Here is a 113,583-nt window from a genome sequence, read left to right on the forward strand (position 1 = left end):
CTATGGCATTGCTGGTCAACCGCCTGTCGGCTTCGGCTTCGGAGATCTTCGCCGGTGCCATGCAGGACTACCACCGCGCGCTGATTATCGGCGGCCAGACGTTCGGCAAGGGCACGGTGCAAACCATCCAGCCGCTGAATCACGGTGAGCTGAAACTGACCCTGGCCAAGTTCTACCGGGTTTCCGGCCAGAGCACCCAGCATCAGGGCGTTCTGCCCGACGTCGCCTTCCCGTCGATTATCGACACCAAGGAAATCGGCGAAAGCGCACTGCCTGAAGCCATGCCGTGGGACACTATCCGTCCTGCGATCAAGCCCGCCGTCGACCCGTTCAAGCCTTATATCGACAAGCTCAAGGCCGAGCACGAAGCCCGGGTGGCCAAGGATGCCGAGTTCATCTTTATCCGTGACAAACTGGCCCTGGCCGAGAAGCTGATGGCCGAAAAGACCGTCAGCCTCAACGAAGCCGAGCGTCGCGCCCAGCACGCCGATATCGATGCCAAGCAGTTGGTGATGGAAAACGCCCGCCGCCAGGCCAAGGGCGAAGCGCCGCTCAAGGAAATGAAGAAAGAAGACGAAGATGCACTGCCGGTCGAGCCTGAAAAGACCAAGCCGGAAGATGACGCCTATCTGAGTGAAACCGGGCGGATTCTGCTGGACTACCTCAAGCTCACCTCACAGGTGGCCAAGAAGTAAGTCAGATCGGTAAAAAAAGGGCGGCCCGCATGATGCGGGCCGCCCTTTTTATTGGCTAACGGTAAAGCCTGGCCATCTGCGGGTCAGCCATCAACCCCGGGCCACCCTGTTGATACAGCACCGCCAGCTTGTGCCCTGCCAGCGGGTGCCCGGCTTTTGCCGCCATCGTCCACCAGCGTGCAGCCTCGGCAGCGTCAGGCGTCTTGCTCAGCGTCCCTGCCAGGCTGAAAACGCCTACCTGGTAGGCTGCCTTGGCGTCACCACTGAGTGCCGCCAGACGCAACAAACGCACCCCCTCCTCCCTGGCGCCCATCCCTTGACCGCGAAAGGCCAGGATATGCCCGTAGAAACTTTGGGCACTGGTGCTGCCGAGGTTGGCCATGCGTGCGAACTGGCCCTCCATCCAGCGCCAGATACGCGGCTGACGGACACACCATGGCCAGTGAAACAACTTGCGCGCCAGCCAGTAACTCAGGCGCGCCTTGAGCCGCCAGAGCACTCAAGCCTCCTCGTGCTCGTAAACATACTCGAACACCCGCACCACCTCAGAGGCATGCCAGGACGCAGCGGCAATCCCGTCCGGCGGGCCGGGGAAACGCCCGAGGCGCTCCACGCATTCGAAAAAACCGGTACGTGGCAGACGGCTTGCACCCTGGCTGATCACCAGCGAACTGCGCAATGGCTGATCGGCCTTGGCATCCATCGCCGCCAGATGTTCAAGTGCGGCGGTGAGGGTCAACATGGCGGGGCTCGGCAATTGCAACCGTTCCAGTAATGCACGGTAAGTCAGCAAGTGGCGCTGTCGACGCGCCTGATCGAGTTCAGCCAACAACCCATCCCAGTGTTGACGACTGATGCGCACGTTCATGATGCTTCCCTCCAGCCTGCGATACCAAGCTCCCAGGCCAAGCTGCGACGGATAGCGAGGTCTGGCAGACGCTCGCCGGTTTCGATCATTCCCAGATATGACGGACTAATGCCTACCGTGCGTGCCAGCACCTCAAGGGCCAGGCCCTTGTTCTCGCGCAAGTGACGCAACTGATCGAGTCCGGGGTGCACCTGCTCGGGTGCCGGTGGCTGCAGATCCTTGTCAGGCTCGGCAACTGGCTCCTGGACTCCAGCAGCCTTGAGCAGTGCCTGATAACTCTCCCATGAAAGAACGGCGTATTCAGGCTCACCATTACGCTTGATGATTTGAAGATCCATTACTAAACCCCGTCAGACTTTTTTCGTAAATCGAGTCAGAACTTTCCCTTTGAGCTTAATCCTATCAGCCGCGAAGGTCTCTGGGGTTTTCACTCAAAAGTGAATAATTTGTGAAAACAACCGAAAAAGCCGTCATTTGCTGAAAATGTTATCCACACAAATTGTGGATAACCTTGTGAACAGAGCTGTTTTTCAACCCTGAAAGGCCCGTCCCATAAGGGCTGTACTCAGATCGGGCATTTTTTACACACATAAAAAAACCCATAAATTCATTGACTTGGCAGTCAGCAACTACTAGCCAAGAGAACTTATGGGTATTGAAAATACTGCAGGACAAAGCCTACAGAAACAAAAGGTGGACTACATAAACGACAACGCCCCGTCGAGACGGGGCGTTGCCTGTACCAGAAGCTGCTTACTGGGCAGCGTCTTGTGCCGGTTTTGCAGGGTCTTTGATGCCCAGCAGCTCCAGGTCGAATACCAGCACCGAATTGGCCGGGATAGCCGGGCTCGGGCTTTGCGCGCCGTAAGCCAGTTCGCTAGGGATATACAGCTTGTACTTCTCGCCAACGTGCATCAGTTGCAGGCCTTCAACCCAACCCGGGATCACGCCGCTAACCGGCAGATCAATCGGGCTGCCGCGCTCAACCGAGCTGTCGAACACCTTGCCGTCGATCAGTTTGCCTTCGTAGTGAACAGTGACTACGTCGGTAGCTTTTGGCTGAGGGCCATCGGCTTTCTTGATAACTTCGTACTGCAAGCCGGAAGCGGTAGTGACAACACCGGCCTTCTTGCCATTTTCTTCGAGGAATTTTTTGCCTGCCGCAGAGGCTTCTTCACTCATTTTGGTCAGACGTTCTTCGGCACGTTTTTGCAGGGCTGCGAACGCTTCGATCAGTTCGTCATCCTTGAGCTTTTGCTCTTTTTTGCCGACGGCATCTTCGATGCCCTGGGCTACGGCCTTGGAATCCAGATCATCCATGCCTTCTTGAGCCAGGCTCTTGCCCATGTTCAGGCCAATGCCGTACGAGGCTTTTTGCGCCGGAGTTTTCAGCTCTACGCTGGTCTGCGAATCACAACCCGCCAGTACCAGGCTTACCAGGGCCACAGCTGCCGCCAACCGATGCTGTTTCATGCTATTTCCTTGTTCATGCGCCAAATGGGCAATCGAATAAAGCCGCGAGCTTATCAGGCGGCCGCGACCAATGGCTACCGGCATAAGAGAGGCAATTGATGGATAAGTTCATGCATTAATAACAATTCATTTTAGCCGCAACTTTTGTTAACACATCGGTAAACCCGGCAATGCCCCCCCTGCTCTCTTGATGCCTGACCGCAGCTGAGGCATAAGGCTGTAATTATTTTTACAAGGAGCGTTACTGTGCGTCTGTTTTACCGTGTTCTGCTGGGGCTGCTGGTGGCTGTAGCCATGGGCCTTGGCCTGGTGATCTATTTTGTCGCCAATCCAAAACTGCCGGCCTACCAGCCTGTGCAGCAACTGCACTACCTGGATCAGTGGAGTCCTGCTGAGCGCCAGACCTACTATTACACCCCCCAGGGCACTCAGGTTAAAGGCCTGCATTACGACTGGTTCAGCGCCCTGGAGCTGCCGTTTTCCAAACAACCCTTCGCGGCCCCCGAGTACCTGGCGCGCTTCGGCTTTCTGGTGGACCCCAAGCAGCAGGCCAGTGCTGCCAACCCGGGTAACCTGCCAGTAGGCTTTACCCGCCACCAGAACCCCGGCAGCAACGTGGAGTATCTGGATATCACCTGCGCGGCCTGCCACACCGGCGAATTGCGTTTCAAAGGCCAGGCGGTGCGCATTGACGGGGCTCCGGCACAGCATGTGCTGCCATCGAGCGTGCCAACCCTGCGCGGCGGCAGCTTCGGCCAGGCGCTGGTCGCCAGCCTCGCAGCGACCTACTACAACCCGTGGAAATTCGAACGATTCGCCCGCACCGTACTGGGCGATCAATATGATGCGCAGCACCAGCAACTGCGCAAGGACTTCAAGGCATCGCTGGACACCTTCCTTGGCGTGGCCTGGAACGATACCCATCGCGGCCTTTATCCGACACTCGAAGGCCCGGGCCGTACCGATGCCTTCGGCCGGATCGCCAACGCCAGTTTCGGCGACGCTATTTCCCCCGACAACTATCGCGTGGCCAATGCCCCGGTAGACTATCCGCATCTGTGGGACATGTGGACCTTCGACTGGGTGCAGTGGAACGGGTCAGCCAAGCAGCCGATGGCACGCAACATCGGTGAGGCGCTTGGCGTGGGCGCGACCCTGAACTTTTTCGACAAACATGGCCAACCCCTGCAGGGCGATGCCCGTTATCCGTCCAGTGTTCGCGTTAACGATCTGCACCTGATCGAAGAAACCCTGCAAAAGCTCAAACCACCGGTCTGGCCTGAAGCGCTGTTCGGTAAAATTGACCGCCCACTGGCGGCCAAGGGTCGAACCCTGTTCAGCGAAAACTGCGCCGGTTGCCATGTACCGCCTGAAGTCGAAGAAAACGGGCGGATGGTCAAGCAACTCAAGTTGCTGCCTGTGGAAGTGATCGGTACCGACCCCAATACCGCCAATAATATCGCCGACAACCGCTACGACCTCAGTGCGCTGCAATGGGACGCAGAGGAGCTGGCCAGGATGAACGTCGACCTGTACCCCAGGACCGACGCACCTCTGGACATGAGCAAGCTGTCTGTGGCCAAGGGCCTGGCCTATGTCACCGCCTTTGTTGAAAAGCGTGCCTATCACGATGCCAATATCGGCCCCGAAGAACAGGATCGCCTCAACGGCTTTGGCTTGCCGATCGGCGTATTGGAGGTGCGTGCCTACAAGGCGCGGCCGCTGGACGGGATCTGGGCCACAGCACCCTTCCTGCACAATGGTTCGGTGCCTACGGTGTACCAATTGCTCTCGCCTCAGGCCGAGCGTGATCAGACCTTCTATCGCGGCAGTTTTGAATATGACCCGCGCCACCTGGGCTATCGCACCGAGGCCTTTGACGGCGGTTTTGTACTCGATACCCGCATCAGCGGCAACCACAACAGCGGTCACGAGTTCCGCGCCGGCCCTCGCGGCAACGGGGTCATCGGGCGGCTGCTGCAACCCGAAGAACGCTGGGCATTGCTGGAGTACCTGAAAGTGCTCGGCGGTCCTCTTGAGCAGGAATTGCCACAGCCATGAAAGATCTCCGTCATCTGAAAAAAATCGCTAAAAGGATGTTTGCATGCTGACCACTTTCTGGCTTCGACTCGGCAAATGGCTGGGCAAGCTGCTTTTACTGCTCGTTGCCCTAGGCTTGTTCGGTTGGGCGCTGGCCTCCGGCTGGTACGCCTGGCAACATCGCGGGCCGGTTTCGGCGCGCGAGCAGATCCCGGACGGTGAAGCCGCCATGACCCGGGACACCATCCAGACCGCAATCCGCATCGTCGACCAGCACCGCGAAAACACCCGCTACTTGCGCGATGCCCATGCCAAGGCCCACGGCTGCGTCAAGGCCGAAGTCGAGGTACTAGCCGACCTCGACCCGGCGCTGCGCCAGGGTGTGTTTGCCACGCCGGGCAAAACCTGGCAAGCGGTGATGCGCCTGTCCAATGGCAACGCCTACCCGCAGTTCGACAGCATTCGCGATGCCCGCGGCATGGCCATCAAGTTGCAGGACGTGCCCGGCACTCAACTGATGCCAGGCCAGCAAGGGCGCACCGAGCAGGACTTTGTGATGTTCAACCATCCCAATTTCTTTGTCAGCGATGTCGCTGAATACCGCCAGAACATCGGCGCGCAAGCCGATGGCAAAAAGGTCCTGGCGTTTTTCCCGTCCTGGGACCCGCGCAGCTGGCAAGTGCGCCATCTGTTTATCGCCCTGGCTACCCTGGCGCCTGCCCCGACCAGCCCGACACAAACGACATATTTTTCTGTGTCGCCCTACAAGTTCGGCACAGCCAATGCCAAGTACCGCGTAGCCCCTGACCCCGACAGTTGCCCGGCTTACAGCCTGCCCAAGCAGAATGAGGCGCTGCCCAATTTTTTGCGTAACGCCTTGAACCAGCAACTGTCAACGGATCGGGTGCCCGCCTGCTTTGTGCTGCAGATCCAGCGTCAGGACGCCAATCGTTTTATGCCGATCGAAGACACCAGCATCGAGTGGAAAGAATCGGACGCGCCCTTTGAAACCGTCGCACGGGTCAAGGTGCCAGCCCAGGACTTTGACACACCAGGCCAGAATCTGGCTTGTGACAACCTGTCGTTCAGCCCATGGCATGGCATTGAGGAACACCGGCCGATTGGCGGGATCAACCGCCTGCGCAAGGCGGTGTATGACGCGGTCAGCGACTATCGCCACGCACGCAACGCCGAGCAGCAATAACCCGCTCATTCGACAACGGGTGCGAACCAAATGTGGGAGCGGGCTTGCTCGCGATGCAGACGGCGCGATCCTTGAATCAGATCGCGTCGATGCCATCGCGGGCAAGCCCGCTCCCACAGGGGTAGTTCAGGGCCGGCGAATCAGTGAACCGGCAATTCCACGCCTTCAAACAGCTCTTCCAGCTCTTGCTTGTTGTGGCAGGCAATCGCTTTGGCCATCACTTCACGGGTGAGGTGCGGGGCAAATTTTTCGATAAAGTCGCACATGAATCCGCGCAGGAAAGTGCCACGACGGAAACCGATTTTGGTGATGCTGGACTCGAACAGCTCGCTGGCATCAAGGACCACCAGATCTTTATCCAGATTGGTGTCGACGGCCATTTTGGCCACGATGCCAACACCCAGGCCCAAACGCACATAGGTTTTGATCACGTCGGCGTCGGCAGCGGTAAATACCACTTTAGGGGTCAGGCCACGATGGCTGAACGCCTCGTCGAGCTTGGAGCGACCGGTAAAGCCGAACACATAGGTCACGATCGGGTATTCGGCCAGCGCTTCGAGGGTCAGCTTTGGCAGTTTGGTCAGCGGGTGACCCTGAGGCACCACGACGCAGCGATTCCATCGGTAGCACGGCATCATCACCAGGTCGCCGAACAGCTCAAGGGCTTCAGTGGCAATGGCAAAATCGACAGTGCCATCGGCGGCCATCTCGGCGATCTGCATGGGCGAACCCTGGTGCATATGCAGGGCTACGTCCGGATACTGCTTGATAAAGTTGCTGATCACCGGCGGCAATGCATAACGCGCCTGGGTGTGGGTGGTGGCAATCGACAGCGTACCCTTTTTCTCGTTGGAGAATTCCTGGGCGATCTGCTTGATGCTTTCGACCTTGCGCAGGATCTCGCCAGCGGTCGTGATGATGCGCTCGCCAGCCGGAGTGACGCGAGTCAGATGTTTGCCGCTGCGGGCAAACACCTCGACGCCCAGTTCGTCTTCAAGCAGGCGGATCTGTTTGCTGATACCCGGCTGTGAGGTGTAAAGACTCTGCGCGGTGGCCGAAACGTTGAGGTCGTGGTGCGCCACTTCCCAGATGTAGCGCAATTGTTGAAGCTTCATATGCATCCCTCAAAGCTGATAGGCGCCAAGGCATCGGCGGCGATATATAACTATATGGAAGGTTGGAATAAGAAATCTAGAACTTTTTTATCATTTTTATTGATTCATCAGCCTTACACATCAGCACTGCGCCGGCGCTGCATCAGGGGCACCAGATACACCGGTATCTTGGCCAGCTCGATAACTCGGGCGGCCGTACGCCCCAAATGCGATTCGCCCCCCGAGGGCTGGGCATGACTGCCCAGTATGAGCAGGTCTACTGAAAGCTTTTGCGACTGCTCCAGAATGACGTGTGAAGGCTCCCCTTGAATAACCTTGACCGATCGAATCAAGGCCAGTTCCTGTTCCCACCCCGCCAACTCTTCGCGAAGACTCTCCAATACCCGCAACTCGATATTGGAAAGCATTGTGCTCATGCCCTGCTGGTGCAGCTCGCTCAACGCCTGCTCATCGAGATAGCTCTGCAGTACCGACTCGGCAAACAGGCCCATGGGCTCAACCACATGCAACACAAACAGATCGGCGCTGAAACTGCGGGCCATACCAAGCGCATGCTGCATCACAACGGGCGCGTAAATGCCGAGGTCAGTGGCGTACAGGATTGAGCGAATCATGCGACCTTCCCGACAGCGTCAATATACGAAGTAAGTTGAGCTTAGCAGCGTCGGGACAAGTGCGATGCTCCGCTCGGCAACTCGCCGGCAATGCTTATTCGGGGGTGAAATCCCTGGATTCATTGCTGATGCCGTGAGGCACATGGCCGGTCGCCACCACCTGGCGCGCCCTCTCGCAATGACCGGCCTGGTCATCAAAAAATACATCCGCAGCAAAGGCTTCGAGAAAGGCCGATTTATCCAGCCCGCCCAGAAAAAGCGATTCATCCAGACGAATGTCCCAGTCACGCAACGTGCGGATCACCCGTTCATGGGCAGGCGCCGAACGGGCAGTGACCAGCGCAGTGCGAATCGGGCAGTTGTCATCGGGGAACTCGCGTTGCAACAGGTTTAAAGCCTCCAGAAAGCCCTTGAAGGGCCCGCCCCGCAGCGGATTGCGCGCAGACTCGCGCTCAAGGGACTGAAATGCCTCCAGGCCTCCGGACTGGAAAACCCGCTCCGACTCGTCGGAAAACAGCACCGCATCACCGTCAAAGGCAATCCGCAGTTCATTGCTTTCGGCACGCAGTGAGCCACCCGAGAGAATGGTTGCGGCTGCAAAACCCGCATCCAGGGCACTGCGCACATCCTCGGCATGGGTCGACAAAAACAGATCACAACCAAAAGCATTGAGATAGGGATGGGGGTTGCGCCCGCCCGAGAACGCTGCCCGGGAAATATTCAGGCCGTAATGCTGGATCGAATTGAACACCCGCAGCCCGGTATCGGCGCTGTTACGCGAGACCAGCACCACCTCGACCCGCTCCCGGCCAAGGCTGGCATTAAAGCTCAGGAGCTTCTTGACCAGCGCAAAGGCATCCCCCGGGGCCAGTACTTCATCTTCATGTTCGATCTGGTATTGCCGGTACGCCTCGATCCCCTGGGCCAGGTACACCTGATGGCTATCGCTCAAGTCGAACAGGGCCCGAGAAGAAATGGCCAGCACCAGCTTGCCCTTTAAGCCTTTGCTCATATCGCCTCCACAGCACTAAAGCGGGTTCAAACGTTGCTTCACGGTAGCTCGTCAGGCTCAAGCATCAAGGCCAGCCGAACATGATGTGCCAGCTCACCTTCGCTCAGGCGCGATTTCAACTCACCGTAAAAGGCCCCGTCGTGCACCACAAACAGGCTAGGCAGATGGAAAATTTCGTAGCGCTCGACCAACCCGCCGTTGTTGCCGGCATCAATCCAGCACAACCGTTCAACGGGCAATTGCATGCCGGGCAGCATGCGCCGGGCCACCCGGCACGCCGAACAGCCCGCACCGGTAAAGATGACCAGCGAGGTGCCGGGAAGTGCCAGCAGTAGCTGGTCGGCATCAAAGTCAGTCAGTTCCATCGCAGTCACTATACTCATAAGACAATACTAATTTAATGGCACCTGGAGTCCGAATTCATGGGTCGTTTTTTACCTCACCCAGATGATATTCCCGTTGAGATAACGCTACGCAACCAACCTTCACTGCCGCGCCAGAAGCTGCACTCTATCAGCCTCGGCGGCGTGGCATGCAACAGCGACAGAAGCTGGCGATGCGGCACCGCCGTTGATATGTCCATGCCTACCCTGGGGGAAAACGCACGTTATCCGGGCTATATAGCCTGGTGCGAAAAGCGCAAGGAGGGTTACCGCATCGGCGTTGCCTTGATTGATGAACAAACCCTGTTTGGTGCGCGAATGGGCGAACAGGTCTGTCAGATCGAACACTTCTCACGCCTGCAGCAGCAACAAAGCCCCTGCCCCCAGGACCTGCAAGCCCTGGCTCTGAAATGGGTCACTCATCACGCCGTGGAGTTCTCGCAAGCCACCATGGACCACGCAATGGCGCAGGCCGTGCTGGATTAAAGCTGTACCTGCCCATTGTCGACCTACCGGATAACGCGTTAAGGTTCGGCTCCCCGATGCGCTCAATCAAGCTGTGCTCCGCCGCACGGGGATCGCTGGCGGCCGGCACCCGTGACCTGACGAGTAACACGATGGCTGATTTACCGATCGACGACCTAAACGTTGCCTCCAACGAAACCCTGATCACCCCTGAACAGCTCAAACGCGAGATTCCTCTCAGCGAAACAGCGCTGCGGACCGTGACCAAAGGGCGCGAGGTGATTCGCAACATCCTGGATGGCACTGACCATCGACTGTTCGTTGTCATCGGGCCTTGCTCGATTCACGATCTCAAGGCTGCCCATGAATACGCCGAGCGCCTGAAGGTGCTTGCGGCTGAAGTCAGCGACACGCTGTATCTGGTCATGCGGGTTTATTTCGAAAAGCCCCGTACCACCGTGGGCTGGAAAGGCCTTATCAACGACCCGTATCTGGACGACTCGTTCAAGATCCAGGACGGTCTGCATATTGGTCGCAAACTGCTGCTGGACCTGGCCGAAATGGGCCTGCCAACCGCAACTGAAGCCCTCGACCCGATTTCCCCGCAGTACTTGCAGGACCTCATCAGCTGGTCGGCCATCGGCGCACGCACCACTGAGTCCCAGACTCACCGTGAAATGGCGTCCGGCCTGTCTTCGGCCGTAGGCTTCAAGAACGGCACCGATGGCGGCCTGACGGTTGCGATCAATGCCTTGCAGTCGGTTTCAAGCCCGCATCGTTTCCTGGGTATCAACCAGGAAGGCGGCGTGTCGATCGTCACCACCAAGGGCAATGCCTACGGTCATGTGGTATTGCGCGGCGGCAACGGCAAACCGAACTATGACTCCGTCAGCGTTGCGCTCTGCGAGCAGGCACTGACCAAGGCCAGGATCACCCCGAACATCATGGTCGATTGCAGCCACGCCAATTCCAACAAGGACCCGGCCCTGCAGCCGCTGGTCATGGAAAACGTGGCCAACCAGATCGTCGAGGGCAACCAGTCGATTATCGGCCTGATGGTTGAGAGTCACTTGAACTGGGGCTGCCAGGCAATTCCTAAAAACCTTGAAGACTTGCAGTACGGCGTGTCGATCACTGATGCCTGCATCGACTGGTCGGCTACCGAGACCACCTTGCGCAGCATGCATGCCAAGCTCAAGGATGTGTTGCCAAAGCGCACCCGCGGCTAACACCCCATGTGGGAGCGGGCTTGCTCGCTCCCACAATAGTTTGGCGCCAGTTCCGCACGGTTGCAGACGCATACAAAAACGCCGGGCATGCCCGGCGTTTTTGTGTGCGTGTTCTTCAGGTATTGGCCTGAGGGCGCTTGTGGCGTTCCATATAGCGCTCAACGTATGAACACGAGGGAATCACCTCATAGCCCATCTTGTCTGCGTAATCGAGCGCCTGCTCCGTCAAGGCTGCCGCAATACCCCGACCACGCAGGGCGTTAGGCACAAACGTGCGATAGATATCCAGAGTCTGCTTGCCCAGATCCATGTAGGTCAGGTAAGCACGATGACCGTCGACAGTGGTCTCAAACTGGTGACCTGCCTGGTCATGGTGGATAGACAACGCCTCGCTCATCATTGCTCCTCGCGGGTCTTGTAGTGTGACCCCTACCTTACTGATGTTTTTCCGCCGAGGGAACTACTACGCCATCACGCACGCGCTGCCAGCCCGGAATGTGCCGGCAGGCCTGATTAGAGAGTAGCCACTCTAGTGCAAATGTTCACTTCCCGGGGCAGCCAGCTGTCAGCAGATCAGGCCCGCCCAAACGTTTCGCCGGCCCGACATCCTTGACCCGGCCCTGAACATTTTCCGGAAGGTTGAGGCTATGACGTACAACCGCACTTAAAGTCACGCTGCGCCATCACTCTGATGCCACTTCGTGCACTCCAAACTGACTGTTTTACAAACACAATCTGTTAAAGCTAGCCTACCGAGATTGCCAGCCAATTATTTTTTTTGGTTCTTGCGCTAGGTCATTTTACTTACTACAAGTAATGGGTACTATGTACGCCGGCTGTTTCCTCACTTTGAAGGAACAGCTTCAATTAGAAAGTCCTTGAAGGGGAACACGATGAACAACGTTCTGAAATTCTCTGCTCTGGCATTGGCCGCAGTTCTGGCTACCGGTTGCAGCAGCGTATCTAAAGAAACTGAAGCCCGTCTGACTGCAACTGAAGATGCAGCAGCTCGCTCCCAGGCTCGTGCTGACGAAGCCTACCGTAAAGCTGATGAAGCTCTGGCTGCTGCTCAAAAAGCACAACAGACTGCTGACGAAGCTAACGAGCGCGCTCTGCGCATGCTTGAAAAAGCAAGCCGCAAGTAATAGTCCTTCGGGACTGTTATCAAGCCGACCTATTTATAGGTCGGCTTTTTTATTGCCTGCCGGTCACTAAACAGGCAATAAAAAAGCCGCCAGGGGTATTAACCGGGGCGGCTTTTTATTGCGCTTGTTCAGTACGGCTTACTGCACATAATCCAGCGACTGGCCAGTAGCCATACCGGTATTGGTTGTGCCGATTACTGCAGGTATGCCGGTTTCTGCTCCCACTACCGGGAATGCCAGATCCTTGTCTATCTGGATGCTGTTTTCAAGGTCCTGATGCTTGAGCAGGAAGTTCATGAAGCCTGCGTACTTGCTCTGCAAGTCTTCAGGGGTCAAGTGCGACTTGTCGCTCACGGCCAGCAACGAACCATCCTTCACGTTCAACGGCTCGTGAACTTCAAGGAACACCTTGCCGCCACTGACGCCAATTTTGTACGGCTCGTTGATGATCCGCACCGGCGTACCCACCGGCACCATCTGCGCCATTTGCAGCACGTTCTGGTTAAGCATGCGGAAGCAGCCGTGGCTGGTGCCCGTGCCAATGCCGAACTTGGCGTTGGAGCCGTGGATCAGGTAGCCCGGCATGCCGAGGGTGAACTTGAACGGACCCAGCGGGTTATCGGGGCCTGCGGGCACCACGTTAGGCAGCGGGTCACCATTTTTGGCGTGCTCGGCCTTGATCGAAGCCGGCGGTGTCCAGGTCGGATTGGGCGTCTTGGCGGTGATTTTGGTTTGCCCCAGGGGCGATCCCCAACCTTCGCGGCCAATCCCCAGCGGGAAGGTGTAAACCTTGTTCTGGTCCTTGGGATAATAATACAGGCGGTATTCGGCGAGGTTGATCACGATCCCCTCACGCTTGCCCGGCGGCAGGATGAACTGGGTCGGCAACACGATATCGGTATCGACGAGGGTGCCGTCAGGGTTCTTTTTGACCGGCAGCCAGGCGTCTACCCCGGGGTTGGCAGCGATCATTTCCGAATAGCCCAGCTCGTACTGGTTACCCAGGTCGGCAAAGGAGTCTTCGTACTTGCCTTTGATCACCTGCACTTCGCCAACGACATCTTCGCCTGGCGGTGGCAGCGGGAATTCAAGCGCGACCGCGGGACCCGCAACACAAAGTGCGGCAACGGACAGGTAGCGGGTAACTGCAGGTAGGCGCGACAACATCCGGAACATCCTTCGCATAATCAACGGGGGACAAAAAAAGGGAGTGTACACCGCGCCCACGGGGAGCGTGAGCCGGTCAGGGCATCAAACAGGTAAGATCATAGTTCAAAGCGCAACTCTGGCCAGATGGGCTCCGTGCCCCGGCGCTGCGACTCGATGATTGCCCGGCACAGCGGGCATAACCGGTGGTCCTGAAACACCTTGCGGGTGACATCCGACCAACGCGGTTGCGCCGGCAGCAATGAGCCACACAAGGTGCGGTCAATGGTGCCTCCCAGCTCCAGTTGACGTGTCACCAGATGCACCCGTACCTCCTGGCAGGCGAACAGATCGAGCTGCTCATCGGGCTCGATCAGTTGATAGGCATATAAAGACCAGGCAGGACGCGACATCGAGGGCTCCAAATCGGGGGGGCGCCACCTTAGCCGAAACACTGCCACTAGAAAAGCATCAAAGCAGGGGTTTTAACGCCGGCCACACATTATCCAGCAAAAGCCCCTGCGCACCGACTGCCGGGTGGATGCGATCGGCCTGCATCAGTTCGGGCTTGCCGCCCACGCCCTCAAGCAAAAACGGCACCAGGGCAACGTTTTTTTCCTTGCCCAGCTCGCTGTACACCGCAGCAAAAGCCCGGGTGTAACGCGCGCCATAATTGGGCGGCAATTGCATCCCCAACAGCAACACCTTGGCACCCGCCTGCTGCGAGGCATCGATCATTCCTGCAAGATTTTGTTTCAATTGCGCAGGGAGCTGCCCGCGCAGGCCATCGTTGCCACCCAGCTCGACAATCACTACATCCGGTTTATGCTCTGCAAGCAGCGCAGGAAGCCGCGCCAGCCCTCCGGCGCTGGTGTCGCCACTGATCGAAGCATTGACCACCTTGTCGTCGTAGCCTTGCTCCCTGAGCCGCTGTTCGAGCAAAGACACCCATCCCTGACGGGTATCCAGGCCGAAAGCCGCGCTGATACTATCGCCGACGATCAAGACAGTTCCCGCCGTTGCCGTCTGTGCCACGCACATCAGGGCCAGAGCAACACTTAAAAACCACACACGCATTGGATTCTCCATGGGCGAAAGTATTCTCACCGCGCAGAACCTTAGCAAAGTGGTTCCCAGCGCGGAAGGCGAGTTAACCATCCTGCACTCCTTGAGCCTCGAACTGAGCAAGGGCGACAGCCTGGCGATTGTCGGCGCCTCAGGTTCAGGCAAATCGACGCTGCTGGGCCTGCTCGCCGGCCTCGACCTGCCCAGCCAGGGCGAAGTAATCCTGGCCGGGCGGGCCCTGAGCACCCTGGACGAAGACCAGCGCGCCCGGGTGCGGGCCGAACACGTGGGCTTTGTGTTCCAGTCATTCCAGCTGCTCGACAGCCTCAATGCCCTGGAAAACGTCATGCTGCCGCTGGAACTGGAGGGTCGCAAGGATGCCCGCGAGCATGCCCGCCACCTGCTGGAACGCGTCGGCCTGGGCCAGCGCCTGAGTCACTCGCCACGCCAGCTGTCCGGCGGCGAGCAGCAACGGGTCGCCATTGCCCGGGCATTTGCCGCCAATCCCGACGTGCTGTTTGCCGATGAACCCACCGGCAACCTGGACAGCCACACTGGCGAGCGCATCACCGACCTGCTCTTTGAACTGAACAAGGAAAACGGCACCACCCTGGTGCTGGTGACCCATGACGAACGCCTGGCCCATCGTTGCCGGCGCCTGATCCGTCTTGAAGCTGGCCATCTGGTCGGCCCTCTGGAGCCCTGATGGCACGTCTGCCGCTGTTGCGCATGCTGAGTCTGGCCGTACGCCAATTACTGCGCGATGCCCGCGCCGGCGAGCTGCGGGTGCTGTTCTTCGCCCTGCTGGTCGCCGTGGCGGCCAGCACGGCCATCGGCTACTTCGGGGCCCGCCTCAATGGCGCGATGTTGTTGCGTGCCACTGAGTTCCTCGGCGCCGACCTGGTGCTTGATGGCACGGCCCCGGCCCGAGAAGAACAAATCAAGGTCGGCAACGACCTGGGCCTCGAACACGCCCGCGTAGTCGAATTCGCCAGCGTGATTGCCACCGACAATGGCATTCAGCTCTCCAGCATCAAGGCGGCAGACGATGCCTACCCGTTGCGCGGCGAACTGAAAAGCGCCCCGCAGCCCTATGCCGAAGAACAGCCTGGGGGCGGTCCCAAATCCGGTGAGGCCTGGGCCGAAGCCCGACTGCTGACCGCGCTGGACCTGAAGGTCGGCGATGAAATCGATGTCGGTTCAAAAACCGTGCGTATCACCCGCGTGCTGACTTACGAACCCGACCGGGCCGGCAACCTTTACAGCCTGACCCCACGAGTACTGATCAATCTGGACGACCTTGCCGCCACCGGCATCGTACAACCGGGCAGCCGTGTCACCTACCGCGAACTGTGGCGCGGTGAAGCACCGGCGCTGGAATCGTATCGCCAGGTGATCAAGCCTGGCCTGGACGCCAACCAGCGCCTCCTGGACGGCCGTGACGGCAACCAGCAGATTGGCGGTGCGCTGGGCAAGGCCGAGCGTTACCTGAACATGGCCAGCCTGGTGGCGGTGCTGCTGGCGGGCGTGGCCGTAGCATTGTCTGCCACCCGCTTTGCCAATCGGCGTTTCGATGCCAGCGCCCTGCTGCGTTGCCTCGGCCTGTCACGGCGCGAAACACTCTGGTTGTTTACCCTGCAACTGAGTGTGCTCGGGCTGCTGGCCAGCCTCGCCGGCGCCTTTCTCGGCTGGCTCGCGCAACTTGGACTGTTCGCCCTGTTGCATGACCTGCTGCCGGCTAACGTACCGCCCGGCGGCCTGATGCCGGCGATTGCCGGGATGGGTACCGGGCTGGTGGCGCTGGCTGGTTTCGCCTTGCCGCCGCTCGCGGCACTGGGCCGCGTACCTCCACTGCGGGTGTTGCGCCGCGATTTGCTGCCGATTCCGGCCAGCACCTGGACCGTCTACGGCGCGGCGCTGCTGGCACTGGGGCTGATCATGTGGCGCATGAGCCTGGACCTGGTGCTGACCTTCGCCCTGCTCGGGGGTGGCGTGATTGCCGCCGTGGTGCTTGGCGGAATCCTGCTGCTGGGCCTGCAAAGTCTGCGCCGCCTGCTGGCCCGCGCCTCACTGCCCTGGCGCCTGGGGCTGGGTCAGTTGCTGCGCCATCCGCTGGCCGCGGCGGGCCAGGCCCTGGCCTTTGGCCTGATCCTGCTGTCGATGGCCCTGATCGCCCTGCTGCGCGGCGAATTGCTCGACACCTGGCAAAACCAGTTGCCCAAAGATGCACCCAACTACTTTGCGCTGAATATCCTGCCGGCCGACAAGGAAGCTTTCGGCGCCCACCTGATGACCCTTCAGGCCCGCGCTGCGCCGCTGTACCCGGTCATTCCGGGGCGTCTGATCAGCATCAATGGCGAACCGGTGCAGGACATCGTCAGCAAGGACTCCAGTGGCGACAAGGCCATCCAGCGCGACCTGAGCCTGACCTGGGCCGCTGACCTGCCTGCCGAAAACCAGCTGACGGCAGGTAGCTGGTGGGGCCCGAAGCCCGAAGGCGATGTGCCGGGCGTTTCAGTGGAAGCCAAAGTCGCCGAAAGCCTCAAGCTGAAGCTGGGCGACCTGATGACCTTCACCATTGCCGGTGTCAATCGCGAAGCACGGGTCACCAGTTTGCGCAGCATCAACTGGGACAACTTCCAGCCCAACTTTTTCATGATTTTCCAGCCTGGCACCTTGCAGGACTTGCCGGCCACCTACCTCACCAGCTTTTACCTGGCACCGGGACACGACAAGGAAATCATCGAACTGTCGCGCACCTTCCCGGCCGTGACCATCTTGCCTATCGATGCATTGCTGGAGCAACTGCGCAGCATCCTGGCGCAAGTGACCATTGCTGTGGAATACGTGCTGCTGTTTGTATTGGCGGCGGGCATGGCGGTGCTGTTTTCCGGCTTGCAATCCACCCTGGATGAACGCATTCGCCAGGGCGCCCTGCTGCGCGCGCTGGGGGCCGAGCGGCAACTGCTGGTGAAGGCCCGGCGCATCGAGTTCGGCTTGCTGGGCGCCACCAGCGGCCTGCTGGCGGCGCTGGGGGCCGAACTGGTCAGTCTGGTGCTTTACCGCTTTGCCTTTGACCTGCCGTGGCACCCACATCCGTGGTTGTTGCTGTTGCCGGTGCTGGGCGCGGTGATGGTGGGCGGTGCGGGCGTGTTTGGCACACGCAGGGCGCTGAATGCCAGCCCGTTGACGGTGTTGCGCGAGGGTTGATATGGCCAGACACTATAAATCCTGGCGTTGACGAGCGCAGCGAGGCTGCGATCGTCGTTTTGGGAATCAACTGTTACGCCGCGTACATATCCGGCATTTGCGTATAACTGAAATATTGGTTTCGCCCTTACGGCGAGTCCATTTTGAAAGGACCCAAAAGGAACCAAAAGGTCCTCGCCCTACCATTCGGCCGATTCGCCAAGGTTCGCCGGCTCCTTCCGGCTCTGTTATGGGAGCGGGCTTGCCCGCGATGGCAGCACTTTGTTCCTCCAGATAGAACGAGGTGCCTGCATCGCGGGCAAGCCCGGCTCCCACAGGGAGATATGTCGGTCGAAAATCCTGCATTCAAACAGGCCGGCCGGTCGGCCGCCTCGACGGCTTTTGATCTTGATCTACCCGCCCCATCGGGAGGCCGAGAGGAGGTTCTGCGCAGTGGGTCGACCGGCATGGATGCCGGGAGAGCCGCGATGGGCCATGGATAGGGGCAAGCCTTTTTGGTTACTTTTTCGGCGTCTGGAAAAAGTGACTCGCCGTAAGGGCGAAACCAATATTCCAGTTAAACGCAGATGCCGGATATGTACGCGGTACACCAGTTAAACCCTGCAGCGGCTAAATATCCGCCCAGGTTTTACCCTAGCTTTTCTCGTAATAAATCTCGTTGATCCACCACAGCACTTCCCCGCTCGGTGTCTGCACCACTGCCTCGTCGCCCACCTCTTTCTTCAACAGCGCACGGGCCATCGGTGAGTCGATGGAGATGTAGTCGTTGCGTCCGTAGATTTCGTCGTAACCCACAATGCGGAATTTCTTGACGTCCCCGGCCTCGTTTTCAATTTCGACCCAGGCACCAAAAAACACCCGGCCTTCCTGCTCCGGCGAGTAATCAACCACCCGTACATCCTCGAGGCGCTTGCGCAGGTAGCGCACCCGTCGGTCAATCTCGCGCAGCAACTTCTTGTTGTACTGGTAGTCAGCGTTTTCGCTGCGATCACCCAGTGATGCTGCCCAGGTCACCTTGCGTGTGGTATCCGGGCGCTTTTCCCGCCACAGGTAGTCAAGCTCCTGCTTCAGGGCTTCATGGCCTTGCCTGGTGATGATGTTGGTACTCACTCGCGGTCGTTCTCCAGCAGGTTGCATTGGCCAGGGCAGACTCTTAGCACCCCGGCGCGACGAAATACATAGAGGCGCTGATAAAAATCACAAGCGCGGCGACACTCTCACTGTGCCGTGGCCTGGCGATACTGGCGCGGGGTAAAGCCGGTCAATGCCTTGAATTGGCGGGTGAATGCGCTGTGGTCGGTGTATCCGCACTGCAGGGCCACCTGGGTAATCGGAATATCGGTCAGCAACAGCCGATGGGCGTGTTCCAGACGCACCTTCTGGATCATCTGCCGTGGCGTCAGGTGAAACACACGCTTGCAGTAGCGCTCCAGTTGCGCCACGGAGATTCCGGCAATACGGGTCAACTCACCCAGGGTAACGCGGCGGTTGAAATGCGTGCGAATGTGCTCATCCACTGCCGCCAGCCGCTGGTACGCCGGGTGGGTATCACTGGCTGATTGCAAGTCCACGGAGATCCCGGCCAGGCCGATGATCTCGCCCTGGAGATTGTACAGCGGGCGCTTGTGGGTCAGGCACCAGCCAGGCTCCCGGGTCCCGTACAGATGCAGTTCCAGCTGGTCCTCTAGCACCAGCCCCTGCTCCAGCACCTGGCGATCCTGCTCGGTATAGCCCGGCCCCAACTGCGCGGGGAATACCTCGGCGCTGGTTTTGCCGAGCAGGGGTTGCAACTGCTTGAGGCCGCAGCGCTGGACCAGGGTGCGGTTGGCCAGTACATAGCGCGCGGCATTGTCCTTGATGAAGATCGCGGCATTGGGGATGGCATCGAGCATCGGTAGCAACAGGGCTACCCCCGAGAGCAACTGCTCAAGACTCTCGGGGCGGCTCAACTCGCTGCCCTGGCTCAGGATTGCAAAAGCATTCTGCGTCATCAAACTCACTCTCCCACCACTGGCCAGGTATCGGCCGCCTGGGTGCATTGTGCTGATTTCGTCATCGGCTTCAATGGAAAAGATCAATCGCAAACTTTCCCCGACGTTCAATCTAGCGCCATTGCACACCCGCCAACCGTATTGGCGCAATGGCAAATGACATCACACCTGCCTAACCAATAACTCACAAAAAGGCGACGCTATGTCAGGTAAAGGCAAATTCAAGAAACAGCTCTCACTGATGGACCTGACCTTTATCGGTCTGGGTGCCATCTTCGGTTCCGGCTGGTTGTTTGCAGCCAGTCATGTGTCGGCGATCGCTGGCCCGGCTGGGATTTTTTCCTGGCTGCTGGGCGGTTTTTCCGTGCTGTTGCTAGGCATCGTTTACTGCGAGCTGGGCGCTGCCCTGCCGCGCGCCGGTGGCGTCATTCGTTACCCGGTTTACTCCCATGGCCCGTTGCTCGGTTACTTGATGGGCTTTATCACCCTGATCGCCTTCTCCAGCCTGGTGGCAATTGAAGTGGTCGCCGCCCGCCAATACGCCGCGGCATGGTTCCCCGAGCTGACCAAGGCCGGCTCCAGTGACCCTTCGATCCTGGGCTGGCTCCTGCAGTTCGGCCTGCTGTGCCTGTTTTTCATGCTCAACTACCGAAGCGTGAAGACCTTCGCCATGGCCAATAACCTGGTCAGCGTATTCAAATTTATCGTGCCGCTGCTGGTCATCGGCGTGCTGTTCACCTTCTTCAAACCGGAAAATCTCTACGCCCAGGGCTTCGCCCCGTTCGGCCTGTCGGGCGTGCAGATGGCCGTTTCTGCAGGCGGCATTATCTTCGCCTATCTGGGCCTGACACCGATCATTTCGGTGGCCAGTGAAGTGAAGAACCCGCAACGCACCATCCCGATTGCCTTGATCCTGTCGGTCCTGTTGTCGACCGTGATTTATGTGCTGCTGCAAGTGGCCTTCCTCGGCGGCGTACCCACTGAAATGCTGGCCAACGGCTGGGCCGGCGTGACCAAGGAACTGGCATTGCCCTATCGCGACATCGCCCTGGCTCTGGGTGTGGGCTGGCTGGCTTATCTGGTGGTGGCTGATGCGGTGATCTCGCCAAGCGGCTGCGGCAACATTTACATGAATGCCACACCGCGGGTGATTTATGGCTGGGCGCAAACCGGCACGTTTTTCAAGATTTTCACCCGCATCGATGAAAAGTCCGGCATCCCGCGCCCGGCGCTGTGGCTGACCTTTGGCCTGTCGGTGTTCTGGACCCTGCCTTTCCCGTCCTGGGAAGCCCTGATCAGCGTGGTATCTGCCGCCCTGGTACTGAGCTACGCAGTGGCACCGGTGTCCGTGGCCGCATTGCGCCGCAATGCCCCAGACATGCCGCGCCCGTTCCGGGTCAAGTGGATGGGGGTGATGGGGCCGCTGTCATTTATCGTCGCTGCGCTGATTGTTTACTGGTCAGGCTGGAACACCGTGTCCTGGCTGCTCGGCCTGCAAATCGTGATGTTCGTGGTGTACCTGCTGTGTTCGCGATTCGTACCGACCAACCACCTGAGCCTGGGCCAGCAAGTACGCTCATCCTTGTGGCTGATCGGCTTCTACGCCGTAACCATGGTGCTGTCCAAACTCGGCACTTTCGGCGGCCTGGGCGTACTTGCCCACCCGTTTGACACCCTGGTCGTCGCAGCTTGCGCGACAGGCATCTATTACTGGGGCGCGGCCACCGGCGTGCCGGCTCATCTGGTCCGGCTGGAAGACGACGAGGACAGCGAAGAAGCCCCGGAACTTGCCAGTAACACCCCGGCCAGCCACGCCACGGGGGCGTTTATCCAGACTTCATCCTGAGACACCGTTAACCACAGTAGTCCTCCGAGCCGTTGTTCTCTTCCAAGGGATACGTTCATGAAGCAAGTCCATATCATTGATTCACATACCGGCGGCGAACCCACCCGCGTGGTGATCAAAGGCTTCCCGCAACTGGCCGGGCGCAGCATTGCCGAGCAGCGCGACACCCTGCGCGACCAGCATGACCAATGGCGCCGGGCCTGCCTGCTGGAGCCCCGAGGCAACGATGTACTGGTCGGTGCACTGTACTGCGAGCCCGTGTCGGCGGATGCCACGTGCGGGGTGATCTTCTTCAACAATGCCGGTTATCTGGGCATGTGCGGCCACGGCACCATCGGCCTGATCGCCTCCCTGCATCACCTGGGCCAGATCGAGATCGGCGAGCACAAGATCGACACCCCGGTCGGCCCGGTCACCGCCACCCTGCATCCAGATGGCAAGGTCACCGTAGGCAATGTGCCCTCCTACCGCTACCGCCAGCAGGTCGCCGTTGAGGTGCCTGGGCATGGCCGTGTGCAGGGCGATATTGCCTGGGGCGGCAACTGGTTCTTCCTGGTCTCCGATCACGGCAAGACACTGCAACTGGACAATGTCGAAGCCCTGACCGAGTACACCTGGACCATGCTCAAGGCCCTTGAGGCACAGGGTATCCACGGCGAAGACGGTGCCCTGATCGACCATATCGAACTGTTTGCCGACGACGACCAGGCCGACAGCCGCAACTTTGTCATGTGCCCGGGCAAGGCCTATGACCGCTCGCCCTGTGGCACCGGCACCAGCGCCAAGCTGGCGTGCCTGGCCGCCGACGGCAAGCTGGCTCCAGGCCAACCCTGGGTGCAGGCCAGCATCACCGCCAGCCAGTTTGTCGGCAGTTATCAATGGGACGGCGAGCGCATTCGCCCGTTCATTACCGGCCAAGCCTTTATGACTGCCGACAGCATGCTGCTGATCGACGAAAGAGATCCCTTCGCGTGGGGCATTTAAGCCCTTCGCCGTAAACACATCCGAATAAACGACTCGAGGAGTTAGAACAATGAGCGATAACATTTTCACCGGTTGCATGCCTGCCCTGATGACCCCTTGCACCGCCGAGCGCAAGCCGGACTTCGACGCGCTGGTGGCCAAGGGCCGCGAACTGATCGATATCGGCATGAGTGCCGTGGTGTACTGCGGCTCCATGGGTGACTGGCCTTTGCTGACCGAAGCCGAGCGCCAGGAAGGTGTGGCACGCCTGGTAGCTGCGGGCATCCCAACCATCGTCGGCACCGGCGCCGTAAACAGCCGCGAAGCGGTGTCCCATGCGGCACACGCTGCCAAAGTTGGCGCCCAGGGCCTGATGGTGATTCCACGCCTGCTGTCCCGTGCAGCCTCGCCTGCTGCGCAAAAAGCTCACTTCGCCGCCATCCTGCAAGCCGCTCCACAGCTACCGGCGGTTATCTACAACAGCCCGTACTACGGCTTCGCCACCCGCGCCGACCTGTTCTTCGAACTGCGTAGCCAATACCCGAACCTGATCGGCTTCAAAGAGTTCGGCGGTGCTGCCGACATGCGTTACGCCGCCGAACACATCACTTCCAAAGACGATGATGTGACCCTGATGGTCGGCGTCGACACCCAGGTTGTGCATGGCTTCGTCAACTGCAACGCCACCGGCGCCATTACCGGCATCGGCAACGCCCTGCCTCGCGAAGTGCTGCACCTGGTGGCCCTGAGCAAGCAAGCGGCCAAGGGCGACCCTAAAGCCCGTCGCCTGGCCCGCGAGCTGGAAGCCGCCCTGGCGGTGCTCTCGTCGTTCGATGAAGGCACTGACCTGGTGCTCTACTACAAGCACCTGATGGTGCTCAATGGCGACACAGAATACAGCCTGCACTTCAACGACACCGATGCGCTGAGCGATGCCCAACGCCACTACGCCGAGAACCAGTACAGCCTGTTCCGCCAGTGGTACAAAACCTGGTCCGCCGAACAGAACGTCGCCTGACCCGCAGCGCAGCCCTGCATCCCTGAACAGCGGCGCACATCATGTGCGCCGCCTTGTTCCAGCCAACCCATTTTTAGGAACACGCCATGACTCTGACAGGCAACATGCTGATCGGTCAGCAAGCCATCACCGGTAACCGCGAAGCGATCCGGGCGATCAATCCCGCCACCGGCACTGTGCTCGAACCGGCCTACCTTGGCGGCGGCAGCGAACATGTCGAGCAGGCGTGCACCCTGGCCCAGGAGGCTTTTGACAGCTTTCGCGAGACCTCACTGGAAACTCGCGCCACTTTTCTGGAAACCATCGCCGCTGAAATCGAAGCCCTTGGCGATGAATTGATTGACCGCGCCGTCAGCGAATCAGGCCTGCCACGCCCGCGCATCGTCGGTGAACGCGCACGTACCTGCCAGCAACTGCGTACCTTTGCCCGTACCGTACGCGCTGGAGAATGGCTGGATGTGCGGGTCGACAACGCGCTGCCCGAGCGCCAACCACTGCCCCGTGCAGATTTGCGCCAACGCCAGGTGCCACTGGGCCCGGTGGCAGTATTCGGCGCCAGCAACTTCCCGCTGGCCTTCTCCGTGGCCGGTGGCGACACTGCCTCGGCGCTGGCGGCCGGCTGCCCGGTGGTAGTCAAGGCCCACAGCGCCCACCCTGGCACCAGCGAACTGGTTGGCCATGCGATTGCCCGTGCGGTGAAAGAATCGAACCTGCCTGAAGGGGTCTTTTCCCTGTTGTTCGGTTCCGGCCGTGAAGTCGGTGTTGCCCTGGTCAGCGATCCACGCATCAAGGCAGTCGGCTTTACCGGCTCGCGCAGTGGCGGCATGGCTTTGTGCAAAGTGGCAGCAGCACGCCCCGAACCCATACCGGTGTATGCGGAGATGAGCTCGATCAACCCGGTACTGCTGTTCCCCGCTGCGCTGCAGGCTCGCGGCGAATCACTGGCGCAGGGCTTTGTTGCATCTCTGACCCAGGGGGCAGGCCAGTTTTGCACCAACCCGGGTCTGGTTATCGGCCATCAAGGGCCGGCACTGGATAGATTTATCAGCACAGCTGCCCGGCTGGTCCAGCAAAGCCCGGCCCAGACGATGCTCACTCCCGAGATTTTCCAGGCCTATGAAGCCGGTATTGGCTCTTTGCAGGAACTGAACAGTGCTCAAGAGGCCGCTGCCGGCTTGAGGGGGGAGACACCCAACCAGTGCCAGGCCCATCTGTTTGTGACCCGGGCCGGGGACTTCCTCGCCGACCCTGCATTGCAGGCCGAAGTCTTTGGTGCTGCGGCGCTGGTGGTGCAATGCGCCGATGACGAGGAGATCCGCCAGGTGCTCGAGCACCTTGAAGGCCAATTGACCATCACCCTGCAACTGGATGAAGCCGACCTCGACAGTGCCAGGGCCATGCTTGCGACCCTGGAACGCAAGGCTGGTCGCTTGCTGGTCAATGGCTGGCCAACGGGGGTTGAGGTGTGCGACGCGATGGTCCACGGCGGGCCTTTCCCGGCGACTTCGGACACCCGTACCACCTCGGTTGGCACTGCGGCCATCCAGCGCTTCCTGCGTCCTGTCTGCTATCAGGACTTCCCTGACAGCCTGTTGCCGACGGCACTCAAGCACGCCAACCCGCTGCACTTGCGCCGCCTGCTCGATGGCCACAGAGAAGTACTGGAAAATGCCTGATCACTTCGCTGGAAACACAGCTGACATTGCCGTGGTCGGCGCCGGAATCATCGGCGTCGCCTGTGCCCTGCAACTGGCGCGCCAAGGCCAGCGGGTGGTGGTCATCGACCCGCAGGAGCCGGGCCATGGCGCCTCATTCGGCAATGCCGGGCACCTGGCCACCGAACAGGTGTTCCCGATTGCCGACCTGTCAATTCTCAAGCGCTTGCCGGCCATGCTGATGGACCCGATGGGCCCCCTGCGCCTGGACTGGAAATATATGCCCCGGGCCCTGCCGTGGTTCACGCGTCTGCTGCTGAACCTGCGCAAGGCGCCCTTTCAGCGCACTGTAGCCGGTATTCGGGCCCTTAACGAAAGCAGCCTGGGTGCCTGGCACAGGCTGCTGGAGGGCATTGACTGCCCGGGCCTGATGCGCGAAGACGGTTCGTTGCTGGTGTACGAACGTTCCGAGTCCCGGCAGCCACTTCTGGCACTGCAGGCACGCATGCGCCAGCAGCAGGTACCGGTCGAGTTCTGGGAGGCCAGGGCCATACACAAGGCAGCGCCGCAACTGAGCGAGCAGATTCAGGGCGGGTTGTTTTTTCCGGCCACGGGGCACTTTATCGACCCCTATCGCGTGGTCTGCGAACTGGTAGAGGCTGCCAGAAAGTGCGGTGTGCAGTTTCTCAAGCAACAGGTCACAGGCGGGCAACTGAGTGAGGCCGGAGTTTCTCTGATGACAGCCCAGGGCCAGGTGTCCGCCCGCCGGGTCGTGATCGCCTGCGGCGCCCACTCGGCCAAACTCACCGCAACCCTGACCGGCAAGCACGTTCCGCTGGATACCGAACGCGGTTACCACCTGATGCTGCCCCACGAGCATGACCGGCTGCCGTTTGCCGTCACCTCACTGGAACGCAAATTCATCATGACCCCGATGAGCGATGGCTTGAGGCTGGCGGGTACAGTTGAATTTGCCGGCCTGGAAGCGCCGCCGAGCATGGAGCGCGCCTGGCAGCTGCATCGCCTGAGCAAAGGGTTGTTGCGCCATGACCTTAGCGCTGAAGACGCGACGCCATGGATGGGCTTTCGCCCGTCGTTGCCGGACTCACTGCCGATCATCGACCGGGTGTGCGACGGCAAGGTACTGCTTGCCTTCGGCCATCAGCATTTGGGCCTGACCCAGGCAGCGGTAACGGCTGAACTGATCGCGCAGTTGGCGGGGGCAACCAGTGCCCACGCGCTGCCTGAGTTGCACCCTTACCGGCTGGAGCGTTTCTGATCCCATCCGTAGCAGCTGCCGAAGGAACGAGGCTGCTACGGGGTTGGAGCCTCAGCGCAGGGTTATCAACCCCTGCCGACAAACACGGGTGAGGTTGTGAATCACCCGCTCGGCATTTTCAGCATCGGGGGACTGGATCACCGCCAGGTCAAAACTGTCAGCGGCAAATCGCGCCAGTTGATCGCCCTCTTCCACAAACTGGATCAGAAACGCCGTAGGCCGCCCTTTGCGGCGTGGCCAGCCATCGAGATAGCGCAGCAACGTAGGCTGATGCTTACCGCCCAGGAGGATTTTTGGGTTGCGCAAGGTTGGGCTGGCCGAGATCGGCGCAAGACGTACAAGGGGACGTGGGTGACTCATGTATCGGTTCTCCGCCTCAAGATTCTGCGTGGCAGGTGAGAGGCAACACCGAACCAGCGCTTTAGCGGTATTTCAAGGCCTGTTTCAAGCCTCTTAGACGGTCTGTGACCCTCTGGCGCCCCGCAAGTAGCTGTTTAAATCGGCGCAAGAAAACATCCTAGATAAACCTGCTTACTACTGTCAACAATCATCTGGAACGAAAAAGGCCCGCTCTGGGCGGGCCTTTTCACTGGCATCGGGTTTTCAGTCAGCTAGTGCACGATCGATCGACAACTTGCCTGCACCTTCGATCAGCACTGCAACGGTACCACCCAGCAAGGCCAGGGCGAATTCATAGCCGTTGTTGGCCATAAACAGGCCATTGCTGATATGCACCGAGAAGATCGCCACCAGCAACGTAAACGACAGGCCCAGGGCTGCAGGGCGCGCCAGCAAGCCAATAATCAGCGCCAGACCGCCCAGAAACTCGGTACCGCCCGCCAGCGCTGCCATCAACATGCCCGGCGCCAGGCCAATGCTCTCCATCCATTGCGCCGTGCCCGCCAGGCCCCCGCCGCCAAACCAGCCGAACAGTTTTTGCGAACCGTGGGCGGCAAAGATAATACCGACGAAAATACGCAAGACCGTCAAACCATAACCTGCGCGGCTGCCCAGTACGGTATGGATCAATTTGCTCATGATGGAATCCTTTAGGTCATCAGTTGGGGAATGCTCGCCATACTAATCAGTTTTTATAATGTTAAAAGTCGAATAAACCTGACAAAACAATCAAATTATTCGATTATTTGCGTGTGACCAGTTCAGCTTTTGCCGGTTCCAGGGAATCCCGCTCCCGGTCAAAGGCCAAATAGTATTTATTCACGCTATTAACATAGCTGACAGCCCCCATTCCCACCTGCTCCATGGCAATACGTTCCACCTGAAAGAACCATTGATTGGGGTTCAGGCCGCGTCGCCTGGCTTCAGCCCGCATGCCCTGCACCCGCTCCGGCCCCATGTTGTAAGCCGCCAGCACAAACGCCATGCGCTCACGCTCGTTGAGCTTGGGGCTGGCAAAGAACTTGCGGCGGATCAGCGACAGATACCGGGCACCGGCCTGCACATTGCTATCGACGTTTTGAATATTGTTGACCCCCACCCGCCGGGCGGCCGAGGGGGTAATCTGGAGTAGCCCTGTCGCCCCGCCGCTGCCTTTGGCTTCAGGGTTGAGGGTTGACTCCTTGAATGCCAGCGCTGCCAGGTTCAACCAGTCCATGCCCTGTTGCCGGGCATGTTTTTGCAACACCGGGCGCAGTTTTTCAAGCTGCTGGCGATCGGCCCGGGCCAACGGGTAATGCACCCGGTACAAACGTCGGTATACCCGCTCAAAGGCCACATCCTGATCGGCCGGGGCCTTGTAGCCATCGAGAAACCGGTCGATGCTGGCCCGCAACATCGACGCATCACGGCGTACATACCAGTGCATGGCCTCGGGCTCGCTGACCAGCACCTTGCGGTCAAAACGCAGCTTGGGCATGAGCGTGGCCCAGCGCTCGGCAATCGGGCGCTCCACGATGGTCAAATGAAAAATCCCGGCCTGCACCATCTCCAGCACATCCTCCACCGCCAGGGTCGGATCTACCCACTCAATCTTCACCGGGGGCAGTTTGCGCAGGGCCAGTTTTTGATTGATCAAATTGACCGAGGCTCCCGCCGCACTGCCGGTGGTCAACGCCACGGTGCGGCCCGACAGTTGCTCTAGGCGGGTAAAGCGCCGCTCGCCCTTGACCCCCACCAACAGCAAGGGCACATCGTCGACGATCGGATCACTGGCGCTGATGGCGCGGCTGGGCTTGAAATCGATCAACTCACCCGGGGCAACTACATCGCCTTCACCCCGGGACAATGCGCCCAGCAGTTGATCCTTGGCTTTAGGGATGATCTTGAGTGTTATTTCCTGGCCATCGCGGGCATGGCTGTTGAGGTAGCGTTCAAACGCACGCAGACGATGGTATTCAACGCCAATCGCCTGCCCCTGCACCTCGCCCGAGCTGTTGCGGCTTTGATTGACCAGCACCCGCAACACCTGACTGCTGCGGATTTGCGCCAGATCGCGGACCTGACTTGGCTGCCCGACCTGTAAAGGTCCGGTCAGGCGTGCCAGTGCCGGTAGCGGCAACAGCAGCAGGCACAGCGCAATCAATAGCGTCGGTCTTGTCATCCGTTCTCCGGAAAGAATACAGCCCAGCACCCGGTCGGTTTCCCGACAACCGGTTGCCTCAAGTGAGGCTTTCAAGCGCTGGAATCAGCGCGCAAAACAGTCAATGCGTCCTTTAAACAACCGGGCATTGCGTTGTTGCGGCATTCAAAGACAACCATAACTGTCTGTAGTTCTTGGTTTTTCTTGTAAATCTACAGCTCTGATATGCTGCGAGGCCTGTGGCCTGAGGTAAAACCATGCAACTCATTGATATCGGCGTCAACCTGACCAACCCAAGCTTTGACGGCAAACACCAGGCCGTGCTGGACCGTGCCTACGCGGCCGGGGTGTGCCAATTGGTGTTGACCGGCACCAGCGTCGAAGGCAGCGAACAGGCCTTGCAACTGTGCCGCGAGCTGGACGAAAGCGGCCAGCGGCTGTTCTCTACGGCCGGCATTCACCCGCACTCGGCCAGTGACTGGAACGGCGACAGCGCCCGCCAGTTGCTTGCCCTGCTCAAGGAACCGGGCGTGTGTGCGGTGGGTGAATGCGGGCTGGACTTCAACCGCGACTTTTCGCCCCGCGCCCAGCAGGAGAAAGTGCTGGAAGAACATCTGGCGCTGGCTGTTGACCTGCAACTGCCGGTTTTTCTGCATGAGCGTGATGCCAACCAGCGTTTGCTGGAAATCCTGCGCGACTTTCGCGACCGCTTGCCGGCTGCTGTGGTGCATTGCTTTACCGGCGAGAAAAAGGCGCTGTTCAGCTACCTCGACCTTGACCTGCATATCGGCATTACCGGCTGGATCTGCGACGAACGCCGCGGTACCCACCTGCACCCGCTGGTACGTGATATCCCGCGCGGTCGCCTGATGCTCGAAAGTGATGCGCCGTACCTGTTGCCCCGCACCCTGCGGCCCAAACCGAAAAATGGTCGCAACGAACCGGCCTACCTGACCGATGTGCTGCGCGAAGTGGCCGTGCACCGTGGCGAAAGCGAGCAGGACCTGGCCGAACACACCACCGCGTGTGCACGGGCGTTTTACGGATTGCCGGTACTGACAGACTGACGCCCGCTCCCACGCAGTGCCTCTTTTGACCCACATCAACAAGATTGTCACTGAATAGCGGCACAATGATGGCACCTTGCCAATATTGTTTGCGCCAATTCAGAGAAGACCTCCCATGGGCACCTGGCTTAGCAACATCTCGCTCAAATACAAATTCTGGGCTGTCAACGCGGTGGCTTTTGTCACCACACTGCTGCTGGTGCTCTACGCCGTGCAGCTGGAACAGCAATCGCGCAGCAACGCCGCCCAGGCCAACGCCCGGGCCCAGGCGCAATTGCTCAGTGCCTGGCCTGCCGGGCAGCCCTTGCCCGAGGCCAGCCAATTGCTGCCCCTGGCGCCCGACCAGATCGCCAGCGTCAACGATCAAGCCCTGCCGCAACTGGGCAACGCCAACGGCTGGGTCTCAATCAATCCCATGCCGTTGTTCGGCCACAATCTGCTGCTGGGCGCCGAGGTACTGACCCGCGACGACGGACAAAAAATCGCCGTGCTGGCCCATACACCTAGCCTGGCCCAGGTGTTTGTCGAGCGGCTGCCCAACTATGCCGCCGCCGTGCTGATCCTGATGCTGGCCATGCTCTGCGCTTCGCAGTTGCTGATCCGCTTCCTGCTGAGCCAGCTCAACACCCTCAAGGACGTGATGCTGCATGTGGAGAAAACCGGTGACCTGTCCGCCCGGGTGCCCCTGGCGTGTACCGATGAGGTCGGGCAGATGGCCAGCGCCTTCAATGCCATGCAGGCCGGTTACCAGCGGGTGGTGAACACCGTGGCCCAAACCGCCGCGCAACTGGATGCCGGGGCCGCGCGCCTGGCCAGCAGCATGGACGAGGTGCGCCACGGCATGCTCGGCCAGCAAAGCGAGACCGACCAGGCCGCCACCGCAATCAATGAAATGTCGGCCACGGTCTACCATATTGCGCAACACGCTGGGGCTACCCGCGACCTGTCGCAAACCGCAGACAACCTGGCGGGGAGTGGCCAGCAGGTGGTCAGCCGCGTGCAACAGTCAATCGCCAGCCTGTCCACCGGGGTGCAAACCACTGCAGAAATGATCCAGCAACTGGCCCAGGACAGCCAGAAGATCAACGGCGTGGTCAGTGTGATTCACAGCATCGCCGAACAGACCAACCTGCTGGCGTTGAACGCGGCCATCGAAGCGGCTCGCGCAGGTGAAATGGGTCGTGGCTTTGCCGTGGTCGCCGATGAAGTGAGGCACCTGGCCAAACGCGTGCAGACATCCACGGACGAAATCACCGCCATGGTTTCGGCCTTGCAGGCGGGCACCCGCGACGCCGTGGACTTTATGCAGGAAAGCTCGTTCAAGGCCGACGACTGCGTGCAGCAGGCCCAGGAAGCGGGCGCGGCATTGGCCGAGATCACTCACGCCGTGGCGCAAATGCGCGAAAGCAACACCCAGATTGCCGTGGCCGCCGAGCAGCAAAGCCAGGTCGCGGAAGAGATGAACCGGGCAGTGGTGAGCATCCGCGATGTCACCGAAAACACCGTGCAACAGACCGTCGACTCGGCCACTACCAGCAATGAACTGGCAACCCTGGCAGGCGAGTTGAATCGGGCGATTGGTCAACTAAAGCTATAAGGCCAATAGCCATTGTTGATTCGCCGCAGGGTGACCATAAATCTATGATTTGTTTATCCGGTTCAGCCCAGGCTGAACCCTCGAACAAGGAGAGCAATCATGGGCAAACGTCATCCAAATCTACCGGCCTGGCAATGGCGCTCCAACCCGCACGGCCAGCAAAACACCGCGTATCAGGCAATCAACCTGATCGCAGTGCCGATGATGGTGGTGGCTTTTCTGTTGCTGGTGTCGGGCGTCTTCAGTGAAAACGCCACCAGCGCAGTGATCGGTCTGGTTGCCCTGTTTGCGGCCCTGATCCTGCAACGCCAGGGCCACAAGGCCACCAGCGCAACGGATAACAGCCAGACCTTCTGATCAACCGAACACGGCTACGGTCTGGCGGCTGAGCGCAATCAGCTCGCCGCCTGGGCCCCACAGGTTGGCCGCCACATGGCCGTAGCCATCCCGCGCATGTTCGATGACGGCCAGGTACTTGCACCACTGCAACGTGCTGACCTTAGGCAGTGGCTGCACGAACTCGATGGTCCAGGTCAGCGTGCTGCCTGCTGTCGGCTTGTTCAGTAACGGCAGCAGTGCAGGCGGCCAGGTATCGACCAGCGCCAGCAAATGGGTTTCTGTCAGAGGTTCGTCCTCAACACCGCCATCAAAACGTACCCAGCCGCCCATTTCCCGCGTTCCACGACCGGTGAACGGCAGTGCGCCCACGGCCCAGGCCATGGACAAATGACGCATAAACTCCGGGGTAACGCCTTTGATATAGGGCAACAGCGGGCAATCTTCGGGCGCCTTCATCTCAGGCGCAGGCAAGCCGTCCACGTTCGCCACTGATTCCCGCGCAGCGCCAAAGCTGCCTTGTACCAGGGTCATGACCTGACCGTCCTGTACCACCCGCCCCAGCACCTGGCTGACCGCCTTGCCTTCGCGCAGCACCTCAACCTCGAAACGCACCGGTACATCGGCGGCCACCGGCCCGACAAAACTCACTGCCAATGAGCGCAACGCCCGCTCGACAGGCACATGGGCGCGCATGGCTTCGTACTGCAAAGCCACCAACAGGCCGCCAAAGCTGGCACGGCCCTGGCCCCAATCGGCCGGGATGGTCACGTCCAAAGGCGTGTTGCGCACCGCCGCAACCAATTCGCAAAACTGCATAAGCACCTCGAAACAGATAAATATGACGGGATACTACCCATCCATCTGACTCTGCACAGTGCTGTATCGGCCAAAGATCAGGAGTGAAAGCAAGCCGCACTTAATTTGACCAACGCCTTGTCAGCGCGTTTTTCGCCGTGCTCAAGGGTGGCCTGCCATTGCGCCACACAGGGTTGCAAGTCGGCGTGTTGCCCGGCCTGCAGCAACCATTGCCAGGCATCGTGCCACTCGCCCAGCGCCTGCTGTGCCCCCTTGAGGCGCGCCAGCACCAAGGGCGGCAGCTGGTTCAACTCCGGGTAGGCTTCGGCGGCATAGCGTACGCGCTTGATCAGCAACCTCACGCGATGGCGGTCATGGCCCGGGTCATTGAGAGCGTTCTCCAGGGTTTGCCACTGTTTTTCCAGGACCTTTGCAATCCGCTGGCGCAAACCACGCAGCAGGCCTTCTCGCTCGGCAGCACGCAAAAAGCGCGGAAACACCTCGAGGATCATCAACAGTTGAGCCAACTGCTCACTGTCGGCCACCCGGGCATAACTGCCGGCCAACTGTTGCGTGCGGCGTTGCGCCTGCGCCGTGTAGCCGTGCGCCTGCAAATGTGCCGCCAGCACTTCAAGATCACGCAGGGGGGTGGTCAACACGCCAACCTGGGATGCAGACATTTCAAGTTGCACAACCCCCGGCAACCCGCGCAAAGGCCGCAACAGGCTGCGCAAGCGGCGCACAGTGGTGCGCAGGTCGTGCAGGGCCTCCGGGTCCGTATCGGCTTCCAGACGCGCCTGACAGGCCAGTAACCTGACCTCCAGACGCACGATGTTTGCCACTATCCGGTCAACCAGCTCAGACATCCTCACCCTCCCCCTTTACCGCTGCGCTTCAACGCCCGGCGCGGGATTCACGAATATAGAAACGCGCCTTCTCGGCTTTTTTGGTGCAACCCTCAAAGGCTTCAAATTGCTGCTGGGTCTTGGCCGCCGTCAACAAGGACAAGGCCTTGGAGTAGCTGACAGTCCCGGCGAAGCCTTCCGCCTTGGCCAGGTCCAGTTCATGCCAGGCCGAATCCAGGTTCGTCGCACAACTGTCGCGATACGCCTTGGTCCCCGCACAACCTGCCAACGCCAGCGCGATCAGCGGTACACAAATCCATGCTTTCATGTTGTTTTCCTCAGAAATTAAAGTTCAGTGCAATCTCAGACGAACAACCTGCATAAAAGTGCCACAACGTAAAAATCAAAAAAACCGGCAACACCTACCCGTCATTGCTACAAGGCACTAGCCTAGCTGGTAGATACGCGTTCATGCCAAAAGCTGTCACTCAGGGTCACAAAAAGGCATTGTGAGTGACTGTCAGGCGAAGGTGGGGTTCATGAAAAAACGTATTGCATTGGTATTGGGCTCCGGCGGTGCCCGGGGCTATGCCCATATCGGCGTGATTGAAGAGCTGGAAAGCCGCGGCTATGAAATCGCCTGTATCGCCGGTTGCTCGATGGGCGCAGTGGTGGGCGGGATTTACGCCGCCGGCAAACTGGACATGTACCGGGACTGGATTCAAAGCCTGGACTACCTCGATGTGCTGCGCCTGGTGGATGTCAGCTTCCGGCTTGGAGCGATTCGCGGTGAAAAGGTCTTCGGCCAGATCCGCAATATGGTCGGTGAAATCAATATCGAGGACCTGCGCATCCCCTACACCGCCGTCGCCACCGACCTCACCCACCAGCAGGAAATCTGGTTTCAGGAGGGCTGCCTGCACCAGGCCATGCGCGCCTCTGCAGCGATCCCCAGCCTGTTTACCCCGGTGATGCAGGGCAACCGCATGCTGGTGGACGGCAGCCTGCTCAACCCGCTGCCCATCGTGCCGGTGGTGTCCAGCCACTGCGACCTGATCGTCGCCGTCAACCTCAACTCCACCCACCAGAGCCACTACCAGTTGCCGGTGATCCAGCGCCCGGCGGCTTTCAAGGGGCGTTTTGACAACCTGATGAGTTCGCTGGGCTCGCGCATGCCGTTTCGCAACAAACAGGCCGAGCACTTGCTCAACCTCGAACAGGAACTGCTCAACCCCCAGGCCGAGCCGCTGGCCCAGGCAAAGCCCAATCCCTGGCTCGACACACCGCAAACCGCCTCCCCTGCCGCTGAAGAGGGCTCGCCCAAGTCAGCCACCGGCTCGGTGATCATCGACAACGTCGGCCCGGCCTCGCTGCTGGACTTGATCAACCAGAGCTTCGAGGTCATGCAGACTTCACTGGCGCAATACAAGATCGCCGGTTACCCGCCCGATATCCTGATCAACGTGCCCAAGCGGGTGTGCCGGTTTTTCGAGTTCTACAAAGCCCAGGAGCTGATCGCCCTGGGTCGCCTGATTGCAAAAGACACCCTGGACCGTTACGAAAAGGACGAGGCGTCCAACAACCGGTAGCCAACCCCGGCTTCGGTCACGATATACCGTGGCCGGGTCGGATCATCCGCCAGTTTCTGGCGCAAATGGCCAACGACAATTCTCAGGTAATGGCTGTTTTCGACATGGCTCGGGCCCCAGATATCCTTGAGCAATTGCTGCTGGGTAATGACCCGCCCCGGATGACGCGCCAAGAGCGCCAGCACCGCGTATTCCTTGCGGGTCAGCGCCACTTCGACGCCCTCGAGCAGCACACGGCGGAACGCCAGGTCGACGGTCAAGGGGCCGAGTTCAAGCGCCGACTCCCGGGTTTCGCCCACAGGCGCCTGGCGCAACAAGGCCCTGATTCGTGCCAGAAACTCCTGGATGCCGAAGGGTTTGGTCACGTAATCGTTGGCCCCGCCGTCCAGTGCCTGGACTTTTTGCGCTTCGCTGGCGCGCACCGAGAGCACCAGTACCGGCGCATTTGACCACTCGCGAAACTCGCGCAGTACCTGTTGGCCATCCATGTCCGGCAAGCCCAGGTCGAGCACCAGCACATCGGGCCGTCCGAGCGCTGCCTGGCTCAAGCCATCGGCCCGGTCGCGGCCTCCAGCACGGTGTATCCCTGGGACACCAGGCTGATACGCAGGAATTTGCGAATCTGCGGTTCATCGTCGATGACCAAAATGGTCGCGCTCTGGCTCATGACTTGTTACCGCAATAGAGGGATAGCCAAAGAATATCAGTCTTCACTTTCCAGCCCTTCATTCTCGGGGCACGGTTGAAGGCTTAACGGCAAATACAGGGTAATGCACGTACCCTGCCCGCCGATGCCTTCGCCGACGCTGACCCGCCCGCCGTGGGCCCCCACCATGCCCTGGCAGATGGCGAGCCCCAGGCCCGTGCCTTGCCCGCCGCGATCGCCCCGTGCGGCGGTATAAAACATATCGAAAATCTTCACCCTGTCCTCCTCGGGGATCCCCGGGCCCTGGTCACTGACGGCAAACCACAATTCGCTTTCATCGGCTCCCGCCGTTAATTGCAACTGGCCATGGGGAGGTGAAAAGCGCGCAGCGTTTTCCAGCACATTGACCAGCGCCTGCTCGATCAGGGCGCCATGCACGTGCAACAGCGGCAATTGCGCCGCAACATCCACCTGCACCTGCAAGGGCGCCAGCACCGCACGCAAGCGGTTCAAGGCGCTGCCGGCAATGTCGGCAGGTGACACCCAGTCGCGCGCCAGCTTGAGCGCACCGTGGCCCAGGCGGGTCATGTCCAGCAGGTTCTGGATGTAGCGGTCCAGACGCTCGGCCTCATCGCGGGTGCCTTCGAGCAACTCGCGGCGATCGCTCAACGGGATCGCCTCGCCCAGGGCCAGCAAGGTGTCGATACTGCCGCGCATGCTGGTCAGCGGTGTGCGCAGATCATGGGACACCGATGCCAGCAGTGCGCTGCGCAACTGCTCGGTTTCGCCGTGCAGGCGGGCCGCTTCCAGGTCCTGGGCCAAGCGCGCGCGCGCCAGTGCCTGGGCCAGGGGTTGGCTCAAAGCCATCAGTAGCCGACGACGCTGGCCACTTAGTGAATGGCCCTGCCTGGTGCACACGCCGAGCAAGGCCAATGGCCCCTCCTCGGCGCTGATCGGCCACCACCACCAACGGCCCATCGGCAAAGTGCCCGTACCCTTGCCTGCAGGCTGGTCGTGGGCCCAGGCCCAGTCAGCAGCGGCGCGCTCCGCTTCGCAGAACTGTAACGGCCCGCCGCTTTCAACGTCCCAGCCGCCATTGCCATCGCGATTGAGCAGGCATATGTCCAGCTCTTTCCAGCCGCTCAAATGCTGCCCGGCAGCATTGACCACAGCCTTGCGGTCGGTCGCGGCGGTAAGCTTGCGTGACAGGTCGAGAAGCTCGGTGGTTTCGTGCTGAGTGTCGCGCAAGGCCTGCAACTGCCGGCGCTGGCGAGCCGCCAGTTTGCCAGTGAGCGCCGCCATCAACAGAAAGAACAACAACGTCAGCACATCTTCTTCGCGCTGGATGCTGAACGAGAAATTGGGCGGAATAAAGAGGAAGTCATAGGCCAGAAATGACAGCGCCGCACAGGCCAATGCTGGCCCCAGGCTGCTGCGCACGGCCACCAGCAGCACGGCAGCCAGAAACACCAGGGAGATATTGGGCAGCGCCAGTACGCTGGATACTCCCCAGGCCAGGGCACTGGCCAGTAGCGTGGCAAGCAGCGCCAGGCCGTAGTCGAACCACACCAGTGAGTGTTCCGGGCGGTTGGTGACAGGTACAGGGGACTGCTCGTTGTCGAGCACGTTGATTTCCAGGCCATGGGCGTCACGCAACAAGCGCGCCGCCAGTCCGCCGCCAAACAGGCGACGGCGCCAGGTCAACCGCGACTGACCCACCAGCAGCAAGCTGGCACGGCGTTCGCCGGCATGCTGGATCAGGGTTTTGGCCACTTCACCGGCACGCAGCAACACCACCTCGCCACCCAGGCGCTCAGCCAGTTGCTGGGCGCTTTGCAGACGCAAGCGTGATTGCTCGTCGCGCGCCGTGCCGTTATCCACATGCACCAGACTCCAGGGCAGATGCCGACGCTCCGCGACCCGGCTGGCATGCCGCACCAGGCGCTCGGCATGGGTATCGCCGTCGATCCCCACCAGCAAACGCCCGCGCAGCGCCGGGGCCGATTGCCCCTGCTGGCGATAGCCCTTGTCCAGTTCATCGTCGACATACACCGCAGCGGTCTGCATTGCCAGTTCGCGCAAAGCATTGAGATTGGTCTGGCTGAAAAACGCATCAATCGCTGCCCGTGCCTGCTCAGGTACATACACCTTGCCCTCGCGCAGCCGCTCCAGCAGTTCCCGGGGCGGCAGGTCGATCAGCAGCAGTTCGTAGGCTTCCTGCACAACCCAGTCCGGCAGGGTCTCACGCACCTGGACCCCGGTGATGCCGCGCACCTGATCGTTGAGACTTTCCAGATGCTGGACGTTGACCGTGGTGTACACATCGATCCCGGCCGCGAGCAATTCCTGCACATCCTGCCAGCGCTTGGCGTGACGGCTGCCGGGGGCATTGCTGTGGGCCAGCTCATCGACCAGTACCAGCTTGGGTCTGGCGGCAAGCAGGCCGTCGAGGTCCATTTCCTCAAGCTGCACGCCGCGATAATCCGAGCGCAGCATGGGCTGCTGGGGCAAGCCATTGAGCAAGGCCTCGGTCTCGGCGCGGCCATGGGTTTCGACCACCCCGGCCAGTACTTCGACACCCTGGCGCAGTTGCGTGTGAGCCGCTTGCAGCATGGCGTAGGTTTTGCCCACGCCCGGTGCCGCGCCGAGAAACACTTTAAGCCGGCCACGGCCTGCGCGCGGTAGATCGGCTAGCAACGCATCGGCGCGGGCGGAATGAGTCATGGGGGGGTTCCTGATAAATTGTGTGACTGAAAGCTTTACCCTCATCCCAGCCCTCTCCCGGAGGGAGAGGGAGCTGATATGTGGTTTTCTTGAAGCCGCGTGCGGTCAGTCCCCTCTCCCTCCGGGAGAGGGTCAGGGTGAGGGGCTCTTCAACTGCGCCAATGCGCTGTTCAACAGCAGCACGTTAACCACCGGCGGCCCCACCAGCGGCCGCTCGATATGCTCCGCCACCAGCTGTTCAACAGCCTGTACCGGCAAGCTGCGAGCAGCAGCGACACGGGCTAGTTGATAGCGTATTGCCTCTGGTGGCAAGTGCGGGTCCAGCCCGCTGCCCGAAGTGGTCAGCAGCGCCAGGGGCACCGGCCCCTGGCCCGGCACGGCAAGCTGGGCGGCACTGTCCTTGACCCGTGTCGCCAGAGCCGGGTTGCTCGGTGCCAGGTTGCTGGCCGAACTGGCCACGGTGGCAAACGCTCCCGCCGATGGCCGTGGGTGAAACCAGCTGTCACCGCTGAAATCCTGCGCAATCAATGCCGACCCCAGCACCTTGCCGGCACTGTCACGGACCAGGCTGCCATTGGCCTGTTCGGGGAACGCCAGTTGGGCAATGCCGGTGACGGTCAGCGGGTAGATCACGCCGGTAATGGCGGTCATCAACAGCATCAGGCTCAGGGCCGGACGTAAAAAAGTGCTCATGGTGTAACCCTCCAATGCTTAAACCAGATGCAATGCGGTGAGCAGCATGTCGATCAGCTTGATGCCCACAAACGGCACCACCAGCCCGCCCACGCCATAGATCAGCAGGTTGCGGCGTAACAGGTGCGCCGCACTGGCCGCCTGCACCCGCACACCGCGCAATGCCAGCGGGATCAGCACCACGATGATCAGCGCGTTGAATACGATGGCTGACACAATCGCGCTTTGCGGGCTCTGCAGGCCCATCACGTTGAGCACGCCCAGTTGCGGGTAGATCGAAGCAAACAGCGCCGGCAAAATCGCGAAGTACTTGGCCACGTCGTTGGCGATCGAGAACGTGTTCAATGCGCCACGGGTCACCAGTAACTCCTTGCCGATCTGCACTACATCCAGCAGCTTGGTGGGGTCGCTGTCCAGATCCACCATGTTCGCGGCTTCACGGGCCGCCTGGGTGCCGTCGTTCATCGCCATGCCCACATCGGCCTGGGCCAGGGCCGGAGCGTCATTGGCACCATCACCGCACATCGCCACAAGGCGGCCGTCATTTTGCTCATGGCGAATGCGCGCCAGTTTTTTCTCCGGTGTGGCCTCGGCCAGCACGTCATCCACCCCGGCTTCAGCGGCAATGGCCGCGGCGGTCAGCGGGTTGTCGCCCGTCACCATCACGGTGCGGATGCCCAACTTGCGCAACTCGGCAAAACGCTCGCGAATACCCGGCTTGACCACGTCCTTGAGGTGGATGGCGCCCAGCAGCTTGCCCTGGGCACAGACCAGCAAAGGGGTACCGCCGCTCTGGGCGATCTTGTCGATTTCCCGGGACAGGGCCGGCAACAGCTCGCCGCGTTTGAGGCCGACAAACGCCAGCACTGAATCCACGGCCCCTTTGCGGTACACCCGACCGTTGTGGTCGATACCCGACAGGCGGGTTTCAGCGGTAAAGGGTACGGCCGTGAAGTCCGACACGGGTAACTCGGGCAGGCTGTGCTGGCCCCGAACAAACTCGACGATGGACTTGCCCTCCGCCGTCTCGTCCGCCAGCGAAGCGCGCAACGCGCCCTCTGCCAGCTCTTTGGCGGTCACGCCGGGGCAGGCATACAGCGCCGTGCAGCGGCGGTTGCCGAAGGTGATGGTGCCAGTCTTGTCGAGCATCAGCACATGCACATCGCCCGCGGCTTCAACCGCCCGCCCCGACTTGGCAATCACGTTGAGGCGCACCAGACGGTCCATGCCGGCAATGCCAATGGCCGACAACAAGCCGCCGATGGTGGTCGGAATCAGCGTCACCAGCAGGGCCACCAGAAACACCAGGGGCAAGCTGCCACCGGCAAAGTAAGCGAACGGCTGCAAGGTCACGACCACGATCAGAAAGATCAGGGTCAGGCCGATCAGCAGAATATCCAGGGCAATTTCGTTGGGGGTTTTCTGCCGTTTGGCGCCTTCGACCAGGGCGATCATGCGATCCAGGGTGGACTCGCCGGGATTGGCGCTGATTTGCACCAGCAACCAGTCACTGACCAGCCGCGTATTGCCGGTCACCGCCGAGCGATCACCGCCCGACTCACGGATCACCGGCGCCGATTCGCCGGTAATCGCCGCTTCGTTGACCGCGGCAATCCCTTCAATCACCTCGCCGTCGCCGGGGATCATCTCCCCCGCTTCGACGCGCACCACATCCCCTTTGCGCAGGCGGGTGGCCGGGACGATTTCAAAGCCGCCCGTGGCAGTGCGCCGACGCGCACTCAAGCCCACACTGCCCGCCTTGAGGCTATCGGCCCGAGCCTTGCCGCGACCCTCGGCCAGGGCTTCGGCAAAGTTGGCGAACAGCACGGTAAACCACAGCCACAGAGCGATTTGCACCGCCACCCCGGTGGGCACTGCAGGCTCGGGGATAACACACAGCACCGTGGTAAAAATCGCGGTCAGCTCGACCACCAGCATCACCGGCGAGCGTTTCAGCTGGCGCGGGTCGAGTTTGACGAATGCTTGCAACAGCGCCGGACGCCAGATATCGGCGAACGAAGTCTTCGGCGACTCGGGGGCCCTGGCTTCAGGCGTTGGCGTCAACTTTGAAACAGGAGCAGGCATAGTCATCTTCGTCTCCTCAGAAGCCCTGGGTCAGTTGTTCAGCGATGGGGCCAAGGGCCAAGGTCGGCAGGAAGGTCAGGCCGCCCACCAGCAAGATGGTCACGGTCAGCAGCGCGACAAACAGCGGACCGTGGGTCGGAAAACTGTCCTGGCCAATCGGCGCGCTTTTCTTGATCGCGAGGCTGCCGGCCAATGCCAGCACCGGCAGGATGTAACCGAAGCGTCCGATCAACATGCCCAGGCCCAGCATCAGGTTGTAGAGCGGCGTGTTGGCGTTAAGCCCGGCAAAAGCTGAGCCGTTGTTGGCACTGGCCGAGGTGAAGGCATACAGGATCTGGCTGAAACCATGGGGCCCGGGGTTGCTGACCGAGGCCACAGCACTGGGCAGTACGGCGGCAATCGCGCCCAGCACCAGCACCCCCACCGGCATCACCAGCAAGGTCACCACCAGCAGCTGGACTTCCCTGGCCTGGAGTTTTTTACCGAGGTATTCAGGGGTGCGGCCGATCATCAGGCCGGCGAGGAACACCGCGATCAACACGTTGAGCAACATCCCGTAGAGCCCGGCACCGACGCCACCGAAGATCACTTCGCCGACCATCATGTTGAGCAGTGCCACCATCCCGGTCAGCGGGTTGAGGCTGTCGTGCATGGCGTTGACCGAGCCGTTGGAGGCCGAGGTCGTGGTTTCGGTCCACAGCACACTGCCGGTGGTGCCGAAGCGGACTTCCTTGCCTTCCAGCGGTGCGCTCTGCTCGACCAGCGGGCTGTTGAGCGCCGGGTTCGGCTGGTACTCGGCATACAGCGCGGTGCCGCCGCCGATCAGGAACAAGGCCAGCATGCAGGCGATGATTGCGCGGCTCTGACGCAGGTCCTTGACGTAATGGCCGAAGGTGAACACCAACGCCACCGGGATCAGAATAATCGAGGCCATTTCGAACAAGTTGCTCCAGGCGCTCGGGTTTTCGAACGGATGCGCCGAGTTCACGCCGAAAAAGCCGCCGCCGTTGGTGCCCAGTTGTTTGATCGCAATCTGGCTGGCAGCCGGACCCAGCGGGATTACTTGATCGGCACCTTGCAGGGTTACGGCATTGACGTAATGGGCAAAGGTTTGCGGCACGCCCTGCCACACCAGCAGCAACGCCAGCACCAGGCACAACGGCAGCAGGCCATAGAGCGTGGCCCGGGTCATGTCGACCCAGAAGTTGCCCAGCGTGTGCGCCGAGCGGCGGCTGATACCACGGCACAAGGCGACCAGCACGGCCAGGCCGGTGGCGGCGCTGACAAAATTCTGCACGGTCAGCCCGGCCATCTGGCTGAAATAGCTCAGGCTGGCTTCACCGCTGTAGCTCTGCCAGTTGGTGTTGGTGACAAAACTCACCGCGGTATTGAACGCTTGCGTCCACTCCTGCCCCGGCAACTGCTGGGGGTTGAGTGGCAAGTACGACTGAAACAGCAAAATGGCGAACAACAACACAAAGCCTGTCAGGTTGAAAACCAGCAGGGCCAGGGTGTACTTCTGCCAGCTTTGCTCACTGCCCGGGTCAACCCCGGCGATGCGGTAGCAGACCTTTTCGACGGGCCCCAATACCGGGCTCAGCCAGGTCCGCCGTCCCTCCATCACCTTGTAGTAAAAACGCCCCAGCCAGGGTGCGGGCAACAGCACCAGGGCAAAAAAGGCAAGCATCAGCCCATAGTCATAACTGTGCATACCCGCTCCTAGTTCCGGTCTGCGCGCAACAGCGCAACCAGCAGATAAACGAACAGCGCCACTGCCAGCAGCAGCGACACCCCATCCAGAATGCCCATGACAACTCTCCCCAGGCGGCACCTGCCGCGTAGGAAGAGAGTGTGGGGAATCAGGGCGTAAAGGATCGAGATCGAGAGGGATGCGGGGGCGTAAAGAAGGTGTAAAAAAGCAGCGATGCCTGCCGTAGCAGCTGGCGAAGGAACGCGGCTGCGTTCGAGCGCGAAGCGGTCGTAAATCATCTAGATGCGGTGTAACTGACAAACCGCATTGGCCAAATTGACGACGGCTACGCCGCCGGACGCAGCCTTCGTCCCTCGGCAGCTGCTACACGTGGGTTAGGATCAGCGCAACAGCGGGCTGTCCAGTACCTCGGAGGCGCCGCCCAGCACGCTTTCGCTCAGCTGGATAAAGCTCGCGGTATTGACCTTGTCCATGCGCATCAGCGCCTGGCTGACATCATCCAGCGAACGCTTGCTGTGGGTCTGCAAACGGATTTCACGGTCCAGTGCCTGCAACAGCGTGACTGCCCGCGCAACCATGGCCGCGTTTGCCTGTTCACCGCGCAGGCGGGTCACGTTTTTACCGGCAGCGTTGAGCTTGTGCTGCAGGGTCTGGTAACGCTCATCACTCATGCCGCCGGCGCGGCGCAGCAGTTCGATGGCGTAGTACTCGCCAAGGCCCTCGCCGATCCAGTCATGCCCCGGCTCATCGTTGATGCCGCTGAACAACTGCACCACTTCGCGCAACAACGGACTTGAACCGCTCTCGCTGACCAGCGGCAAACCGCTATAAAGGTAGATCGAGTTGCGCCCCGCTGCACTGCCTTTCCACATCGGGCTGCCCGCGCCGACGATCAGCAGCTTGGGCGGGTTGCGCGGGAACACCGCTTGCACCTGCGGCCACACAAAGGTCAACAGGGTCAGCACATCCATGCGGTGCATGCCCTGCCCCTTGGGTGCGCTCACCGTGACCTCGGTTTCGCCCAGGGTGGTGCGGCGGCTGCCCAGGTTACCCGCGAGCATCCAGCCGGTGGGGCGATCAAACAGACGCGACACATCATCGATACGAAAGCGGTTTTTACCGATACGCGGCCAGGCGGTTTCAACGCTTTTCCAGCCTTTGGGCAGTTCGAATTCAAGCCGCGACACCAGCTCGACCCCATCCTGCTGATCGAGGCTGGCAGGCGGGATCAGTTGTTCACCGCGAAACAACGCCCAGTCAGGCGTGATCCGGGTGTCGTACGTGCCGTTCTTGCGCGGCTGGCTCAGGCGGACGCGGTAACTCAGGCTGGCACTGCCCGCTGGCGGATGCCACAGGCCCCGGCTATGGACCGGGTCGGGGCTCAGTTGCCATTGCCCGTCGGCCTTGAAGTCGCTGTAACTGCCCGGCGCGCCCAGGTCGAAATCCAGGCTGCGCACAGCAGAACCCTCGGCCAGGGTGATCCGCACCTCGGCCTGATCGCTTTTGGGCAACAACTGTACGTGGTAATCGAGCGCCACTTTTTGCCCAGCCCACAGTGGGCCCGCCGCCAGCAACAGCAGCAAACCCAGGGGCAATCGATAACGCAGCGGCATACACACTCCTTGCAAACCGCTCCGGCACTTAACCGGCGCGGAAAATCAAATGATCTTCCCAGTCATCTTCAGGCACGCTGCCTTCGGCCAGCATGCGCCCGGACTGTGAAATGCGCTCATGGTGGACAGCGTCCGGGTCGCCACACACCAGGTGATGCCACAGCGGCAAGTCCTTGCGCTCGCTCACCAGCCGGTAGCCGCAAGTCGGCGGCAGCCACTTGAACTCTTCGGCCTTGCCCGGCGACAGCTGAATGCAGTCAGGGACTGAATCACGACGATTAGGGTAGTCGGTGCACTGGCAGGTTTTCAGATCGAGCAGTTTGCAGGCGATGCGCGTGTAGTAGACGCTGTTGTCGTCTTCATCTTCGAGCTTTTGCAAGCAGCACAATCCGCAGCCGTCGCACAGCGACTCCCATTCCTCCTGATCAAGTTGATCGAGGGTTTTGCGGATCCAGAACGGTTCAACGATTGCGGCCATGGTTCAAACATCAACATCAGGGAGTGGAAAAGGCCGCCAGTCTAGTGCCCAAGACCCCGCGGGCCAAGGGCTTGTCGTCAGACTTGTCAGCTTGACGGCATCCCAGTAGTTTTAGCCCCTGAATTGAGCCGTTACATTTACCTCAGGAAACCGCCATGCCTGCTAGCAGCCGTAAAGCCGATCACAGCATTCACGAGCAATTTACCCAGCGCTGGTCGCCCCGCGCCTTTACCGATGCGACCATCGACAAAGCCACCCTGCTGAGCTTTTTTGAGGCAGCACGCTGGGCACCGTCGGCCTACAACGCACAACCCTGGCGCTTTCTGTTCGCCCTGCGCGGCACCCCGGAGTTCGACCGTTACCTGAGCCTGCTGGTGGAGTTCAACCAGGGTTGGGCCAAGCATGCAGCAGCACTGGTGGTGATTGTGTCCAAGACCACCTTCGCGGCACCGGGCACCACCGAAGAAAAACCCGCACCGACCCACGCCTTCGACACTGGCGCCGCCTGGGGCCACCTGGCCCTGCAGGCCCACCTGAGCGGCTGGCATACCCACGGCATGAGCGGGCTGGATTTTGAACGGGCGCGCCAGGAGCTGAAAATCCCTGAGGGCTACCAGGTCCAGGCAATGGTTGCGATCGGCAAGATCGGTGACAAGTCGAGCCTGGTGGATTACCTGCAAGCCAAGGAAGTGCCAAGCCAGCGCGAACCGCTGAGCAAGCTGGTGGCTGAAGGCGATTTCAGCCTGTAACCCGGCTACAGAAATACTTCATCTGTGGGAGCGAGCCTGCTCGCGAATGGCCTTCGCGAGCAGGACCGCTCCCACAGGAGTGGTTTGACCGGCAACAGAGTATCTACAGGATCAGTAACCGCGGTCGAAATCCACTTCGCCACGCAATGCCTCACCCGCCTGATACGCACGCAAATTGTCGACAAACAGCTGGGCCATCATCGGTGGCGAGGTCGGCGCCGAGCTGTGCCCGGTCAACAGCAAACCCCAGGCCGTCCAGAACGGATGCTTGGCCGGCAGCGGCTCCTGACGACAGACGTCAATCACCGCGCCCGCCAGATGCCCCACGCGCAAAGCCTCGACCAGATCGGCATCAACCACGGACACACCGCGCCCGGCATTGATGAATACGGCATTGGGATTGAACTGCGCAAACAGCTCGGCATCGTACACATCATGGGTGTCCGGGGTGTTGGGCAACAGGTTGATCACGTAATCCACCTGCCCCACCAGGCGCGGCAAGTCGCTCAGCACACCCACTTCCTTGAACGGTGCCAGCTCGCGGGCGGTTGTGGCGATGGCATGCAACTCAACGCCAAAAGGCAGCAGAAACTGCGCCACGGTCTGGCCAATATCCCCGGCCCCGACGATCAGCACCTTACGCCCGACCAGGCTCTGGCCCATGCGGTTATCCCACTTGCGCTCGACCTGGCTGACCAGCCGGGCCATGACTTCACGCTCGTGGCCGAGCATGTAGGTCAGAACGTATTCAGCCATCACCTGACCAAAAATACCCACGGCGCGGGTCAGTCGATAGTCACGCTTGAGGCCTTCGGCCAACAACGGCGTGATGCCCGCCCAGGTCGACTGCAACCACGCAGGCTTGTGGCCCTGGCGCAGCAGGGTCGCCAGCAGGTCCGGCTGGCCCAGCCACACCGGGCATTCACCGGCCATGCGCGACAGTTCCTCGGAATCGCCGCTGGACTGCAGTTGCAGATCCGGGGCGAGGCGCTGCAGCAGTTGGGTGTACAGCGGGTAATCGTGCTCGGCAATCAGGACGCGCATGTTTCTAACCTTTCCAAAACACTGCCAGCGCCCGTCGCCGAGGTTTGCCCCGTCGCGTTCGGCCAGCGCCAATCAAAATGAGTCCGTTTCAGACAGGCGCCCGGAACCGGGCACCTGGCGCCGCACTTACATCGGGTCGTTGCGACGCAACAGCTCTTCAGGCAAGTGCTCGATGTATTCGTCTTCGGCCGGCGGCATTTGCAGGTGATAGCCCTGGCTCTCGAGGTTTTCCAGAACCTTGGTGATGTCTTCGCGCGACAGCTTGCGCTCGGGCGTCAGCACCAGATCAAAGGCGTGGATCGGCTTGCCAAAAGCCAGCATCAGCGGTTCCGGCACGCGCTCCAGGGCATCGGCCTTGAGTACATACAGGTACATTTCGTTGCGTTTGGTGCTGCGGTAGATCGAGCAAATACGTTTCAAGACAGTTCTCCAGCGGTGGCCAGGCAATCGAGCAAGGCCTGGCCCATCAACTCACGGCGCCAGCCGCGCAGTGATTCCGGCAATTGATAAGGGCCATTGGGGAAGCCGCTTTTAAGCAGGGCTTCCAGGGTTTTCTTACGCAACATCAGTTCCGGCGCAATGTTCAGGCGCTCAGCTTCAGCCTGGCCGATGGCACGCAGACGCTTGATCAGCAACGCGGCTTCAACCGGCAACGGCTCGGGCACGGCGGGCGGCCATTGTTCCGGCGGCAGACTGCCAGCACGCTTGATCAGATCAAGCAAAAACTCACCGTCCTGACGCACGGTGCGCGGGTGCATGTCTTCAATGCGCGCCAGTGCCACCAGGTTATCAGGCTGGGTTTTGGCCAGAGGCCACAATGCATGCTCGCGTATCACGCGGTTGCGCGGCAGGTCCCGGGCACGGGCTTCGTGCTCGCGCCAGGCGCAGATTTCACGCAATACCGCCAGTTGGGCCCGTGACAGCTTCCACGCCAGCTTGGCTTCGCGGTACACCTCGTAAGGATCTGTTTCGCGGCGCAGGTTGGCGACCAGTTCGGCGCCATCTTCCAGCACCCAGCGGTACTTTTCCGCCGACAGGCGCGGATGCAGCAACTTGTAGACTTCAGCCAGGTGCACGGCATCTTCGGCGGCGTAGCTGATCTGGGTTTCCGACAACGGACGCTGCAACCAGTCGGAGCGGGTCTCGCCCTTGGGCAGATCGATATCCAGGACTTCCTTGACCAGGCGCGAATAGCCCATGGAGAAGCCCAGGTTCAGATAGGCGGCTGCCAGTTGGGTGTCGAACAGTGGCACCGGCAGGCTGCCGGTCAGGCGCAGTAAAACCTCAAGGTCTTCACTGCAGGCATGCAGCACTTTGACCACCGCCTGGTTTTCCAGCAGGTCGGCCAGGGGCTGCCAGTTGTCGATGGTCAACGGGTCGATCAGGTACGCCCGCGTGCCGTCGCCAATCTGGATCAGGCCGGCAATCGGGTAAAAGGTGTCGACCCGCATAAATTCGGTGTCGAGGGCTACGAACGGCAATTGTTGCCATTCGGCGCAATGCTGGCCGAGGCTATCGTTGTCGCGAATCCAGTGAATATCGATGGCCACACGGCTCTCCCTTGAAGAATGGCGCGCAGTATATATCGCCGCCAGGGATTACCGGACATTGCCTCGTCATGTTGTGCGCGAAAAAACCTACGAAACTTCCATATAAAACCCGCATCCCTAGAGTGATTTCCTCTATAAATTGCCTGGCTCAACGCCATTGAAGATTTGTTACAACACATTATGTGACAAGCCAGTCGGGCCACTGTGAGCGGGCACGAGTAGATTTGCGCACTAAAAACCGAGGATACCCCATGAAAATGACCTGCAAACTGTCAGCACTGGCACTTTCGCTGATAGGCCTTTGCTCTTTTGCCAGTAGTGCACTGGCAAAGGGTTCTGACCTGGATACAGTGGTGCAAAACGGCGCCAGGCACGTAATGCAAGAATACGCCGTGCCCGGCCTGGTCATCGCCGTGAGCGCTAACGGCAAGCAACACTTTTACAGCTTCGGTGTCGCGTCCAAGGCCAGTAAAGAGCCAGTGACCCCCGACACACTGTTCGAGGTTGGCTCGGTCAGCAAACTGTTTACCGCCACCCTGGCCACTTACGCTCAGGCCCAGGGCAAGCTTTCGCTGTCCGATACCGTCGGCAAATACGAGCCGGAACTTGAAGGCACACCCTTTGGCAAGGTAACCCTGGCCCATCTGGCCACCCATACTGCAGGCGGCTTCCCTTTGCAGCTGCCGGACAGCGTGCAGGACGAGCGCCAGTTGATGGATTACCTCAAACGCTGGAAACCCGCCTACCCGATGGGCACCCAGCGCAGCTACGCCAATCCAAGCATCGGCATGCTCGGCGTGATTGCCGCCAAAAGCCTGAACCTGCCGTTCACCCAGGCAATGGAGCAACAACTGTTCCCGGCACTGGGGCTGCACAACACCTACTACACCGTGCCCGCCAGCAAAATGACGTTGTATGCCCAGGGCTACGACAAGCAGGATGCACCGGTCAGGCTTAACTCCGGCGTGCTCGGCAATGAAGCCTATGGCGTGAAAACCAGCGCCCGCGACCTGATCCACTTTACCGAGCTCAACCTGGGCCAGGGCGAAACCAGCCCGCAGATTCGCAAGGCTCTGGCTGACACGCACACCGGTTATTTCCGCGTGGGGCCCATGACGCAGGATCTGATCTGGGAACAGTACCCTTACCCTGTCGAGCTCAAATCGCTGTTGGAAGGCAACTCGAACAACATGGCCTATGAAAACAATGACGCCATCGCCCTGAATCCGCCTCTGGCCCCACAACAGGCGGTATGGGTCAACAAGACCGGCTCAACCGGCGGCTTTGGTGCCTACGCAGTGTTTGTGCCTGCCAAGCAAAAATCGATCGTCATTCTGGCCAACAAGAACTACCCCAACGACGCACGGGTCAAGTTGGCATACGAGGTGCTCAAGGCTCTGGACTAAATGTCCTTGCGCAAGATGTAGATGCTGCCCATGCCACAACCGGGCAGCACTTCGTACTGTTTGAGGATACTGAAGCCTGCCCGCTCAAATTGACCTTCAATTTCGTCCTTGTTCACCACGATACGGAGCGGGTCACAGCCCTGCTCCGCCGCACGACCAAGGGGCACAGAAAGGATCAGGCCGTCACGACTGACCCTGTGCAGCTCGCGCAAAATGGCCTGGCGATGATCGCTGTCGCGCACATGGTGGAACAACTGCATGCAAAAAATGCAGTCCACGGCGTTTTCCGAAATATCGATGGAAAACACCGAGCTTTGAAACAGTTTGATGCGCGCCAGCAGGCCGGCGGAATGGTGGGTTTGTGCGTGATCGAGCATGGCCTGCGACGAGTCGCAGGCCAGGATCACCCGATTGCCATGCTCGGCCAAAATCGGCCAGAAACGCCCGGCTCCGCAAGCCAGATCCAGGATCAGTCCAGGCTCGCCCGCAACCTTGAGCGCCCGGCGCACCAGGCGCCGCTCGCGCCACAACACGAACCTGCGGGCAAGCCCTTGGGGCTGTACTTGCAGGCAAACCTTCGCATGCTCGCGGTCAAACTGCTCGGCGAGCTCATGCTCTATAGGGGTGGAAGGTGGCTGCGATGACATGGGCCCGCGAACTCTTGTGTTTGATGATGATCAACGCAGAGATTATCGGGACACCAGTGAAAAAATTGTCACAAAACCATGAAAACAGGCGGGTCACGCCTGCTGCAAATACCAGCGCCAGTCCTGCTCGCCCACTTCGCCCATGAATTGACGGTATTCCGCGTTTTTCACGGCCAGGTAGACCTTGAGAAACTCCGGACCGAAGGCTTCTTTTGCCCACTCCGAAGCCTGCAACGCCCGCAAGGTGGTCAGCCAGTCGGTCGGCAACCGCTCGCTGGCCTGGGCATAGCCATTGCCTTCGACCGGCGCACCCGGGTCGAGTTGCTCGCGAATGCCACGATGGATTCCGGCCAGAATAGCTGCCGCGGCCAGGTACGGATTGGCATCGGCACCACATATGCGGTGTTCGATATGCCGTGAAAACGCCGGACCACCGGGCACCCGCAGGCTCACCGTACGGTTGTCCACGCCCCAGGTAGCGGCCAGCGGCGCATAACTGTTGCTCTGGAATCGGCGGTAGGAGTTGGCATTGGGGCAAAACATCAACAGTGAATCGAGCAAAGTGCTGAGCATTCCGCCCACCGCCTGCCTGAGCAACGGCGTACCGTCCGGTGCCTCGCTGGCAAACAGGTTGTTGCCGTCCTTGTCGGCCAGGCTCACATGCATGTGCATGCCGGTACCGGCCAGATCATCGAAAGGCTTGGCCATAAAGCAGGCAACCATCCCGTGCTTGTGCGCCACGCCTTTGACCAGGCGCTTGTAGCGCACCGCTTCGTCCATTGCCTGCAGCGCGTCACTGCGATGCTCCAGGGTAATTTCCACCTGCCCCGGCGCATATTCGGAAATCGCCGTGCGTGCAGGTATCCCCTGGAGCTTGCAAGCGCTGTACAAATCGGCCAGAAACGGCTCGATCTGCTCCAGCTCGCGCAAACCGTAAACCTGGGTCGCCCGCGGGCGCTGGCCATCAGCATCACGGGCCGGTTGCGGGCGACCGTTGCTGTCGCGCTGCTGATCGAGCAGATAAAACTCCAGCTCCGCCGCCATCACCGGGTAATAGCCATCGGCCTTGAGGCCATCGATAACCTTGGCCAGCAAGTGCCGGGGGTCGGCCACTGTGGCGGGCATGCCCTGTTGGGGATGCATGCTGACCTGCACTGCCGCCGTGGGAATCAGGCGCCACGGCATGGGCTGCAAACTGCCGCTGACGGGATAGGCACGGCAGTCGATATCGCCCACATCCCACACCAGGCCGGTGTTTTCCACATCATCGCCGTTAATGCTCAAGCCCAGAATCGTGCTCGGCAGCGGCCGACCGCTCTCGTAGACCGCCAGCAACTCGTCGCGGTGCAGCAACTTGCCGCGAGGCACGCCGTTATTGTCGATGATGAACAGTTCGAACATCTCGATGTGGGGATGTAATTCCAGAAAATCCAGGGCTTGTTGCAGCGGGGCAAACGCGGTTGCAGCACTCATGGCAATACTCATCGGTTCGTATCAGACAGGCGCCGGGGCGCACATATTCAGGATTTGACGGCACGATGAAGATCCGGCGGGCGGGCATGACGGCAGTGAAACAGGGCCCAGAAGGCCTGCCAGGGGCACTGAATGCTGCTCATACCTGCAACCGTTGCCAAAAAGGGAACCCAGCCTCACACGCCCGGGTGGGTTGTTTAAATGCAGGGATTTATACCTTTGGTTACATCGGCGCTAAACAATCAAGCCTCTGTGGGAGCGGGCTCTGTGAACGTTTCAATCCCCGGCAAGGTCGCATGCAGTGTCTATCCTGCTTGATCCACCCTACTGCTTCGAGGAGCCCGCACCATGACCAGAACGGTTGCCGATTTCATCACCGAAACCCTGCTGCAAGCCGGCGTAAAGCGTGTATTTGGCGTGGTGGGTGATTCCCTCAATGGCTTTACCGACGCCTTGCGTCGCCAGGAGCAGATTGAGTGGATCCATATGCGCAACGAGGAGTCCGCCGCATTCGCCGCCGGGGCCGAAGCCCATTTGACCGGCGAGCTGGCGGTTTGCGCCGGCAGCTGTGGCCCCGGCAACCTGCACTTGATCAATGGCCTGTTCGACGCCCATCGCAGCGGAGTACCGGTGCTGGCACTGGCCGCTCACATTCCCGGCAGCGAAATCGGTATCGACTATTTTCAGGCCACCCACCCCGAAAGCCTGTTCAAGGAATGCAGCCACTACGTTGAACTGGTGTCCCGCCCTGAGCAGCTGCCGCAGATTTTGCATCGGGCCATGCGCACGGCCATCGCCAAACGCGGAGTGGCGGTGGTAGTGATTCCGGGGGATGTGGCGCTGCAAGCGACCGAGGCCAAGGTGGCGCAATGGCTCAAGCCTGCCCAGCCGCTGGTCTGTCCCGCCCCGCCCGATATCGACCGGCTGGCGTCGTTTCTCAATGACGGCAAGAAAGTCACACTGCTGTGCGGCGCAGGCTGCGCCGGTGCCCATAGCGAAATCCTGGCCCTGGCCGAGCGGTTGAACGCGCCCATCGTGCATGCCCTGCGCGGCAAGGAACATGTCGAATACGACAACCCCTATGACGTCGGCATGACCGGCCTGATCGGCTTCGCCTCGGGTTACAAGGCGATGATGAACTGCGACACCCTGCTGATGCTGGGCACCAACTTTCCTTATCGCCAGTTCTATCCCGAGCACAGTTATATCGCACAGATCGACCTGCGCCCCGAAGCCCTGGGCAATCGCTGCCCGCTGCAACTGGGGCTGCTCGGTGATGTGAAGCTGACACTTGAGGCAGTATTGCCCAAGGTGATGCAAAACCCCGACCGCGACCACCTCGACCAGGCGCTGGACGATTACCAAAAAGCCCGGGAAGACCTCGACGCCCTGGCGGAAAGTGGCCCTGGCAGCTCTATCATCCACCCCCAGTACCTCAACCGGCTGGTCAGTGAGCTGGCGGCAGAGGATGCGATTTTCACCTGCGACGTTGGCACCCCCACTGCGTGGGCAGCCCGCTATTTGAAAATGAACGGCAAACGGCGCCTGATCGGCTCGTTCAACCACGGCTCGATGGCCAATGCCATGCTGCAGGCCATCGGCGCACAGGCGACATACCCGGATCGCCAGGTTATCTCAATGTCCGGCGACGGTGGTTTCACCATGATGATGGGTGACTTCCTCACCCTCAGCCAGGTGGGCTTGCCGGTCAAGGTCATCGTGCTCAACAACGGCACCCTGGGTTTTGTCGAAATGGAAATGAAGGCAGCGGGCTTCCCGGATGTGGGTTGCGACCTGAAAAACCCGAACTTTGCGGCAATGGCCCAGGCCATGGGGGTTAAAGGGATTCGCGTGGAGCATCCATCCGAACTGGAAGCGGCGCTGCGCGAAGCCTTCGCCCATGACGGCCCGGTGCTGGTGGATGTGGTCAGCGCCCGTCAGGAGCTGGTCATGCCGCCGACCAAGACGTTCGAACAGGCCAAGGGCTTCAGCCTGTTTATGCTCAAGACCGTGATGGACGGCCGCGCCCGGGAGCTGATCGACCTGGCCAAAGTCAACTTGTGGCGCTGATTAACTCTCCAATAACCGCAGTACTTTGTGGGAGCGGGCTTGCTCGCGATGAAATTGACGCGGTTTACCTGACAGACCGCGCCGCATGCATCGCGAGCAAGCCCGCTCCCACAGGGAGACCTTGACCGGAAACAGAGTTTCTACACGATTGAAAACCGCTACAGCTTGCGATCACGAGCAGCTCTCGCCTAATATACGTTCCATATACATTTCATATTGGAACGCTGATGGGCATCGTCAAGATATCCGAGCAGATGCACGAAAACCTGCGGGTCGCCAGCAACGCGCTGAGCCGCTCGATCAATGCACAAGCCGAGCACTGGATGCGGATCGGCATGCTGTCCGAACTGCACCCCAACCTTGATCACAACCAGATCTGCCGCCTGCTGGTGCGGGCCGAGCAGGCTGGCGGCCTGGACTTGAATGTGGCACTGCAAGACACCCCCCTCGCAACCGGAGCACATTCATGAAGGCCAGCGTCGTTATCAACACCCCGGCGCAAATCGCCCAGTCCAAGGTCGCGGGCAAGCTGGCCGCCGAAGTGCTGGCCATGATCGCCGAGCACGTCAAGGCCGGGGTCACCACCGACCAGCTCGACCGGATCTGCCACGATTACATCGTCAACGTGCAAAAGGCCATCCCCGGCAACGTGGGCTATCACGGTTTCCCCAAAACCGTATGTGCTTCGGTCAATGAAGTGGTATGTCACGGCATCCCGTCCAACCGCGTGCTGCGCGACGGCGATATCGTCAATATCGATATCGCCGTGGTCAAGGATGGCTGGTTCGGCGATACCAGCCGCATGTACTTTGTCGGCGAGCCAAGCCCCGCAGCCCGGCATCTGGTGAAAACTACCTACGAAGCCATGTGTGCCGGGATCCGCATGGTCCGCCCGGGCGCAACCCTGGGCGATATCGGCCACGCCATCCAGACCCTGGCCGAGAAAGAAGGCTTCAGTGTGGTACGCGAGTATTGCGGCCACGGCATCGGCAAGGTCTATCACGACGAACCGCAGGTGCTGCACTACGGTTATCCGGGCCAGGGCATGAAGCTCAAGACCGGCATGATTTTCACCATCGAACCGATGCTTAACGCTGGCAAGCGCCATGTGAAGACGCTGCCTGACCACTGGACTGTCGTGACCAGGGATGGCTCGCTGTCGGCCCAGTGGGAGCATATGGTGGCCGTGACTGACGACGGCTTTGAGGTTCTGAGCCCGTGGCCGGACACCCTGGCCGAGTACCCCGCCATCGTTTGACGGGCCACTGCACAGGGACGGCGATATGACGGTTGAAAGCTACGACCAACTGGCGATCTTCGCGGTAGTTGCCCAGGAGCGCAGCTTTACCCGCGCCGCCGCCCGCCTGGGCATGTCGCAACCGGCCCTGAGCCGGGCCATGCGCCAGCTCGAGGAACGCCTGGGGGTGCGCCTGCTGGCGCGCACTACCCGCAGCGTTGCCCCGACCCAGGCGGGCGAGCACCTGCTGCAGGTGATCGCCCCACGCTTCGACGAGATCAACAGCGAGCTGGCGCTGCTCAGCAAGTTCCGTGACCGGCCAGCGGGCAAATTGCGCATCACCGCAGGGGAGCATGCGGCGATTGCGGTGCTGCAGCCGGTGCTGGCGCGGCTGCTGCCCGACCACCCGGACTTGAGCATCGAGATTATCGTCGACTACGGCCTGACCGATATCGTCGCCGAGGGCTTCGATGCTGGCGTGCGCCTGGGCGAACAGGTGGCCAAGGACATGATTGCCATGCGCATCGGGCCCGATATGCGCATGGCGGTGATCGGCTCCCCCGCTTACTTCAGCCACTACCCCAAGCCGGTGATCCCGGCCGATCTCATGGCGCACAACTGCATCACCCTGCGCATGCCTACCCACGGCGGCCTGTTTATGTGGGAATTCGAAAAAAACGGCCAGGCACTCAACGTGCGGATCGAAGGCCAACTGGTGTTCAACAACATTGCCATGCGCCTGGAATCAGTCCTGCAGGGGCTGGGCCTGGCCTATATGCCGGAAGACGTGGTGCGGCCCTATATCGAGCAGGGCCGCCTGATCCGAGTGCTGGAGGACTGGTGCGAACCCTACTCCGGCTACCACCTCTACTACCCGAGCCGACGCCAGTCCTCCCCGGCCTTCACCCTGCTGCGTGAAGCCTTGCGCTACCCAGGCTGAGGAGGTGCCAGCTCACGGCTTTGCCCGTCCACTCCGCAGCCAGCATGGCAGGGCTCTGAAACTTAACGGTTCTGGTATTGCTCATCCGTCACTTTCTCCATCCAGGTCACGCTTTTACCGTCCACGCTGCCGGTGACGGCCAGATGAGTCATGGCACCGTCCGCTGCGGCGCCGTGCCAGTGTTTGACGCCCGGTGGGCAAACCACCACATCGCCGGGGTGGATTTGCTGCACCGGCTTGCCCCACTCCTGGGTCAGTCCCACGCCGGACACCACCACCAGCCGCTGCCCGGCCGGGTGAGTGTGCCAGGCGGAGCGGGAGCCCGGCGCAAAGGTGACGTAGGCACCCGAAGCGTTGATTTCCTCGCTGGCGGCAAACAGCGGATCGACCCGTACCTGCCCGGTAAAGTAGTCCTCGGGACCCGCTGTCGAGGCCTGGTCGGCGCTGCGGGTGATCTGCTGCGCCCGGGCCTTGTCGTCAACGGCTGACGATCCGGCGGCACCCGCCAGGGGGGCCGCAACACACATGGCAAGTGTCCACAGTGTCCGCTTCATGCAAACCTCCCGGAATCAGAGTGTTCTGGCATAGAAATCAGCCAGCTGGTTAATGGCAGTGTCCACATATTCAGGCACCCAGTAGGTCTGGATATGGGTCGCACCATCGATCTTGAACAGTGTCTTGTCCTGGGTGCCCGTGGCCCTGGCGAACGCCTGCTCGGTCATATACAGGGTGTCGGCCTTGCTGCCGGCAATCATCAGCAACGGTTTGTTGAGCAATTCGAGCTGGTTGGTGGCGTCGAAACTCATCAGGTCCATCAGGCTGCTGAGGGTGTATTTGAAGGTCGAGTTGGGGTGGGAGTGGGTTTTGCCGTAATACTCGAAACCTTCGCGATACAGATCAAAGGGCAGCTTGGCGATCTGCTCGTCGGTGAGTTTGACATCGCCGGTGTAGATTACTTCGCCACCTGCCGCTTCCTGGGCACGGGCAGCGGAGGCCTGCTGCAGACGCTCCTGGAGGGTGTCCAGTTGCGAATCCATAAAGCCATTACGGCGTACCAGACCTGAATTGAACATGCTCACAGTGGCAATCGACTGGAAACGCTTGTCGCTCTGCCCGGCTTTCAAGGCATAGCCACCGCCGCCGCAGATACCCAGCAAGCCCAGACGTTGGGGGTCAACACCGGGGTAACTGGCAATAAAATCGGCCATGCCGTGGATGTCTTCAACACGGTTGGCAGGTTTGTCGACATTGCGCGGCTGGCCGCCGCTGGCGCCCTGGTAGGCGGCGTCGGCGGTGATGGTGATATAGCCCCTGTCCGCCAGGCGCTGGGCATACAGGCCCGCCACCTGCTCCTTGACCCCGCCGTTGGGGTGCGCGACGACAATGGCAGGGTATTTCTTGCCCGCATCGTAATTGGCGGGGGTGTACACATTGGCGGCGATGTCCAGGCCATTGAGCTGGTAGGTGACCGGGTGGATATTGACTTTGCCTGGCTCGTTGCGAGTGATCGCACCCGCGTAGGTCAGGGTGAACGGGTTGGTCTTGTAGTCCCCCGCCTCCGCGGCGGACATGCCGACCATTGCGGCCATAAACGTGGCTTTAAGCACCGTAAACGTCACAGAAATCTCCCTTTCAAGTTAAAACTTCTGTAGGAAACGGCCACCAGAGGTGTGCGCGTATTCAATACAGAAGTAACTTAGCGCGTAGGAATTCATTGATAAACGCGGCTTTATTGATAGCACTTATACCAATGACGCATAAATCCACCGACTGGTGATTGGCACCCGCCGTCGGCCGCAAGCGGGCGATAGCCGCAGCTCAGCAATTATTCTTGTTTACGGGTGTGACAGAGCGCTCACCCCTACCTACTCTGCTAGTGACCTGCGCACCGCCAGGTTCTGGAGTCCAAACCTCTATTCAAGTTTTTTTGCGCTTATCGAACATGCCCATGACCGACAGCTTTAAACCATCACGCCCATTGCCCGTAAACCTGCGCGGCCTGATCCTCTGCATTGTTCTGGCGTCAGTCCTGGCGACCCTGTGCAACAGCCTTGTGGTGGCCTATCGCGTACAACGCGACGCCCTGATCCATTCGACCCTGGAGTCCAATGCTGCCTATGCGGCAAAAGTTGCCTCCAGCATTGGTGAGTTCTTGCGCGCAGCCCACAACAACCTGAACTACAGCGCCAAAATCCTCGGCAAGCACTGGGACGATCCCCAGGTGCTGCATGAAGAAGCCTTGAGGCTGGAGGCACAGGATCAGTATTTCAACTCCGTCGAAATCCTCGATGCCAACGGCAAAGTCCTGGCCTCGAATCCGCCACAGGCGCAGATTGTCGGTTCCAACGTCCCGGCCAGCGGTATCAGGCAAGCACTCCAAGAGCGCCGGGCACTGGTCAGCTCGACCTATGTATCCCGCCAGGGCAACTTGATCGTATTCGTATCAGAACCTGTTTTCAGCAAGGCCGGTGTATTTCTCGGCGCCGTGGTCGGGTCTATTTACCTGCTTGATCAAAGTGCCTTGCACACCGTCATCAGCAGCCACTTTCATCACGAAGGCACTTTTGCGTTTGTGGCCGACAGCAATCGTCGACTGCTCTACCACCCCAATCCTGCGCGTATCTCTGAAGTGCTTGGTGAAAACTTTGCGGTTGATGCGGCCCTGGGCGGCGAACGCGGTTCGATGGAAATAAGGAATTCCGAAGGCGTCGAAATGCTGGCAGGTTACAGCCAGGTCCCGGACTCCAATTGGGCGGTAGTGGTGCAACAACCCAGGGAGCATAGTCAGGCGACCTTGCGCCGGCTTATGCACGACATGATCATGGGCATGATTCCGGCCGGGCTTCTGGGGATGGTACTGGTATTCGTCGGCACAACGCTGATCGCCCGGCCCCTGCGCCTGCTGTCTGCCGCGGCGCAACAGCTGTCCGCGCCGCAGACTACGGAGTTGCTGCAACGTATCAACGCCTGGTACCACGATGCTTCGGCCATCCGCCAGGCCATGCTGGCGGGCGTGCAACTGCTGCAGCAAAAGCTTGGCCGCCTCAGCCACGAGGCGCAAAGTGACCCTCTCACCGGCCTGGCCAATCGCCGGGCCATGGAAGAACTACTGAGCGTGCTGGAGCAGACCCAGCAGCCCTACACGGTACTGGCGCTGGATATTGATCATTTCAAGCGGGTCAATGACACATTCGGGCATGACGCTGGCGACGTTGCACTCAAGCAGGTTGCCGAAATCCTCAAGCAGAACTCACGGGCAAACGACCTGGCATGTCGCAGCGGTGGGGAGGAATTTTCGCTGCTGCTACCGGATACCACGCAAGAAACGGCCAGAGCCATCGCCGAACGCATACGCCAAAGCATCGCAGACGCTCGCATACCGCAAGTCGGCAACCTGACAATCTCCATAGGTGTTGCCAGCAAGGCCGGCGCGCCAATGACACCGCAGCAAGTACTAAAACTGGCCGACGAACGCCTTTACCGTGCCAAGGAAAGCGGGCGCAACCGGGTGGTGTCTGCCTGAGGGGAAATGGGCACCGCATTTATCGACGCCCACGAAAAAGCCCCTGAAATGTTCAACCATTTCAGGGGCTTCGTCTTGTTCAATAATGGCGGAGAGATAGGGACTCACCACAAACGTCACTTAGCCTCAATATCCGCCGCATATATAGGCTTTACGACCTGATAGTAGTACAATTGAGTAGTACAACCCGCCGCATCACCTACCTACCCTCCCGGCGTACCAATGGCTGACAATCTGATTCAAAAGAAAGGCGAGTCCACTTGGTATGTGCGACTGGCAGTACCTATTGATGTGCGAAAGGCAATGGGTGGGAAAACGGTTCTCACCCAATCATTGAAGACCGGACTACGATCCGAGGCGATGAATCGACGCCTGAGCATACTCTCAGACTGGAAAGCAGCATTTAAAGCAGCGCGAAACAAAAGAGCGTTGCCCGAGGACTGGCAAACTAGCGTCATTTCTCAACTACAACAGTTCGATCAATTTGCTACCGACCAGAAGCGCAAACTGATTGGAGAGACGGTGCCAGACCTGCCAGCAGCAGACCCTAAAATGTTAGCCAAAATGTTAGCCAAAATGATGGCTGATCCTGGCTTGGTTGAAATCATCACCACGCTCGTCAAAACCAAAATGGCAAATGGGCTGACCGGCGACCTCCAGCATGAAGATACTCTCGCCAATATGTTCAAGAGAATGGTGCCACTCCAGCTCATGAGGCGCCATCAGTTCACCGCACAGCAACGGGCAGAGCTGGAGGCCTTGACGAAAGACCCGTCCAGCTACAAATCAAAGTCGCCAATTAACAAGGCTCGACTGGCAATATTCCGTGAGCACCGGCAAGGTCGAGCCATTGCAGCGAAGACCATCGACCAGCAGGAATCAAAGCTGGAGAAGCTTTCCGATTTTTTGAAGGCGGGAGAACGTAGTCTCGACTTTGACGCTGTATCAGCTTGGCTGGACTCCCTCAAGTTGACCAGTAAGACGCTCACACAATATCTACTGGCCGGAAGCGTCTTCTGGCGGTGGGCAATGAAGCACGATGCCCGGTGGCGAGAAGACTTCAAGGATCGTGCAAACCCCTTCGAAAATCATGATCTGCCACAGGTGAGGGGAAAGGCCAAAACAGACGCTCAGCGGAAAGATTTCAATCTGGAAGACATCTGCAAACTACATGCAGCAGCGTCAATCGGGGGGCATGCCACCCTTGCCGATCTTATCCTTCTTGGTACATACACCGGTGCTCGCATCGAAGAGCTATGCCAATTGAAGACAGAGCACGTCATTGAACCAGACGGCATAAAGAGCCTCGATATTGTCGACTCGAAGACAGCAGCAGGCATCCGCTCTGTACCAATACACCCTGCCCTATCTACCCTAGTTGACCGTTTGGTTGAGCAATCCAAGGACGGGTATCTAGTACCATCTGATAGCAAGAACAAATACGGTATCAGATCTGATGCTCTTTCCAAGGCATTTGGCAGACTCAAAGAAGCACAGGGGTTCGGTAGCCAACATGTGTTCCATTCCATTCGTAAAACGGTCGTCACACAGCTTCACAGAGCAGATGTAAGAAGTGAACTCATTGCAGAGTTGATTGGCCATGAAACAGGAACTGTAACTTTCGACGTATACAGCCAAGGTGCTACAACAGCACAGAAACTGGAAGCCATTTCCAAACTCCCTTCCCTGCAACCTTAAAACCGCATCCGCGCATTCCTTGAGCAAGAAGCGCGTTACGAATCAGGGGAGTTGGGGCGGCAACATCTGCAATGGAATGGCGAAGCATTTATTGATGTTGCAACTGATCTAAAAGTTGAGGGCGTAACTGGTAGCTAGCTTGCCCAGCACTACACTTTTATTTGACTCAATGCAATGCCAAACATTGACTTTTCTCACTTCTGTGGTAAAATATGTATGTAAGCAGAGATGAAGTTACTTTATCAGTTGACTGGCACCTTCCATTGCCTTCCTCCAACTGGCTGGGTAACTTCGTCTTCCTGCAAGCGGTGTCTCTCGGGGAACATCGCAACTAGAGAGGGCGTCTCCAAACGCTCTCTCTTTTTTTCGTCTTCACAAAATCATCTCACTAACTTCGGAGGGCTAATAATGGCCATGCTTCACGCTTCCACTTGTCCGGTCTGCGAGCAACCAATGACATCTCGCCGCAAAGACAAGACCGTTTGTAGCCACAAGTGCTACATGCGTTTATACAGAGCCAGAGCTAAAGCAGCTCTTGTTCCACTGCTAACAAACACAGATCGTGCAAACCAACTCATAGCTGCTGAATACATCGCAGCCATGTTCCAACAACTAAAAATACAGGAGACAAATCATGTCTATTCTACGCAAGCATAACAAACAAGAACTTAACGCCCTCAAGGAGGCCGCTGTAGCCTCGTACAAGAACCGCCAGCATGGATACGATGCCCACGCCGAGACAGACCCCAAGACATGCAGGCCTATCGGCAAGGTGCTGGTGGGTGCCTACATCTCAGAGCTTGTTCTAGCTCCCGCTCAGATCATCCCTGTGTACCTAGCCAAGATTGAAGAGGGCTACACGCTGCACGAGCTAGGGACGATGCCATACGCTGGAACTTCTCACCACATCTACTTTTACAAGCCTCAAGCAGAACAAGATGCTGACATCAAAGTTATTCATGCAGCAGTTGAAGCCGAGTACAGACGCGAGATTGATGAAAGTAATCGACTGATTGTGGAACGCCAAGTAGCGCTTGAAGAAGCTGCGATTGATCGTCAGGTTGAAAAAGAGTTAGCAGCAGAGCGTCAGGCTCAACGCGATGCTATCGAAGCTCGTGTCCGCCTGGAACTTTCCAAGTAACGCTGTTACCCCATCTGACAAATCCTAGTTTCCATCATATAAGAGGCAAGAATGAACAAGACCTGCACATGTAATCATTGCGGTCACGTGTTCTCAGTACAGAAGCGGCGACGTTATTGCAACGCTCGCTGCTTTCACTCTGATCCGTGCAACCCCAAAGCCCAGAATCCCATAAACGCCAACCATAATGGAGCCTATAACAATGACTGCAAGAACCCGAACAACAACTGAACGCCGCCTAACTTGTCTTCAGTGCAAGAAGCGCTTTCGCACCAGAAGCAAGACAGCGAAATTCTGCAACACTTCTTGTCGCACCACTTTCAACAATATTGCTCGTCACGCTAAGCAGATGGCCAGCGCCAGCAAATCCCCGTTCTTCTACGAACTTGCCCGTCAGGCTATTAGAGCCCGCACCATCCAGATTTATCATCAATTCGACCAGCAGCAACTTGAAGCCTTGTATGACGTGTACGCAAGTTGTCAGCGAATGAATGGTTATGGGTTGAGGAAAGAATACGGAGAAGATCCGTTAGAGCTGTCTCATATCGCCCCTGTGCGTGGCAAGACATCCATCGGTCTGTTTAGGGCCGACAATCTGGTCATATCACCAATGTCCTTGAATCGCTCGCACGGCACCAAGCATTACAGTGGCGGGGCTTCAATCTCTCGTGCAGACCTCTTGCCCCGCTTAGCTGTATCCGAGGACGCCAACGTCTCGGAAGTAGTGCAGCGCATTATAAAGCTGATCGGTGAGGACGTGGTACAGGCTGTAGTCCAGTCACGCAAAGTCAAACCAAGTAAGCGACAAGCCTTGTACTCTTGGTTAGTCGAACATCTCGACCCAGCCAATCCAGACCATACCGAACACTTGAAGACAATCGAAACTGCGTCAGCTCGCATCCTAGCTAACATGAAGCGCGAGCTTGAAGGCAAGGAGCCTGCGGGTGATTTCCGTGCATGGCTCGACTACTTCGGCGACACCGAAGCCTTCTTGAGCGAGTGGGAACGTATCGGCAAAGTATATCGCCCTGAGTTGTTGCCAGCGTTGGAGCGCATCCAGTTCCTGCTTGCCAATATAGGTCGTGCTCGATTCTCCCTTCTCGACATCGACGCCATCGACCTTCGGCTAATCTTCGATATGTTGCACGGTCAGCCAGTCCACACCGTCACTTCGGTTATCGACGCTCTGTATACCAAGGTATTAGCCGACCCGAGGCGCTACCGCTCAACGGAAGCCCTTGTGTCAGTTGTTGAGACGCCACTACAGGCTCCCCTGAACGTAACAGAGTCATTCCTTGAAGACATGGATGACGATCTGCCTTACGTTGCTCTAGACGCCTTGTACGCCATCCCTGTATCGCTTGATCATGACTTCGACCCAGTGCCGTTCTGAAACAAGCGCGTACAGCAGGTAGAAGTGTAACGCACACGGTGCGATTCGCTTGTAGCCCTTGTATTACGTGGCTTGCAGCCATTTTATGTGGACATAAAAGTGTGCGTGCGTTCAGTGCGACAAGGGGAGCAATCAGTTACTACGATGCTTTCTTGGAACGAAATCCTCTGATTACCCACCGCACTGCGAGGAAGGCAAGCAAGGTGCCTAAGCTTATCCCAAGCCAATACCCAGCAGATTTGACTGCCCATTGAAACTGTCTTTCAGGCAGTAATCCGATCTTGTACTTGTACATTTGTATTTCATTTCGGAGCGACTCATCAACATGCTGTCTCGTGTAGCTGGTGCAACGGGAGTCTTTCTTAAGCCCACCCGCGTCCACGTTTTGGAAGTAGACCTTGCAGTCCCTCCAGAAGAACAGGTTGTATCGGTGCTCAGAAGCTATTCGGTCTTGGGTTGGGAAATGCTCGTACCGTATTACACCTACCACCACAGCCATTAGTACAGCTAATACCACCCCTAGCCGTTGCCATCCATTCATCTCAAATTCCTGTATGTGGTGTGCCTGAGAAGGCGTAGTCAAGTTGTCTATGGGTGCGATGTACGTGCAATGTACTGCTTCAGGCCCTAAAATTGAACTTCCGCTAACTTCTTCGAAAAAAATGTTTAATTCTTATATCTCCTTTTATCTACTGGAATAACCGCCAATTAACCCCTGTAAACCCCCTCAAAACCCCCCAAAATACCTAGGTTATTGGGCTAGTTCACGGCCAGACATTTATTGTGCAACCTCTGTAGCCCTGATTCTACGGGGCCTCCAGCTTTCATGTGCGTAGCAAAGGCCGCTTCTCGCAGCAGAAAACAGTTTCTAATGAAAAAACAGTAAGTTTTCCCCTGCCAAGTCGCATCAGAGGTGGGTCAGCCCATCCAGTGCTTGAGTGCGAGTCATTGCATCCATGCTGAACTACGATCCTTGCACACTCCTTAAAGGGCGATAGCCATGCAGGACGAAATAGATGCACGTATAGCCACAGCAGATGTGCTAACCCTATTGCTGCACAATCAGCACGCCCTAGCTGCTGCAATCGAAGAAGTGGCCCTGTGGGCTAGAGCCAGCGGATCAAGTGAAGCCCATCAGAACGCCGTCAATGCATTACTGACTATTGATGAGAATGCATCCGCAATTACGGCAGGGATTCTCAAGATCCGATCATGAAATACAGTAGGAAAGACATATAACATTCCTAGAACGACCATTCAGAATATGTTATTATTGCTCTGAAGCAGAATTCAGAGGGCGAGAGCATGACCAGCATCACTACCACCAACACAATCGACGTAGTGAGCTACTGCCGTGTGTCCAGTCATGGGCAAGGTGAAAGCGGGCTGGGTCTTGAAGCTCAACGCGAGTACATCGCTCGTGCAGCCCAACAGAATGGATGGAACATCGTTGATGCGTTCGTGGACGTTGTGTCGGGCAAGTTGGCTATCGAGGATCGTCCCGAAGGCAAGAAGGCACTGGCAGCGTGCAAGAAGCTGAAAGCACAACTCGTGGTCGCCAAGCTGGATCGTTTATCCCGTTCAGTTCACCACATTGCACGCCTAATGGAACAGACCGAATTCAAAGTCGCCACCATGCCGCAAGCCAAGACGTTCGAGCTTCATCTGTTTGCAGCCCTTGCCCAACAGGAACGAGAATTCATTGCCAACCGCACCAAGGAAGCTCTGGCAGCCCTCAAGATCCGTGCGGACGCTGGCGACATACAGTCTGTTGAAAAGATTTTCCGCCGCTCCGAAGCACTGGATAAAGGCCGTACAAAAGCCAACCGTGCTAAGGCTACTGAGGCAGTTCAGCTGCGAGTGAATACATGGCAAGAGTCGGTACGTGATCCTATCGACCTGTGCATCCGCAAAGGTGGTCGCACACTCCAACAGGTTGCTGACTGTCTGAACAGTAAGGGCATCACTACAAGTCGAGGCGGACAATGGTCGTCAATGCAAGTGAGCCGTGTCATGAAGAACCTGGCCCTTCACTTCCCTGCTAAAGATGCGGCTGTGTGAACCACTGCTGAACCATCGTACTTCGCCTGAAAGGTTTACACGCCACCCCAAACCTCGCCAGTGCGGGATCTTGTCGTCTTTTGGCCTCGAAAACACTTCAACTTATTTTCAAAAAGCAACAGCTTTTAGATAGGCCACATGCGCCCTGTTAAGTGGGTGGGACGACGAACGGCTTATTATTTTTCCAGCTGAAACGTCAGGTCGATGCTGAAGTGCATCTGAAATTTTGGCGGCAGGGCATGAGGCCAAGGGAAATAGTCGCTACTGGCACAGAGGATCATTTGGAAGGGAAGACATACGAAGAGCAATTGAAGCCAGCAATGCGGATGAGCGATGGGTGCTTGGGATGTATCGAGGATGACCCTGGAGTTCGAATGAGTTTCGAGCTGCGAAGTGTTTGACAGCAGAGGCACTACCACAGGAAGCCACCAAATCAGCAAAAGCTTGGTGGCGACTTTCACGCCTTAACGCGGAGGGCTACGACGATGGTGACAAACATCCTCCCATTCACCGAAGCGGAACCGACGATATTGACGAACCGGCACCGTTTTGGCACCGACGGTTGTGTTACCGGTAAAACCAAGAAACATTTCCATCTGGGTAATCTCCAGCAAGTTAGGTTAAGTCGCACCTGCCTGGAGACGACCACCGATCAATCAGCGATTGACGCAATTGCATCAATTGGCTTTTAATGGCGTCCTTCTTCCGACAGTGCTGAAACGTATGCGTCGGAGGGTACGGGTAGTCACGTTTCTGTCGCCAAACTTGGCGTGGCTACTCGTAGACATCTTCTGCTAAGACCGCCTTCATTGGCGGTTTTTGCGTTTCTGTCGCCATCATATCGTTAAGTCAGAGGCTCTGCAAGCCCCTGTGATCGTCTGTGGGCGTAATTAACGATCTTCCCTTCCGCACCCCCTCCAACCACCCCTAAACGCCTACAAACGCGCCGAAGGACCCTCAAAAGGCCCTAATCAAGCCCTTTCCGGCACAAACTCGAAATAGCTCGCAAAAGCGGTAAAACCGTTGAAAGCCGTGCGATTTGGCGTATTTATTCACCCTGAAAACAATCGAAAACACTACATGTAGAGTCATGATCGGAGGAAAGGCACAAGATAATGCGTTTTTGAATCCCTAGCAACGCACTACCTGTGGATAACGCTGTGGGTAAAATATGTATGAAACGCAGAACATCCGTGTAGGCCACGCCACTGCTGGATTCCGCCGTTCGTCACCGATTATTCCATCCCCGTCCGGATTTTTTTCTGGACGCACGAACACCTACAAATAAACTCGCATCGACTTTATAAGGTCGCTTAGTTGCTTGTGGAGATTCAAACTCAGCAAGTGCAGCAGCCACTCGCAGCCATCAGCTTCCAGCACTAAGGAAAAATGAAATGCAGACCAGTGAAATCATCAGCACCGCAGGCTTGCTTGTCACCGCCTTAGTAGCCACCGGTGGCTGGCTCTGGCAACGCTGGCAGGAACGCACAAGCGTACAAGTGGCTATCGTTGCAGAGGTGCTGGCGCTGAGGAAGATAGCCGTGGAGCGAGATTACCTTTCCGGCCTAATCGAAGCTGGGAACCATCTACTTGCAATACCGGAGGACCAGCGTCCAGAAGCGTCATTGCAGGTACGAATTCCTGAGCACTATTGCAGAGTTTATGTCGCGAATCTCGGGAAGCTGGGATACCTCTCGCCAGAGGATGCTCAGTTGGTTGTCAGCTTCTATCAATACGTCGATAGCGTTGTGCAAGACGTCACAAAGGGCGGAATCATCTATGAGGGGACGAATGACCCAGAAGCTTTCACAGAGGCTGCAAACGTCCTGAAATTTGCGTTAGACGCTGCCCAGCAACTGGCTGACAGACATGCGAAGAAATGAGCGTCTAGATAACGCTAAACAGCATGACTTGAGTAGTACAACAGAGTAGTACAACCTGAAAACGAAAAAGCCCCGCAGACCTTGATCTGCGGGGCTTTCGTAATAATGGCGGAGAGATAGGGATTCGAACCCTAGGTACTGTCGCCAGTACAACGGATTTCGAATCCGTCCCATTCGGCCACTCTGGCATCTCTCCAACGGCGCGAATAATAGCGCGGTTTTTGATTATGGCAAAGCCTTTTTTCAAAAAAACCGCGCTGTATCAGTTGCTTGCGCGCCTTTACTGCTTAAAGCGGGACGCCGAGGCGGTTTGCAACTTCTTCGTAGGCTTCGATTACGTCGCCCAGACCCTGACGGAAGCGGTCCTTGTCCATTTTCTTGCCGGTAGCCTTGTCCCACAGACGGCAGCCGTCCGGGCTGAATTCGTCACCCAGGACGATGGAGCCGTCGTGGAATACGCCGAACTCAAGTTTGAAGTCGACCAGCAGCAAGCCAGCGTCATCGAACAGCTTGTTCAGTACGTCGTTGACCTTGAGCGACAGTTCTTTCATGCGAACCAGTTGCTCGGCAGTGCCCCAACCGAAAGCCACGACGTGGGATTCGTTGATGAACGGGTCGCCCTTGGCGTCGTCCTTGAGGAACAGTTCGAAGGTGTACGGGTTGAGCTTCATGCCCTCTTCCACACCCAGACGCTTGACCAGGCTGCCCGCTGCGTAGTTACGCACAACGCACTCGACCGGGATCATGTCGAGTTTCTTCACCAGGCACTCGTTGTCACCCAGCAGTTTGTCGAATTGGGTCGGCACGCCGGCTTCTTCGAGTTTCTGCATGATGAAGGCGTTGAACTTGTTGTTCACCATGCCCTTGCGATCAAGTTGTTCGATACGCTTGCCGTCGAACGCCGAAGTGTCGTTGCGAAACAGCAGGATCAAGCGGTTTTCGTCGTCGGTCTTGTAAACCGATTTCGCTTTACCGCGATAGAGTTCTTCACGTTTTTCCATGATGGGCTCCGCATGCTAAGTAGGTGGGCTAGGCGATTGTGCGCCAGTCGAGCCCTGAATCTTGATCGGCCAGTTGCAGCCAGTCCGGGTCGCACCCAAGGGTGTCGACAAAACATTGCCGGGCCAGCTGCGGCAGGTTGTTCTTGCTGCTGAGGTGGGCCAGTACCAGATGTTGCAGGTCTTGCCAGCCCAACTCGGCCACCAGGCTTGCGGCCTGATGGTTGTTCAAATGTCCTTCCTGGCCCCCTACCCGGCGCTTGAGAAAAGCAGGGTAGTGACCACGGGCAAGCAGGTCCCGACAGTGGTTGGCTTCAATCATCAGCGCATCCAGATCGCGATAGCTGTCCAGCACGCCAGCACAATACGAACCCAGGTCGGTCAGCAGGCCGAACCGCCGCTTGCCGTCACTGAATACGTACTGGGTGGGCTCCTGGGCATCATGGGCGACCAGGGTCACACTGATATTCAAGGCTCCGATTTGCAGCGTCTGACCACCCGCCACGTAACCGGCGGCCTCCAGAGGCTTGCGCATCCCGCGCTGGGTACCACGACTCATGTACACCGGCAAATTGTAGCGCCGCGACAGCAAACCCACGCCATGCACGTGGTCGGCATGTTCGTGGGTGACCAGAATCGCGCTCAGCTGGTGAGCGCTGATGCCCAGCCTGGCGAGACGACGCTCGGTTTCTCGCAACGAGAAACCGCAATCGACCAGTACATAGGTGCTGTCGCTGGCTATCAGCGTGCCATTCCCTTGGCTACCACTGCCGAGAACGGCAAAACGCATACAATCAGCCCAGGTTGTCTTGGATAACGCCCAGCACCTTGCGCGCCACTTCTGGCGAGGCAACGGTGTTGATGTTTTCTTCGACGGTCACTTGCACGCTTTCACCCACCTTGCTCAGGCGAACCTGATAGCGCTGGGCACGGGCTTCAACTTCTTCCTTGTCCGGCTTGCTGCCAAAGAGACCGGAGAAGAAACCAGGTTTCTCGTCCTTCTTCTCGGCTTTTTCGGCGAGGTTGATGTAGTACAGGCCCAACGTGCGGTTGATGTCTTCAACGCGCCATTCGCCCTGTTCAAGTGCACGACCTACGCTAGACCAGGCACGGTCGAGGTCTTCGGTCAGGGTCAGCACCGGGTTGCCGCTGCCGTCTTCGTTCAGGCTCACACGCGCAGGGGTGTCGAAATCACGGGCAGCCAGCAGCGAAACCGAACCGCCCTTCTCGGCGTTGCGGCTCATGCTGATCAGCATTTCATCAACCAGGGCTGCATCCAGACCGGTGTTGACCGAGCGGTTGCCAAAGTCGACGTTGGCACTGCTACCGGCCGGGCGGTTGGCACTGACCACGTAGATTTCGCTGGTATTGCGCTGCACACCCGGCTCGATGCGTACCCGCAGGCGGGTTTCGCTGTCGGAGGTCAGGCCGCTGCTGCCCACATGGCGGGCGATCGGAGCGGAAAGCTCGTCAGCACGCTGCCAGCTCGTGGTGAACTCGCCGGTTTGCGGGCGCTGTTCGTCGATGCGGAAGCCATTGTCCTGGAAGAACTGCATCGCTACCGGCCAGACTTCTGACGGCGAACGCTGCGCCATGACCCAGCGGCTGTCGCCACTTTTCTGCAGGCTGAAATCGCTGGCACTGGCGGCTACAGCCAACGGCTGTGGACGCGGTACTTCAAACTCGCCCTTGACGTTGTCGTCGGGCACATTGCTGGGGATCGGCAACAGCGGCACAAGGCGCTTGTCAGTCTGGACACCTGGCGGCAACTGCATTGGAGCGGTTTGACGCGCCTCCAGGTAGTCGCTGCCACGGTCGCGGAAGTAACCCTCTTGACCCCACAGCCAACCGCAGCCGCTGGTGCTGGAAATAATCACGGCTAGTGCGGAAAGTCCGGCCAATCGCTTCATGCGTAGTGCTTCCTCAATTAAACCAAGACACCGGACTGGCGCATTGCCTGACGCAGTGGTTCGTGGCAAGGCTCGCTGAGCCAGGTGAGTGGCAGACGGATACCGTCCGACATCATGCCCATCTCATGCAGCGCCCATTTCACGGGGATAGGGTTGGATTCGATAAACAGGGTTTTATTGAGCGGCATCAGCTTTTCGTGCAGCGCACGGGCAGTGTCGGCATCGCCACGCATCGCAGCAGCGCACAGGTCGCTCATGTCACGCGGAGCAACGTTGGCGGTTACCGAGATATTGCCCTTGCCGCCGAGCAGGATCAGCTCGACTGCGGTGGCGTCGTCGCCGGAGTACACCAGGAAGTCGCTGCTCACCCCTGCCAGAATGGCCGGTACGCGCGTCAGGTCGCCGGTGGCTTCCTTGATGCCGATGATGTTCGGCACGGTGGAAAGACGAATGACGGTAGCCGGCAGCATGTCGCAGGCGGTACGGCCCGGAACGTTGTACAGGATCTGCGGGATATCGACCGCTTCGGCGATCGCCTTGAAGTGCTGGTACAGGCCTTCCTGGGTCGGCTTGTTGTAATACGGTGTCACCAGCAGACATGCATCGGCGCCAGCGGCCTTTGCATTGGTGGTGAGTTCGATCGCTTCACGCGTCGAGTTGGCGCCCGTGCCGGCAATCACCGGAATGCGCCCTGCAACCTGCTTGACGACATGACGAATCACTTCAATGTGTTCGTTCACATCCAGAGTTGCCGATTCACCTGTAGTGCCAACGGCAACAATGGCGTTGGTGCCCTCTTGCAGGTGAAAGTCCACCAGTTTGCTCAGAGCGTCCCAATCAAGACGACCTTGTGCATCCATAGGTGTGACCAGTGCCACCATACTGCCCGCAATCATGCAACCGCTCCTGCCGGAAAAAGAGAGCCGTAATGGTACTGGCGCCATGACCCTTGCACAAGCAACAGCGCGCCCGATGAGCATTCCCCTTCGCGTTGCTTTTCGCTACCCTTCAGCCTTTGATTGGTACTGATGTGTACGCAAGTCTGTTTCACAGGCCCTCAGCAAGCGCCAAAAGCCCCGCCCAAACGCCACCGAGCACGTTTTGCAGAGCCTGCAAACCGCCTGGAACGCAGTATTGACGGGCTTCTGACGCTCAAGTGTTACCTGATACTCAACTTGCCTGCCATCGACCGTACTGACCGCTCATCGTTTTAGGAAGGTTGAATGTCCACCCCCACAGTTCGCGAACAATTCCTTGTCATCAGTGCCCTTGGCGCCAACCCAATGGAGCTGACTAACGTGCTGTGCCGCGCCAGCCATGAAAATCGCTGCGCTGTCGTGACCTCGCGCCTGACTCGCCACGGCGAATGCAGTGCCCTGGTCCTGGAAGTTACCGGTAGCTGGGACGCCCTGGCACGCCTTGAAGCTGGCTTGCCTGCGCTGGCCAAAAAGCACGCGTTCAGCGTCAATGTAGTACGCAGTGCGGCCCTTGAAACCCGCCCGCAGGCGCTGCCGTACGTGGCCTATGTCAGCTCGGCCTACCGCTCGGACATCATCAACGAGCTGTGCCAGTTCTTCATGGACCACAACGTCGAGCTGGAAAACCTGACGTGCGATACCTATCAGGCGCCACAAACCGGCGGCACCATGCTCAACGCCACCTTCACCGTGACCTTGCCGGCCGGCGTGCAAATCAGCTGGCTGCGTGATCAGTTCCTCGACTTCGCCGACGCGCTGAACCTGGACGCACTGATCGAACCTTGGCGCCCACAGAACCCGATGTAAGGAAACCGACTCAATGGCTGTTGCAATTGACCAACCCGTAGACGATTTCCAGATCCCGGCGACGAGTGAAAAAACCGTCAGCCTGTCGCAGCTCCAGGGCAAGCAGGTAGTGATCTACTTCTATCCCAAGGACAGCACGCCGGGCTGCACCACTGAGGGCCAGGGTTTTCGCGACCATTACGCCGAGTTCCAGGCGGCCAATACCGAAGTGTTTGGTGTGTCCCGCGACAGCCTCAAGTCCCATGAGAACTTCAAGGCCAAGCAGGGTTTTCCGTTTGAGTTGCTGAGCGACAAGGACGAAGCCCTGTGCCAGCTGTTTGACGTGATCAAGCTGAAAAAACTGTACGGCAAGGAGTACCTCGGCGTGGACCGCAGCACCTTCCTGATCGACAAGGATGGCGTGTTGCGTCACCAATGGCGCGGCGTGAAAGTGCCAGGCCATGTCGAGGCAGTGCTGGAGCAGGCCAAGGCGCTGAATAACGGCTAAGCAAAACCCTGTGGGAGCGGGCTTGCTCGCGATTCAGGCGACGCGGTTTGTCAGGCAAACCGCATAGACCTATCGCGAGCAAGCCCGCTCCCACATGAGTCACAGCGTATTACTGACGCACCAACCGCACATTCTGGAACTCGACCGCTTCGGTGCTGCGGTACGGGTTGATATCCAGCCCACCACGGCGCACATAGCGCGCATACACGGTCAACTTCTCGGGCTTGAGCAAACGCTGCAGGTCGAGAAAGATCCGCTCCACACACTGCTCATGAAAGTCCGAATGCTGGCGAAAGCTCACCAGGTACGCCAGCAAACTGGCGTGATCCAGCGCCGCCCCACGGTACTCGACCACCACCGTGCCCCAGTCCGGCTGACTGGTGACCGGGCAGTTGGATTTGAGCAAGTGGCTGTAGACGCTTTCTTCAACCACCTGGGAATCGTCGCACTTGAGCAATTCAGGACGCGGCTGCGCGTAATCACTGACCGTGATATCCAGGTCATCAATGCACACACCCGGCAATACGGCTACGCCATCAGCCTGAACTTCATCCAGACTGCGTACGCGCACGCTGACAGGCTTGCCGGATGCGGCCGACAAATCTGCACGCAATGTAGCCTCAAGGCTCGGGGTATCGGCAAATACCGTCTGGTTCAGCGAGTTGAGATACAGCTTGAACGACTTGGACTCGACGATATTCGGCGAATCGGCGGCAAAGCAAAACTCGCCAATGGCCACCACCGGTTTGCCCGATGGCAACAACCAGGACAGCTCGAAGCAGGTCCAGAAATCCACGCCGACATAAGGCAGCGTTTCGGCGCTCAGCCCCAGCTCGGCCCATTTCGCCGCGCGCGGGATCGGGAACAGCAAGGACGGGGTATAAGTGCTGATGTATTCACTGGACTTGCCCAGCGGGGAATGTTCGGCGGCGGGATGCATGACAAAAACCTGGCTAGAAAAACCCGGTAATTCTATCGGGTTTAAGCCAGGCTTTCAGCGTTCACCGACAATCAGGACGTTTTAAGGCGCAACTTTCACCTTGCCGACCATGCCAGCCTGATAGTGACCCGGCACATTACAGGCAAATTCCAGGTTGTCGGCGCGGGTGAAGGTCCAGGTCAACTCCGCGGTTTTACCCGGCTCGACCAGCACGCTGTTGGGGTCATCGTGTTTCATGCCAGGCATGCTCATGCCACCATGGCCCATTGCCGAGTGATCCATGCCGTCATGCCCCATACCGGTCGGGGTAAGCATGCCGCTTTGCTGCATTTCGAGCATTTCTTTCTGATGTGCCGCGTGCATCGCGGCATTGCCCAGGTTGAACTCGTGCAATAACTGCCCTTTGTTGACCAGGACAAAACGCACCGTTTCACCGGCTTTCACATCCAGCGACTTTGGGGTGAAGGCAATATCAGTCATGTCGATTTCAACCGTGCGCGTGGCGCTGGCGGCAGGTGCGGGCTGACCAAAATCAAAATGCCCGGCAGGCGATGCCATTACCGGCAGGCTCAAGGCCAAAAAACAGCCAGCAAGCGACAAACGGATACGTGCGGTCATACTTACTCCCAGAAACAAAATGTCAGGCTTGGCGCTACTTTAAAGTCTCGGCACTGGCATTCAACTGACTGCAAGATTACAACTTTGTCAGCTTGACCCTGCATAACCTGCACCAAGGTATAAGGCTGAGGTTAATTTTTATGATGAGTCGACCATGAAACTGCTGATAGTCGAAGACCAGGTCAAAACCGGACAGTACTTGCGCCAGGGCCTGAGCGAGGCCGGGTTCACCACCGAACTGGCGGCCGACGGTATTACCGGGCAACACCTGGCCCTGACCGGGGATTACTCGCTGCTGATTCTCGACGTCATGCTGCCCGGCCGTGATGGCTGGCAAATCCTGCAAGCGGTGCGTAGCGCCGGACTGAGCATGCCGGTGCTGTTTTTGACCGCACGGGATGCGGTCGCTGACCGCGTCCACGGCCTGGAGCTGGGGGCCGATGATTATCTGGTCAAGCCGTTCGCCTTTTCCGAGCTACTGGCACGGGTTCGCAGCCTGTTGCGCCGCGGTAGCAACACTCCCCAGGAGACCAGCCTGCAACTGGCCGACCTGCGCCTGGATCTGATCCGCCGACGTGTTGAGCGCAACGGCCAGCGCATCGACCTTACCGCCAAGGAATTCGCCCTGCTGGAGCTGCTGCTACGCCGTCAGGGAGAAGTGCTGCCCAAGTCCTTGATTGCTTCACAGGTATGGGACATGAACTTTGACAGCGACACCAACGTCATCGAAGTGGCGATTCGCCGCCTGCGCCTGAAAATCGACGACAACCATGAGCAGAAGCTGATCCACACCGTGCGCGGCATGGGTTATGTGCTTGAAGAGCGCAGCAGTTGATGCGCCGCCTGTCGTTGAGCAGCCGCCTGGCGCTGCTGTTTGCCGGTTGTACCGCCGTGGTATCGCTGTTTGCCGGGGTGCTGTTCGGGCGCGCCAGCGAGGTGCATTTTGTCGAGCTCGACCAGCAACTGATGGAAAGTCGCCTCGCCGTACTACGCAGTACGCTGCAAGGGGCTGACACCCTTGAACGCTTCACCCTGCGCCTGCCCGCCCTGATGCAGGATCTGGCCCACCAGCCGGACCTGGCGATACGGGTGCGCGGCCCGGACGGGCATCTATGGTTTGACAGCTCACCGCGCCTGCCACTGGAGCTTGAGACCCGCCCGGGCTTGGGCAGCCTGCAAATAAACGGCACCGATTACCGTGTTCTGGTACCGCAGACCGACAGCCCCGATGCGCCGCATCTGACCCTGTTGCTGGATATCACCCACCACCAGCACTTCCTGCAGCGCATGCAGAGATTGATCTGGATGACTGTAGGCCTGTCGGCACTGGCCACGGCGATTCTCGGTGCGTGGGCAGCCCGCAGCGGCTTGCGCCCTCTGCGCCGCATGAGTGCGATCGCAGCCAGCGTTTCGGCCGACTCGCTTAACGCCCGCCTGCCCCAGGAACAAATGCCCGCTGAACTGGCAGAGCTGGCCACGGCTTTTAACGCCATGCTTGCGCGACTGGACGATTCATTCCAGCGATTGTCGGCATTCTCCGCCGACATCGCACATGAACTGCGTACGCCATTGTCCAACCTGCTGACCCACACCCAGGTCACCCTGACCCGCCCCCGGGGCATTGAAGAGTACCGCGAGGCACTGCATAGCAACCTTGAAGAGCTGCAATGGATGGCGCAACTGGTCAACGACATGCTCTATTTGGCCAAGGCCGATCACGGCTTGCTTACGCCTCGGCGCGAAGCCCTGGATCTGGGTCAGGAAGTGGAGGCATTACTGGAGTTTTATGCGCTGCTGGCCGAAGACTCGCACATTGAACTGACCCGCGAAGGCAATGCACTTCTTGCAGGCGACCGCAGCATGCTGCGCCGCGCCCTTTCCAACCTGCTGGATAACGCCTTGCGCTATACGCCGGCGGGTGGCGCGATCAAAGTGCTGATTGAGGCTTTGCCGGGCACTGCGCGCATCAGCATCGAGAACACGGGCACGGGAATCCCTGCAGAACTGCTGCCACGCCTGTTTGACCGGTTTTACCGGGCAGATCCGGCACGCCGTGAAGGCAGCAGTGAGCATGCGGGGCTGGGGCTGGCGATCACCCAGTCGATCATTCGTGCCCATGGCGGACAGATCTGCTGTGAGTCGCAGGAGGGGGTAACGCGGTTTGTCGTGGAGCTGCCAGCAAAGCTGCCCTCACCCCAGCCCTCTCCCGGAGGGAGAGGGAGCTGATTTGTGGCGCTGCGCAGAACTGCTTTTGCCTTTAGTTCCCTCTCCCTCCGGGAGAGGATTAGGGTGAGGGGCTTTTGCTCTTCAACTATCAGGAATACCGCAACGCATGGGCCGGTTGAATCTTCGCTGCCCGATACGCCGGATACAGCGTAGCCAGAAAGCTCAGTACAAAGCCCGCACCGCAGATCAGCGCCACATCGCCGCCCTGCAGCTCGGATGGCAGGTTGCTGACAAAATACACGTCGGAACTGAAGATATGCTGCCCGGTCACCCGCTCCATCCAGCCCACCAGTTCACTGACATTCAACGCCGCAATCACCCCCAGCACGCCACCGATCAAGGTGCCGACAATACCGATCACCGTGCCCTGCACCATAAAGATGGCCATGATCTGCCGCGGTGTCGCACCGATGGTGCGCAAGATCGCGATGTCGGCGCCCTTGTCGTTCACCACCATGATCAGCGTGGCGATGATATTGAACGCTGCCACGGCCACGATCATCAGCAACAACAGACCGATCATGGTTTTTTCCATTTTCATGGCGCTGAACAGACTGCCCTGGGTGTGAGTCCAGTCGTCAGCCTTGTAACCATCCCCCAGGCCGGCCGCCACTTGCTGTGAAACCTGCGGTGCCGCGTACAGATCCTTGACCGCCAGGCGCACGCTTTGCACCTGGTTCGGCTCCCAGTGTTGAATGGCTGCAGCATCGGCCATATGGATCAGGCCCATGGTGCCATCCAGTTCAGCACCAACCTTGAAGATACCCACCACATTCAACCGCTGCAGGCGCGGAGTAATGCCACCAGGCGCGGTGCTGGCCTCGGGGACGATCAGGGTGATCTTGTCACCCACGCCCAGACGGAAACGCCGCGCAACAATATCGCCCAGCACCACACCGTATTCGTCGGCTTTCAAGTCCTGGAGGCTGCCCTGCACGATGTGCTGGGTCACGATCGAGACCTTGCCTTCCTGCTCCGGATCGATGCCACTGATCTGGATCGGCTGCATCGAGCCTTTATAGGACAGCATGCCGTCCAGCTCGGTAAACGGCACGGCTGCCGTCACCTCGGGGTTTTTCATCGCCGCGTCAGCCACCGGGCGCCAGTCATCGATGGGCTTGACGCCCACGATGGTCGCGTGGGGCACCATGCCGAGGATGCGGTTACTCATTTCACGCTGGAAGCCGTTCATCACCGACAACACCACGATCATCGCCAGCACGCCGAGAGCGAGGCCGATCATCGAGGTCATGGAGATAAACGAAACAAAACGATTGCGGCGCTTGGCGCGGGTATAGCGCGTGCCGATAAAAATCGATAACGGTCTGAACATTCGCGGGCACCGTATAAAAATTGAAGACCTGACGCCCGCTTGCAGGCGTCAGATGCTGGCCAGTCAGATCGTGGTCAGGCGACCTTCCTGAAGGTGCAACACGCGATCCATCTGGCGGGCCAGGTTCATGTCGTGGGTCACCACCAGGAACGCAGTGCGCATTGACGTGCTGAGCTCCAGCATCAGGTCCTGAATGCCCTGGGCCGTGTGCGAGTCGAGGTTGCCGGTGGGCTCATCGAGCATCACCAGCCCTGGCTTGTTGACCAGCGCCCGGGCAATCGCCACACGCTGGCGCTCACCACCCGACAGCTCGGCCGGCTTGTGCTCCAGGCGATGACCCAGGCCCACCCGGGTCAGCAGGGCCGTGGCCCGTTCACGGGCTTCGGGGATCGCCGTCTTGCCGATCAGCAACGGCATGCAAACGTTTTCCAGCGCGGTGAACTCGGGCAACAAGTGGTGAAATTGATACACGAAACCCAGCGAGCGGTTGCGCAACAGGCCACGGGCCTTTTCGCCCAGGGCCGATAGCTCTTCACCCGCCAGCCAGACACTGCCACTGGTCGGGGTATCAAGCCCGCCGAGCAGGTTGAGCAAGGTACTTTTACCCGAACCCGAAGTCCCGACGATCGCCACCCGCTCACCAGGGTGCAACTCTAGCTGCAGCCCCGACAGCACCACCACGGATTCCGGGCCTTCCTCGTAGGACTTGCCCAGGTCGCGGCAACTCAACACTGCTTGTTCTTTCATGCCCAACTCACTCATAACGAAGCGCCTGCGCAGGCTGGGTGCGCGCAGCACGCCAGGCCGGGTACAAGGTCGCGAGGAAACTCAGAACCAATGCCGCACCGCACACCATCAACACGTCCTGTGCCTGCAACTGCGAGGGCAGGTAGTCGATGAAATACACGTCGGCATTGAGAAACTTGTGCCCGATCAGGCCTTCAAGGGCCGAGATCGCAGCGCTGACATTGAGCGCAGCAAGCATCCCGACCACCGCGCCGATGGCCGTCCCGACCACACCGATAACGGTGCCCTGAACCATAAAGGTGGCCATGATGGTGCCCGGCGTCGCCCCCAGGGTACGCAGGATGGCGATGTCGCCTTTCTTGTCATTGACCACCATTACCAGCGTGGAAATGATGTTGAACGCGGCCACGGCCACAATCAGCAGCAACAGCAGGCCAATCATGGCTTTTTCCATGCGGATGGCCTGGTACAGGTTGCCGTGGGTACGGGTCCAGTCACGGGCGTAATACTGGCTCTCGCCCAGCTGCTGGGCGATTTCCCAGGCAGTGCGCGGCGCTTCGAACAGGTCATCGAACTTCAGCCGCAGGCCCTGTACCTGGTCAGGTTTCCAGCGCTGCAAACGCGCCAGGTCCTGCAGGTTGGTGATGCCCAGGTAGCCGTCGATCTCACCGGCACCGACATGAAAAATGCCCTGCACGGTAAAACGCTTCATGCGCGGGAACATGCCGGCCGGTGTCACCGTGACTTCCGGCGCAACGAAGGTCAGCTTGTCGCCGACGCTCACACCCAGCTTTTTCGCGGCCTTGTCGCCAATGATGATGCCGAAGCTGCCCGGGGTCAGCGAGTCGAGCTGGCCCTGCTGCATGAACCGGTCAATGATCGAGACATTGCGTTCCTGCGCCGGGTCAATGGCATTGAGCAGGACTTTCTGCACGTTGCCATCATTGGTCAGCAAGCCCTGCATCTGGGTAAACGGCGCAACCGCCTCCACCTTGGGGTTCTGCTTGACCTTGGCCGCCAGGCTTTGCCAGTCACTGATCGGCTGGTCGCCGACGATGGTCGCGTGGGGCACCATGCCCAGCACGCGGGTGCGCATCTCATGATCGAAGCCGTTCATCACCGATAACACGACAATCATCACGACCACGCCAAGGGCGAGCCCGATCATCGAGGTCAGGGAAATAAACGACACAAAATGATTGCGACGCTTTGCACGGGTATAACGCGTGCCGATAAATAAAGAGAGAGGTCTGAACATGTCGGGGCTTGTTCGAGGGAAAAGAAGACGTCCTTGTGGCGGGGCCTGATAAGCAGCTTTACACTCAGACCACAGCCGCCATCATGGGTTCGCCATGTCGACATTAGATGAAGCAGATCGCCGCGAATACTACCGTATCGAGGATATGATCGCACTGGAAATAACCCCGCTGTCGGCCCTCGAAGCCGCGAGCAGTGAAGTGTTGCAGGATGAGTCACCGCTGTTCAATTTGCTCAGCGAATTGCACCTGAGCGAATTCGAGTCCCAGCACTTGCTGCGCCAGATCAGCGAACGCGACCGCACCCTTTCCAGCTATCTGAAAACCCTGAACAAACGTGTCGAACTGCTGAGCCAGATCGTTGCGCAAACGGTGCTGGGCCAGATCGGTGAACTGCAGCCGGTCATGCTGTCCGAAGGCGGTATCGAGTTCCATCACCCGCACCCCTGCCCGGCGGGCAGCCACCTTTCAGTCAAGCTGGTATTGATGCCCCAGGCCCTGGGCCTGTTGCTGCGTGCCCGCGTGGTCGATTGCCAGGCGCACGCTGGCGACTACCGCATCAACACCGAATTTGAATCCCTCACCGATACGCAGCGCCAGTTGCTGGCGCGCTACATTTTGCAAAAACAGGCACAGGCGCGCCGCCTGGCCCGCGAACAACAAACATCCGCGCCCGAGTAAGCACCGGGCCGTGATCACTCTGTACAAGGAGCAAATGTGACCCTGATTTATGGCCATCGCGGCGCCAAAGGCGAAGCACCGGAAAACACCCTTGCCAGCTTTGAGCAATGCCTCAAGCATGGCGTACGGCGCTGTGAGCTCGACCTGCACCTGTCGAAGGACGGTGAGCTGATGGTCATCCACGACCCGACCCTCAAGCGCACCACGGACCGGCGCGGCAAGGTTATCGAGCACACGGCTGCCGACCTGGTGACCTATGACGCGCGCAAGGGTGGCCCGGGCTGGATGCAGCCGTGCCCGATCCCGCGCCTTGAGGAGCTGTTTGAAAAGTGCGACTTCGAGCACTGGCAGCTGGAGGTCAAGAGCGCCTCGCGCACCCGCGCAGCAACCACCGTGCTGGCAATCCGCGAAATGGCGGTACGTCACGGGCTGATGGACAAGGTCACGGTCACGTCAAGCTCGCGTGAGGTGCTCAAGGCTGCGCTGGAGTTGACGCCAGACCTGTCCCGCGGCCTGGTGGCCGAATACGCCTGGCTCGACCCGATCAAGGTCGCCCAGAGTTATGGCTGCGAGATGCTGGCATTGAACTGGACACTGTGCACGCCTGAACGCCTGGAGAAGGCCCAGCGTCAGGGTTTGCATGTGTCGGTATGGACAGTCAACGAACCTGCGCTGATGCGCAGGCTCGCCGACTTCGGCGTAGATAGCCTGATTACAGACTTTCCCGGTTTGGCCACTGCCACCCTCGGGAATAGCTGAAATCGGTCTCCCCGGCCGGCTCAGGCCACCGGCCGGAGCCGCTCAAAAAAGCCGGTTGAGGCCATCGTAGGCCGCTACCCGATAGGCTTCGGCCATGGTCGGGTAGTTGAACGTGGTGTTGACGAAGTACTTCAGGGTATTGAGCTCGCCCGGCTGGTTCATGATCGCCTGGCCGATGTGCACGATCTCTGATGCCTGATAACCGAAGCAGTGAACGCCCAGCACTTCAAGGGTTTCACGGTGGAACAGGATTTTCAGCATGCCCTGCGGCTCGCCGGCAATCTGTGCACGCGCCATGCTCTTGAAAAACGCCTTGCCCACTTCGTACGGCACCTTGGCCTGGGTCAACTCCTGCTCGTTCTTGCCGATCGAGCTGATCTCCGGAATGGTGTAGATGCCGGTCGGTACGTCATTGACGAAGCGCCAGCTGCCGTTATCAACGATGCTGCCCGCTGCCGAACGCCCCTGGTCGTGGGCGGCACTGGCCAGGCTTGGCCAGCCGATTACATCACCTGCGGCAAAAATGTTCGGCACGGTGGTGCGGTAGTTTTCATCAACCGTGATCTGGCCACGGCCATTGGCCTTGATGCCGATGTTTTCCAGACCCAGCAGATCGGTGTTGCCGGTACGGCCATTGCACCAGAGCAAGGCGTCGGCCTTGATCTTCTTGCCGGACTTGAGATGCAGGATCACGCCGTTTTCGACGCCTTCTACCCGCTCGTACTCTTCGTTGTGGCGTACGGTGATGTTGTTGTTGCTGAAGTGGTAGCTCAGCGCTTGCGAGATCTCGGAATCGAGGAAGCTCAACAGTTGCTCGCGGTTATCCACCAGCTCAATCAACACCCCCAGACCACTGAAGATCGACGCGTATTCGCAGCCGATCACGCCTGCCCCGTAAACAATCAGCTTACGCGGGGTGTGGCCCAGACTGAGGATGGTGTCGCTATCGTAGATACGCGAGTGAGTGAAATCGATATCAGCCGGGCGATAAGGACGCGAGCCGGTGGCGATAATGATTTGCTTGGCCATCAGGGTTTCGACAACGCCGTTGGTGCACACCACTTCGATGGTTTGCTCGTCGGTGAAGCTGCCGGTGCCGAAGAACAGGTCGACGCGATTACGTGCGTAGTAACCGGTGCGCGAAGCCACTTGCTTGGAAATAACCTTCTCGGCACTTTTCAGTACGTCCGGGAACGAGAACCAGCGCGGCTCACCAATGGCCCGAAACATCGGATTGGTGTTGAACTGCATGATCTGGCGAACCGAGTGACGCAAGGCTTTGGACGGGATCGTGCCCAAGTGCGTGCAGTTGCCGCCAACCTGACGCCGGCTATCCACCATTGCCACCTTGCGCCCTGCTTTTGCGGCGTTCATTGCCGCACCTTCTCCTGCCGGGCCAGAACCCAGTACCACTACGTCGTAGTTGTAGACAGCCATGCGTACTCCTCAGAACAGGCCGTGGCACCGCTTTGGGCACCTACGGCTAAATCATGTCGCGGCCAGCGCCATGAAGGATCAAAACGTGGGGCACAGTCTATAGAAGCCTGAACGCCGCGAACATTAACCCTTGGTCTGGTCGTTGGCTATTTTTGTGTTCACTACATCTCATCGCGCGCGAGAGCCTGCGTAGCAGCTGCCGCACACTTAGCAAAACTGACATAACCTCTAACAACCATCGATCAGAGCCATCCACCATGCGCCAGTTGTTGATCGTATTGTTGCTGCTTTACTCCACCACCAGCCTGGCCGATGAGTCAGCTCGGCTAAAAGAAGCCAACTTTCCCGCCCAATGGCGCGATGGCACGCAACTCATGGAACGCAAAGGCCAGATCGTGCTGACCTACCTCTGGGCCGATATCTATGCCGCAGCCCTTTTCACCCAGCCAGGCATCCAACCGCAACAGGCCTTTGACGAACAGCGCGAGCTGCGCCTTGAGCTGTTCTATCTGCGCGATCTGGAGCACAGCGATATCACCCGGGCCTCGGCCACCATCCTCAAGCGCCAGCAACCGGCAGCCACCCTGGCTCGCCTCGACGCCCCGCTAAAACAACTTCAGACCAGTTTTGGCGATATCAAACGCGGCGATCGCTACGCCCTGGACTACAACCCGCAACGCGGGCTGAAGCTGGAGCGCAATGGCCAGGTCATTTTCACCAGCCAGAATCATCAACTGGCCAAAATCTACCTGGGCATCTGGCTCGCACCCGAAGGTCTGCCCGACCCTCTGCGCCTGAGCCTGCTTGCGCAAAGGCCCTAGCCCGGCCGTGTAGCGCCAAGAAATGTTGCCTACACACTTTTTTACACATATGGTTACAAAACTGTTTTGCGCAATGGCGCAGGTCATTGCCTGGCAGTGTGGACGAGTAAAAACACGGATAACGCATAAAAACAGATAAGAGCGGGTGATTTCTGATGGCCTCCAGTACGGGCAAAGGCAAGGCGATTTTTCGCGTTGTCAGCGGTAACTTCCTAGAGATGTTCGACTTTATGGTCTTTGGCTTTTACGCCACGGCCATTGCCAAAACCTTCTTCCCAACCGATAGCGCTTTTGCCTCACTGATGCTCGCCCTGGCCACCTTCGGTGCCGGTTTTCTCGCGCGCCCGCTGGGTGCGATTTTTCTCGGTGCCTATATTGACCGCCACGGCCGTCGCAAGGGCCTGATCATTACCCTGGCCCTGATGGCCATGGGTACCGTACTCATCGCCTGCGTGCCGGGCTACGCCACCCTGGGTGTTGCCGCACCCCTGCTGGTGTTGCTCGGGCGCTTGCTGCAAGGTTTTTCGGCAGGCGTGGAACTGGGCGGGGTGTCGGTGTACCTGGCAGAAATCGCCACACCGGGGCGCAAGGGTTTCTTCGTCAGCTGGCAGTCGGCTAGCCAGCAGGCTGCCGTGGTGTTCGCAGGCTTGCTGGGGGTTGGTCTCAACCATTGGCTAAGCCCTGAAGAAATGGGTGAATGGGGCTGGCGGATTCCGTTTCTGCTGGGTTGCATGATTGTGCCGGTGATCTTTGTGATCCGCCGCTCGATGGAAGAAACTCCTGAGTTCGAAGCCCGCAAACATCACCCTACCCTGCGTGAAATCCTTCGCTCAGTCGGTCAGAACTTTGGCTTGGTGCTGGGTGGCATGGCCCTGGTGGTGATGACCACCGTGTCGTTCTATCTGATCACTGCCTATACCCCGACCTTCGGCAAGGCCGAGCTGCATCTGTCGGACTTCGATGCCTTGCTGGTCACAATGTGCATTGGCCTGTCGAACTTTTTCTGGCTGCCGGTCATGGGCTCGCTGTCGGACAAGATCGGGCGTAAACCGCTGCTGCTGGGTGCGACCATCCTGGCGATCCTGACCGCCTACCCGGCGTTGTCCTGGCTGGTGGCCAACCCGAGCTTCAGTCATCTGCTGATTGTCGAACTGTGGCTGTCGTTCCTGTATGGCTCGTACAACGGCGCGATGGTGGTTGCCCTGACCGAAATCATGCCAGTTGAAGTGCGCACCACCGGTTTCTCCCTGGCCTACAGCCTGGCGACCGCCACTTTCGGTGGCTTTACTCCGGCGGCTTGCACTTACCTGATTCATGCCCTGGACAACAAGGCCGCCCCCGGTCTGTGGCTGACCGGGGCGGCGATACTGGGCCTGATTGCGACCGTGGTGTTGTTCCGTGGCAATCAGCATCAGTTGCGTACGGCGCAATCGGCGGTGGCGGGTAATGCCTGACCCCTGTGGGAGCGGGCTTGCCCGCGATGCCAGCAACGCGGTCTGACTGAACAACCGCGCCGATCCCATCGCGAGCAAGCCCGCTCCCACAGGTTTCCCGCACAAACAAAAACGCCCCGACAAGTCGGGGCGTTTTCAGTTGCGGCGGTTGCTTAGCGCGGGAACGCTGGCGGGTTGACCCCGGCCATGTCTTCCATCACGCGTACTACCTGGCAGCTGTAACCGAATTCGTTGTCGTACCACACGTACAGCACAACGCGGTTGTCATTGCAGATCGTCGCTTCAGCATCCACCACACCGGCGTGACGCGAACCCACGAAGTCAGTGGACACCACTTCCTGGGAGCTGACGAAGTCGATTTGCTTGTGCAGATCGGAGTGCAGCGCCATGTGACGCAGGTACTCGTTCATTTCTTCACGGGTAGCCGGCTTCTCAAGGTTCAGGTTGAGGATGGCCATCGACACGTTCGGCGTCGGCACACGGATCGCGTTACCGGTCAGCTTGCCGGCCAGCTCAGGCAATGCCTTGGCAGCAGCGGTAGCAGCACCGGTCTCGGTGATAACCATGTTCAGCGCGGCGCTACGACCACGGCGGTCGCCCTTGTGGAAGTTGTCGATCAGGTTCTGGTCGTTGGTGTACGAGTGAACCGTTTCAACGTGACCATTGACGATGCCGAACTTGTCGTTGACAGCCTTGAGCACCGGCACGATGGCGTTGGTGGTGCAGGATGCCGCCGAAACGATCTTGTCGTCTGCGGTGATTTCGCCGTGGTTGATGCCGTGAACGATGTTCTTCAGCTTGCCCTTGCCCGGAGCGGTCAGGACCACGCGATCGATACCAGGGCACTGCAAGTGCTGGCCCAGGCCATCGGCATCACGCCATACACCGGTGTTGTCCACCAGCAGGGCGTTCTGGATACCGTACTGGGTGTAGTCCACTTCGGTAGGGTTTTTCGCGTAGATAACCTGAATCAGGTTGCCGTTGGCGGTGATGGTGTTGTTGGCTTCATCGACCACGATGGTGCCATCGAACGGGCCATGCACCGAGTCACGACGCAGCAGGCTGGCACGCTTGACCAGATCGTTGTCGGCGCCTTTGCGCACAACGATGGCACGCAGACGCAGACCGTCGCCACCACCGGTTTTTTCAATCAGGATGCGCGCCAGCAGACGGCCGATACGACCGAAGCCGTACAGCACAACGTCAGTACCTTTACGTGCAGAAGCGTTTTGCTGACCCACAACATCGGCCAGTTCTTCGCGCACAAACTGCTCAGCCGTGCGGCCATTGCCTTCGGCCTTGAACTTCACGGCCAGCTTGCCCAGGTCTACCGAAGCAGCGCCGAGCTTGAGCTCGCTCATTGCCTTGAGCAACGGGAAAGTTTCGTGCACGGACAATTCGATATCATCGGACTGACGATGGCGAGCAAAGCGGTGAGCCTTGAGAATCGCAATGACTGAACGGTTGATCAGGCTGCGGCCATAGATCGAGCTAACCACATTGTTATTGCGGTAAAGCTGACCGATAAGCGGAATCATCGCTTCTGCGAGTGCTTCACGGTCGATCCATTCACCAAGACACTGGTCGGGCTTCTGAGTCACGGGAACCTTCCACATGTAGGGGCTGAAAAAAGGGGCTACATTATGCCGCTGCGCCCATGCAGGGGCAATGCACGCCTGTCATACGCCGTTACTGAAACGATTAAGCATCAACAAATATAGGCGAAAAATTTTATAACAACTGCCATTTCATCAGTCTGCTGCCCTTGCACAGCCCCTTTGGCACCCCCATGTCAGTGTTATGCGCTGATTTGCGCCGCTGTTAAAGGCTGCAACTGACAGCCAGCCCCTTGGCCCGTTACAATCGCCAACTTTGTCGCAACGCTTGGAGCTCAACCTTCCGTGCCCGTCCTGCGTCTACCGAAACTCCCTGCCACGGCAGGTAAACAGCACTGGAGCAATCTGCCCGGTGCCGCCCTGAGCCTCGCGATTGCCGAGGCTGCCAGCGCCGCCAGGCGCTTCACCCTGCTCCTGACCGCTGACAGCCAAAGCGCCGAGCGTCTTGAGCAGGAACTGAGATTCTTTGCCCCTGACTTGCCGGTACTGCATTTTCCCGACTGGGAAACCCTGCCTTACGATCTGTTCTCGCCGCACCAGGACATCATCTCCCAGCGTATCGCCAGCCTGTACCGGCTGCCGGAACTGAGTCATGGTGTTTTGGTAGTGCCGGTGACCACCGCCCTACATCGCCTGGCCCCGACCAAGTTCCTGCTCGGCAGCAGCCTGGTGCTGGACATCGGCCAGAAGCTGGATGTGGAGCAAATGCGTACCCGGCTTGAGGCCAGTGGCTATCGCTGCGTCGATACGGTGTATGAACATGGCGAGTTCGCCGTGCGCGGCGCGTTGATCGACCTGTTCCCGATGGGCAGCAAACTGCCTTACCGGATCGACCTGTTCGACGACGAAATCGAGACCCTGCGCACCTTCGACCCCGAGACCCAGCGCTCGATCGACAAGGTTGAGTCGGTGCGCCTGCTGCCGGCACGTGAGTTCCCGCTGCAAAAAGACGCGGTGACCCGGTTCAAGGCGCGCTTTCGCGAGCGTTTTGATGTCGACTTCCGTCGCTGCCCGATCTTTCAGGACTTGAGCAGCGGCATTACCCCCGCGGGTATCGAGTACTACCTGCCGCTGTTTTTCGATGAAACCTCGACCCTGTTCGACTATTTGCCGGCTGACACGCAAGTATTCTCGCTGCCAGGCATCGAGCAGGCCGCCGAGAATTTCTGGTCTGACGTACGCAACCGCTACGAAGAGCGCCGTATCGATCCGTCGCGACCACTGTTACCGCCTGCCGAGCTGTTCCTGCCGGTTGAAGACTGCTTCGCCCGCCTGAAAAACTGGCCGCGGGTGGTCGCCAGCCAGGATGACATCGACACCGGCAGCAGCCGTGAACGCTTCCCGGCGCAACCGCTGCCCAACCTGGCCATCGAAGCCAAGGCCAACCAGCCATTGGCGGCTTTGTCCGGTTTCCTTGAGCAGTTTGATGGCCGCGTGCTGTTTACCGCCGAATCGGCCGGTCGCCGCGAAGTACTGCTCGAACTGCTGGAACGCTTGAAGCTGCGCCCCAAAACAGTCGACAGCTGGCCGGACTTCGTCGCCAGCAAACACCGCCTGGCGATTACTATCGCCCCGCTGGATGAAGGCCTGCTGCTGGAGGATCCAGCGCTGGCGCTGATCGCCGAAAGCCCGTTGTTCGGCCAGCGCGTGATGCAGCGCCGGCGCCGGGAAAAACGCGCCGATGCCAACAACGATGCGGTGATCAAGAACCTCACCGAGTTGCGCGAAGGCGCACCCGTTGTGCATATCGACCACGGCGTAGGTCGCTATCAGGGCCTGGCCACACTTGAAGTCGACAATCAGGTGGCCGAGTTCCTGACCCTGGAATACGCCGAAGGCGCCAAGCTCTATGTGCCGGTGGCCAACCTGCACCTGATCGCCCGCTATACCGGCAGCGATGATGAACTGGCGCCGCTGCACCGCCTGGGCTCGGAAACCTGGCAAAAGGCCAAGCGCAAGGCCGCCGAACAAGTGCGTGACGTGGCTGCCGAGCTGCTCGACATCTACGCTCGTCGTGCAGCCCGCGAAGGTTATGCATTTGCCGATCCGAAAGCGGATTACGCAACCTTCAGTGCCGGCTTCCCGTTTGAAGAAACCCCGGACCAGCAAACCACCATCGAAGCCGTACGCGCCGACATGCTGTCGCCCAAGCCCATGGATCGTCTGGTGTGTGGCGACGTGGGCTTCGGCAAGACCGAAGTGGCCATGCGCGCGGCCTTTATTGCGGTGCATGGCGGCCGTCAGGTGGCCATTTTGGTACCCACCACCCTGCTCGCCCAGCAGCACTACAACAGCTTCCGCGACCGTTTTGCCGACTGGCCGGTAACGGTCGAGGTGATGAGCCGCTTCAAGTCGGCCAAAGAGATCAACCAGGCAGTCGCCGACCTGGCCGAAGGCAAGATCGATATCGTCATCGGCACCCACAAGCTGCTGCAGGACGATGTCAAAATCAAAAACCTGGGCCTGGTGATCATCGACGAAGAACACCGCTTCGGCGTGCGCCAGAAAGAACAGCTCAAGGCCTTGCGCAGTGAAGTCGACATCCTGACCCTCACCGCCACGCCGATCCCGCGTACGCTGAACATGGCCGTGTCAGGCATGCGCGACCTGTCGATCATCGCCACGCCGCCGGCGCGCCGGCTGTCGGTGCGCACCTTCGTCATGGAACAGAACAAAAGCACCGTCAAAGAGGCGTTGCTGCGTGAGTTGCTGCGCGGCGGGCAGGTCTACTACCTGCACAACGACGTTAAAACCATCGAGAAATGTGCGGCCGAACTGGCCGAGCTGGTGCCTGAAGCACGGATCGGCATCGGTCACGGGCAAATGCGCGAACGCGAACTCGAACAGGTGATGAGTGACTTCTATCACAAGCGCTTCAACGTGCTGATCGCCTCGACCATCATCGAGACCGGGATCGACGTGCCGAGCGCCAACACCATCATCATCGAGCGCGCCGACAAGTTCGGCCTGGCACAGTTGCACCAGTTGCGCGGCCGCGTCGGACGCAGTCACCACCAGGCCTATGCCTACCTGCTGACGCCACCGCGCCAGCAGATTACCGGGGACGCGCAAAAACGCCTGGAAGCCATCGCCAACACCCAGGACCTGGGTGCCGGCTTTGTCCTGGCCACCAACGACCTTGAAATCCGTGGCGCGGGCGAGTTACTGGGGGACGGTCAAAGCGGCCAGATTCAGGCGGTTGGTTTTACCCTGTACATGGAAATGCTCGAACGTGCGGTCAAGTCGATCCGCAAGGGCGAACAACCCAACCTCGACCAGCCGCTGGGTGGCGGCCCGGAAATCAACCTGCGGGTACCTGCGCTGATTCCCGAGTCGTATCTGCCGGATGTGCATGCGCGACTGATCCTCTACAAGCGTATTGCCTCGGCAACCGATGAAGAGGGCCTCAAGGACTTGCAGGTCGAGATGATCGACCGCTTCGGCCTGCTCCCCGAGCCGACCAAGAACCTGGTACGCATCACCCTGCTCAAATTGCAGGCCGAGCAACTAGGCATCAAAAAAGTCGACGCCGGCCCGCAAGGCGGACGCATCGAATTTGCCGCCGACACCCCGGTTGACCCGATGGTGCTGATCAAATTGATCCAGGGCCAACCCAACCGCTACAAATTCGAAGGCGCGACCCTGTTCAAATTCATGGTACCCATGGAGCGCCCGGAAGAACGCTTCAATACCATTGAAGCGCTGTTCGAGCGCCTGACGCCGAAGTCTTCCTGAATGAAAAACCCATGCCCCTGAACCCCACCGACCGACTGACCCAGCCGCTGGCACCAAGCTGGGTCAGTCGCTTCAAGGAACAAAGCCTTGAGCGTGGCCGCCGCTACGCCAAGGAAAATCGGGTCAGGATCGCCCAGATCGGCGACAAGCTGATCACTGCCAGCTGTCAGGGCTCTGGCGAAAACATCTACCGACAGACCATTCAGTTGCGTGAGTCGGCCAAAAGCACCTTGCTGCTGGTCAGCGCCCACTGTACCTGCCCGGTGCGGGTTAATTGCAAGCACACCGCAGCCGTCTTACTGAAGATTGAAGAAACCTTGAACTACCCCGCCGCTGCTCAGGATGCCGAGCTTCTGGAAAAACTCCAGGCCGTACTCGACTCACGTCGCCCCAACAATCTGCCAGAACAGCTGGTCGAGGACGTCCAGCCAGTACCGCGACTGTGGCTGGCCAGTGCCGAATTCAGCGCTTTCGAGCCGCGCAACGGCAAAATGCAGCGCTATATCCAGCACCGCGCCGCCCTGTCGTTCAACTACCTGGACCAGTACGTGAGCGGGCAAAAAAACGCTGACATCCTGCTGCGCCAGGAACAGCAAACCCTGCGCATCAAGCGCAAGCCCGAGGTCGAAAACCTTTACCGCGAGCAACTGCGCAGCCTGGGCTTTAAAATTGCCACGCGCCAGAGCAAGGCACTACCGGAAAGCGCCGGCGAGCTGTTTGAGCTGGTCAATGACAGTGCCTGGCTGAATTTCACCCTCAACCAGTTGCAAGGCCTGGCCGAAAAGGGCTGGGAGTTGCAGATCGATGAAGGTTTCGGCTTTGACCTGACCCCGGTAGAAGACTGGTATGCCACTGTCGACGAAGCCCCGGAGCGCGACTGGTTTGACCTGGAGCTGGGGATTATCGTCAACGGCCAGCACCTGAGCCTGCTGCCGATACTGCTCAACCTGATGCGCTCCCACAGCGACATCCTCAACCCGGAAAAACTCGCCCGGCGCAGGGACGACGAACTGATCCTGGTGAATATTCCGGCCAACCCTGCCAGCGGCCATGGTCCGCTGCAGGTTGCGCTGCCGTACGGGCGGCTGAAACCGGTACTGGCCACTCTGGACGAGTTTTATCTGGGCGAGCCGGACGCCACTTCTCTGCGGATCAAAAGTGCTGACGCGCCGCGGCTCAACGCCCTAGATGCACTCCCCCTGCGCTGGGAAGGTGGCGAGCAGATTCGCGGCTTCGCCCAGCGCCTGCGAGATATCAAGAACTTCAGCGTCGAAGCCCCCGAAGGGCTCAATGCCAACCTGCGCCCCTATCAGCTCGAAGGCCTGAGCTGGATGCAGTCATTGCGTCAGCTGGAAGTGGGCGGCGTGCTGGCCGATGACATGGGCCTGGGCAAAACCCTGCAGACCCTGGCGCATATCTTGTGCGAAAAAAATGCCGGCCGCCTTGATCGCCCGGCCATGATTGTGATGCCCACCAGCCTGATCCCCAACTGGCTCGACGAAGCGGCGCACTTTACGCCGCAGCTCAAGGTGCTGGCGCTGTATGGTGCCACGCGCAAAAAATATTTCGCGCACCTCAACGACTACGACGTGATCCTGACCACCTACGCCTTGCTGCCCAAGGACATCGAGCATCTGGCAAAACTGCCGCTGCACCTGCTGGTGCTGGACGAAGCACAGTACATCAAGAACCCCGGCAGCAAGGCCACCCAGGCCGCCTGCGAGCTGGTTGCCCGCCAGCGCCTGTGCCTGAGTGGTACCCCGCTGGAGAACCACCTGGGTGAGCTGTGGTCACTGTTCCACTTCCTGCTGCCCGGCTGGCTGGGCGACGTCAAGACTTTCAATCGCGACTACCGGGTGCCCATTGAACGCCAGGGCAGCAACGAGCGCCTGCAGCATCTCAATGCGCGGATCAAACCGTTCTTGCTGCGCCGCACCAAGGAGCAGGTCGCTACCGAACTGCCGCCCAAGACCGAAATCATCCACTGGGTGGACCTCAACGAAGCCCAGCGCGACGTGTACGAAACCATGCGCCTGGCGATGGACAAAAAAGTCCGCGACGAAATCACCCGCAAGGGCGTGGGACGCAGCCAGATAATTATCCTCGAAGCGCTGCTCAAACTGCGCCAGGTATGTTGCGACCTGCGCTTGGTCAGCGACACCCCGCCGAAAAAAGGCAGCACCTCGGGCAAGCTCGACAGCCTGATGCTGATGCTCGAAGAGCTGTTTGCCGAAGGCCGACGCATCCTGCTGTTTTCCCAGTTCACTTCGATGCTGGGGCTGATCGAGGCCGAGCTGAAAAAGCGCAAGGTGCCCTACGCCATCCTCACCGGGCAAACCCGGGACCGACGTACACCGGTCAAGGACTTCCAGAGCGGCAAGCTGCAGATTTTTCTGATTAGCCTCAAGGCGGGTGGTGTAGGCCTGAACCTTACCGAGGCCGACACGGTGATTCACTACGACCCTTGGTGGAACCCGGCGGCAGAAAACCAGGCCACTGACCGCGCCTATCGTATAGGCCAGGAAAAACCGGTGTTTGTGTACAAAATGATTGCCCGCGGCACTGTGGAAGAAAAAATCCAGCATTTGCAGCAGGAAAAGTCAGATTTGGCGGCAGGCGTACTGGACGGACGCGTCGCTGGGGACTGGAAACTGCAGGATGACGACATCGACGCATTGTTTGCGCCGTTGCCGCCTAAAACTGAAAAGCGCTGAAAATTGACGCAACTTGCGGCTTGATTCTGTAGCAGCTGCCGAGCTCCGCGAGGCTGCGTTCGGCGGCTGCTACGGACTTGATTAGCCCGCCAGCACCCGCGCCAACGTCGCTTTTACCTTGCCCATACCCTCATGCAGCGCCTGCTCGATTTCGGCCATGGTGATAATCGCTGTCGACTTGCCCGCTGCCGGGTTGACCACCAGCGCCAGGCACGCGTAATCCAGTTCCAGCTCGCGGGCCAGTGCCGCTTCCGGCATGCCGGTCATGCCCACGATGTCGCAACCGTCACGTTCAAGACGGGCGATTTCTGCCACGGTCTCAAGACGCGGGCCCTGAGTAGCGGCATAAACACCATGACTGCTGTAGGAGCAGCCCTCGGCCGCCAATGCGCCAATCAATTGCTCGCGCAACGATTCGGTGTAGGGATAGCTAAAGTCGATATGAGTCACCTGCTCCAGATCACCGGCAAAAAAAGTATGCTCGCGGCCACTGGTGTAGTCGATCAACTGATGAGGCACACAAAAATGCCCGGTTCCCATCGCCATATGAATCCCGCCCACGGCATTTACCGCGAGAATCGCTTCGGCCCCGGCCTGCTTCAGCGCCCACAGGTTGGCGCGGTAGTTGACCTGATGCGGAGGCACCCGGTGCGGATGGCCGTGACGGGCCAGGAACAACACTTCGCGGCCGCCAAACTCACCGATCTGGATATCTGCCGAGGTCGGCCCGTAGGGCGTGTCCAGCGCCAGCGCGCGGCTGATGGTCAACCCTTCCAGCTGGGTAAGGCCCGTACCGCCGATAATTGCGTAAACCGTCATTGAGGCAGATCCCTTAATCAATTAATTGAGCATCTTTGAGTGCGCCCATCGCCACCAGCCAGCGCGGGCTCTGCCGATAATCGGTACTGGCCCAGGCCTGGCCACGCATGCGCGCAATCCGTGGCGATGGCGTAACTTTCAAGCGCTGCGCAGCACTGAGTGCCAGCTCTGCCGCGGCGCGGTCGTTGCATACCAGGCCCATGTCGCAACCGGCCGACAAGGCGGCCTCGATACGACTGGCGGCATCACCCACCACATGAGCACCAGCCATCGACAGGTCGTCACTGAAAATAACACCATCAAATTGCAGTTCACCGCGCAGGATGTCCTGCAGCCAGCGCCGGGAAAAACCTGCGGGCTGGCTGTCGACTTGCGGATAGATCACATGGGCCGGCATGACCGCCGCCAGTTGCTTGCTCAAACGGGCAAACGGCACCAGGTCATGGGCACGGATCTGCTCCAGGCTGCGCTCATCCGTAGGGATGGCTACATGAGAGTCAGCTTCAGCCCACCCGTGCCCCGGAAAGTGCTTGCCGGTGGCAGCCATGCCCGCGTCGTTCATCCCGCGAATGAATGCCCCGGCCAATACAGCGGCGCGCTCGGGGTCACCCTCGAACGAGCGGCTGCCGACCACAGCACTGCGCTGATAGTCCAGGTCCAGAACCGGGCCAAAGCTCAAGTCCAGCCCCACCGCCAGCACTTCAGTGGCCATGATCCAGCCACATTGCTCGGCCAGGTACTCGGCATTGGGGTTGTCGGCAATGGCGCGCATGGCAGGCAGGCGCACAAAGCCCTGACGCAGGCGCTGCACGCGGCCACCTTCCTGATCGACCGCCAGCAGCAGGTCCGGTCGTATGGCCCGAATAGAAGCACTCAACTCACGCACCTGGCGCGGGTGCTCGATATTGCGTGCAAAGATGATCAATCCGCCCACTTCAGGCTGGCGCAGCAATTGCCGGTCTTCAGCCGTCAGCCAGGTACCGGCGACGTCCACCATCAAGGAGCCTTGCAAGGCAGAACTCATGGGAAATCCTTTAGAAAGAGAGAGCGCTTGTTAACCGGTCCGGATACGCAGGCACGGGCCTGCGCACCGCACTCCAGAGAGGCGGCGGCGAATTGGCAGACGGGAACAAGACAGGGCTGGGCATGACAGCTAGCTTAGCGGATCAAAGCTGCCGCGCCCACCCGCAGCGGGTCAAACCTTGACGCTGACCGGTGCAGTTTTACTGCGAGGACGCATCTGCGCACTGGCCATGGCCGGATCGCTGACGCCGCTCTGGGCACGCATGCCGGCGGCGAGAAACGGCACCATCAGGCGCATCACCTGCTCGATCGAGGTGTTAACGCCAAAATCGGTCTCGGCAATGGCACGCAGCGCCTTGATCCCCGACATGCTGAAGGCCGCCGCGCCGAGCATGAAATGCACGCGCCAGAACAGCTCGATGGGCGGGATCTGCGGAGCCGCTTCATTGACCAGCAGCATATAGCGGCGGAACACCTTGCCGTACATGTCTTCAAGATAGCGGCGCAAGTGGCCCTGGCTCTGGCTGAAGGCCAGACCCAGCAAACGCATGAAGATCGACAGGTCGTTGCCACTGCGTGGCTGAATCACCAGCGCCTGCTCGACCAGCATCTCCAGCAACTCCTCAAGAGTCGGGCGATTCTCCGGCTTGCCCTGACGGCGCTCCAGCTCACGGTCCAGGTTGGCGCAGAAAGGCCCCAGGAAGCGTGAGAACACCGCCTGGATCAGCGCTTTCTTTGAACCAAAATGGTAATTGACCGCCGCCAGATTGACCCCGGCCTTGCTGGTAATCAGCCGCAATGAAGTTTCAGCAAACCCTTTTTCCGCGAACAGCTGCTCGGCAGCATCAAGGATACGTTCAACGGTTTCCGACTGGGCCATGACTACTCCGCCTGACAAACATTTAAACACTTGTTTGAAACATACGTTTCAGCCAGTCAAAAGTCAAGATGACCTATTCGTTTTGCGACCGGTCGGTTTCGCATTTAACCACAGCCTCGGCCAGCCCGGCCCCAACTGATAAGGTACGGGCCACAGCGCTTATCGACGACCGTCCAGCGGACTGCCGGAAATGGATGATTGCCAATACGCCTTCACTGTATATAATCCCAGTCACTGTATAAAAAGACAGAGCGATCATCATGTTAAAACTGACGCCACGCCAAGCTGAGATCCTGGCTTTCATCAAGCGATGCCTGGATGACAACGGATACCCGCCCACCCGCGCCGAGATCGCACAGGAACTGGGCTTCAAGTCACCCAACGCTGCCGAAGAGCACCTCAAGGCCCTGGCCCGCAAGGGTGCCATCGAGATGACCCCTGGGGCTTCACGAGGCATTCGCATTCCCGGCTTCGAAGCCAAGGCTGACGAATCCACCCTGCCCATCATCGGCCGGGTTGCTGCCGGTGCGCCGATCCTGGCGCAGGAACACGTTGAAGAGTCCTGCAACATCAACCCGACCTTCTTCCATCCGCGAGCTGATTACTTGCTGCGCGTACAGGGCATGAGCATGAAGGACGTCGGCATCTTCGATGGCGACCTGCTGGCTGTGCATACCTGCCGCGAAGCGCGTAACGGCCAGATCGTGGTAGCCCGCATCGACGACGAAGTGACCGTAAAACGCTTCAAGCGTGAAGGCAGCAAAGTCTGGCTTATCGCTGAAAATCCGGATTTTGCCCCTATTGAAGTCAATCTCAAGGAGCAGGAACTGGTTATTGAAGGCCTGAGCGTCGGCGTTATTCGCCGCTAATAGGAGGCGTCATGCAGTTCCCCCACACACCGCTGCCCGCACAACTGACCCTGTTCGAGGCGTTCATGGCACAGCCCATGGCCCCTGCGATCAAGGACGTGCTCGAATCACCCTGGAGCGCCGAACCTGAAGTCTTCAGTGAGCTGTCGCTACGCGGTGCTGCCGGAAACTGCCTGAACCTGCTTGCCCCCATGCTGCGCGAACTGAGCGAGCAGCAAAACGCCCGCTGGTTGACCCTTATCGCACCACCGGCCAGCCTGACCCAAAGCTGGCTGCGCGATGCAGGGCTGAACCGCGAGCGAATTTTGCTGCTGCAGCCCAACGGCAATAAAAGCGCGTTGCAGCTCACCTGCGAAGCGCTACGCCTGGGCCGCAGCCACACCGTTGTCAGCTGGATCAACCCGCTGAACAGCGCTGCACGCCAACAGTTGATCAGCGCAGCCCGCACCGGTCACGGGCAAAGCCTGAATATTCGCCTGGGCTAAACAAGCAACGCTGCCACAGGGCCAGTGCAGAATGCACTTGCCTGGCTGCGGCACAGGGTTGCGGGGCGATTAATGAAGAATGCGCGGCCCGTCGTCTTTTTCCAGCTCGCCTTCTGCCAGCCGACCCGCCATTTGCACGCCGACGCTGAGCATGGCCTTGGCCACCTCTACGTGCTGACCCTGAAGAAAAGCCTTGGCATCTTCAGAAAAATTCAGCGTGACCAAAGACCCTTCGTCCTCAGCACGGCGCAACTCGATGCGGCCGTCTGGCAACTCGACAATTTCTAGAAAGGACGTTGGCATATAAATTTGTTCTCCACGAAAGCGTGGGAGTATATCAGCCATCCTATGGGAAATTCCCAGGATCTGTGCGCTTTGTACTACAGACTGATGAATGACTGTACCGTTTCGCTTATGACCCTCAGCACTCATTGAGTCCGTCACGGAACCGAATGGCCAGCGCCTTGAGATTCTGGCGCCACTCTTCCATGGTTTCGCGGCTTAGCTCATGTGGCGCCTCATCTTCCAGGCTGACCGTATCGATCAAAGGCTGGAATACATCTGCCTTGACCTTTTTCGGCGCCTGCAGCGGCTGATACAGCGCTGCATGGGTGGCCACCAGCTGCGCCAGCCAGGTTTGCGGCGCGCAAGCCAGCTCGACCAGCTCTGCCAGTTCAGGGATGGCTTTCTCGTCCAGCACCTGCCGGGTGAGCAACAACTCAACCCGTGGTGCGCTGGCTTGTGACAGGCGATAAAAGCCTGCAATTTCATGACACAGGCCTAGCAAGGCACCATATAAATGGAATACCGCCGCCTCGCGCTCGGCCTGAACCAGCGCCTGGGCATTCATGGCCCGACCTTCGCTCGCCTTGTTCATGGCCTCCAGGGCCAGACCGGCGAAATAGATCTTCTGATTGGTGCGGGTATAGAGTTCGTGAGCCATGCGGGCGCTCCACAGCGGATGGGTAAAGGCAGGTCGTGCAGTCTCAGGGATCAGGGCGTGCTGGCGCAAGGCCCACGTTCCCTAGCGTCACGTGCCATCGCGAGCAAGCCCGCTCCCACAAAAAGTGCTCCAGCGGCGACAACCACGCCCGGAACCGGCAAAAAAAAACCGCGCAAGGCATGCAGCCCTTGCGCGGTTTTTTATTCAGCTATCAGCTCGGATCAGGCGTCTTTGTCTTTACGCTTGTCTTCAACCTTCCAGCTCTTGCCATCGTAGAACGCACGCCAGCCAGTCGGCTTGCCATCCACTTCGGTCTGTACGTACTGCTCTTTGGTTTTGCGACTGTAGCGAATCACCGCCGGGCGACCATCCGGGTCTTTCTTCGGTGCTTCACACAGGAAATGGTACTTGGGATCGATCTCGTCCTTGTGCGGAATGATTTCAATCACCAGCGGCGCTCGGGTCTCGCGGTTCTTGGGGAACTGGCTGGCCGCCAGGAACAACCCCGAAGCGCCGTCACGCAGGATATACGTGTCGTTGACCTTCTCGCACTTGAGCTCCGGCATCTTCACCGGATCCATTTTCGGCGGCGCCGCTTCACCGCTTTTCAGCAGTTTGCGGGTGTTTTTGCATTCGGCATTGGTACAGCCGAAGAACTTGCCGAAACGACCGGTTTTGAGCTGCATCTCGCTGCCGCACTTGTCGCACTCAAGGCTCGGCCCTTCGTAGCCCTTGATCCGGTAGTTGCCTTCCTCGATCTCGTAGCCAACGCAATCCGGGTTGTTACCGCAGATATGCAGTTTGTGCTTCTCGTCCAGCAGGTAAGCGTCCATGGCCGTGCTGCAAATCGGGCAACGGTGCTTGCCCAGCAGTACCAGCGACTCGGATTCACCTTCGTCGTCGGCGGCAATTTCGTCGCCCGGCACCAGGTTGACCGTGGCCTTGCAGCGCTCTTTCGGCGGCAGGCTGTAGCCCGAGCAACCCAGGAATACGCCGGTCGATGCCGTACGAATCTGCATCGGACGACCACATTCCTTGCACGGAATATCTGTCATGACTGGCTGGTTGGCGCGCATGCCACCTTCCGGCGCAGCAGCAACTTCAAGCTTCTTCTTGAAGTCGCCGTAGAACTCGTCCAGCACGTTTTTCCAGTCGCGCTCACCTTGCGCCACGTCATCGAGGTTCTCTTCCATGCCGGCGGTAAAACCGTAGTCCATCAGGTCGGAGAAGCTTTCAGACAGGCGCTCGGTAACGATATCGCCCATTTTTTCGGAGTAGAAACGGCGGTTGTGCAACGCCACGTAACCCCGATCCTGAATGGTCGAGATGATCGCTGCATAGGTCGAAGGACGACCGATGCCACGCTTTTCCATCTCTTTTACCAGGCTGGCCTCGGAGTAACGCGCAGGTGGCTTGGTGAAGTGCTGGCTCGGATCGAGCTCGATCAACTTGAGCTTATCGCCCTGGGCCATGTCCGGCAGCACATCGTCGTCGCCCGGCTTGGCAATTTGCGGCATCACACGGGTGTAACCGTCGAATTTGAGGATGCGACCTTTAGCACGCAGCTCAAAATCACCGGCCGCCACAGTGACGGTGGTCGACAGGTATTTGGCCGGCAGCATCTGGCATGCCACGAATTGGCGCCAGATCAGCTCGTAAAGGCGCTCAGCGTCGCGCTCCATGCCCGTCAGCTTGCTCGGGTGCATGTTGACGTCGGAAGGACGAATCGCTTCGTGAGCCTCCTGTGCGCCTTCCTTGCTGCTGTACACGTTGGCTGCCGGCGGCAGGTAGTCCGCGCCGAACTCGCCTTCAATGTAGGTGCGTGCCATTTCGACCGCATCGGCCGACAGGTTGGTGGAGTCGGTACGCATGTACGTGATGTAGCCCGCTTCATACAAGCGCTGGGCCATCATCATGGTTTTCTTCACCCCGTAGCCCAGGCGATTGCTCGCTGCCTGCTGCAGGGTGGACGTGATAAACGGCGCCGACGGCTTGCTGCTGGTCGGTTTGTCTTCACGCTTGACGATGCTGTAGCTGGAAGCCTTGAGCTTCTCCAGGGCAGCCATGGCCTGGGTTTCGTTCAGCGGCTTGAACGCCTCGCCTTTTTCGCGGGCAACGTCGAAGCGCACCTTGGCACCCTTGGCGGTGCCAAGGTCGGCGTGAATTTCCCAGTATTCTTCGGGGTTGAACGCACGAATTTCGCGCTCACGCTCCACCACCAGCTTCACCGCCACCGATTGCACACGGCCTGCCGACAGGCCACGGGCAACCTTGGCCCACAGCAGCGGCGAAACCATGTAACCCACTACACGGTCGAGAAAACGGCGTGCCTGCTGAGCGTTGACCCGGTTGATATCCAGTTCACCCGGCTTGGAAAAAGCTTCCTGAATCGCCTTTTTGGTGATTTCGTTGAACACCACGCGCTTGTAGCGGCTGTCATCACCCCCGATGGCTTCGCGCAGGTGCCAGGCAATGGCTTCCCCCTCGCGATCCAAGTCGGTTGCGAGATAGATGGTGTCAGCATCCTTGGCGAGCCGGCGCAGCTCTTCGATGACCTTTTCCTTGCCCGGGAGGATCTCGTACTTGGCTTTCCAGCCATGTTCCGGATCGACGCCCATGCGCGAGATCAGCTGCTTTTGAGCTTTCTCTTTTGGCGACAGGGCCGGCGCCTCGCCGGCCGCAGCCTTACCACGCTTGGCAGCAGGTTCTTTGCTGGCGCTAGCCGAACCGCTGGTGGGCAGGTCTCGGATATGGCCGATACTCGACTTCACCACGTACTCGTTACCCAAGTACTTGTTGATGGTCTTGGCCTTAGCCGGGGATTCCACAATGACCAGCGATTTGCCCATGGATCAGAAAATTCCTGAATTCTAGAAGTGAAAGGCGGTTCGCGCCTGACGCGGCACCGCTATATATAGTGGCTACAAGGTGAGGTCAAGCACAGGGTTCTGCGCGACCATGCCTTATGGCCGGGAAAAAACGCTGGGTTCGGCCTGAATCAGGGCAAAGCGCGGGACCTGTTCGCCCTCGACAATGACTGACTCCAGGAACATGCTCAGCGGGCGCACCCAAAAGCCGTAATCGCCATACAGGGCTTGGTAGAACACTACATCCTCTTCGGTTTCGGAGTGGCGAGCCACACTGAATACCCGATATTGAGGGCCTTTGTAATGTTGATAGAGCCCGGGTTGTAGCGGCATGTTGCGGCCCCTCTGCAAAATAAAAAAATAAAAACGCTTAAAAACAAAAACCGGGGCACAAGGCCCCGGCTTCCATCATCGCAACGCTTAGACGCGTTCGAAGACGGTGGAAATGCCCTGGCCAAGACCAATGCACATGGTGGACAACCCGAAGGTGCCGCCATTTTGCTTCATTACATTGAGCAAAGTGCCAGAGATACGAGCGCCCGAACATCCAAACGGGTGACCCAGAGCGATGGCACCGCCGTGCAGGTTAACCTTCTCATTCATCTTGTCGAGCACTTTCAAATCTTTCAGCACTGGCAGGGCCTGTGCAGCGAAAGCTTCGTTAAGCTCGATGAAGTCGATATCAGCCATATTCAAGCCCGCACGCTTCAACGCTTTTTGCGTAGCCGGTACTGGACCATAGCCCATGATCGCAGGATCCACACCGGCAACGGCCATGGAGCGGATAACGGCCAAAGGCTCCAGGCCCAGGTCTTTTGCACGCTGAGCCGACATCACGATCATGCACGAAGCACCATCGGTGATCTGCGACGACGTGCCCGCAGTCACTGTACCGCCTTTAGGGTTGAAAGCAGGTTTCAACGCCGCCAGGCTTTCCAGGGTGGTATCTGGACGAATAGTTTCATCGTAGTCGAAAATCTTCAGGAAGCCGTTTTCGTCATATCCCTGCATCGGGATGATTTCGTCTTTGAACTTGCCTTCAATCGTCGCCTTGTGCGCCAACTGGTGCGAGCGCACTGCAAATGCGTCCTGCTGTTCGCGGGTGATGCCGTGCATCTTGCCCAGCATTTCAGCGGTCAAACCCATCATGCCCGAGGCTTTCGCCGCGTACAGCGACATGTGCGGGTTAGGGTCAACGCCGTGCATCATGCTCACGTGGCCCATATGCTCGACGCCGCCAACCACGAAAACGTCACCGTTGCCGGTCATGATCGCTTGCGCAGCCGTGTGCAGGGCACTCATGGACGAGCCGCACAGGCGGCTTACGGTCTGTGCAGCGCTGGTGTGCGGGATCTGGGTCATCAGCGACGCCATGCGCGCGATGTTCCAGCCCTGCTCCAGGGTCTGGTTCACACAGCCCCAGATCACGTCTTCCACTTCGCTCGGGTCAACCTTGTTGTTGCGCTCCAGCACTTTGCTGATCAAGTGCGCAGACATGTCTTCAGCACGGGTGTTGCGGTGCATGCCACCCTTGGAGCGGCCCATCGGGGTGCGACCGAAGTCTACAATCACCACGTCTCTAGGATTCAAGCTCATAATTTCACTCTCACTCTAATGGGGCGCTTAACCGAAGAAGCTCTGGCCGTTCTTGGCCATCTCACGCAGCTTCGCAGTCGGGTGGTACAGCGCGCCCAGTTCAGCGTACTGATCGGCCAGGGCCACGAACTCTGCAACACCGATCGAATCGATGTAGCGCAGTGCGCCGCCACGGAACAGCGGGAAGCCAATACCGTAGACCAGACCCATATCGGCCTCGGCTGCGGTTTCAACGATGCCGTCTTCCAGGCAGCGTACGGTTTCCAGACACAACGGAATCATCATCCAGTTGATGATGTCCTCGTCGGTCACGTCGCGCTGCTCGTAAACAATTGGCTTGAGCACTTCAAGTACGCTGGAATCAACGACTTTCTTCTGCTTGCCCTTTTTGTCAGCCTCGTAGGCATAGAAGCCTTTGCCGTTTTTCTGACCCAGGCGCTTGGCCTCGTACAGAGCGTCGATCGCCGAGCGGCGGTCGTCTTTCATGCGATCCGGGAAGCCTTCAGCCATCACGTCGCGACCGTGGTGGCCGGTGTCGATGCCGACCACGTCCATCAGGTACGCCGGGCCCATTGGCCAGCCGAATTTTTCCATTACTTTGTCGATGCGCACAAAGTCGACACCGGCACTGACCAGACGGGCAAAACCGCCGAAGTACGGGAACAATACGCGGTTGACCAAAAAGCCCGGGCAGTCGTTGACCACGATCGGGTTCTTGCCCATTTTCTTGGCGTAGGCAACGGTGGTGGCAACAGCCAGGTCGCTGGACTTCTCGCCACGAATCACTTCAACCAGCGGCATCATGTGCACCGGGTTGAAGAAGTGCATGCCGACGAAATTTTCCGGACGCTTGAGGGCCTTGGCCAGCAGGCTGATGGAAATGGTCGAAGTGTTGGAAGCCAGGATGGCGTCTTCGCGAACATGGTTTTCCACTTCCGCCAGTACCGCTTGCTTGACCTTCGGGTTCTCGACTACCGCTTCGACCACCAGGTCGACGTTGCCGAAATCGCCGTAGGACAGAGTAGGACGAATACCGTTCAGTACTTCGGCCATTTTCGCCGGAGTCATGCGACCTTTATCAACGCGACCCACCAGCAACTTGGCGGCTTCAGCCAGCCCTTGCTCGATGCCGTGTTCGTTGATGTCCTTCATCAGGATCGGCGTGCCTTTGGAGGCCGACTGATAGGCAATACCGCCACCCATGATGCCTGCACCCAGAACGGCGGCCTGCTTCACGTCTTTGGCGATTTTGTCGTAGATCTTGGCTTTTTTCTTCAGTTCCTGATCGTTCAGGAACAGGCCGATCAGACAGTTTGAAGCGGAGGTCTTGGCCAGTTTGGCAAAACCTGCAGCTTCCACTTCCAGCGCCTTGTCACGACCGAAGTTCGCGGCTTTCTGGATGGTCTTGATCGCTTCAACCGGGGCCGGGTAGTTCGGGCCGGCCTGGCCAGCCACGAAACCTTTGGCGGTTTCGAACGCCATCATTTGTTCGATTGCGTTGAGCTTGAGCTTTTCCAGCTTCGGCTGACGCTTGGCCTTGTAGTCCAGCTCACCACTGATGGCGCGCTTGATCAGGTCCAGGGCAGCTGCGCCCAGCTTGTCAGCGGTGACCACAGCATCAACGGCACCTACTTTCAGAGCGTCTTCTGCGCGGTTTTCCTTGCCGGAGGCAATCCATTCAACCGCGTTATCAACGCCGATCAGGCGTGGCAGACGCACGGTGCCGCCAAAGCCCGGGTAGATACCCAGCTTGACTTCCGGCAGGCCGATCTTGGCGCTGTCAGCCATGACCCGGAAGTCGGCTGCCAGGCACATTTCCAGACCGCCGCCCAACGCGATGCCATTGATGGCCGCGACGGTAGGTACGTTGAGGTCTTCGAAATCGCTGAAGATTCTGTTGGCTTCCAGGTTGCCGGCAATCAGCTCGGCATCCGGCAATTTGAAGTTTTCAACGAATTCGGTGATGTCGGCGCCGACGATAAACACGTCTTTACCGCTGGAAACGATGACACCCTTGACCGAAGCATCTGCCTTGATCGCATCTACTGCCTGACGCAATTCGTTCAGGGTTAGACGGTTGAACTTGTTGACGGACTCACCCTTGAGGTCGAACTTGAGTTCGACGATGCCACTTTCAAGAGCCGTAACCGTGATGGCTTTACCTTCGTAAATCATCAACTGATCTCCAGGATATGGAAGCTGAACAGTACACGTCAGAAGCTAGCGTCTGGCTGTCACTGACCTTTGCGTCAATGCTGTTGCCAATCCGCCAGGCACACCCGCCAACGCGATAATCGGGATTGAACAAGCATCGTCCGACACGACAAACACTCAATTCATACGCCCGTTTGATTTGGGTGTCGACACCTTCACGGAAAAGCGATCGATTGTCAATTGTCCAAAACAATGATGACAAAACGACCCGGCAGTCAGTTTAGACACCTGCGCTATGAGCGCCCGAAACCATTGCGGCGCCTTGCAGGTGAAAAGTGTGGGAGCGGGCTTGCTCGCGATTCAGACGCCGCGGTTTGTCTGCCACACCCCGCCGATTCCATCGCGGGCAAGCCCGCCCCCACAAGGGTCATGCCAGCGCCTTGAGCACCTCATCGATCGCCTTGAGCACCTGGGCCTCGCCCTTCTCGCCCCAGACCAGCACAATCATTTGTTTATCGGCCTCAACCTTGTAGACATTGGCTGGCAGCTTGCGAAACTGCGCCAGCAGGCGCTCGTCCTCGCATTCTTCCTGCCAGCGATTGAGCCATTTTCCCGGTGCCGATTGCCAATAGCACCAAACATCAGGTTTAGTACTGCGGCGCGGACGGTGGTACTGCGCGCAGGAACCGGGCGGTTGCGGCTCAAGCCAGTGCGGCCACTCCTGAGGCGCCAGCTGCATGGACAACCCCATGCGCCGCGCCTCCATGCGCAGGTCCATCCGACCACTTTGCCCCCGGGACGGGCGCAACCACGCCAGGGGACTCAGAACCAGTGCCAGGATTGACACCACTATCCATACCGTCATATCTGTACTCTCACTGCTTGATAAACGCATGACCCAGACTTGAACCAAGGCTCTGGAAAAGGGCCATACTCATAATTAATCGCCATCTACAGGAGCACCCCACATGCCCTACGAACATATCCTGGTCGCCGTCGACCTGACCGACGAATGTGACCCCGTGATCAACCGCGCCAGTGAAAGCGCCAAGGCCAACGGCGCCAAATTGTCACTGATCCATATCGTCGAACCGATGGCGATGGCGTTCGGCGGCGATGTGCCAATGGATCTCTCGCAACTGCAGCAGCAACAATTCGACCAGGCCAAGGAACGCCTTGAACGCCTGATCGCCAAATACCCGCAGCTGCACAAGGACTACTGCCACCTGAACTACGGCCAGCCGCGCCAGGAAATCCATGCCCTGGCCAAAGCGCAAAACTGCGACCTGATCGTGGTTGGTAGCCACGGCCGCCACGGCCTCGCCCTGCTGCTGGGCTCGACCGCCAACGACGTACTGCATGGTGCACCGTGCGACGTGCTGGCGGTCAGCCTGAAAAAACCTGACTGAGTTTATCTGCAGCAACCACAAAAAAGCCCGGCCCCTTATAAAAGGGCCGGGCTTTTTCAGTTCAGCACGGGGTCAATCAGGCATCCAGCTCGGCCCAGCGCTCAACCAGCTGCTCAAGCTCGGCTTGCAATGTTTCAAGCTTGGCAATCACTTCCGCGGTTTTGGCCGCAGGCAGTTGATAGAAACCAGCGTCAGCCATTTCTGCTTCAACCGCAGCAATGGCCTGTTCCTTGGCGTCGATATCGGCCGGCAGGGCTTCCAGCTCACGCTGCAGCTTGTAGCTGAGTTTCTTTTTCGCCGCAGGAGCAGGCTGAGCAGCCACAGGTGCCGGTGCAGCCTCGACCACGGCCGAGTTGAGGTCGGCTTTGCCCGACTTGCTCTCGGTCACGCCCAGCAGGCGCGGTGAACCGCCCTGACGCAGCCAGTCCTGATAACCGCCCACGTACTCGCGAACCTTGCCTTCGCCCTGGAAAACCAGGGTGCTGGTCACCACGTTATCGAGGAATGCCCGGTCGTGACTGACCATCAGCACAGTGCCCTTGAAGGTCAGCAGCACCTCCTCAAGCAGCTCCAGGGTTTCAACGTCGAGGTCGTTGGTCGGCTCATCGAGCACCAGCAGGTTGGCCGGCTTGCTGAACAGCTTGGCCAGCAACAGACGCGCACGCTCACCACCCGACAGCGCCTTGACCGGCGTGCGGGCACGCTGAGGGCTGAACAGGAAGTCACCCAGGTAGCTGAGCACGTGACGGCTCTGGCCGTCGATATCGATAAAGTCGCGGCCTTCGGCCACGTTGTCGATCACGGTTTTTTCCAGATCCAACTGATGGCGCAGCTGATCGAAGTAAGCCACGTCGATACGCGTGCCCTCTTCAACCGTACCTTCGGTTGGCACCAGGCCGCCCAGCATCAGCTTGAGCAACGTGGTTTTACCGGTACCGTTGGCACCCAGCAGGCCGATACGGTCGCCGCGCTGCAGCACCATCGAGAAGTCCTTGAGCAGGAACGGACCACCCGGGTGAGCAAAGCTGACGTTTTCCAGCACCATCACTTGCTTGCCGGACTTGTCTGCCGTGTCCAGCTGGATATTCGCCTTGCCGGTACGCTCGCGACGTTCGCTGCGCTCTACGCGCAGTTCTTTCAGGGCGCGCACGCGGCCTTCGTTACGGGTGCGACGGGCCTTGATGCCCTGGCGGATCCAGACTTCTTCCTGAGCCAGACGCTTGTCGAACAGCGCATTGGCGGTTTCTTCCGCGGCCAGGGTGGCTTCCTTGTGCACCAGGAAACTGGCGTAGTCGCCATTCCAGTCGATCAGGCCGCCACGGTCCAGCTCCAGAATCCGGGTGGCCAGGTTCTGCAGGAATGAACGGTCATGGGTAATAAACAGAACCGCGCCCTGGAAGTCCTTGAGGGCCTCTTCCAGCCACGCGATTGCGCCGATATCCAGGTGGTTGGTCGGTTCGTCGAGCAGCAGCAGATCCGGTTCGGAAACCAGAGCCTGTGCAAGCAGGACGCGACGACGCCAGCCGCCGGACAATTCGGCCAGGGTTTTGTCGGCGGGCAATTGCAGGCGGCTCAGGGTGCTGTCCACCAATTGCTGCAAGCGCCAGCCATCACGGGCTTCGAGGTCTTGCTGGACGTGCATCAGCTTGTCCAGGTCAGCATCGGTGACGATGTTCTGGCTCAAGTGATGGTACTGGGCCAGTAACTCGCCAACACCGTCCAGGCCTTCGGCCACAACGTCGAATACAGTCCGCTCGTCGGCAACCGGCAACTCTTGCGGCAATTCGCCAATCTTGAGGCCGGGCGCGCGCCAAACAGAGCCGTCATCGGGTTTTTGATCACCTTTAACCAGCTTCATCATGCTGGACTTGCCGGTACCGTTGCGGCCGATGATGCACACCCGCTCTCCACGGGCGATCTGCCAGGACACCTTGTCCAACAACGGCATAGAGCCGAAAGCAAGGGACACATCGCTGAATTTGAGCAGGGTCATGAGCTTCTCCAAAAACTGGGCGCGCATTCTACCTGATTTGAACCCCCGGGCGGCCGGGTATTTCTTGTACGGTGCCGTCTTGCCTTCATTTAGTGCCAAGTTGCTATGGTTGGCCGCCAAGACGTTCACGCGTCGCTGGCAAAAGGCTAAGCTACGAAATAATCAGTGCAGGTTCGGCCTGCGCTCGTCACGTTTTTTATCAGTACGGAAGCCTCATGCGCAGTCGTCTCTTCAACTTTTTATCCTGCCTGCTTCTCACCAGCTGCGCCGTGCAAGCCGCCCATGGCGCAGACCTGACCCAACAACGCCAGCTCTACGACCAGGCCAAGCGCGCCCTGGCCAAAGGCGATTCCGGCCCTTACTTTCAAAATTCCGCAGCCTTGCGCAGCTACCCGCTTACGCCGTACCTGGCCTATGACGAGTTGACCGCACGCCTGAAGTCCGCAAGCAACACAGAAATCGAACAGTTTCTCGCCGCACATGGCGACCTGCCGCAAGCCAACTGGATGAAACTGCGCTGGCTGCGCTGGCTGGCAGACCGTGGCGACTGGGCCACTTTCGCAAAGTACTACGACCCCAAGCTCAACTTCACCGAGCTGGACTGCCTCAACGGCCAATATGAGTTGCAACACAACCGCAAGGCCGAGGGTTATGCCAGCGCAGAAAAACTCTGGATGGTCGGCAAGGCGCAACCGGCCGCCTGCGATGCCCTGTTCAGCCAATGGGCCGCGGCAGGCCAGTTGACCGAGCAAAAACGCTGGCAGCGGGTCAAACTGGCCGCTGAAGCACGTAATTACGCCCTGGCCACGCAACTCGCCAACGGCCTCAATACGCTTGGCCCACAAGCCCGGCTGATGATTGACGTGGCGCAAAAACCCGACATGCTCAGCCAGCCGTCACGTTTTGCCCCGGCCAGCGAGGCCATGTCTGACGCCGTAGGCCTGGGCCTGCGCCGCCTGGCACGTCAGGACCCGGAAAAAGCCGCGTCCCTGCTCGACACCTACGCCACCAACATGCATTTTTCCCGCGATGAAAAAGTCGCCATCGCCCGGGAAATCGGCCTGACGTTCGCCCGCCGCTACGACAGCCGCGGCCTGGACATCATGACCCAGTACGACCCCGAACTGCGGGACAATACCGTCACCGAGTGGCGCCTGCGTCTGCTGCTGCGTCTGGGCCGCTGGGAAGATGCCTACCAGCTCACCCGCAAACTCCCACAAGACTTGGCAACCACCAGCCGCTGGCGCTACTGGCAGGCCCGCAGCCTTGAACTGGCCGAACCCAAAAACCCGCAAGCTCAGGTCCTGTTCAAAAAAGTCGCCAACGAACGTGATTTCTACGGGTTCCTGGCCGCTGACCGGGCGCAAACCCCTTATCAACTCAACAACCGGCCGCTGGTGCTCAGCCCGCAACTGATCAAAAAAGTGCGCAATACGCCAGGCGTGCAGCGCGCACTTGAATTCCATGACCGCGGCCAGGTGGTCGATGGTCGTCGTGAGTGGTATTACGTCAGTCGCCTGTTCAGCCGTGACGAAATGGTCGCCCAGGCCAAGCTGGCTTACGACCTCAAGTGGTATTTCCCGGCTATCCGCACCATCAGCCAGGCCCAGTACTGGGATGACCTGGACATTCGCTTCCCGATGGCCCACCGCGATACTCTGGTGCGCGAAGCCAAACTCCGCGGCTTGCACTCCAGCTGGGTATTCGCCATCACCCGTCAGGAAAGTGCCTTTATGGATGACGCCCGCTCCGGCGTTGGCGCCAGCGGCCTGATGCAGTTGATGCCCGCCACCGCCAAAGAGACCGCACGAAAATTCAGCATCCCGCTGGCCTCGCCGCAGCAAGTGCTTAACCCCGACAAGAACATCCAGCTGGGTGCCGCTTACCTGAGCCAGGTGCATGGCCAGTTCAACGGCAACCGGGTGCTGGCTTCAGCGGCTTATAACGCCGGGCCGGGACGTGTGCGCCAGTGGCTCAAGGGTGCCAACCACCTGGGCTTCGACGTGTGGATCGAGAGCATCCCGTTCGACGAAACCCGCCAGTACGTGCAGAACGTGTTGTCTTATTCGGTGATCTACGGGCAAAAGCTCAATGCACCACAGCCTGTAGTGGACTGGCATGAGCGCTATTTTGATGATCAGTGACAGGTAGCCTGTAGCAACTGCCGAAGGAACGAGGCAGCTGCTACAGGGCTTGGCTACTCCAGAATTGTTACCGGCATGCCGACTTCCAGAACGCCATTACCCTCGTTAACCAGGTTCTGACCGAACATGGTGCCGTTTTCCTGCTTGCGGTAGGTCATCAGGGTCGCCAGCGGTTCGCGCTGTTCATCACGCACCCCTGTATGCGGATCAACAGTAGTGAGGATGCAGCGCGAGCAGGACTTGACCACGCGGAACTCGACATCGCCGATGCGGATACGCTTCCAGCCGTCTTCGGCAAAGGCTTCGCTGCCTTCGATCACCAGGTTGGGGCGAAAGCGCAGCATGTCCATCGGCCGGCCGATCTTGTGCGAAATATCATCCAGCGATGCCTGGCCAATCAGCAAAAGCGGATAACCATCGGCGAACGCAACCTGGTCATCATCCCGGCCGTAGCCCGACTCCGTGGTGCGCGCCCTTTGCAGTGGCACATGCACCAGCCGCACCGGCTTTTCTACAAAGCGGCTTAGCCAGTCAGCAGCAGCATCCCCTGCATCCGGTACACGCAAGGTGTCGCGCCATATCGTCACGCCACGCAGGTCGGTATCGGCATCCGGCACTGTGACCTCCAGTGCCTCGAACCCTTCGGCATTCAAGGTCAAGCCACCGGCGACATTCCACAGCGCAGACAGCTGACTCATTTTGGGGTCGGCACGCTGGGTCAGAAACCGCCCGCTGGCTTCATCCACCAACATCCAGCGTCGATCGCCCACCAGCCCCAGCTTGTCCAGCGTGGCCAGAGGCAAGCTTTCACCTTTGCCGGATTTAAGTGGAAAACGATAAAGCGCGCTTAGACGCAGCATGACTCAGCTCCCTGCGGGGTTAAAAAAGCCACAGTATACGAGCCGATCACTGATGCAAAGGTGCGGGACTTCAAGCAGGTTGTTGGTCCAGTATCAGGCGCTGGCGTACGACATCCACCAGCTTGTCCGGCTGGAATTTGGACAGAAAATTGTCGCACCCGACCTTTTTCACCATCGACTCGTTAAAGCTGCCGGACAACGAGGTATGCAACACCACATACAGCGCGCGCAAACGCGGGTCATTACGGATTTCAGTGGTCAACCGGTAACCGTCCATTTCCGGCATTTCGGCATCGGTGAAGATCATCAGCAACTTGTCGGTCATTACCTGCCCGGTATCGGCCCAGCCCTTGAGCATGTTCAGCGCCTTCAAACCATCGCTGGCAATATGCATCTTGACCCCCAGTTGCGAAAGCGTTTCACGCAGTTGCGCCAGCGCTACACTGGAATCATCGACCAGCAGCACTTCACGCCCGCGCACTTGCTCGAAGATCGGATCGGCAAGCTTCTCGCGCGAGACTTTGGCGTTGTACGGCACGATTTCGGCAAGAACTTTTTCCACGTCGATGATCTCGACCAATTGCTCCTCGACCTTACTGATGGCCGTCAGGTAATGACTGCGCCCGGCACTGGCGGGTGGAGGCAGGATGGCCTCCCAGTTCATATTGACGATACGGTCAACCCCGCCCACCAGGAAGGCCTGCACCGAGCGGTTGTACTCGGTGACGATAATGGTGCTGTCCGGGCCCGGCACCAGCGCACGCATGCCGATGGCCTGGGACAGGTCGATCACCGGCAGGGTTTTACCGCGCAGGTTGACCACGCCGCACACATGGGGATGGCGGTGCGGCATCAAGGTCAGTTTTGGCAATTGCAGGACTTCTTGCACCTTGAACACGTTGATCGCGAACAACTGCCTGCCGGCCAGACGAAACATGAGAAGTTCCAGTCGGTTTTCACCGACCAGTTGAGTGCGCTGGTCTACCGTGTCGAGAATGCCGGCCATGAGTAACTCCTGGGGTAGGTACTTGATGCCTGACCTTATCGGCCGGATTCCCAGGACCTTGATATCGTTTAGCTATCAACCAACCCGCAGTTCTGACTGGCCCAGCAAAGGCGACCCCTGGGGTAAGTGGACCTTCAAAGCACCCTTGCGCACGGCAAAGCGCATCGCATCGCCCGCAAGCGGCTCACCATCGAGGTTGATCGCCAGCCCCTCGGCGGCCTTGATCTCGACCCAGGGCAAACGCGCGCGGACAAACAGGTTATCCAGCCCCCAGCCTTCGGTCATCAGGCTCTTGAGCGTACCGACGATTTCCGTGGGTGCTGGCAAAATGCTGATATCCAGCAAGCCATCATCGACCAGCGCCTCAGGGCACAGGACTTGCCCGCCCCCGGCCTGACGACCGTTACCGATGCCCAGCGCCAGCAACTCGCCTTGCCAGTGAAAGTCCGGCCCCTGTAGCTCGGCATAGGCCGCGTGCAGCTCAGTAAAGCGCGACAGCCCGGTAAACAGATAGGCCGCGCCGCCCAGGACCTTTTTCAGGTCTTCGGAGGTATTGGCCGTGACCTGGCTACCAAAGCCACCGGTGGCCATGTTCAAAAACAACTGGCCGTCGACTTCACCCAGATCGATGGGACAGGCTGGCACATCGAGCAAGGCCAGGGCTTGAGCGGGCTCCAGGGACACACCGGCCGCCCGGGCAAAGTCATTGGCGGTGCCCAACGGCAACAGCACCAGACTGGCCTCGGTATCGGCCAGTGCCATCGCCTCGCAAATATCACGCAAAGTGCCATCGCCGCCACCGGCAATCAGCCGGGTGTAGCCGCCCTCCAGCGCCTCGCGTACCAGACGCTGCGCATCCCCGGCCTCCCAGGTCAGCCGCACCGCCAGTTCCCACCCCGCCGCCCGCTGCTGCTCAACGGCAGCGCGCACGTCTTCGTTGAGCGCCTGCTTGCCGTGCAAAATCAAAAAAGCCTTACCTGCACTCATATTCCATCCCTCGACATAACGGTCTGATTGCTTGGACAACAGCCAGACCGAAAAGGCCCATGCACCCGTGATTTAACCTT

At 59.2% G+C, this 113,583-nt stretch carries 102 protein-coding genes, 1 tRNA gene and 2 pseudogenes (1 of these 105 cut by a window edge); 44 read left to right on the forward strand and 61 right to left on the reverse strand.

The features are described from left to right. A protein-coding gene (locus FHL07_RS18270) for a carboxy terminal-processing peptidase (protein ID WP_169916690.1) crosses the window boundary here: on the forward strand, nucleotides 1-695 show its 3' portion. The gene continues 1,387 nt to the left of window position 1, outside the view; 695 of the gene's 2,082 nt are visible here — the last part of the coding sequence; its start codon lies off the left edge, out of view; it ends in the stop codon at nucleotides 693-695. Nucleotides 696-750: 55 nt separating this feature from the next. On the opposite strand, the gene FHL07_RS18275 is transcribed toward FHL07_RS18270, so the two are convergent. The 4 genes from FHL07_RS18275 to FHL07_RS18290 all read right to left on the reverse strand — a co-directional run bounded on the left by FHL07_RS18275 (nucleotide 751) and on the right by FHL07_RS18290 (nucleotide 3,036). Then, a complete protein-coding gene (locus FHL07_RS18275) occupies nucleotides 751-1,194 on the reverse strand; it encodes a tetratricopeptide repeat protein (protein WP_095019105.1) in 444 nt (147 codons plus the stop codon). Then, the gene (locus FHL07_RS18280; protein ID WP_095002139.1) at nucleotides 1,195-1,563 is read right to left on the reverse strand and encodes a hypothetical protein; all 369 of its coding nucleotides are present in this window, start codon (nucleotides 1,561-1,563) and stop codon (nucleotides 1,195-1,197) included. Further along, a complete protein-coding gene (locus FHL07_RS18285; RefSeq protein ID WP_095019103.1) occupies nucleotides 1,560-1,901 on the reverse strand; it encodes a helix-turn-helix domain-containing protein in 342 nt (113 codons plus the stop codon). The genes FHL07_RS18280 and FHL07_RS18285 overlap by 4 nt, the downstream gene beginning before the upstream one ends. Before the next feature lie 415 nt (nucleotides 1,902-2,316). Beyond that, nucleotides 2,317-3,036, reverse strand: a complete 720-nt coding sequence (locus FHL07_RS18290) for an FKBP-type peptidyl-prolyl cis-trans isomerase (RefSeq protein WP_095002141.1) — start codon at nucleotides 3,034-3,036, stop codon at nucleotides 2,317-2,319. 246 nt (nucleotides 3,037-3,282) lie between these two features. On the opposite strand from FHL07_RS18290, the gene FHL07_RS18295 reads away from it, so the two are divergent. Both FHL07_RS18295 and FHL07_RS18300 read left to right on the forward strand, forming a co-directional pair. Beyond that, nucleotides 3,283-5,097: a di-heme-cytochrome C peroxidase gene (locus FHL07_RS18295; protein ID WP_095002142.1), complete on the forward strand. Its 1,815-nt coding sequence runs from the start codon at nucleotides 3,283-3,285 to the stop codon at nucleotides 5,095-5,097. 43 nt (nucleotides 5,098-5,140) lie between these two features. After that, nucleotides 5,141-6,280 carry a catalase family protein gene (locus tag FHL07_RS18300; protein WP_095023969.1) on the forward strand — a complete coding sequence of 380 codons (1,140 nt, stop codon included), beginning with the start codon at nucleotides 5,141-5,143 and terminating at the stop codon, nucleotides 6,278-6,280. Nucleotides 6,281-6,420: 140 nt separating this feature from the next. Here FHL07_RS18300 and cysB read toward each other — a convergent pair whose 3' ends face one another. The 4 genes from cysB to FHL07_RS18320 form a co-directional block, all read right to left on the reverse strand. Beyond that, complete coding sequence (gene cysB / locus FHL07_RS18305) at nucleotides 6,421-7,395, reverse strand: HTH-type transcriptional regulator CysB (protein ID WP_016780131.1); 975 nt, start codon at nucleotides 7,393-7,395, stop codon at nucleotides 6,421-6,423. 113 nt (nucleotides 7,396-7,508) lie between these two features. Next, nucleotides 7,509-8,009: a universal stress protein gene (locus FHL07_RS18310; protein WP_095002144.1), complete on the reverse strand. Its 501-nt coding sequence runs from the start codon at nucleotides 8,007-8,009 to the stop codon at nucleotides 7,509-7,511. Between the two features lie 94 nt (nucleotides 8,010-8,103). Then, complete coding sequence (locus FHL07_RS18315) at nucleotides 8,104-9,021, reverse strand: 5'-nucleotidase (protein WP_095026108.1); 918 nt, start codon at nucleotides 9,019-9,021, stop codon at nucleotides 8,104-8,106. Between the two features lie 38 nt (nucleotides 9,022-9,059). Continuing rightward, the gene (locus FHL07_RS18320) at nucleotides 9,060-9,386 is read right to left on the reverse strand and encodes a thioredoxin (RefSeq protein WP_095023971.1); all 327 of its coding nucleotides are present in this window, start codon (nucleotides 9,384-9,386) and stop codon (nucleotides 9,060-9,062) included. Nucleotides 9,387-9,443: 57 nt separating this feature from the next. Between FHL07_RS18320 and FHL07_RS18325 the strand changes: the two genes are divergently transcribed. Both FHL07_RS18325 and FHL07_RS18330 read left to right on the forward strand, forming a co-directional pair. Further along, on the forward strand, nucleotides 9,444-9,890 hold the full coding sequence (locus FHL07_RS18325; RefSeq protein WP_138738760.1) for a PilZ domain-containing protein: 447 nt from the start codon (nucleotides 9,444-9,446) through the stop codon (nucleotides 9,888-9,890). A 131-nt stretch (nucleotides 9,891-10,021) separates the two neighbouring features. Continuing rightward, complete coding sequence (locus FHL07_RS18330) at nucleotides 10,022-11,098, forward strand: 3-deoxy-7-phosphoheptulonate synthase (protein WP_095002271.1); 1,077 nt, start codon at nucleotides 10,022-10,024, stop codon at nucleotides 11,096-11,098. A gap of 115 nt (nucleotides 11,099-11,213) precedes the next feature. On the opposite strand, the gene FHL07_RS18335 is transcribed toward FHL07_RS18330, so the two are convergent. After that, nucleotides 11,214-11,495: a GNAT family N-acetyltransferase gene (locus FHL07_RS18335; protein ID WP_019827604.1), complete on the reverse strand. Its 282-nt coding sequence runs from the start codon at nucleotides 11,493-11,495 to the stop codon at nucleotides 11,214-11,216. 496 nt (nucleotides 11,496-11,991) lie between these two features. Between FHL07_RS18335 and oprI the strand changes: the two genes are divergently transcribed. Further along, complete coding sequence (gene oprI, locus FHL07_RS18340) at nucleotides 11,992-12,243, forward strand: outer membrane lipoprotei OprI (RefSeq protein WP_003172710.1); 252 nt, start codon at nucleotides 11,992-11,994, stop codon at nucleotides 12,241-12,243. A gap of 138 nt (nucleotides 12,244-12,381) precedes the next feature. Here oprI and FHL07_RS18345 read toward each other — a convergent pair whose 3' ends face one another. From FHL07_RS18345 to FHL07_RS18355, 3 genes are all read right to left on the reverse strand, one after another. Further along, on the reverse strand, nucleotides 12,382-13,410 hold the full coding sequence (locus tag FHL07_RS18345; protein ID WP_095025126.1) for a L,D-transpeptidase family protein: 1,029 nt from the start codon (nucleotides 13,408-13,410) through the stop codon (nucleotides 12,382-12,384). A gap of 98 nt (nucleotides 13,411-13,508) precedes the next feature. Beyond that, nucleotides 13,509-13,802, reverse strand: coding sequence for a hypothetical protein (locus tag FHL07_RS18350; protein ID WP_003446817.1), 294 nt, complete (start codon nucleotides 13,800-13,802; stop codon nucleotides 13,509-13,511). A gap of 58 nt (nucleotides 13,803-13,860) precedes the next feature. Beyond that, complete coding sequence (locus FHL07_RS18355) at nucleotides 13,861-14,466, reverse strand: arylesterase (RefSeq protein ID WP_095002150.1); 606 nt, start codon at nucleotides 14,464-14,466, stop codon at nucleotides 13,861-13,863. 10 nt (nucleotides 14,467-14,476) lie between these two features. Between FHL07_RS18355 and FHL07_RS18360 the strand changes: the two genes are divergently transcribed. Continuing rightward, nucleotides 14,477-15,160, forward strand: a complete 684-nt coding sequence (locus FHL07_RS18360; RefSeq protein ID WP_095002151.1) for an ABC transporter ATP-binding protein — start codon at nucleotides 14,477-14,479, stop codon at nucleotides 15,158-15,160. After that, nucleotides 15,160-17,664 carry an ABC transporter permease gene (locus tag FHL07_RS18365; protein WP_095002152.1) on the forward strand — a complete coding sequence of 835 codons (2,505 nt, stop codon included), beginning with the start codon at nucleotides 15,160-15,162 and terminating at the stop codon, nucleotides 17,662-17,664. The genes FHL07_RS18360 and FHL07_RS18365 overlap by 1 nt, the downstream gene beginning before the upstream one ends. A 633-nt stretch (nucleotides 17,665-18,297) precedes the next feature. On the opposite strand, the gene greB is transcribed toward FHL07_RS18365, so the two are convergent. Continuing rightward, nucleotides 18,298-18,774: a transcription elongation factor GreB gene (gene greB, locus FHL07_RS18375; protein ID WP_029611319.1), complete on the reverse strand. Its 477-nt coding sequence runs from the start codon at nucleotides 18,772-18,774 to the stop codon at nucleotides 18,298-18,300. A 107-nt stretch (nucleotides 18,775-18,881) separates the two neighbouring features. Further along, nucleotides 18,882-19,655 (reverse strand): AraC family transcriptional regulator, encoded by a 774-nt coding sequence (locus tag FHL07_RS18380; RefSeq protein WP_095002272.1) that lies wholly within the window; start codon nucleotides 19,653-19,655, stop codon nucleotides 18,882-18,884. Between the two features lie 202 nt (nucleotides 19,656-19,857). On the opposite strand from FHL07_RS18380, the gene FHL07_RS18385 reads away from it, so the two are divergent. From FHL07_RS18385 to FHL07_RS18405, 5 genes are all read left to right on the forward strand, one after another. Continuing rightward, nucleotides 19,858-21,501, forward strand: a complete 1,644-nt coding sequence (locus tag FHL07_RS18385) for an APC family permease (protein ID WP_095002153.1) — start codon at nucleotides 19,858-19,860, stop codon at nucleotides 21,499-21,501. Between the two features lie 57 nt (nucleotides 21,502-21,558). Then, nucleotides 21,559-22,485 carry a 4-hydroxyproline epimerase gene (locus tag FHL07_RS18390; protein ID WP_138738762.1) on the forward strand — a complete coding sequence of 309 codons (927 nt, stop codon included), beginning with the start codon at nucleotides 21,559-21,561 and terminating at the stop codon, nucleotides 22,483-22,485. 49 nt (nucleotides 22,486-22,534) lie between these two features. After that, nucleotides 22,535-23,482, forward strand: a complete 948-nt coding sequence (locus FHL07_RS18395; RefSeq protein ID WP_095002155.1) for a dihydrodipicolinate synthase family protein — start codon at nucleotides 22,535-22,537, stop codon at nucleotides 23,480-23,482. Nucleotides 23,483-23,568: 86 nt separating this feature from the next. Beyond that, nucleotides 23,569-25,158 (forward strand): aldehyde dehydrogenase (NADP(+)), encoded by a 1,590-nt coding sequence (locus FHL07_RS18400; protein ID WP_138738763.1) that lies wholly within the window; start codon nucleotides 23,569-23,571, stop codon nucleotides 25,156-25,158. After that, nucleotides 25,151-26,416, forward strand: coding sequence for an NAD(P)/FAD-dependent oxidoreductase (locus FHL07_RS18405; protein ID WP_095002157.1), 1,266 nt, complete (start codon nucleotides 25,151-25,153; stop codon nucleotides 26,414-26,416). The genes FHL07_RS18400 and FHL07_RS18405 overlap by 8 nt, the downstream gene beginning before the upstream one ends. 51 nt (nucleotides 26,417-26,467) lie before the next feature. Here the strand turns inward: FHL07_RS18405 and FHL07_RS18410 are convergent, their stop codons facing one another. The 3 genes from FHL07_RS18410 to FHL07_RS18420 form a co-directional block, all read right to left on the reverse strand. Continuing rightward, complete coding sequence (locus tag FHL07_RS18410; RefSeq protein WP_095019095.1) at nucleotides 26,468-26,776, reverse strand: hypothetical protein; 309 nt, start codon at nucleotides 26,774-26,776, stop codon at nucleotides 26,468-26,470. A 243-nt stretch (nucleotides 26,777-27,019) separates the two neighbouring features. Next, nucleotides 27,020-27,454, reverse strand: a complete 435-nt coding sequence (locus FHL07_RS18415) for a DoxX family protein (protein WP_095026102.1) — start codon at nucleotides 27,452-27,454, stop codon at nucleotides 27,020-27,022. A gap of 103 nt (nucleotides 27,455-27,557) precedes the next feature. Beyond that, on the reverse strand, nucleotides 27,558-28,976 hold the full coding sequence (locus FHL07_RS18420) for a transglycosylase SLT domain-containing protein (RefSeq protein ID WP_095002160.1): 1,419 nt from the start codon (nucleotides 28,974-28,976) through the stop codon (nucleotides 27,558-27,560). Nucleotides 28,977-29,212: 236 nt separating this feature from the next. On the opposite strand from FHL07_RS18420, the gene FHL07_RS18425 reads away from it, so the two are divergent. From FHL07_RS18425 to FHL07_RS18435, 3 genes are all read left to right on the forward strand, one after another. Then, a complete protein-coding gene (locus FHL07_RS18425; protein ID WP_016780110.1) occupies nucleotides 29,213-30,022 on the forward strand; it encodes a TatD family hydrolase in 810 nt (269 codons plus the stop codon). 115 nt (nucleotides 30,023-30,137) lie between these two features. Then, on the forward strand, nucleotides 30,138-31,619 hold the full coding sequence (locus tag FHL07_RS18430; RefSeq protein WP_095002161.1) for a methyl-accepting chemotaxis protein: 1,482 nt from the start codon (nucleotides 30,138-30,140) through the stop codon (nucleotides 31,617-31,619). A 99-nt stretch (nucleotides 31,620-31,718) separates the two neighbouring features. Further along, nucleotides 31,719-31,976: a terminase gene (locus tag FHL07_RS18435; protein ID WP_095002162.1), complete on the forward strand. Its 258-nt coding sequence runs from the start codon at nucleotides 31,719-31,721 to the stop codon at nucleotides 31,974-31,976. Here the strand turns inward: FHL07_RS18435 and FHL07_RS18440 are convergent, their stop codons facing one another. The 3 genes from FHL07_RS18440 to FHL07_RS18450 all read right to left on the reverse strand — a co-directional run bounded on the left by FHL07_RS18440 (nucleotide 31,977) and on the right by FHL07_RS18450 (nucleotide 33,926). After that, the gene (locus FHL07_RS18440) at nucleotides 31,977-32,774 is read right to left on the reverse strand and encodes an acyl-CoA thioesterase (RefSeq protein WP_095023977.1); all 798 of its coding nucleotides are present in this window, start codon (nucleotides 32,772-32,774) and stop codon (nucleotides 31,977-31,979) included. Nucleotides 32,775-32,851: 77 nt separating this feature from the next. After that, on the reverse strand, nucleotides 32,852-33,619 hold the full coding sequence (locus tag FHL07_RS18445; RefSeq protein ID WP_095019094.1) for a CHAD domain-containing protein: 768 nt from the start codon (nucleotides 33,617-33,619) through the stop codon (nucleotides 32,852-32,854). Nucleotides 33,620-33,647: 28 nt separating this feature from the next. Beyond that, complete coding sequence (locus tag FHL07_RS18450) at nucleotides 33,648-33,926, reverse strand: hypothetical protein (protein WP_095002165.1); 279 nt, start codon at nucleotides 33,924-33,926, stop codon at nucleotides 33,648-33,650. Nucleotides 33,927-34,137: 211 nt separating this feature from the next. Here FHL07_RS18450 and FHL07_RS18455 point away from each other — a divergent pair, with 211 nt between their 5' ends. Beyond that, nucleotides 34,138-35,187, forward strand: coding sequence for a patatin-like phospholipase family protein (locus FHL07_RS18455; protein ID WP_095002166.1), 1,050 nt, complete (start codon nucleotides 34,138-34,140; stop codon nucleotides 35,185-35,187). Here the strand turns inward: FHL07_RS18455 and FHL07_RS18460 are convergent. The 8 genes and pseudogenes from FHL07_RS18460 to FHL07_RS18495 form a co-directional block, all read right to left on the reverse strand. Continuing rightward, nucleotides 35,154-35,854 (reverse strand): annotated as a pseudogene (locus FHL07_RS18460) (response regulator). The gene FHL07_RS18455 and the pseudogene FHL07_RS18460 sit on opposite strands and share 34 nt — an antisense overlap. 36 nt (nucleotides 35,855-35,890) lie before the next feature. Further along, a complete protein-coding gene (locus FHL07_RS18465; protein WP_130871768.1) occupies nucleotides 35,891-38,557 on the reverse strand; it encodes a sensor histidine kinase in 2,667 nt (888 codons plus the stop codon). Nucleotides 38,558-38,689: 132 nt separating this feature from the next. After that, on the reverse strand, nucleotides 38,690-39,250 hold the full coding sequence (kdpC, locus tag FHL07_RS18470) for a potassium-transporting ATPase subunit KdpC (RefSeq protein ID WP_095031715.1): 561 nt from the start codon (nucleotides 39,248-39,250) through the stop codon (nucleotides 38,690-38,692). Nucleotides 39,251-39,268: 18 nt separating this feature from the next. Beyond that, nucleotides 39,269-41,341, reverse strand: coding sequence for a potassium-transporting ATPase subunit KdpB (gene kdpB / locus FHL07_RS18475; RefSeq protein WP_138738764.1), 2,073 nt, complete (start codon nucleotides 41,339-41,341; stop codon nucleotides 39,269-39,271). Nucleotides 41,342-41,351: 10 nt separating this feature from the next. Continuing rightward, on the reverse strand, nucleotides 41,352-43,046 hold the full coding sequence (gene kdpA, locus FHL07_RS18480; RefSeq protein WP_138738765.1) for a potassium-transporting ATPase subunit KdpA: 1,695 nt from the start codon (nucleotides 43,044-43,046) through the stop codon (nucleotides 41,352-41,354). A gap of 8 nt (nucleotides 43,047-43,054) precedes the next feature. Continuing rightward, complete coding sequence (kdpF, locus tag FHL07_RS18485) at nucleotides 43,055-43,144, reverse strand: K(+)-transporting ATPase subunit F (protein WP_016780098.1); 90 nt, start codon at nucleotides 43,142-43,144, stop codon at nucleotides 43,055-43,057. 282 nt (nucleotides 43,145-43,426) lie between these two features. After that, nucleotides 43,427-44,659: a hypothetical protein gene (locus FHL07_RS18490; RefSeq protein ID WP_095026097.1), complete on the reverse strand. Its 1,233-nt coding sequence runs from the start codon at nucleotides 44,657-44,659 to the stop codon at nucleotides 43,427-43,429. A 28-nt stretch (nucleotides 44,660-44,687) separates the two neighbouring features. After that, nucleotides 44,688-45,137, reverse strand: coding sequence for a YcgN family cysteine cluster protein (locus FHL07_RS18495; RefSeq protein WP_016780096.1), 450 nt, complete (start codon nucleotides 45,135-45,137; stop codon nucleotides 44,688-44,690). A gap of 155 nt (nucleotides 45,138-45,292) precedes the next feature. On the opposite strand from FHL07_RS18495, the gene FHL07_RS18500 reads away from it, so the two are divergent. Beyond that, nucleotides 45,293-45,886, forward strand: coding sequence for a nitroreductase family protein (locus tag FHL07_RS18500; protein ID WP_016780095.1), 594 nt, complete (start codon nucleotides 45,293-45,295; stop codon nucleotides 45,884-45,886). A 111-nt stretch (nucleotides 45,887-45,997) separates the two neighbouring features. Here FHL07_RS18500 and FHL07_RS18505 read toward each other — a convergent pair whose 3' ends face one another. From FHL07_RS18505 to rnd, 3 genes are all read right to left on the reverse strand, one after another. Beyond that, nucleotides 45,998-46,930, reverse strand: a complete 933-nt coding sequence (locus FHL07_RS18505; RefSeq protein ID WP_095002173.1) for a D-2-hydroxyacid dehydrogenase — start codon at nucleotides 46,928-46,930, stop codon at nucleotides 45,998-46,000. 126 nt (nucleotides 46,931-47,056) lie between these two features. After that, nucleotides 47,057-47,350 (reverse strand): YcgL domain-containing protein, encoded by a 294-nt coding sequence (locus FHL07_RS18510; protein WP_095002174.1) that lies wholly within the window; start codon nucleotides 47,348-47,350, stop codon nucleotides 47,057-47,059. Beyond that, complete coding sequence (gene rnd / locus FHL07_RS18515; protein ID WP_095002175.1) at nucleotides 47,347-48,480, reverse strand: ribonuclease D; 1,134 nt, start codon at nucleotides 48,478-48,480, stop codon at nucleotides 47,347-47,349. Before rnd ends, FHL07_RS18510 begins: the two co-directional genes overlap by 4 nt. A gap of 251 nt (nucleotides 48,481-48,731) precedes the next feature. Between rnd and ampC the strand changes: the two genes are divergently transcribed. Beyond that, a complete protein-coding gene (ampC, locus tag FHL07_RS18520) occupies nucleotides 48,732-49,886 on the forward strand; it encodes a class C beta-lactamase (RefSeq protein WP_138738766.1) in 1,155 nt (384 codons plus the stop codon). Here ampC and FHL07_RS18525 read toward each other — a convergent pair. Continuing rightward, nucleotides 49,883-50,533: a class I SAM-dependent methyltransferase gene (locus tag FHL07_RS18525; protein ID WP_138738767.1), complete on the reverse strand. Its 651-nt coding sequence runs from the start codon at nucleotides 50,531-50,533 to the stop codon at nucleotides 49,883-49,885. The two genes, ampC and FHL07_RS18525, sit on opposite strands and share 4 nt — an antisense overlap. Before the next feature lie 93 nt (nucleotides 50,534-50,626). Continuing rightward, nucleotides 50,627-52,006, reverse strand: a complete 1,380-nt coding sequence (locus tag FHL07_RS18530; protein ID WP_133144906.1) for a glutamine synthetase family protein — start codon at nucleotides 52,004-52,006, stop codon at nucleotides 50,627-50,629. A 348-nt stretch (nucleotides 52,007-52,354) separates the two neighbouring features. On the opposite strand from FHL07_RS18530, the gene poxB reads away from it, so the two are divergent. The 4 genes from poxB to FHL07_RS18550 all read left to right on the forward strand — a co-directional run bounded on the left by poxB (nucleotide 52,355) and on the right by FHL07_RS18550 (nucleotide 56,253). Beyond that, entirely contained in the window at nucleotides 52,355-54,076 is a 1,722-nt protein-coding gene (gene poxB, locus FHL07_RS18535; protein WP_138738768.1) for a ubiquinone-dependent pyruvate dehydrogenase, read from the forward strand. A gap of 227 nt (nucleotides 54,077-54,303) precedes the next feature. Beyond that, nucleotides 54,304-54,546: a ParD-like family protein gene (locus tag FHL07_RS18540; protein WP_016780087.1), complete on the forward strand. Its 243-nt coding sequence runs from the start codon at nucleotides 54,304-54,306 to the stop codon at nucleotides 54,544-54,546. Further along, entirely contained in the window at nucleotides 54,543-55,334 is a 792-nt protein-coding gene (map, locus tag FHL07_RS18545; RefSeq protein ID WP_095025138.1) for a type I methionyl aminopeptidase, read from the forward strand. Before FHL07_RS18540 ends, map begins: the two co-directional genes overlap by 4 nt. A gap of 25 nt (nucleotides 55,335-55,359) precedes the next feature. Next, nucleotides 55,360-56,253: a LysR family transcriptional regulator gene (locus tag FHL07_RS18550; protein ID WP_095019351.1), complete on the forward strand. Its 894-nt coding sequence runs from the start codon at nucleotides 55,360-55,362 to the stop codon at nucleotides 56,251-56,253. Between the two features lie 74 nt (nucleotides 56,254-56,327). Here the strand turns inward: FHL07_RS18550 and FHL07_RS18555 are convergent. Together FHL07_RS18555 and FHL07_RS18560 are read right to left on the reverse strand one after the other, a co-directional pair. Beyond that, nucleotides 56,328-56,807 (reverse strand): annotated as a pseudogene (locus tag FHL07_RS18555) ((R)-mandelonitrile lyase); the annotation flags it as partial. Between the two features lie 15 nt (nucleotides 56,808-56,822). After that, on the reverse strand, nucleotides 56,823-57,872 hold the full coding sequence (locus tag FHL07_RS18560) for an alpha/beta hydrolase (RefSeq protein ID WP_095038521.1): 1,050 nt from the start codon (nucleotides 57,870-57,872) through the stop codon (nucleotides 56,823-56,825). A 329-nt stretch (nucleotides 57,873-58,201) separates the two neighbouring features. On the opposite strand from FHL07_RS18560, the gene FHL07_RS18565 reads away from it, so the two are divergent. The 7 genes from FHL07_RS18565 to FHL07_RS18595 all read left to right on the forward strand — a co-directional run bounded on the left by FHL07_RS18565 (nucleotide 58,202) and on the right by FHL07_RS18595 (nucleotide 67,952). After that, nucleotides 58,202-59,776: a sensor domain-containing diguanylate cyclase gene (locus FHL07_RS18565; RefSeq protein ID WP_130871775.1), complete on the forward strand. Its 1,575-nt coding sequence runs from the start codon at nucleotides 58,202-58,204 to the stop codon at nucleotides 59,774-59,776. A 222-nt stretch (nucleotides 59,777-59,998) separates the two neighbouring features. Then, nucleotides 59,999-61,474: a tyrosine-type recombinase/integrase gene (locus FHL07_RS18570; protein ID WP_138738769.1), complete on the forward strand. Its 1,476-nt coding sequence runs from the start codon at nucleotides 59,999-60,001 to the stop codon at nucleotides 61,472-61,474. Between the two features lie 634 nt (nucleotides 61,475-62,108). Then, nucleotides 62,109-62,615: a hypothetical protein gene (locus FHL07_RS18575; protein WP_138738770.1), complete on the forward strand. Its 507-nt coding sequence runs from the start codon at nucleotides 62,109-62,111 to the stop codon at nucleotides 62,613-62,615. A gap of 202 nt (nucleotides 62,616-62,817) precedes the next feature. Further along, nucleotides 62,818-64,008: a hypothetical protein gene (locus FHL07_RS18580; protein WP_238705566.1), complete on the forward strand. Its 1,191-nt coding sequence runs from the start codon at nucleotides 62,818-62,820 to the stop codon at nucleotides 64,006-64,008. Nucleotides 64,009-65,008: 1,000 nt separating this feature from the next. Continuing rightward, nucleotides 65,009-65,224 (forward strand): hypothetical protein, encoded by a 216-nt coding sequence (locus FHL07_RS18585; RefSeq protein WP_138738771.1) that lies wholly within the window; start codon nucleotides 65,009-65,011, stop codon nucleotides 65,222-65,224. 89 nt (nucleotides 65,225-65,313) lie between these two features. Next, nucleotides 65,314-66,069 carry a recombinase family protein gene (locus FHL07_RS18590; protein ID WP_138738772.1) on the forward strand — a complete coding sequence of 252 codons (756 nt, stop codon included), beginning with the start codon at nucleotides 65,314-65,316 and terminating at the stop codon, nucleotides 66,067-66,069. A 1,394-nt stretch (nucleotides 66,070-67,463) separates the two neighbouring features. Beyond that, complete coding sequence (locus FHL07_RS18595; RefSeq protein ID WP_138738773.1) at nucleotides 67,464-67,952, forward strand: hypothetical protein; 489 nt, start codon at nucleotides 67,464-67,466, stop codon at nucleotides 67,950-67,952. A 106-nt stretch (nucleotides 67,953-68,058) separates the two neighbouring features. Here FHL07_RS18595 and FHL07_RS18600 read toward each other — a convergent pair. The 5 genes from FHL07_RS18600 to dapA all read right to left on the reverse strand — a co-directional run bounded on the left by FHL07_RS18600 (nucleotide 68,059) and on the right by dapA (nucleotide 71,756). Further along, a tRNA-Ser gene (locus tag FHL07_RS18600) sits at nucleotides 68,059-68,148 on the reverse strand. A 91-nt stretch (nucleotides 68,149-68,239) separates the two neighbouring features. After that, entirely contained in the window at nucleotides 68,240-68,953 is a 714-nt protein-coding gene (gene purC / locus FHL07_RS18605; protein ID WP_019410660.1) for a phosphoribosylaminoimidazolesuccinocarboxamide synthase, read from the reverse strand. Between the two features lie 28 nt (nucleotides 68,954-68,981). Continuing rightward, the gene (locus tag FHL07_RS18610; protein WP_095002187.1) at nucleotides 68,982-69,740 is read right to left on the reverse strand and encodes an MBL fold metallo-hydrolase; all 759 of its coding nucleotides are present in this window, start codon (nucleotides 69,738-69,740) and stop codon (nucleotides 68,982-68,984) included. Between the two features lie 4 nt (nucleotides 69,741-69,744). Beyond that, nucleotides 69,745-70,860, reverse strand: a complete 1,116-nt coding sequence (bamC, locus tag FHL07_RS18615) for an outer membrane protein assembly factor BamC (RefSeq protein WP_138738774.1) — start codon at nucleotides 70,858-70,860, stop codon at nucleotides 69,745-69,747. Between the two features lie 17 nt (nucleotides 70,861-70,877). After that, on the reverse strand, nucleotides 70,878-71,756 hold the full coding sequence (gene dapA, locus FHL07_RS18620) for a 4-hydroxy-tetrahydrodipicolinate synthase (RefSeq protein ID WP_095002189.1): 879 nt from the start codon (nucleotides 71,754-71,756) through the stop codon (nucleotides 70,878-70,880). A 327-nt stretch (nucleotides 71,757-72,083) separates the two neighbouring features. On the opposite strand from dapA, the gene FHL07_RS18625 reads away from it, so the two are divergent. Together FHL07_RS18625 and FHL07_RS18630 are read left to right on the forward strand one after the other, a co-directional pair. Next, nucleotides 72,084-72,644 (forward strand): glycine cleavage system protein R, encoded by a 561-nt coding sequence (locus FHL07_RS18625; RefSeq protein ID WP_016780071.1) that lies wholly within the window; start codon nucleotides 72,084-72,086, stop codon nucleotides 72,642-72,644. 13 nt (nucleotides 72,645-72,657) lie between these two features. Beyond that, nucleotides 72,658-73,131 (forward strand): peroxiredoxin, encoded by a 474-nt coding sequence (locus tag FHL07_RS18630; RefSeq protein WP_095026090.1) that lies wholly within the window; start codon nucleotides 72,658-72,660, stop codon nucleotides 73,129-73,131. Nucleotides 73,132-73,240: 109 nt separating this feature from the next. Here FHL07_RS18630 and queF read toward each other — a convergent pair whose 3' ends face one another. After that, nucleotides 73,241-74,071, reverse strand: a complete 831-nt coding sequence (gene queF, locus FHL07_RS18635; protein WP_095019361.1) for an NADPH-dependent 7-cyano-7-deazaguanine reductase QueF — start codon at nucleotides 74,069-74,071, stop codon at nucleotides 73,241-73,243. A gap of 81 nt (nucleotides 74,072-74,152) precedes the next feature. Next, complete coding sequence (gene copI / locus FHL07_RS18640) at nucleotides 74,153-74,689, reverse strand: copper-resistant cuproprotein CopI (protein ID WP_138738775.1); 537 nt, start codon at nucleotides 74,687-74,689, stop codon at nucleotides 74,153-74,155. Nucleotides 74,690-74,843: 154 nt separating this feature from the next. On the opposite strand from copI, the gene FHL07_RS18645 reads away from it, so the two are divergent. After that, the gene (locus FHL07_RS18645; RefSeq protein ID WP_095002193.1) at nucleotides 74,844-75,524 is read left to right on the forward strand and encodes a heavy metal response regulator transcription factor; all 681 of its coding nucleotides are present in this window, start codon (nucleotides 74,844-74,846) and stop codon (nucleotides 75,522-75,524) included. After that, nucleotides 75,524-76,915, forward strand: coding sequence for a heavy metal sensor histidine kinase (locus tag FHL07_RS18650; RefSeq protein ID WP_095019363.1), 1,392 nt, complete (start codon nucleotides 75,524-75,526; stop codon nucleotides 76,913-76,915). Before FHL07_RS18645 ends, FHL07_RS18650 begins: the two co-directional genes overlap by 1 nt. 88 nt (nucleotides 76,916-77,003) lie before the next feature. Here the strand turns inward: FHL07_RS18650 and FHL07_RS18655 are convergent, their stop codons facing one another. From FHL07_RS18655 to FHL07_RS18665, 3 genes are all read right to left on the reverse strand, one after another. Then, nucleotides 77,004-78,248, reverse strand: coding sequence for a lipoprotein-releasing ABC transporter permease subunit (locus FHL07_RS18655; RefSeq protein WP_095032163.1), 1,245 nt, complete (start codon nucleotides 78,246-78,248; stop codon nucleotides 77,004-77,006). Nucleotides 78,249-78,311: 63 nt separating this feature from the next. Then, nucleotides 78,312-78,995, reverse strand: a complete 684-nt coding sequence (lolD, locus tag FHL07_RS18660; protein ID WP_165446489.1) for a lipoprotein-releasing ABC transporter ATP-binding protein LolD — start codon at nucleotides 78,993-78,995, stop codon at nucleotides 78,312-78,314. Nucleotides 78,996-79,002: 7 nt separating this feature from the next. Continuing rightward, nucleotides 79,003-80,253, reverse strand: a complete 1,251-nt coding sequence (locus FHL07_RS18665; protein WP_095002197.1) for a lipoprotein-releasing ABC transporter permease subunit — start codon at nucleotides 80,251-80,253, stop codon at nucleotides 79,003-79,005. A gap of 94 nt (nucleotides 80,254-80,347) precedes the next feature. Between FHL07_RS18665 and FHL07_RS18670 the strand changes: the two genes are divergently transcribed. Both FHL07_RS18670 and FHL07_RS18675 read left to right on the forward strand, forming a co-directional pair. Beyond that, complete coding sequence (locus FHL07_RS18670; protein WP_095002198.1) at nucleotides 80,348-80,932, forward strand: PilZ domain-containing protein; 585 nt, start codon at nucleotides 80,348-80,350, stop codon at nucleotides 80,930-80,932. 36 nt (nucleotides 80,933-80,968) lie between these two features. Continuing rightward, complete coding sequence (locus tag FHL07_RS18675) at nucleotides 80,969-81,691, forward strand: glycerophosphodiester phosphodiesterase (RefSeq protein WP_095002199.1); 723 nt, start codon at nucleotides 80,969-80,971, stop codon at nucleotides 81,689-81,691. A gap of 42 nt (nucleotides 81,692-81,733) precedes the next feature. Here the strand turns inward: FHL07_RS18675 and sthA are convergent, their stop codons facing one another. Then, entirely contained in the window at nucleotides 81,734-83,128 is a 1,395-nt protein-coding gene (gene sthA / locus FHL07_RS18680; RefSeq protein ID WP_095002200.1) for a Si-specific NAD(P)(+) transhydrogenase, read from the reverse strand. Nucleotides 83,129-83,385: 257 nt separating this feature from the next. On the opposite strand from sthA, the gene FHL07_RS18685 reads away from it, so the two are divergent. Both FHL07_RS18685 and tcuC read left to right on the forward strand, forming a co-directional pair. Beyond that, on the forward strand, nucleotides 83,386-83,949 hold the full coding sequence (locus FHL07_RS18685; RefSeq protein ID WP_095020289.1) for a chalcone isomerase family protein: 564 nt from the start codon (nucleotides 83,386-83,388) through the stop codon (nucleotides 83,947-83,949). 155 nt (nucleotides 83,950-84,104) lie between these two features. Further along, nucleotides 84,105-85,403 (forward strand): MFS transporter, encoded by a 1,299-nt coding sequence (gene tcuC / locus FHL07_RS18690; RefSeq protein ID WP_138738776.1) that lies wholly within the window; start codon nucleotides 84,105-84,107, stop codon nucleotides 85,401-85,403. Nucleotides 85,404-85,555: 152 nt separating this feature from the next. Here tcuC and FHL07_RS18695 read toward each other — a convergent pair whose 3' ends face one another. Next, on the reverse strand, nucleotides 85,556-87,019 hold the full coding sequence (locus tag FHL07_RS18695) for a glyceraldehyde-3-phosphate dehydrogenase (RefSeq protein ID WP_083369829.1): 1,464 nt from the start codon (nucleotides 87,017-87,019) through the stop codon (nucleotides 85,556-85,558). A gap of 285 nt (nucleotides 87,020-87,304) precedes the next feature. Here FHL07_RS18695 and mfd point away from each other — a divergent pair, with 285 nt between their 5' ends. Beyond that, a complete protein-coding gene (mfd, locus tag FHL07_RS18700) occupies nucleotides 87,305-90,754 on the forward strand; it encodes a transcription-repair coupling factor (protein WP_095019366.1) in 3,450 nt (1,149 codons plus the stop codon). Between the two features lie 11 nt (nucleotides 90,755-90,765). Further along, the gene (locus FHL07_RS18705) at nucleotides 90,766-93,468 is read left to right on the forward strand and encodes a DEAD/DEAH box helicase (RefSeq protein ID WP_133144898.1); all 2,703 of its coding nucleotides are present in this window, start codon (nucleotides 90,766-90,768) and stop codon (nucleotides 93,466-93,468) included. A gap of 81 nt (nucleotides 93,469-93,549) precedes the next feature. On the opposite strand, the gene FHL07_RS18710 is transcribed toward FHL07_RS18705, so the two are convergent. The 3 genes from FHL07_RS18710 to FHL07_RS18720 form a co-directional block, all read right to left on the reverse strand. Further along, nucleotides 93,550-94,287 (reverse strand): S-methyl-5'-thioinosine phosphorylase, encoded by a 738-nt coding sequence (locus tag FHL07_RS18710; protein ID WP_095002206.1) that lies wholly within the window; start codon nucleotides 94,285-94,287, stop codon nucleotides 93,550-93,552. A gap of 13 nt (nucleotides 94,288-94,300) precedes the next feature. Continuing rightward, nucleotides 94,301-95,299, reverse strand: coding sequence for a beta-N-acetylhexosaminidase (nagZ, locus tag FHL07_RS18715; protein WP_178084397.1), 999 nt, complete (start codon nucleotides 95,297-95,299; stop codon nucleotides 94,301-94,303). Nucleotides 95,300-95,482: 183 nt separating this feature from the next. Then, on the reverse strand, nucleotides 95,483-96,190 hold the full coding sequence (locus FHL07_RS18720) for a TetR/AcrR family transcriptional regulator (protein WP_095002208.1): 708 nt from the start codon (nucleotides 96,188-96,190) through the stop codon (nucleotides 95,483-95,485). Between the two features lie 260 nt (nucleotides 96,191-96,450). On the opposite strand from FHL07_RS18720, the gene lexA reads away from it, so the two are divergent. Together lexA and sulA are read left to right on the forward strand one after the other, a co-directional pair. Further along, nucleotides 96,451-97,059, forward strand: a complete 609-nt coding sequence (gene lexA / locus FHL07_RS18730) for a transcriptional repressor LexA (protein ID WP_029611310.1) — start codon at nucleotides 96,451-96,453, stop codon at nucleotides 97,057-97,059. A gap of 11 nt (nucleotides 97,060-97,070) precedes the next feature. Beyond that, entirely contained in the window at nucleotides 97,071-97,544 is a 474-nt protein-coding gene (gene sulA, locus FHL07_RS18735; protein WP_095002210.1) for an SOS-induced cell division inhibitor SulA, read from the forward strand. 69 nt (nucleotides 97,545-97,613) lie between these two features. Here the strand turns inward: sulA and FHL07_RS18740 are convergent, their stop codons facing one another. The 7 genes from FHL07_RS18740 to FHL07_RS18775 all read right to left on the reverse strand — a co-directional run bounded on the left by FHL07_RS18740 (nucleotide 97,614) and on the right by FHL07_RS18775 (nucleotide 105,969). Next, the gene (locus tag FHL07_RS18740) at nucleotides 97,614-97,847 is read right to left on the reverse strand and encodes a hypothetical protein (RefSeq protein ID WP_003446620.1); all 234 of its coding nucleotides are present in this window, start codon (nucleotides 97,845-97,847) and stop codon (nucleotides 97,614-97,616) included. A gap of 118 nt (nucleotides 97,848-97,965) precedes the next feature. Next, a complete protein-coding gene (locus tag FHL07_RS18745) occupies nucleotides 97,966-98,487 on the reverse strand; it encodes a DUF6586 family protein (protein ID WP_095020292.1) in 522 nt (173 codons plus the stop codon). 221 nt (nucleotides 98,488-98,708) lie between these two features. Next, nucleotides 98,709-101,336 (reverse strand): type I DNA topoisomerase, encoded by a 2,628-nt coding sequence (topA, locus tag FHL07_RS18750; RefSeq protein ID WP_095019369.1) that lies wholly within the window; start codon nucleotides 101,334-101,336, stop codon nucleotides 98,709-98,711. A 114-nt stretch (nucleotides 101,337-101,450) separates the two neighbouring features. Continuing rightward, nucleotides 101,451-101,687 carry a DUF1653 domain-containing protein gene (locus FHL07_RS18755; protein ID WP_095002213.1) on the reverse strand — a complete coding sequence of 79 codons (237 nt, stop codon included), beginning with the start codon at nucleotides 101,685-101,687 and terminating at the stop codon, nucleotides 101,451-101,453. An 87-nt stretch (nucleotides 101,688-101,774) separates the two neighbouring features. Beyond that, nucleotides 101,775-102,950, reverse strand: coding sequence for an acetyl-CoA C-acyltransferase FadA (gene fadA, locus FHL07_RS18760; protein WP_095002214.1), 1,176 nt, complete (start codon nucleotides 102,948-102,950; stop codon nucleotides 101,775-101,777). Nucleotides 102,951-102,977: 27 nt separating this feature from the next. After that, the gene (fadB, locus tag FHL07_RS18765) at nucleotides 102,978-105,125 is read right to left on the reverse strand and encodes a fatty acid oxidation complex subunit alpha FadB (RefSeq protein WP_095002215.1); all 2,148 of its coding nucleotides are present in this window, start codon (nucleotides 105,123-105,125) and stop codon (nucleotides 102,978-102,980) included. Between the two features lie 406 nt (nucleotides 105,126-105,531). After that, nucleotides 105,532-105,969: a hypothetical protein gene (locus FHL07_RS18775; RefSeq protein WP_088379313.1), complete on the reverse strand. Its 438-nt coding sequence runs from the start codon at nucleotides 105,967-105,969 to the stop codon at nucleotides 105,532-105,534. Between the two features lie 103 nt (nucleotides 105,970-106,072). On the opposite strand from FHL07_RS18775, the gene FHL07_RS18780 reads away from it, so the two are divergent. After that, nucleotides 106,073-106,513 (forward strand): universal stress protein, encoded by a 441-nt coding sequence (locus FHL07_RS18780; protein ID WP_016780044.1) that lies wholly within the window; start codon nucleotides 106,073-106,075, stop codon nucleotides 106,511-106,513. A gap of 76 nt (nucleotides 106,514-106,589) precedes the next feature. Here FHL07_RS18780 and FHL07_RS18785 read toward each other — a convergent pair whose 3' ends face one another. Next, nucleotides 106,590-108,506: an ATP-binding cassette domain-containing protein gene (locus FHL07_RS18785; protein ID WP_016780043.1), complete on the reverse strand. Its 1,917-nt coding sequence runs from the start codon at nucleotides 108,504-108,506 to the stop codon at nucleotides 106,590-106,592. A 215-nt stretch (nucleotides 108,507-108,721) separates the two neighbouring features. Here FHL07_RS18785 and FHL07_RS18790 point away from each other — a divergent pair, with 215 nt between their 5' ends. Beyond that, complete coding sequence (locus tag FHL07_RS18790) at nucleotides 108,722-110,650, forward strand: transglycosylase SLT domain-containing protein (RefSeq protein WP_095019371.1); 1,929 nt, start codon at nucleotides 108,722-108,724, stop codon at nucleotides 110,648-110,650. Between the two features lie 53 nt (nucleotides 110,651-110,703). On the opposite strand, the gene FHL07_RS18795 is transcribed toward FHL07_RS18790, so the two are convergent. The 3 genes from FHL07_RS18795 to yegS form a co-directional block, all read right to left on the reverse strand. Then, nucleotides 110,704-111,510: an MOSC domain-containing protein gene (locus tag FHL07_RS18795; protein ID WP_095020295.1), complete on the reverse strand. Its 807-nt coding sequence runs from the start codon at nucleotides 111,508-111,510 to the stop codon at nucleotides 110,704-110,706. Nucleotides 111,511-111,580: 70 nt separating this feature from the next. Beyond that, nucleotides 111,581-112,516, reverse strand: a complete 936-nt coding sequence (locus FHL07_RS18800) for a chemotaxis protein CheV (protein WP_095019373.1) — start codon at nucleotides 112,514-112,516, stop codon at nucleotides 111,581-111,583. 75 nt (nucleotides 112,517-112,591) lie between these two features. Then, nucleotides 112,592-113,503, reverse strand: a complete 912-nt coding sequence (gene yegS / locus FHL07_RS18805; protein ID WP_095019374.1) for a lipid kinase YegS — start codon at nucleotides 113,501-113,503, stop codon at nucleotides 112,592-112,594. Nucleotides 113,504-113,583: the final 80 nt, after the last annotated feature.

Origin of the sequence: Pseudomonas sp. FSL W7-0098, from assembly GCF_005930585.1 — a bacterium.
GTDB classification, from domain to species: domain Bacteria; phylum Pseudomonadota; class Gammaproteobacteria; order Pseudomonadales; family Pseudomonadaceae; genus Aquipseudomonas; species Aquipseudomonas bubulae.

What these genes read in the sequence shown, in the direction of transcription:
- FHL07_RS18280 (WP_095002139.1), bottom strand. Translation starts at nt 1,563, where the DNA reads ATGAACGTGCGCATCAGTCGTCAACACTGGGATGGGTTGTTGGCTGAA.
- FHL07_RS18285 (WP_095019103.1), bottom strand. Translation starts at nt 1,901, where the DNA reads ATGGATCTTCAAATCATCAAGCGTAATGGTGAGCCTGAATACGCCGTT.
- FHL07_RS18290 (WP_095002141.1), bottom strand. Translation starts at nt 3,036, where the DNA reads ATGAAACAGCATCGGTTGGCGGCAGCTGTGGCCCTGGTAAGCCTGGTA.
- FHL07_RS18300 (WP_095023969.1), top strand. Translation starts at nt 5,141, where the DNA reads ATGCTGACCACTTTCTGGCTTCGACTCGGCAAATGGCTGGGCAAGCTG.
- cysB (WP_016780131.1), bottom strand. Translation starts at nt 7,395, where the DNA reads ATGAAGCTTCAACAATTGCGCTACATCTGGGAAGTGGCGCACCACGAC.
- FHL07_RS18310 (WP_095002144.1), bottom strand. Translation starts at nt 8,009, where the DNA reads ATGATTCGCTCAATCCTGTACGCCACTGACCTCGGCATTTACGCGCCC.
- FHL07_RS18315 (WP_095026108.1), bottom strand. Translation starts at nt 9,021, where the DNA reads ATGAGCAAAGGCTTAAAGGGCAAGCTGGTGCTGGCCATTTCTTCTCGG.
- FHL07_RS18320 (WP_095023971.1), bottom strand. Translation starts at nt 9,386, where the DNA reads ATGGAACTGACTGACTTTGATGCCGACCAGCTACTGCTGGCACTTCCC.
- FHL07_RS18325 (WP_138738760.1), top strand. Translation starts at nt 9,444, where the DNA reads ATGGGTCGTTTTTTACCTCACCCAGATGATATTCCCGTTGAGATAACG.
- FHL07_RS18330 (WP_095002271.1), top strand. Translation starts at nt 10,022, where the DNA reads ATGGCTGATTTACCGATCGACGACCTAAACGTTGCCTCCAACGAAACC.
- FHL07_RS18335 (WP_019827604.1), bottom strand. Translation starts at nt 11,495, where the DNA reads ATGAGCGAGGCGTTGTCTATCCACCATGACCAGGCAGGTCACCAGTTT.
- oprI (WP_003172710.1), top strand. Translation starts at nt 11,992, where the DNA reads ATGAACAACGTTCTGAAATTCTCTGCTCTGGCATTGGCCGCAGTTCTG.
- FHL07_RS18345 (WP_095025126.1), bottom strand. Translation starts at nt 13,410, where the DNA reads ATGTTGTCGCGCCTACCTGCAGTTACCCGCTACCTGTCCGTTGCCGCA.
- FHL07_RS18350 (WP_003446817.1), bottom strand. Translation starts at nt 13,802, where the DNA reads ATGTCGCGTCCTGCCTGGTCTTTATATGCCTATCAACTGATCGAGCCC.
- FHL07_RS18355 (WP_095002150.1), bottom strand. Translation starts at nt 14,466, where the DNA reads ATGCGTGTGTGGTTTTTAAGTGTTGCTCTGGCCCTGATGTGCGTGGCA.
- FHL07_RS18360 (WP_095002151.1), top strand. Translation starts at nt 14,477, where the DNA reads ATGGGCGAAAGTATTCTCACCGCGCAGAACCTTAGCAAAGTGGTTCCC.
- FHL07_RS18365 (WP_095002152.1), top strand. Translation starts at nt 15,160, where the DNA reads ATGGCACGTCTGCCGCTGTTGCGCATGCTGAGTCTGGCCGTACGCCAA.
- FHL07_RS18380 (WP_095002272.1), bottom strand. Translation starts at nt 19,655, where the DNA reads ATGACGCAGAATGCTTTTGCAATCCTGAGCCAGGGCAGCGAGTTGAGC.
- FHL07_RS18385 (WP_095002153.1), top strand. Translation starts at nt 19,858, where the DNA reads ATGTCAGGTAAAGGCAAATTCAAGAAACAGCTCTCACTGATGGACCTG.
- FHL07_RS18390 (WP_138738762.1), top strand. Translation starts at nt 21,559, where the DNA reads ATGAAGCAAGTCCATATCATTGATTCACATACCGGCGGCGAACCCACC.
- FHL07_RS18395 (WP_095002155.1), top strand. Translation starts at nt 22,535, where the DNA reads ATGAGCGATAACATTTTCACCGGTTGCATGCCTGCCCTGATGACCCCT.
- FHL07_RS18400 (WP_138738763.1), top strand. Translation starts at nt 23,569, where the DNA reads ATGACTCTGACAGGCAACATGCTGATCGGTCAGCAAGCCATCACCGGT.
- FHL07_RS18405 (WP_095002157.1), top strand. Translation starts at nt 25,151, where the DNA reads ATGCCTGATCACTTCGCTGGAAACACAGCTGACATTGCCGTGGTCGGC.
- FHL07_RS18410 (WP_095019095.1), bottom strand. Translation starts at nt 26,776, where the DNA reads ATGAGTCACCCACGTCCCCTTGTACGTCTTGCGCCGATCTCGGCCAGC.
- FHL07_RS18415 (WP_095026102.1), bottom strand. Translation starts at nt 27,454, where the DNA reads ATGAGCAAATTGATCCATACCGTACTGGGCAGCCGCGCAGGTTATGGT.
- FHL07_RS18420 (WP_095002160.1), bottom strand. Translation starts at nt 28,976, where the DNA reads ATGACAAGACCGACGCTATTGATTGCGCTGTGCCTGCTGCTGTTGCCG.
- FHL07_RS18425 (WP_016780110.1), top strand. Translation starts at nt 29,213, where the DNA reads ATGCAACTCATTGATATCGGCGTCAACCTGACCAACCCAAGCTTTGAC.
- FHL07_RS18430 (WP_095002161.1), top strand. Translation starts at nt 30,138, where the DNA reads ATGGGCACCTGGCTTAGCAACATCTCGCTCAAATACAAATTCTGGGCT.
- FHL07_RS18435 (WP_095002162.1), top strand. Translation starts at nt 31,719, where the DNA reads ATGGGCAAACGTCATCCAAATCTACCGGCCTGGCAATGGCGCTCCAAC.
- FHL07_RS18440 (WP_095023977.1), bottom strand. Translation starts at nt 32,774, where the DNA reads ATGCAGTTTTGCGAATTGGTTGCGGCGGTGCGCAACACGCCTTTGGAC.
- FHL07_RS18445 (WP_095019094.1), bottom strand. Translation starts at nt 33,619, where the DNA reads ATGTCTGAGCTGGTTGACCGGATAGTGGCAAACATCGTGCGTCTGGAG.
- FHL07_RS18450 (WP_095002165.1), bottom strand. Translation starts at nt 33,926, where the DNA reads ATGAAAGCATGGATTTGTGTACCGCTGATCGCGCTGGCGTTGGCAGGT.
- FHL07_RS18455 (WP_095002166.1), top strand. Translation starts at nt 34,138, where the DNA reads ATGAAAAAACGTATTGCATTGGTATTGGGCTCCGGCGGTGCCCGGGGC.
- FHL07_RS18465 (WP_130871768.1), bottom strand. Translation starts at nt 38,557, where the DNA reads ATGACTCATTCCGCCCGCGCCGATGCGTTGCTAGCCGATCTACCGCGC.
- kdpC (WP_095031715.1), bottom strand. Translation starts at nt 39,250, where the DNA reads ATGAGCACTTTTTTACGTCCGGCCCTGAGCCTGATGCTGTTGATGACC.
- kdpB (WP_138738764.1), bottom strand. Translation starts at nt 41,341, where the DNA reads ATGACTATGCCTGCTCCTGTTTCAAAGTTGACGCCAACGCCTGAAGCC.
- kdpA (WP_138738765.1), bottom strand. Translation starts at nt 43,046, where the DNA reads ATGCACAGTTATGACTATGGGCTGATGCTTGCCTTTTTTGCCCTGGTG.
- kdpF (WP_016780098.1), bottom strand. Translation starts at nt 43,144, where the DNA reads ATGGGCATTCTGGATGGGGTGTCGCTGCTGCTGGCAGTGGCGCTGTTC.
- FHL07_RS18490 (WP_095026097.1), bottom strand. Translation starts at nt 44,659, where the DNA reads ATGCCGCTGCGTTATCGATTGCCCCTGGGTTTGCTGCTGTTGCTGGCG.
- FHL07_RS18495 (WP_016780096.1), bottom strand. Translation starts at nt 45,137, where the DNA reads ATGGCCGCAATCGTTGAACCGTTCTGGATCCGCAAAACCCTCGATCAA.
- FHL07_RS18500 (WP_016780095.1), top strand. Translation starts at nt 45,293, where the DNA reads ATGCCTGCTAGCAGCCGTAAAGCCGATCACAGCATTCACGAGCAATTT.
- FHL07_RS18505 (WP_095002173.1), bottom strand. Translation starts at nt 46,930, where the DNA reads ATGCGCGTCCTGATTGCCGAGCACGATTACCCGCTGTACACCCAACTG.
- ampC (WP_138738766.1), top strand. Translation starts at nt 48,732, where the DNA reads ATGAAAATGACCTGCAAACTGTCAGCACTGGCACTTTCGCTGATAGGC.
- FHL07_RS18525 (WP_138738767.1), bottom strand. Translation starts at nt 50,533, where the DNA reads ATGTCATCGCAGCCACCTTCCACCCCTATAGAGCATGAGCTCGCCGAG.
- FHL07_RS18530 (WP_133144906.1), bottom strand. Translation starts at nt 52,006, where the DNA reads ATGAGTGCTGCAACCGCGTTTGCCCCGCTGCAACAAGCCCTGGATTTT.
- poxB (WP_138738768.1), top strand. Translation starts at nt 52,355, where the DNA reads ATGACCAGAACGGTTGCCGATTTCATCACCGAAACCCTGCTGCAAGCC.
- FHL07_RS18540 (WP_016780087.1), top strand. Translation starts at nt 54,304, where the DNA reads ATGGGCATCGTCAAGATATCCGAGCAGATGCACGAAAACCTGCGGGTC.
- map (WP_095025138.1), top strand. Translation starts at nt 54,543, where the DNA reads ATGAAGGCCAGCGTCGTTATCAACACCCCGGCGCAAATCGCCCAGTCC.
- FHL07_RS18550 (WP_095019351.1), top strand. Translation starts at nt 55,360, where the DNA reads ATGACGGTTGAAAGCTACGACCAACTGGCGATCTTCGCGGTAGTTGCC.
- FHL07_RS18565 (WP_130871775.1), top strand. Translation starts at nt 58,202, where the DNA reads ATGACCGACAGCTTTAAACCATCACGCCCATTGCCCGTAAACCTGCGC.
- FHL07_RS18570 (WP_138738769.1), top strand. Translation starts at nt 59,999, where the DNA reads ATGGCTGACAATCTGATTCAAAAGAAAGGCGAGTCCACTTGGTATGTG.
- FHL07_RS18575 (WP_138738770.1), top strand. Translation starts at nt 62,109, where the DNA reads ATGTCTATTCTACGCAAGCATAACAAACAAGAACTTAACGCCCTCAAG.
- FHL07_RS18580 (WP_238705566.1), top strand. Translation starts at nt 62,818, where the DNA reads ATGACTGCAAGAACCCGAACAACAACTGAACGCCGCCTAACTTGTCTT.
- FHL07_RS18585 (WP_138738771.1), top strand. Translation starts at nt 65,009, where the DNA reads ATGCAGGACGAAATAGATGCACGTATAGCCACAGCAGATGTGCTAACC.
- FHL07_RS18590 (WP_138738772.1), top strand. Translation starts at nt 65,314, where the DNA reads ATGACCAGCATCACTACCACCAACACAATCGACGTAGTGAGCTACTGC.
- FHL07_RS18595 (WP_138738773.1), top strand. Translation starts at nt 67,464, where the DNA reads ATGCAGACCAGTGAAATCATCAGCACCGCAGGCTTGCTTGTCACCGCC.
- purC (WP_019410660.1), bottom strand. Translation starts at nt 68,953, where the DNA reads ATGGAAAAACGTGAAGAACTCTATCGCGGTAAAGCGAAATCGGTTTAC.
- FHL07_RS18610 (WP_095002187.1), bottom strand. Translation starts at nt 69,740, where the DNA reads ATGCGTTTTGCCGTTCTCGGCAGTGGTAGCCAAGGGAATGGCACGCTG.
- bamC (WP_138738774.1), bottom strand. Translation starts at nt 70,860, where the DNA reads ATGAAGCGATTGGCCGGACTTTCCGCACTAGCCGTGATTATTTCCAGC.
- dapA (WP_095002189.1), bottom strand. Translation starts at nt 71,756, where the DNA reads ATGATTGCGGGCAGTATGGTGGCACTGGTCACACCTATGGATGCACAA.
- FHL07_RS18625 (WP_016780071.1), top strand. Translation starts at nt 72,084, where the DNA reads ATGTCCACCCCCACAGTTCGCGAACAATTCCTTGTCATCAGTGCCCTT.
- FHL07_RS18630 (WP_095026090.1), top strand. Translation starts at nt 72,658, where the DNA reads ATGGCTGTTGCAATTGACCAACCCGTAGACGATTTCCAGATCCCGGCG.
- queF (WP_095019361.1), bottom strand. Translation starts at nt 74,071, where the DNA reads ATGCATCCCGCCGCCGAACATTCCCCGCTGGGCAAGTCCAGTGAATAC.
- copI (WP_138738775.1), bottom strand. Translation starts at nt 74,689, where the DNA reads ATGACCGCACGTATCCGTTTGTCGCTTGCTGGCTGTTTTTTGGCCTTG.
- FHL07_RS18645 (WP_095002193.1), top strand. Translation starts at nt 74,844, where the DNA reads ATGAAACTGCTGATAGTCGAAGACCAGGTCAAAACCGGACAGTACTTG.
- FHL07_RS18650 (WP_095019363.1), top strand. Translation starts at nt 75,524, where the DNA reads ATGCGCCGCCTGTCGTTGAGCAGCCGCCTGGCGCTGCTGTTTGCCGGT.
- FHL07_RS18655 (WP_095032163.1), bottom strand. Translation starts at nt 78,248, where the DNA reads ATGTTCAGACCGTTATCGATTTTTATCGGCACGCGCTATACCCGCGCC.
- lolD (WP_165446489.1), bottom strand. Translation starts at nt 78,995, where the DNA reads ATGAAAGAACAAGCAGTGTTGAGTTGCCGCGACCTGGGCAAGTCCTAC.
- FHL07_RS18665 (WP_095002197.1), bottom strand. Translation starts at nt 80,253, where the DNA reads ATGTTCAGACCTCTCTCTTTATTTATCGGCACGCGTTATACCCGTGCA.
- FHL07_RS18670 (WP_095002198.1), top strand. Translation starts at nt 80,348, where the DNA reads ATGTCGACATTAGATGAAGCAGATCGCCGCGAATACTACCGTATCGAG.
- sthA (WP_095002200.1), bottom strand. Translation starts at nt 83,128, where the DNA reads ATGGCTGTCTACAACTACGACGTAGTGGTACTGGGTTCTGGCCCGGCA.
- FHL07_RS18685 (WP_095020289.1), top strand. Translation starts at nt 83,386, where the DNA reads ATGCGCCAGTTGTTGATCGTATTGTTGCTGCTTTACTCCACCACCAGC.
- tcuC (WP_138738776.1), top strand. Translation starts at nt 84,105, where the DNA reads ATGGCCTCCAGTACGGGCAAAGGCAAGGCGATTTTTCGCGTTGTCAGC.
- FHL07_RS18695 (WP_083369829.1), bottom strand. Translation starts at nt 87,019, where the DNA reads ATGTGGAAGGTTCCCGTGACTCAGAAGCCCGACCAGTGTCTTGGTGAA.
- FHL07_RS18705 (WP_133144898.1), top strand. Translation starts at nt 90,766, where the DNA reads ATGCCCCTGAACCCCACCGACCGACTGACCCAGCCGCTGGCACCAAGC.
- FHL07_RS18710 (WP_095002206.1), bottom strand. Translation starts at nt 94,287, where the DNA reads ATGACGGTTTACGCAATTATCGGCGGTACGGGCCTTACCCAGCTGGAA.
- FHL07_RS18720 (WP_095002208.1), bottom strand. Translation starts at nt 96,190, where the DNA reads ATGGCCCAGTCGGAAACCGTTGAACGTATCCTTGATGCTGCCGAGCAG.
- lexA (WP_029611310.1), top strand. Translation starts at nt 96,451, where the DNA reads ATGTTAAAACTGACGCCACGCCAAGCTGAGATCCTGGCTTTCATCAAG.
- sulA (WP_095002210.1), top strand. Translation starts at nt 97,071, where the DNA reads ATGCAGTTCCCCCACACACCGCTGCCCGCACAACTGACCCTGTTCGAG.
- FHL07_RS18740 (WP_003446620.1), bottom strand. Translation starts at nt 97,847, where the DNA reads ATGCCAACGTCCTTTCTAGAAATTGTCGAGTTGCCAGACGGCCGCATC.
- FHL07_RS18745 (WP_095020292.1), bottom strand. Translation starts at nt 98,487, where the DNA reads ATGGCTCACGAACTCTATACCCGCACCAATCAGAAGATCTATTTCGCC.
- topA (WP_095019369.1), bottom strand. Translation starts at nt 101,336, where the DNA reads ATGGGCAAATCGCTGGTCATTGTGGAATCCCCGGCTAAGGCCAAGACC.
- FHL07_RS18755 (WP_095002213.1), bottom strand. Translation starts at nt 101,687, where the DNA reads ATGCCGCTACAACCCGGGCTCTATCAACATTACAAAGGCCCTCAATAT.
- fadA (WP_095002214.1), bottom strand. Translation starts at nt 102,950, where the DNA reads ATGAGCTTGAATCCTAGAGACGTGGTGATTGTAGACTTCGGTCGCACC.
- fadB (WP_095002215.1), bottom strand. Translation starts at nt 105,125, where the DNA reads ATGATTTACGAAGGTAAAGCCATCACGGTTACGGCTCTTGAAAGTGGC.
- FHL07_RS18775 (WP_088379313.1), bottom strand. Translation starts at nt 105,969, where the DNA reads ATGACGGTATGGATAGTGGTGTCAATCCTGGCACTGGTTCTGAGTCCC.
- FHL07_RS18780 (WP_016780044.1), top strand. Translation starts at nt 106,073, where the DNA reads ATGCCCTACGAACATATCCTGGTCGCCGTCGACCTGACCGACGAATGT.
- FHL07_RS18785 (WP_016780043.1), bottom strand. Translation starts at nt 108,506, where the DNA reads ATGACCCTGCTCAAATTCAGCGATGTGTCCCTTGCTTTCGGCTCTATG.
- FHL07_RS18790 (WP_095019371.1), top strand. Translation starts at nt 108,722, where the DNA reads ATGCGCAGTCGTCTCTTCAACTTTTTATCCTGCCTGCTTCTCACCAGC.
- FHL07_RS18795 (WP_095020295.1), bottom strand. Translation starts at nt 111,510, where the DNA reads ATGCTGCGTCTAAGCGCGCTTTATCGTTTTCCACTTAAATCCGGCAAA.
- FHL07_RS18800 (WP_095019373.1), bottom strand. Translation starts at nt 112,516, where the DNA reads ATGGCCGGCATTCTCGACACGGTAGACCAGCGCACTCAACTGGTCGGT.
- yegS (WP_095019374.1), bottom strand. Translation starts at nt 113,503, where the DNA reads ATGAGTGCAGGTAAGGCTTTTTTGATTTTGCACGGCAAGCAGGCGCTC.